Genomic DNA, 112,787 nt, shown 5'->3' with positions numbered 1-112,787 from the left:
CCATCCTGGACGATGTGGCCGATCTCCGGGCGTCCACCCCCACGGACGCTGCCAAGCGGATTGTCCCCGAAGTCTCGGAGGAGCTCGCCAGGGTCCGGCAGGCGGAGGCCCAGCTGCGCCGCTCTGTCACGCAGCTCGTGGCCCGGGAAACCGATCGCCTTGCGGCGGTGCGCTCGCGCCCCGTGCTCGCGGCTCCGGAAGGCATGGTCACCGCGCGCGCCGAAGACGTGGACCGGCTCACCAGGCGTTCCACCGCAGCCATCAGAACAGCCGTCACCAGGGCGGCCGATCAGCTGGTCCATCTGCAGGCGCAGGTCCGCTCCCTCTCGCCCCAGCAGACCCTGGACCGTGGTTACGCCGTGGTCCAGGTCTCCGGGAACACGGGATCTCCCGGCACCGGCGGCACCGTGGTGCGCCATCCATCGCAGGCTCCCCGTGGAACTGGACTCGCCATCCGCGTTGCCGGCGGACGGTTCGGCGCCGAATCCACCGGCGGATCCGACGCCGCAGATGCCTGACCCCAAATTCCAAGGAGCACCGTGAGCGACCAAACCAGCGGCACCAGCCAGACCAACGGCACCCACCCCACCGACACGACAGGCCAGACCACCATGACAGAGCACTCCACCGGCGCCGACAACAGCAGCGCGGCAGCTTCCGCCGGTCAGCCAGACATCGAGTCCCTCAGCTACGAGGAAGCCAGGGAACAGCTGGTGGGCGTCGTGTCCAAGCTCGAAGCCGGCGGGACCAGCCTCGAGGACTCACTGGCACTTTGGGAACGGGGCGAGGCACTGGCCAAGCGCTGTGAAGAGTGGCTCGAGGGTGCCCGCAAGCGGCTCGCAGCTGCCCGCAAGGACAGCTGAGCGCCCTACAGGGGACAGCTAAGCGCCCGCAGGCGGACCAGCCAGACTCGTCTCAGGACCTCTCGGCCAGGCGCCGCTCCGCGTCGACGTCGAACTCAGCCTTGGGCCACTCCAGCTTGAGCGCCATGAGCGCCTCGAGCAGCAACTGCTGCACCGCAATCCGGGCGTACCACTTCTTATTCGCGGGCACTACGTACCAAGGGGCGCCTTCGGTGTTGGTCGCATCGAACACGGCCTGATACGCCGCCATATAGTCATCCCAGAAGGCGCGCTCCTTCAGATCCCCGGTGTTGTACTTCCAGTGCTTCTCCGGCTTGTCCAGCCGGGCCAGCAGCCGCTCCTTCTGCTCGTCATTGCTGATATTCAGCATTACCTTGATGACTGTGGTGCCCACCGCCGTCTGTCGGGCTTCGAACTCGTTGATGGCGGCGTAGCGCCGCTGGATTTCCCTCGGGTCGGCCCAGCGGTGGACACGATGGATCAGGACGTCCTCGTAGTGGGAGCGGTCGAAGACACCCATCATGCCGGCCGCAGGCACTTCCTTTTCGATCCGCCAGAGAAAGTCGTATGCCTTTTCTTCCGGTGTGGGCGCCTTGAAGGACTTGAACTGGACGCCCTGGGGATCCATGGTGCCGAGGACGTGCTTCACAATGCCGCCCTTACCCGCGGTATCCATTCCCTGCAGGACGAGCAGGACCCTCTTGGTGCCCCCGAACTTGGACTCTGCGAACAGCTGCTCCTGCAATTCGGCCAGCTTGCCGTCAAGGTCGGTGAGCAAGGCCTCGCCGTCGGCCTTGTTCCCTGTGTAGCCAGGCGTCGAGTCAGGATCGACGTCCGCGAGGCTGAAGCCCTTGTCCACCTTCAAAGTTCCGGAGGGGAACTTCTCGAACTCCACGACGCCGGCCATGGGGACCTCTTTCCACACGTTGTATGTGGGAACAGGCTAGTTCCCCTGATACCTGCTGAGGAAGTCTCCCATGCGTCCGATTGCTTCCTCGATGTCCTTGACGTTGGGCAGGGTCACCATCCGGAAGTGGTCAGGCCGCACCCAGTTGAAGGCCCTGCCGTGGGACACCAGGATTTTCTGCTCCTTCAGCAGGTCCAGGACGAACTTCTCGTCGTCCCGGATGTGGTAAACCTCGGGATCCAGCTTGGGGAACAGGTACAGGGCACCCCTGGCCTGCTGGGTGCTGACACCGGGAATGGCATTCAGCATGTCGTACGCCTTGTTCCGCTGCTCGAGCAGCCGGCCGCCGGGCAGGATCAGGTCGTTGATGCTCTGGTAGCCGCCCAGCGCCGTCTGGATGGCGTGCTGCGCCGGCACGTTGGCGCACAGCCTCATGTTGGCCAGCAGGTTGATGCCTTCGAGGTAATCCGAGGCATCCTTCTTCGGCCCGGAAATGCCCATCCAGCCCGCGCGGTAGCCGCAGACGCGGTAGGCCTTGGACAGCCCGCTGAACGTCAGGCACAGGACGTCGTCTCCGGTGAGGCCCGCCATGTTCACGTGAACGGCATCCTCGTACAGGATCTTCTCGTAGATCTCGTCGGCGAAGATGACCAGGCCGTGCTTTTCCGCGAGGGCCACGATCTTGCGCAGCGTGCTCTCCGGATACACGGCGCCGGTGGGGTTGTTCGGGTTGATGACCACGATGCCCTTGGTGCGCGGCGTGATCTTTGCTTCCAGATCATCGAGGTCCGGCTGCCAGCCCGATTCCTCATCGCAAAGGTAATGCACCGGACGGCCGCCGGCCAGCGCCACGGAGGCGGTCCACAGCGGGTAGTCAGGCGTGGGGATCAGGATTTCATCCCCCTCCTCCAGCAGCGCCATCAGCGACATCGTGATGAGCTCGCTGACGCCGTTGCCCAGGTAGATGTCGTCCACATGGATGTTCTGGATGCCGCGCGTCTGGTAGTACTGCGAGACGGCCGTGCGGGCAGAGAAAATGCCGCGGGAGTCGCTGTACCCCTGGGCATGGGGCAGGTGGCGGATCATGTCCACGAGGATCGCGTCCGGCGCTTCAAAACCGAAGGGGGCCGGGTTTCCGATGTTCAGTTTGAGGATGCGGTGACCCTCTGCCTCCATCTGCTGGGCGGCCTGAAGAATCGGTCCACGGATGTCGTAAAGGACATTATGAAGCTTGGTGGACTGCTTGAATTCTGCCATTCATCAAATATGCCATATGCGGGATGTACTTCCGCGGAGACATCGCTCACACTGCGCCGGCGGATCGGCTCGGTCCGGTTCCGCGGCTCAGACGCCGACGGCGGCTGCCGGCACTCCCGTTGGAGGAGTCCGGCAGCCGCCGTCGTGATGTGGTTCCGCGTCAGGGGCCTTCAGGGCTCGGCGGCCCTATGCCGCCTGACCAGGGTTACTTGACGATGCCCTTGTCCTTGAGCCAGGCCGCGGCGGCATCCTTTGCATTCTGCTTCTGGGTGCCGCTGACCGCACGGTTGAGGTTGATGAGGTCTTCAGTGGTCAGGATCTTGGAGACGCTGTTCAGTGCCTCCTTGGCCTTGTCCGTCATCTTGGCTTCGTTGTAGAGCGGCAGCACCTGCTGGGCCTTGAAGTTGTTCTTGGGGTCTTCCAGCACCACGAGGTCGTTGTCCGCGATGGACGGGGTGGTGGTGTAGATATCGGCCACCTGCACGTCGTCCGTCAGGAGGGCCTGGAGCGTCAGGTTGCCGCCGCCGTCACTGAACGGCTTGAGTGCCTTGAGTTCACAGCCGTAGTTCTTCTTCAGCCCGGGGAACCCGTAGGCACGGGTTTCGAAGGTGGCCGGCGCTGCCATGGTGAAGTCCTTGCAGACCTTGGCCACGTCCTCGATGGATTTCAGCTGATACTTTTCGGCGGTGGCCTTGGTGACCACCATGGCGTCCTTGGACTCGGCCTTGGCCGGCTCCAGCACTCCGAGGCCCTTGGGAAGCTTGCCGGGCAGGGCCTTGTAGATGTCATCCGCGGCAACTTCGGGAGCCTCGGCATCCACATGGGAGAGCAGGTTTCCGGAATAGTCCGGAACGACGTCGACGGAACCGTCCTGGACAGCCTTGAAGTAGATCTCACGGGAGCCGATGTTGGGCTTGGTGGTGGCTGTGATGCCGGCCTGGTTCAGGGCCCCGGCATAGATCTCCGCGATGATCTGGCTCTCGGGGAAGTCTGCGGAACCGACCACCAGGGAGCCGCCCGCCGTCGCGCTACCCGCGCTGGTGGTGGGGGACGACAGCGGATTGCCGCTGCTGCAGGCCGATAGGGCGATGGCAATGCCGACACCTGCGGCGAGGCCGCCCAGGCCACGGCGGGTGAGGGTCGTGCGGATGGGGTGCTTCATAGGGTGCCTCCTTGAACAGCGGCCGCCGCGGGTGCGGCAGCCGTGAGATCGGTGGCGGCCGCGCGGCCGCCCTTGGAACCGGTGGAAAGTCCGGGGGAAACGAGCAGCTTCTGCACTGCGGCCAGGATGAGGTCGACGGCGATCGCCAGGCCTGCGATCAGCAGCGAGCCTGCCAGCATCCGCGGAAAGTCCTGCAGGACCAGTCCGTCAAAGAGATAGCGTCCGAGGCCGCCCAGCGGAAGGTAGGCCACGACGGACACGGTCGCGATCACCTGGAGCACGGCCGTGCGGATGCCGCCGAACATCACTTGAAGTCCGTTCGGAAGCTCCACGCCGAACAGGATCTGCAGCTCCTTCATGCCCATGGCCCGCGCCGCATCCACCACCGTCGGGTCCACGCTGGATATGCCGGCGTAGGTGCCGGCGAGCAGCGGCGGCACGGTGAGGATCACCAGCGCCCACACCGGCGGCATGAGGCCGCTGCCGGCGATCAGGGCAAACAGCACCAGGAGTCCGAGCGTGGGCAGGGCGCGCAGGGCGCCGGCAACGGCCACGGCTGCAACGCGGCCCCTCCCCGTGTGCCCGATGTAGAGGCCCACCGGCACGGCGATGGCTGCGGCGATGACAAGGACGAGGCCGCTGTACTGCAGGTGTTCCAGCAGTCGGGTGGCGATGCCGGAACTCCCGGACCAGTGTTCGGGGTCCGCGAGCCAGGCAAACGTCTCGGTGAAGATGTTGCTCATGACCCGGCTCCCGCGTGCACCTTTGATTCGGCAATGAATTCGGCGCCCGACCTCGCGTCGGGCCTGGCGGGCGCGGCCGATGCCCGGGTCCACGGCGTGAGCAGCCTCTCCAGGAGGACCAGAACCGCATCCATCAGCAGCGCCAGCAGCAGGATGGCGACGATCCCCACCACCACCTCGGTGACGAACGCCCGCTGCAGCCCGTCCGTGAACAGCATGCCGAGGTTTCCCACCCCGAGCAGCGCTGCGACGCTCACCAGGGAAATATTGCTGACGGAAACCACGCGGAGGCCCGCGAAAAGCACCGGCAGGGACAGCGGCAGGTCAATCTGCAGGAAGCGGGCCGCGGGCCTGTAGCCCATGGCCACCGCCGCCTGCCGGAGGTCATCAGCCACGGAATCGAAGGCGTCCATGGCCGCCCGCACCAGGAGGGCCACTGCATAGATGGTCAGGGCAACGACTACGTTAATCGGGTCCAGGATCCGCGTCCCCAGCAGGGGCGGAAGGATGATGAACAGCGCCAGCGAGGGAATGGTGTAGAGGAGTGAACTGACGGTGGTCACCAGGGACCTCAGCGCAGGCTGCCGGCGGGACAACTGGGCCAGCGGGATGGAGATGAGCAGCCCGAGGATCATCGGAACCAGGGCCAGGACCAGATGCTGTCCGGCCCGTTCAAAGACCATGCCGCTGTTCGCCAGGAACCAATCCATCAGAGTGCGCCCTGCCGGACCCGGCGGGCCGATTCAATGACGGCCAGCACTTCGGCCGCCTTCACGACGCCCGCGGCCCGGCCCGCATCATCCACGGCGACGCCCAGCCCCGACGGCGAGGACAGGGCTGAGTCGAGGGCGCGCCTCAGGGTGTCGCCCGGCCGGAACAGCGAACCGCCCGGAATGAGTTCGGAGTCGGTGCCCGGACCTTCCCAGCCCAGCGGCCGCGCTTCCGCGTCCACCACGAGGCGCCAGCCGTCTGCGGTCTCCGGACGCCCGGCGGCGCCGCCGCCCCGGGTGACTGTCGGCACGGGATGGACGGCGACGCCGTCGGCAGTGGTGAACGCGAGGTGCCGGAACCCGCGGTCCCGGCCCACGAAGGAGGCCACGAAGTCGTTGGCCGGGGCGCGCAGGATCTCCTCCGGAGTGGCGTACTGCGCCAGTTTGCCGCCGACCGCGAAGACCGCCACCTTGTCCCCCAGGACGGTGGCTTCGTCGATGTCGTGCGTGACAAAAACAATCGTCTTGGCAAGATCGCGCTGGAGCCGCAAGAGCTCCTGCTGGAGTTCGTCCCGCACCACCGGATCCACGGCGCTGAAGGGCTCGTCCATGAGGAGCACCGGCGGATCGGCCGCGAGCGCGCGCGCCACGCCGACCCGCTGCTGCTGCCCGCCGGAGAGCTGGGACGGATACCGCTTCCCCAGCCCCGAGGCCAGCCCCACGACGTCGAGCAGTTCCTCCGCACGCTTGCGTGCGTCCGCCTTGGACACGCCGTTCAGGCGCGGCACCGTGGCGATGTTGTCCAGGACCGAACGGTGCGGCATAAGGCCGGATGACTGCATGACGTAACCCATGGACCGGCGGAGTTCGGCGGCCGGCACCGTGGTGACGTCCTTGCCGCCGACTGTGATGGTTCCTGAGGTGGGCTCGACCATCCGGTTGATCATGCGTAGGGAAGTGGTCTTGCCGCAGCCTGACGGTCCGACGAACACCGTGATGGAGCCTTGGTCGATGGACATGGTCAACCCATCCACCGCCGGCTGCCCGCTCTGGTACTGCTTGGTGACGCTCTTGAACTCAATCATGGCTTCGGCCATTCCCGGGATTACCTAACTGTTGGGCGGCAACATCGGACGGTCAAGCGAACTGATCATAAGCACGCTGATTTTTGGGTGTAAAGCACGTCTTGACAAAGCGTAACCAGTGCCGGACGCAAAGCAACCGCCGACGCGGATACCGTAATCATTCGGAGACAACGCCGGTCCGGATGGGTCAGCGTTTGCCGTACCTTTCAGCTGCGCGCTGACTCCTTCCCGCCACGGCCACTTTCTGGTGCCATTCCCGCTGGTACGCCCTCCGCGCCGCCGCATCATGCCTCCGGTTCAGGGCCGCGAGTTCGCGCTGCAGCTTCAGGTAGCTGGCCCACCGCCGCGTATCGAGCGTTTCGTCCTCCAGCGCGGCGCGGACAGCACAGCCCGGCTCCCTATCGTGGGCACAGTTGGAAAATCGGCACTTCCCGAAGAGCTCTTCCAGGTCGCCGAACATCTCGCCCATGCCGTCGTCCGCGTCGAAGAGCCCGAACCCGCGCACGCCCGGCGTGTCCATGAGCACGGCGCCGTTGGGCAGCGGCACGAGCTCCCGCGACGTGGTGGTGTGCCGTCCCCGGCCATCGGCGGCCCGCACGTCCCCCGTCGACTGGACGTCGTGGCCTGCGAGCGCGTTGATGAGCGTGGACTTGCCGGCGCCGGAGGGGCCTAGCAGCACGAGCGTCCGTCCCGGCAGCACGTGCGCGAGCAGCTCGTCCAGCCCGTCGCCCTGTTCGGCCGATGTGGTGACCACGTCGACGCCGGATGCCTGCAGGATGACTTTCCCGACGACGTCGTCCGCGATGTCCGCCAGGTCCGCCTTCGTGATGATCACGAGGGGCGTGGCGCCGGAGTCCCAGGCAGCAACGAGGGTCCGTTCCAGCCTGTTGTGGGTCAGCGGGCGGTCCACCGGCACCACCACGCCCACCACATCGATGTTGGCGGCGAGGACCTGGGCTTCGGAGGAAGCTTCGTAGGCGCGCTTGCGGCTCAGCTCCGAAGATCGGGGCAGCATGCCGACGATTGAGGGTTCGCCCGCCCGGTTGGGCCCGAGCCAGACCCAGTCGCCGGCCGACGGCACCATCGGAGGCGCCCCCGTGTAGGCCGTCGGATGCGTGCCGGCCGACGGATGCCTGCCGGCCGTCGGGTAGGGCAGGCGCATGAGGCCGTCCGCGGTGGCGGCCACCACGCGGTTGCGGTCGACCCGCACCACGCGCGCCGGAACGTCACCGCCGTCAACGGGATGGGCTGCAAAATGCAGCGCGGCGGCCTCCGTGAAGCCGTAGCGGACAGGCCCCCTCAGCCCTCCCGGGGCAGGGTGGCGGTCCATGGACGGTCGTGGATTGTCGGTGATCTGTTGAACTTGGCATGCCGAATTGCCTGAAGGATTTTTCACTGTGAACCTCGGGTGGGGCCCCGGGGCGCCATACCTGCTTCCGCAACAGGACGTCGTGCCTGGTGAATGGCGGGTGCGGAGGCTGCGGCTGTGTGCCGCTCAGGCGGTGCGCAGTACCGGGGCAGGAGTAATGAAGGAGTTCTCGGTGCGCGTTGCGCGCAGGAATGCTGCAATCATCAGGTCCACCTCCCCGCTGCGAAGTTCATGCCGGAATCGAAGCCGCCGGGCCGAAACATCCGGAGACTCCCCTAGGATAGCCAGCCCCCGCCGGCCTGGCTAGGGAATCACGCTGGAGAATCGCGCTGGGAGTCCGTCCAGGGAATCCGCCAGGGAAAATCACTCAAGTTTGCCGTTGACCGGCCGCTCGCTGAACAGCCGCAGGGCCGCATCAACCAGGGAAACCCGGTTGAGCGAGCCGACCTCGCTCAAGGGTATCCACGCGGCGTGGGTGGTGGTGCCTTCCACTTCATGGCTGAGCTCCCCGCCGGTCACGGTTGCCTCGTACACCAGCCGGAGGGACTGGAAGTCCCTGTCGATTCCGTCCAGCCTGGTGCCCGCCGGCCAATGGCCGACGTCGATCCCGAGCATGGGGCCGATCTCTGCGTGGTAGCCCGTTTCCTCAAAGATCTCCCGCACGCAGCCGTCCACCGGATGTTCGGCGAGGTCCAGGCCGCCCCCGGGAAGCGTCCAGCCTTCCTTGCCGTCCTGCTTCCAGTACGCGAGCAGGATGGCGCCGTCGCGGATGATGACCGCGTAGGCGGCAGGCCGGGTGTCGAAATGAACGCTCATGAATCCAGCGTAGCCCCGGTCCTATGCCGGCCGAGGGCCGCGGTCCTAGAGTGGGACTGTGACGAATCTGGAGGTCCTCCCGCAGGAGGAAGTGTGCCCGCCGGCGGGCCCGGGCGCCGGCACCGGAACCGGCCCCTGCGTGCAGTTGTGGCCGGCGCGCGAGGTGCCGCTGGGCGGCATCCGCGGCATGAATGTGCTGCGAACCCTGCCGCAGCGTGGCCTGCCGACCGTGGGCGCTTGGTGTTTCCTGGACAGCTTTGGCCCGGACCGGACGGCGATGTCCGTGCTGCCGCATCCGCACACCGGGCTGCAGACTGTCACCTGGCCGCTGGCCGGGCAGGTCAGGCACCGGGACAGCGTGGGCAGCGACGTCATCGTCCGCCCGGGTGAACTCAACATCATGACGGCCGGCTACGGAGTTGCGCACTCCGAGTTCGCCGTCCTGCCTGCAGCAGTGGCTGCAGCAGGCGACGGCGGGGCTCACGGCGGCAACGCGGACGACGGCGGGGCGCAGCTTCCGGTGCAGCGCGGCCTTCAGCTCTGGGTGGCCCTGCCTGACGCCGAAAGAAACCGGCCTCCAGCCTTCGAACAGCACCGCGATCTGCCGACCGTTCGCGGTCCCGGGTTCGACGCAACGGTGATGGTGGGGAGTTTTGCCGGCGGCTCCTCACCGGCCACGATGTACACGCCGATCGTGGGGGCGGAAGTCCGGTGCGACGGTGCCGCGTCGCTGCCGCTCAATCCGGAGTTCGAGCACGCCGTCCTGGTCCTGGACGGCGGCCTGACGGTGGACGGCCAGGACATCGGGCCCGGCCCGCTGGGCTACCTGGGCGAGGGGCGTGAGGTGCTCCGCGTGGACGCAATGCCGGATACCCGCTTCCTCCTGATTGGCGGTGAGCCCCTCCAGGAGGAGCTGCTCATGTGGTGGAACTTCGTGGGCAGGACCCATGAGGAGGTTGCGCAGGCACGGGCCGACTGGGAAGCCCAGGCAACGCTGCCCGACGCGGCCGCCGCGGCTGCCCGGTTCGGGCTGGTCCGCGGGCACGGTCCGGACGCCGGGCGCGAGGCCGGCAGGATCCCCGCACCGCCCCTGCCCGGCGTGCAGCTCAGGCCGCGGACCCGGTCCTGATCCGTTCGCTGCACTGTTGGGCCGGAGGCACGTCCGTCAGCCCTGTTCGCCCACCAGTTGCAGGACGCCGAAGACGGGATCCCGGTCAAGCACGCGAACGTCCGTGACGCCGGCCGCTGCGAGCCGGTTCCGGAATGCGTCCTGGAGCCGGACAACGTTCATGCCGAGCCCGCTTCCGAGGATGACCGGGCCGTCGAGCCTGAGCTGCCGCAATACCTGTGCCGCCATGTCGGCGAGGTCATGGCCTGCCTGGTCAACGAGCTGCTGGCTGATCCGGTGGCCGAAGTCTGCGGCCTCCACCACCAGCCTGGCCTGCTGCGCCCAGTAGCGGCGGCCCGTGGCGGAGGAGTGGAACAGGGCGATCAGCTTGTTGGGATCGTCCACGCCGCAGGACTCGAGCAGTGCCCTGGTGAGCTCGTCCGGCTCCAGGCCCTGATTCATGCGGCGAAGGCTGTGCCGGACTGCCTCCCGGCCCAGCCAGTAGCCGCTGCCTTCGTCACCCAGGAGGTAGCCCCAGCCGCCGGCCCGTGCTTCTTCGCCCTGCCCGTTCCGCCCCCACGCCGCCGAGCCCGTGCCTGCGATGACGGCCACGCCGTTGCTTGCTCCGCCGGCGGCCAGCAGCAGGCGGGAGTCATGGACCACGGTGATCCTGGCCCCGGGAACGTGTGGTTCGATGAGGGCTGCCAGGGCGGCCGCGTCCTCGTCCGTGTCGATCCCGCCGGCACCGGCGTAGACGTAGGACACGGCGCCCTGGCCTATTTTGGCGAAGAGTTCCGCCAGGTGTGCCGCCGCTTCTTCGCGGCTGACATTCTGCACGTTCGAGCTTCCGACGCTTTCGTCGGCGACGGGTTCGCCGTGTTCGAAGCGGACTCCCCTCGTTTTGGTGCCCCCGATGTCCAGGCCGATCACGACGTCGTGGGATTGCAGTGCGCGGCCGGAAGGAACAGACTGCGCATCGGGTAGGTTGTCAGAGTTAGTCACCCGAACAGCCTACTGACTCGCCTCAAGGAGCAGACAATGCCCCATCCCCTGTTTGGCACCCGGATCATCGCGGCGCCCATGGCCGGCGGGACGTCGACTCCCGGCTTCGTCGCAGCAGTTCACCGCGCCGGCGGCCTCGGCTTCCTCGCGGCCGGGTACAAGACTGTCCCGGCGATGAGTGAAGAGATGCGCGCCGCACGCGAGGCGGGCATCAGGTTCGGCATGAACGTCTTCGTGCCCGATCCCGCACAGCTGCACCCCTCCCCCGAGGATGTGGACCGGCTGGAGCAGTACCGGCTCAGCCTGCGCGGGGATGCCGACCGCTACGGCGTCAGCCTCCCGCTGCTGAGGCTTGACGACGACGATCACTGGCAGGGCAAGATCGACGAACTGCTGCTACACCCTGTTGAGCTGGTCACCTTCACGTTCGGCCTGCCGGAATCAGCGGTTGTGGCCGCCCTCCGGCGGGCGGGCTCGGCGGTTCTTGCCACCGTTACCAGCAGGGCCGAGGCGGAGCTGGCCGCGGACCGCGGCGTCGACGCACTGGTGGTGCAGCACAGCAGCGCCGGCGCACACAGCGGCGCCTTCCTGGCGGACCGCCGGCCGGCTGGGACACCACCTTCGACGGCGGAGCTGGTCCGGGAGGTGGGTGCCGCCGTCGGCCTCCCGCTGATAGCTGCCGGTGCCGTGTCCGACGCGGCGGCCGTGACGTCGGTGCTCGCCGCCGGCGCGGAAGCGGCGCAGGTGGGGACTGTCCTCCTGCGGACCGACGAGAGCGGCGCCCGGCAGTTGCACAAGGACGCCCTGGGGGCCGCACGGTTTACGGAAACGAGGCTGACCCGCGCTTTCACGGGACGTTACGCGCGCGCCCTGGTCAACGACTTCGTCCGCGACCATGGGGACGCCCCGGACGGATATCCGGCCATCCACCACCTGACGGCCCCCATCCGCGCGGCCGCGGCGGCCGCCGGGGATCCGGAACGCGTGAATCTGTGGGCTGGTACCGGATGGCGCACGGCCCGGACCGGCCCCGTGGCGGATGCCATCAGCGGCCTCCTGGGAGGCTAGCGCACTCCCCCGGGAGAGACGTGGCCCGGTTCCCGAAGGTCGGGTCCCCGAAAGTCAGCTCCCGAACGTGCACGGACCAGGCCGGCCAGGAGCGCCGGGCCGTCCGCCAGCACCAGCTCCCGGAAGAGCCGCACCGGGTCCGGCTCGGTGTCGCGCGCGCTTCGGCGTTCGCGCCAGGCAATGCCGATTTCCCGGACAGCGAGCCCGGATTCCAGCGGGATTTCCACCCAGCCCAGACCGCCGGCCGCGTCGCTCGCCGGCCCGCCGCCCGGAGGCAGGATACTGACCCCAAGCCCGGCGGACACCAGCCCGCGGACCGTGTGGGTATCCTGGCTTTCGAACGCGATCCGGGGCCGGAATCCTGCCTCCCGGAACATTGCATCCGTGAGGGACCGCAAGCCATATCCCGGCCCGAGTGCAACAAAGGGATCTTTCCGGATGTCGGCCAGGCCTGCGCTCTTCCGGCCGGCCAGCCGGTGCCGGTGATGCACGACGAGCCGCAGCGGTTCCCGGTACAGTGCGGCCGAGCCGATGGTCCGGCCGGCCGCCGCCACCGGGGCGGTCAGGGCAAAGTCGGCCTGGCCGGAGGCCAGCTCGGCAAGGCAGCTGTCCCGGGAGCCCTGGCTGAGGTCGAATTCCGTCTGCGGGTGGCGGTTCCGGAATGCGCTGATCAGCAGCGGCAGCGTTGCCTCACCGAACGTGTGCTGGAAGGTCACGGCTATCCGGCCGCGGACCACTTCGGAGTCATGCCGCACCAGGTCAAGGCCCGTGCGGAAGTCCGCGAGCGCAGATTCAACGTACGGCAGCAGGGCCTTGGCCGCCGGCGTCAGGCGGACGCCCCGGCCTTCACGGATGAGCAGTTCCGTGCCCACGATGGCACTGGCGCGGGCCAGTGCCCGGCTCACGGTGGACTGCGGAACACCGAGAAGTTCGGCGGTTTCCGTGATGTGCTGCGTGCGGCCAAGCTCGGCGAGCAGCGGAAGAATCGGCAGCAGCTGCACGAGCTGCCTGTGCTGTAGGTCCATGGCTCCCCGACTCAGGAAATTCATCCGTTTTCGCCATGATTTCTAGCTGAATCATGCATTGGATGCTTAGTCAGCATAGATCTACGCTGGAAAAATGCCAACGCCCACCCCCAAGCCAGCGCCCACCAAGGCAACATCCAGAAAGCCAGCGCCCACCAAGGCAACATCCAGAAAGCCAGCGCCCGGCAACCCAGCGTCCACTAGGCCAGTGTCCGGCGGGCCCAGGCCTGGCCTCCCGGATCAGCCGCGGTGGGAAGGGCACGCGAAAGGTTCGTCGGCGTATGGCAAGGTCCTCGGCGGGCTGGCGTTCGCGGGGGTGGCGACCTTCGCACAGCTCTACTCGACGCAGGCGGTGCTTCCGGTCATGGCGGCGGAACTCCGGGTCACGGCCGCGGAAGCGGCACTGACCATTTCACTGGCCACCGTGGGGCTTGCCGTCACCGTAATCCCGTGGTCCTTCCTGGCGGACCGGATCGGGCGTGTCCGGGCCATGGCCTGGGGAATCTCGGCTGCGACCGTGCTCGGACTGCTGGTTCCGCTGGCCACTTCGTTTCCCATGCTGCTGGGGCTCCGAATGCTCGAGGGCATGGCACTGGGTGGCATCCCGGCGATCGCCATCGCCTACCTGAACGAGGAGATCAACAGGGCGCATGCGGCGATGGCTGCGGGCAGCTACGTTGCCGGCACCACCCTGGGCGGCCTTGCCGGCAGGCTCGTGGCCGGCCCGGTGGGCGAATTGTGGGGATGGCGCGCCGCCGCGTTCGCGGTATCCGTACTGGCCACCGTCGCCGCCGTCCTGTTCCTGGTGCTTGTGCCCCAGGCCCGGGGATTCAGCCCGGCCAAGGCCAGCGGCTTCCGCGGAGCAGCCCGGACGCTGGCCGGGCATCTCCGTAATCCGGGACTGCTGGCCCTCTACGTGCAGGCGTTCCTGCTGATGGGCGGCTTCGTGGCGGTTTACAACTACCTGGGATTCCGGCTCTCCGGCGAGCCTTTCAGCCTCCCCGCCACTGTTATCAGCCTGATCTTCCTGGCCTACCTTTCCGGAACAGTGACCTCCCGCTGGGCCGGCGGGCTGACACAGCGGTTCGGCCGGCGGAACGTGCTGCTGGCCGGAATTCTGCTGATGTCGGCAGGCCTTGCCCTGACGCTCACCCAGGTTCTGGTGCTCATCCTGGCCGGGCTCGTGGTCTTTACGGGCGGCTTCTTTGCGGCCCACAGCATCGGCGCGGGGTGGACAGGAGCCATCGCCGTTTCAGGCCGCGCACAGGCCGCGTCGCTGTACAACCTTGCCTACTACCTGGGCTCCAGCATCATCGGCTGGGCCGGCGGACTGGTGTTCCAGTCGCTCGGCTGGACAGCCCTGGCCGTTACCGTGATCGCCCTGGGATGCACGACGGCGGTGATCACCGCCGTCGTGCATCCTGCCTCAGCGGGCAATCCGGCCCCGCGTCCCCCGCACGCCGCACGCCGGAATAACCCGGCAGGGCAGCAAAACCCGGCGGGTGGCTAGCGCGTTCCTTCGATCGCCTGGATGAGGTCTTCGAGGATGTCCGTGGCGTCTTCGAGCCCCACGGAGACGCGGAGGAGGCTCGCATGCGGCTTGGCACTGTCCGCCACCGGGCGGTGGGTGAGGCCCGCGGGATGCTGGATGAGGGTGTCGATTCCGCCCAGGGAGACGGCATGCGTGATCATCCGGACAGCCGACGGGACTCGCCCTGCATGCCCGGCACTGGGCAACTCCAGGGCGATCAGCGATCCCGGCCCTGACATCTGGGTGCCCACCAGGCCGTTCGGATCACATTCGGGCAGGCCCGGGTAGTAGACGGTGCGCACCAGCTCGTGCCCGCTGAGCCCGGCGGCCACTTTGTGGGCAGTGGCCTGCTGCGCCCGCACGCGGACAGGGAGCGTGGCAAGCCCGCGGTGCAGCAGATAGGCCGGCAGGGGCGTGAGGATGCCGCCGGTGATGGCCCTTACCTGGCGAAGGCGGCTGGCCCATTCCGGCGACGCCGCCACCACACCGCCCATGGCATCGCCGTGGCCGCCCATGAAGTTCGTGGCACTGTGCAGCACGAGGGCCGCACCGTGCTCGAGCGGCCGCTGCAGTACTGGCGTGGCAAAGGTGTTGTCCACCAGCACAGGCACGCCGTCCGCGGCGGCCACAAGCGCTGCGATGTCCACGAGGTCCAGGCTCGGGTTGGCCGGGGTCTCCACCACAACCAATCCGGTATCGGGCCGGAGCGCCGCGCGGACCCCTTCCGCATCCGTAAACGTCACCTCGGTTCCGAGGACGCCGGACGCAAGGATGTGGTCACTGCCGCCGTACAGCGGCCGAACGGCCACTACGTGCTTTTTTCCGCCCGCCACCGATGCCAGCAACACGGCGCTCAGGGCAGCCATGCCGGTGGCGAACGCCACTGCTTCGGGGGCTCCCTCCAGGAGCGCCACGCCGGCCTCGAAACGTGCCACGGTGGGGTTCCACAGCCGCTGGTAAACGGTGCTTTGACCCTCAGCGTGCGGGCCGCCGGTTGCCAGGTGCTCGTAGGCAAGGCCTCCGTCCGCGACGGAGGGAAGCGGGGCAGTGGTGGAAAGGTCAATCGGAACGGCGTGGACGCCCTGGTCCGTGAGGCCGTCACGGCCGGCGTGAACTGCCAGCGAGTCGAGAGAAAGCACGGTACTCCTTGTGAATTATTCGCCATTGAATGCCGCAAGTATCTGGCAAATATTCGGATAGACACAGTGCCCATGAATGGATCGGCCGGAAAGTCGCGACTATGATGAACACAGAACACTTTGAGGAGGGTCCGTGAGCAGCATCGCGAAGAATATTCGGTCTGGGGCGGGAAATATCGAGCCGCTGGACGCCATCGATGAACGACTCCTGGCCGCCCTGGTCGACGACGCCCGGATCTCCAACAAGCAGCTGGCCGAAATGGTGGGCATCGCCCCCTCCACCGCGCTGATGCGCACCCGTGCGCTCTCCGAGCGGGGCATCATCCAGGGCTTTGAGGCCAAGCTGAGCCTGTCGGCAATCGGCCGCTCGGTCCAGGCCCTGATCGCCGTCCGGCTCCGCGCCCACGACCGCGAGCAGATCGACCGCTTCACGGCCCGCGTGCCTAAGCTGCCTGCGGTGCTGTCCACGTTCCACACCTCCGGTTCGGTGGACTACCTGCTGCACATCGCCGTCGCCACCACGGAGGACCTGCGCGACTGGGTCCTGGACAATCTGGCCACCGACCCTGTGGTGGGGCACACCGAAACCACCCTCGTGTTCGACCATATCCAGGGCAACCACGGGCCGCTGCCGGAACAGGACTAACCGGACGGGCCGGCGCAGGGCGGTCCAGGGCAAGGCGGCCCAGTCTTGCCTGCAGGTGACTCAGCGCTGGGGCGGCAGACCGGAGTGGGCGGTGCCCAGCATGTCGGCCCGGAGCACATTCAGTTCGTCGCGGCGCAGGGCGGCGGCCTCCAGTTGCCTCACCGTCTCCTCCGGGCGGGTGCGGCGGCTTTCCGCCCAGGCAACAAGCCCCGATCCCACGCGGACGGCCGCGGCTTCGATGAAGGACGCGCGCCGGGAGACGGAGCCCGGGACTGACCGGCTGATCGACAGAGCACTCATGGCTCTTTCCTTTCGGGACTTGTTCTCTTGGCGGAGGGTGTCTTCGCTGCTTTGCGTGCGCCGCGGCTCGTTGCCGTCGCCGGAACGCCAAGGATCGGGAATGCATTGAAATGGATCTGGACCGGCCGGGCATCTTCCTGCTCGCCCTCGTCGCGGATCTCCTCCAGCAGCCTGTGCCCGTAGGCCTCCACGGCGCGGGCGTACCGGCCCAACTGTTCGGCGTTCATCCGGGCATTGGAGGTGTTGATAGTCGCGGCGTGAAGCCAGTGGCTGTCCAGGGCATCCACGCCATGGGCCATGAAGTCGGCCAGTACCGCCTGGCGGCTGTGTTCAAACTCGCGGCTCACGAGCCGTGAGGCCTCCTCGGTGGCCGGTGAGCTGGCAAGTTCCGGGGACGAGACCTGCAGGGCGCCCCGGGGCCTTTCCCACCACCGCTCCCTGGCGGTCCCCTTCCCCTCGACCTCACGGACAAAATCGTGCTTGGCCAGTTGGCGCAGGTGATAGCTTGTGGAACCGCTGGACTCCCCCAGGAGCTCGCCAAGGCCGCAGGCAGTCTGGGCCCCATAGCGGGACAGCATCTCCAGGATCTGCACGCGGAGCGGGTGGGCGAGGGCCTTCAGGGACGCGGTGTCCATCTTGCGGACCGGAAACGGGAATTCCTCGACGCCGTTCGAGCCATCCCTGCCGGGCCGCGGGGTTGTTTCCATAGGCGAACGCTACGCTTGCAAAGAAACCTTTGCAAGGGTTTCTTTGCAACCCTTTCTTTGCAGCACATGCTTTGCAATCAAACCTTTGCAAAGTCGTCCCGCGCCGGCTTTTACGTTGGGCGTGTGCCCTCGCTCGGGCCGCCCGGTTCAAGACGGAGCCGCAGTCAGCGGCCCGTCCTCAGGCGGGCGAAGGCCCTGGCGCAGCGTCATCGCCGCCAGCACCCCGGCGGCCATGCCGCAGAGCACGACGAAACCCGCCACGGCCCCCTCAAGCCCATAGGCCGCCGTCGCGAGTCCCAGCCCGATGACCGGAACGGCACTTCCCAGATAGGTGATCACGTAAACCGTGCTGATGATCTGGGCGTGGCGCGACGCCTCCACCTTCCCGGCCACGTCATTGAAGACGGTCCGGAAGGCGATGCCCTGGCCGACGCCGGCCGCGAGGCTGGCAACGATCAGCAGCCAGGGATTGCTCCAGGCCGCCGCGGCGGCGATGAGCATCACTGACCCTCCCAGCACCGCCAGGCCGGCCGGCACAGCAAACCTGCCGCGGACGCCGACCAGCTGGCTCAGGGCGGAGGCACCGAGCGTAAGTCCGGAGAGCACGCCGATGAGGGGACGGGAATCAACTCCGACGATGCGGGCAAAGTACCCCGGCGCGAGGGAGAGGCAGAAACCAAAGACAGTGAAGCTGAGGAATCCGACGGCGGCAGCCAGCCAGAATGCTCCGCGCGCCTCGCGCGACACCGACGGGCGGCGCGGCGCCAGGGCCTTCAGCGGGCGGGGGCCGACGGCCGGCTTGATGGCGGGACGTGCCCGGAGCAGGTAGAGCGGGACCAGCAGCGCAAGGAGGACCAGGGAATGGATGAAGTAGGGCGTGGACGTGGGTCCCGGCAGCAGGGACAGCACTCCGCCGATCGCCGGACCGGCCGCCACTCCCCCAGCGGAGGCCAGCAGGGTGAACCGTGAGGCCCACTCGGGCCGCTCCGGCAAGAGCTCACGCAGGGCGGCGGAGCTGGCACCGGTGGCAAGGGCAACGGCGATGCCCTGGAGCGCACGGCCTGCACACAACGCGGGCAGGCTGTCGGCGTGCGCAAAAACGAAACCTCCCGCGAGCCCCGTCAGCACGGCGAGCAGCAGCGCCGCCCGGCGTCCGATGTGGTCAGACCAGTGGCCGGCCAGCATCAGGGTGGAGACGAGGGCCAGGACATAGGCGGAAAATGCGACAGTGACGCCGAGGGAGCTGATGCCCAGCTTGGCCTGCAGCAGCGGGTAGAGGGGCGTCGCCAGGTTTGCCCCCACCAGGAGGGTGAAGATGACGACGCCGGCCATCGCCAGCCGTGAGGTGTTGGACGCATCCCAACCCCAGCGGCCAGCGGCGGCCGGACGCATCCGAAGTTCGCTAAAGACGGTCATGCCCGTGCCCTTGCCTATGTTTCCGCGTCGCCCGCCCCTTGTGGGAGCTGCCCCGCGGAGGGAAATTGATATCTACAGAATGAGGCAGGAATGCGTACCATCACCTTGTTTCGTGGGAAAATTGATCAAAACCGTCAATCTTGGACCCAAAACATGAACCGGAGTGATGATTTGAACAGCCTGGACCCCACAGACCTCAAGATCCTGCTCGAACTGGTCCGCGATCCGCGGATCCAGATCGGCGAACTGAGCGACAAGCTCGGCATCGCGCGGAACACGGCACAATCGCGCGTCCGGCGGATGCTGCGCTCGGGCATACTGCACGACGGCGGCCGGGAGATCGACCTCGAATCGGTCGGCTACGACGTCGTCGCCTTCGTGACGATCGAGGTGACGCACCGGGAACTCGACGGCGTCGTGGGTGCCCTGCGGCTGATCCCCCAGGTCCTCGAGGTTCACGAAATCTCTGGCCGCGGCGACGTCTGGTGCCGCGTGGTGGCAACGGATACGCACAACCTGCAGGCCGCCCTGCGCTCGATCCTGCGGATCAAGGGGGTCATCCGGACCGAAACCGTGCTGGCGCTCCACACGCACATCCAGTACCGGACGGAGCCGCTGATCAGCCGGCTTGTCCAGGGAGCCTCAGTCCAGGGGGCTTCAGCCCTGCCGACACGGCCGGGCGGCTGACCCGGCGGCCCGGCACCCCGTTGGGGAATAGGATTCGAAGATGGATTGGCTCTCTTACATAACCCAAATCAACTGGCTCGCCGTGCTACTTGCCTTCATCGCCAGCATGGCAATCGGCTTTGTCTGGTACCTGCCGGCAGTGCTGGGAAACAGATGGATGGCAGCCATCGGCAAGACCGAAGAGGACCTCAAGAACACCGGGGGCGGAGCCGGCATCTGGATGCCCATGATGGTGGCAGCGGCACTGACAGCCGTCCTGCTCGCTGTGCTGATCGGCACGCTCGGGCTGGACAACGCGGTGGCCGGCGGGTGGTTTGCTCTGGTCCTTGCGGTTGTCTTCCGTGCCGGCGGGCACGTCATCCACAACGGCTTCGCCGGCCGGCCGGTAGCCGCGACGCTCATTGATTCCGGCCACGACGTGGCTGCGATGACAGCTGCCGGCGTCATCATCGGCGCAATGTCCTGATGCCCCTTAATGTCCTGAGCCCCCTGACGGAGACCTGCCGGCTGTGACCATCATCGATAACGCCGTCTACGTTGACGGCGTCCGCAGCGCCGAACCGGAGAACCTTGAGCAGACGTTTGAGACTCTTGCCAAGCACGGGGGCATGGCGTGGATCGGGCTGTACCGGCCGTCCGAAACCGAGATGGCCGCCGTCGCGGAGGAATTCGGCCTTCACGAACTCGCTGTCGAGGACGCCATTTCCGCGCACCAGCGGCCCAAGCTGGAGCGCTACGGCGATAACCTCTTCACTGTCCTCAGGCCGGCCAGGTACCGCGACGACACGGAGACGGTGGAGTTCGGCGAACTCCACATCTTCACGGGCAAGAACTTCGTGGTGACCGTGCGCCACGCGGAAATGTCCGGCGTGGGGCAGGTCCGGCGCCGGCTGGAGTCCCGCCCCGACCTCCTCCGCCACGGGCCTGAAGCGGTGCTCTACGCCCTCCTGGACCAGGTGGTGGATGATTACGCTCCGGTGATTGCCGGGTTGGAAAACGACATCGACGAAATTGAAGACCAGCTGTTCTCCGGCGATAGCACGGTGTCCCGCCGCATTTATGAACTGGCCCGCGAGGTGATCCAGTTCCAGCGGGCCATCAATCCGCTTCCCGCCGTGATGGACCAGCTCAAGCAGGGATTCGAGAAGTATGAGGTGGACACGAACCTCCAGCACAGCCTCCGCGATGTCGAAGACCATGTGGTGCGGGTCATATCCCGCGCCAATTCCTTCCGCGACCTCCTGCAGAACGCTCTCACGCTGGACGGGACGCTGACCGCGAACCGGCAGAACGATGCCAGCGCCAAACAGAACGAGCAGGTAAAGAAGATTTCGTCGTGGGCGGCTATTTTCTTTGCCCCCTCCTTCGTTGCCGGCGTCTACGGCATGAACTTTGATCACATGCCGGAGCTGCACTGGGCTTACGGGTATCCCATGTCGATCCTCCTCATGGCCGGAACAGCCGCCCTGATGTACGTGATTTTCAAGAAGAAAGGCTGGCTCTAGGACATGACCGAATTCCGGCGGGGGCTGATCATCACCCCGGGGACCGAACGGCAGCTGGGCGCCTACGGGCTTTTCCGGCCCTCGCCCCCGCAGCAGCAGGTGCTGGTCCTCCCCTCGGGGCCGCTGACCGTCAAGAGCGCCGATCCGGACGTCCTCTGGGTCAGCTTCACCGAGTTGTGCGCCGGGCCCCGTACGGACGCTGACTACCTTGGGCTAGCCGGACAGTTTCCGTCGTGGGTGATCGACGGTGTCCCGTCCCCGTCCGTGCCGGTCGCCGCCGGCTCAGCGGCTGCCTGGCACCGATTCCTGAAGGTCGTTGGTGTACTCCATGACCGGGACCGTGTTCTGTTTCTGGTCGGCGCCGGTCCGCTCGATTGGGAGGAAGCCGCACGGACCGCGGCCTTGCCGGCTGAGGAGGCGTCGGTGCTAACCCGCATTGCGGAGCGGCTGTCCGTGCTGCGCCGGATCGAATCCGACGAAGAGCTGGAGGACGAACTAACCAGCGGCTGCTAGAAGCAACAGCAAGTCGGACGACGCACTCGGGCGGTGGTCCAGCGGCGCAGGTGCCATCGATCCAGTATCTGTCCGGCTACCCTGCTTCACGACTCTCCATCCGGCCCATGGACGCAGCATCGAGTCCGTGGCGCCTGCTTCCGAGGATCTTCTCGCTGACACGTGCTTCGATTTCAGCTGTAAAGGGGCTTCCCGCGGCCGAGACCGCCCTCCGCGTGTCTTCGCTGATGAGATCGGCATTGATAGCCGCACCTGCTGCCACCCCCGCGGCAGCGGAAGCCATGACTTGCGCCGTCAGGTCGGAGACGTTCCCTGCCGCCCACACACCGGCCACGGATGTGGCACCCTGGGCGCTGGTTTCGACGTGCTTCCCTATACCCCGCGGGTGCTCCACAGTTTCAACTCCGAGTGATTCCAGCAGTGCCGAGCGTGCTTCAAACCTTGGGCCCACCACTACGGCCTCCACCGGCAGTACCTTGCCGGAGGACAGGGCAACCCCGCTGACTGCATCATTGGTGACTTCCAGCGACAGAACGCTGCCCATAACGACGGAGATGGATCGTGCGGACAGCTGCTCCCATTCCTCGTCCGATGGCTCTACTGCGTCGTTGAGGAACAGTGTGATGTTGGCGCTCCACTGCCGGAACAGCAGCGCCTGATGAACGGCCATCGGCCCGGACGCCAGCACTCCGATTGCCCGGTGCCGGACCTCCCACCCGTGGCAATACGGACAGTGCAACACATCACGGCCCCATCGGTCCCTGAGCCCTTCGACCTCGGGAAGCTCATCGGTCAACCCGGTGGCTATCAGCAGGCGCCTGGCCGCTACCGTCCGTCCATCTGCCAAAACGACGTCGAACCCGTAGGCGGAGGGGCGGGCACCGACTACTTCCCCGCTTGTGACTGTCCCCCCGTAGCGGCGTACTTCCTTCCGGCCCTGGACAAGGAGTTCCCCGGGGCTCACTCCGTCCCTGGACAGGAATCCGTGCACGCCGGCCGCGGGGGCGTTTCTCGGTTCTCCGGCGTCAATCACGAGGGTTGATCGTAGCGCCCTGCTTAGAGTCACCGCCGCACTCAGCCCGGCAGCGCCACCGCCCACAACCACAACCTCGTATTTTCGACTTATTTCGCTTGTCATACCCAACTCCTCCGCCCGTACAACGGCCGTACTGCCGTTGTTTCCATAGTTCGGCACAGCGTGGAGGGTCGGCAAAGAATTTTGCCGTTATGGCAACATGGAGGCATGGACGATGAGCTCGGGAAACACCTTGATGCGGTGGGGCCGCGGATGCGGGCCCTTCGAACGCAGCGGCACCTGACTCTGGCCGACGCGTCCGCCGCAACAGGGATTTCGGTGAGCACACTCTCGCGCCTGGAATCCGGGCAGAGACGACCTACTCTTGAGCTGCTCCTGCCGATCGCCAGACTGTACAGGCTTCCGCTGGAGGAGCTCATCGACGCCCCGGCCACCGGGGATCCGCGCATTCACATCAAACCTGTGGTGCGCGACTGGGGCACGGTCCTTCCTCTTACCCGGCGCCCGGGGGGACTGCAGGCATTCAAGATGGTGCTCCCGGGCAGCAACCGCGCGCAGGTGCCCGATTTGCAGGTTCACGAAGGATACGACTGGATTTACGTCCTCAACGGACGCTTGCGGCTTGTCCTGGGCCAAGATGACTTCGTGATGTCCCCCGGTGAGGTTGCTGAATTCGACACGCGTACGCCGCACTGGTTCGCGAGTGCGGGCAAGGAACCAGTGGAGTTCCTCACTCTGTTCGGCCACCAGGGAGAACGCATCCACGTCCGAGCACGACCCAAACACTGAAGATGTCTCGGCTCACCACAATCTGTGGAGCCAAGCATCGGATTTCGGCGGCCAGTGCCTTTCGGAACTAGCTCGCCAGACCGATCACCAGGTTGATGGTGGTGGCCAGGATTACGGTTCCAAAGAGGTAGGACAGGAGCCCGTGCTTCAACGCCTCGGCACGGATTCTGTGGCTCTCGAGGTTGGTGTCCGAGACTTGGTACGTCATGCCCAGGCTGGTGGCCAAGTAGGCGAAATCTGAGTACTGGGGCGGGCGCTCCTGGTTGAAGCTGATTCCGCCGGGCTCCTGGCCGTGCTTTTCCGGGTCGTAGTACAACTCTGCATAGCGCAGGGTGAAGAGGGTCTGCACCAGCATCCACGACAACGCCACGCAGGACAGCGCCAGGAGGCCGCCACCCAGCGCGTGATCGGCGCCGGCGGCACCACGGTGGGAGTCGACAACGACGGCGGCAACTGCCGCGAGACTGGCCACGTTTGCAGCAAGAATGAGCAGATCGGTGACACCCCGCGAGGGATCCTCGGTAATGGCGTGCTTGCGTGTCCCATCGGGATCTAGCCTGCCGATCACAGCCCACACCCAGAGGACGTATGTCAGCGAAGCCACCGCCCACCCGATGGCGGGAGCTTCGATCCAGCGCCCCGAAAGACCAGCGGCCACCGCGGCTGCCAATCCCGTTACGACCATGATCACAAAGCGAAGCCTGCTGCGCCTCACGAGGCCAGTGGGCGAGGCGGCGGAGGAGTCCATGGTCTGTACTCTAATCAACCGAGGCCCCGACTTCTGGAGCGCGAGTACTCCGGCACGCTGGTGCTCTGGGAGGGAGGTGCGGCGACGACGGCCAGGAGCGGCTCTCCGCCGGAGTAGTTTTGGGTCCGCCCGGTAAACGTGTCGGAGTCGTCCGGTCCTGAGATGTCAGAAATTTATCCAGACCAAGAAAAACTGTGGATTGGCCACACGTCGTTGCGTCATGGGCAGAGCCGGTCATGCGTCTCTTGCAGCGCGGAGGTCAGCACGATGAATGCCATCATCGTGGCCAGGTCTCCGTAGCGGGGTCAGAGACATCATGCGGCATGGGCCTCGGCCGCAGGGCCAGTATGCCGGCGGTGAGCGTCGCCAGGCACAGCGGAACGGGGTACAGTGACGCGGCGGAAGCCACAAACGTGGCGGGAAGTGCCAGTAGGAACAACCATCCGGCCCACCGGGGAAGATGCTCTTGGCTCCGGGTCCACACTCCAAGGAGCAGCGATCCTACTAGGACTGTCAGAAACCCGAGCAGGAATATTAGCCAGGCCCACATGCGGGCATTGTCCGCATCGTAGGGCAGATGGCTGAAGAATCTGAACTCGGCCACGTTGCCGGCCATCATGAGCGTAAACCCGAGAACGATTGAGGCTATGGTGAATCCCAGTGCGGGTTCTGCTCCGGTTCTGTACCGCAAGAACAGGCCGATGAAGCCGCAGGCCATGAGGGCGAAAGCGAACACCCAGAGCTGCGAGTTGGTTTCGTACCGGTCATATTCTGCTGATCCCGGCGGTCCCCAGCCCCCCGCCATCAGGACCATAAGCGAAATCCAGGCGACGGCGCCGATAATGCCGAGCCAGCCAAGCCCCGAATGGACCCTATACATCCGTGTCTTCTCTCCAAGAAGAGCGCAAGAACCCTGGTCTGGTCGCAATGGTACTCAGCAGGGCCGTAACCGGGAAGAGACCGCACTGATGACGCCGGCAGTTCCGCGCGCGCTGGCGGTAACGGCGGTGAGTGCTGTGATGGTGCTGGCCGCCAAGCTACTTCATAGCACCGAAGATTATGGTCATCGTGATGATGCCGCCGATGACATCCAGGACAGCAAGCACCTTGCCGGCGGTCGCCTTGACGCCGTTGTCCTCGGCCTTCCTGGCCATGATGAAAGCTACTATTCCGGCGGCGAGGCCGAACAGGAAGAGTCCGACGACACCGAAAATGATGGACGTGCGCCGGTACTTCTTTCCCTGATGCTCAAGGAAGAGTGCCCGGTCTGCATCCTCTCGCCCAGCCTGTCCAGCCGACGTCGCATACTGACTTTCGCTGGCGTTGCCCATGAATCCCCCTGAAGAACGTCTCCGCCGTGTGCGAAGACCGTTCGATGAATACTTGAGATCCGACCCGCAGGTGACCAAGGCGGTCATGGTGGCCGGACCTGATGGCAGGATGGATGCCGTGGCGACGACGAGGCGGGACGCGGCTCCGAACCCGGAGTGGGTGCTGATGTACCGGGGCGGCCTCAGCAGGAGCAAGATCGCGGCGCTGGCCGGCGCCCCTGCCTCGACGGTCGGCTACCACCTGCGCGTCGCGTGCGCCGCCGACCCCCTGCTGCGGAAAGCGCACGAGGCGGCCGCCGGCACGGGAGCCTCCCGGGTGACGGCACAGGGCCGGGAGCGCATGCACCAGCTGGTGGCCATGGTCCAGGAGACGGGGCGCTACCCGTCCCGGAACGCGGAGAGCACCTCGGAGCGGACCCTGGCGGTCTGGCTGCAGCGCCGGCGGGAAGACACCCGGGCCGGGACACTGGCGCCGGCGTTCCGTGAAGGCCTGGCCGTCCTGCCCGGCTGGGAAGGCAAGCCCCGCCGAGGCCGACGAGCAGAGGTGGCACGAACGGCTCGCTGCCCTCGTCGCCTACCGCGCGGCCGGCCACGACTGGCCCGGCACAAAGCAGTCGTAACCGGCGAAGAGCATGAGCTCGGCGTCTGGCTGCACTCCCAGCGGTTCAAGCAGCGCCGCGGTGAACTGGATGCGCTAAAGACTGATGCGCTCGACAACGCCGTGCCGGGGTGGCGGGCCGGAAGACAGCGTGGCCGGCGGCCCCTAGGCCGTGCCTGACTAGGGCCGGTGAGCGCGGTGCCGGTCCAGGCGGTTCTGGTAGTAGGCGGCGGCAAGGACGCAAGGGGCTGAAATCGTGATGGCACCCCAGGCGCTGAGCGGGACGCGATTTGCAGCCTGGGTCTCGGAGATGGTCATCGCCACGTTGATGAGTTTGAGACTGGCAACAATCATTTCATTCTGTACACCAAACCTGTTGTTGCACTCAGGAATCGACGAGGAAGCGTCACGGACACTCAGTATCGCAAGTACGCCTTCGCCCGCGCGCTTGGTTCAACTTCCTGGAGCTACGAGCAATGAGATGGGACAACCGTCTCGGATCCCGACCGCGCCGGCAAAGCCATCGGCGCCGCTCCCGTCGACGACGGTCCCGTTCTCGATGACTAGCTCGAAGGGCTCGCTCAAGCCGGTGGCGCCCAACTCTGCAGCTCGACGGCGTTGCCCTCGGGGTCGGTGACGTAGCACCAGGTGACCCGGCGCCCGTCGGCTGTCGTGAGGGTGACGACATCGCCGACCGAGCTCCCGCCCTCATCGAGGACGCGGCGTCGAGCGGTGTGGACGTCCGCGACCGCGAAGGCGATGTGGCGGAAGCCCGGCCGGTCAATGCCCACTTCCGACGCTCCGTCCGTCGAGGCGAACGTGTAGATCTCGAGCGTCGGGCCGCCATCGCCATGCCCGGGCAACCGCAGATGCACGCCTTGGAGGGCGGCGTTCGGCACGGCAGTGCCCCGCTCGAGGTCGGGACCCGAGTAGTCGCGCTCCGGCGGAACTGGCGTGCATCCGAAGAGACGCACGTACCAGTCGGAGAGGCGGCGCCAGTCGTGCGCGATCAGATTCGTGTGCCCGTATCGGGCGCCATCAATGGGTCCACTTGCGTCACCAGTCATGGACGCATCGTACCCACTGCGGGCCCAGAATGAACCGATGAAGACGGCCGCTGTGATCCTGGCCGCCGGCTTGCTGACCAATGAAACGCTGCAGTGTTGACGAGGCGCTGGATTGCATGCCAACGTTGCGTCATGCCCACAGGAACTGTGCGAATCGCTGCAATTCAGGCCACGCCGGTAATCCTCGATGCGGAGGCATCGGTGTCAAAGGCGCTCCGTCTCCTGGGCGAGGCCGCAGGCCAGGGCGTGAAACTCGCGGTTTTCCCTGAAACGTTCATCCCCCTGTACCCGTCAGGAGTATGGGCATACCAGGCGGCCCGGTTCGACGGATTTGATGAGATGTGGACCCGTCTCTGGGACAACTCTGTCGACGTCCCCGGCCCCCAAATCGACCGTTTCATCAAGGCATGTGCCGAGCACGACATCTACTGCGTGCTTGGAGTGAACGAACGGGAATCCGCTAGGCCCGGAAGTCTCTACAACACAATGATCTTGCTTGGTCCCGAGGGTTTGCTCTGGAAACATCGCAAGTTGATGCCCACGATGCACGAACGCCTTTTCCACGGCGTCGGTTACGGACAGGACCTGAATGTCATCGAGACCCCAGTCGGGAGGGTTGGCGGCCTCATCTGCTGGGAGAACCGCATGCCTCTCGCTCGATATGCGGTCTATCGTCAAGGCGTGCAGATCTGGGCGGCCCCGACGGCCGATGACTCTGACGGCTGGATCTCCACGATGAGTCACATAGCGATCGAATCCGGCGCGTTCGTGGTCTCGGCCCCTCAATACATCCCTCGCTCTGCGTTTCCCGATGACTTCCCGGTTCAGTTGCCAGACGATGGTCAGGCGCTCGGACGAGGTGGAGCGGCGATCTTCGAGCCACTTCAGGGCCGTGCCATAGCAGGCCCTCTCTATGATCAGGAAGGGATCGTTGTCGCAGACGTCGACCTAGGCCGCTCCCTGACCGCGAAGCGAATTTTCGACGTCGTGGGGCACTACAGTCGTGAAGACGTCCTCTACCCACCGGCTCCAACCAACCACGCTCCGGAAGGCCCAGCATTTTGGCCGCGGACTCGACCTCTGCTTGGGAACTAGAGCCGAAGCCGCCGCAATAGCTGAACCGGTAGCGAAGCTCGGCGAACTGCAACCTGCATAGCAGTTTCGAGATCCCCCTGCGACGCGCGGTTCTGCGACGGCAGTCCGAGCTGGACCGGCCGCGGGGAACCACTAGGGGCGCTGCGCGGCTTCGGCGCTCGGGCCTTCGAGCGGTGCCAGCAGCGCGCTCTGCAGGTCGGGGCTAAGGCCTGGCGGAACGTCCAGATCAACGGCCATGGCCAGCACCGCCCTGCTGATGTAGTTCCGCGCGGCGGCAGCGAGTGTAATGTCGGCAATCTCGCGGTCGCCAAAGCCGAAGTCACGCAACTGCTGCGCATCGTTGTCCGTCATGGCTGCCGCATCTGTGCTGAGCTTTACCGCGTACTCCATCATGGCCACCTCGGCCGCTGGCAGGCCTGCATTGTGGAAGTCCCTGGCTATGGCAAGCAGTTGTTCTTCGCTCATGATCTTGAGCGTCTTTTTCCCGTGGGCCAGCCTGCAATGGGACGAACCGATGCCTTGGGCTGCGGCTAGCGTCACTAATTCGTAGCGGCGGAGGCCCAGGGAGGAGCTGATGGCCTTTAATAGGGATTCCCAGGCAATGTAGGCCTCGGGGTTCAGGCTCATGGCCTTCGTGTGGCTGGGCACGTAACCGAGCGAGCGGCGGTCTGCGTCGTAGATTTCAGCTCTCAGGCCGGAGGCCTCGGCTTCCGACGTCATTTTCAGGATGCTCATGAACGCTCCTCAAGAGTGTGGCTGCGGGAACCCGCTGCTGTTGTGACGCCCTCACCCAGCCAGAGGAGGCCATGATTCGACTCATTGTGGCCTTCGGCCTCGCATTTGTAAATGACCCGCGATGACTCATGAAAGATGCCCGCGCAACGGTATTCGAAGAATCAATTAAGAGGTTCCGCCGTTAGGTAAGGCCGCACCGGATTTAACGATGTAGGCACAAGCCCTGATAAACCTGTGCGTGTCTAGAACCGGGGTCATGGACTACATCGAGGCCTGGTACAACCGCAAACGTCCCAATGCCAGGGCCGGGCACCGGACCCCGGCGGCCGCCCGGGGCCGGGCACCGGACCCCGGCGGCCGCCCTGGCAGCCCATCAAGCCCGACTACTATCTGGCGGTGCGGCATGAGTACGGCTGGATGTTCGGCTGGCGCAGCGAACGGGGCCGGTCCTGATGGGTACCCGAGGTTGAGGCCGCTCACCGCGGAGCGCAGAATTACTGCCGCTCCCGCCTCTCACGCGCGTCCTATCAGCTCGGCCACGCGATCGAGTTCCTCCTCCTGATTGTAGAAATGTGCCGCCAGTCGAATCCTGCCGGCACGGACCGAAGCCACTACGTTGGCTTGGCTCAACCGGGCCATTACCGCTTCGGTGTCGCTCACGGGGACGGAGACGATGGTAGAGCGCTGCTGGTCAGGGAATGGGTGGAAGGTGGATCTCTCCGCCGACAGCGCGCCCTGCAGGCGTAGGGCCAGCCGGGCATTGCGTTCGAGAAGCGCACTGATTCCGAACCGGCGGAAGATGCCGAGCGCCGACTGATCGGCCAGGGCAGGAAACCACGCCAGGGAGGCGTCCAGCTTCGATGCCGTGGGCGACAGGTCCATGGCGGGTCCGTAGAAGCTCTCGGCCGGATTCCGGGCGGCCTTCCAGCCAGGAACGATGGGTTGGAGACGGTCGAGCAGCTCGCGGCGGACATAGAGGTAGCCCATGCCCCTTGAGCCGAGAAGGAACTTGTGGCTGGCGGCGGCCAGGAAATCCACGCCGTCGCGCACCACATCAAGCGGCACCGCGCCGGCCGCCTGGCAGGCGTCGACGAAGAACCAGGCGCCGGAACTGGCAGCAACCCGGCTTAGCGCTGCCAGGTCGGCCCGGTACCCGTTGGCCGAATGCACGGCGCTCACGGCTATCAGGCGGGTCCCGCCGTCGGCTTGGCTAAACGTCTCGGCCGTCACGCCGTTCCCAGCCGGCGCCACGGTGCGGACCTGGTAGCCGCGCTCCCGGAGCAGGAGCCAGGGATAGTAGTTCGAGGCGAATTCGTTCTCGGCGACCACGATATTCTCGCCGCGCTTCGCGGGCGGCAGGTTGGCCGCCACAATCCCCGCCGCTGTGCTCACGGCCGGAACGATGGCGATCTCCCCGGCCGTGGCACCAACAATCTCCGCGAACATGGCGCGGGCGTCCTCCCCTGCTCGCTCGGCTTCCATCCAGTCGAACCGGCCGGCGGACCAGCGCTCGACCGCTCGTTCGTAGGCCTGCCTTGCGGGGGCGCAGCCGACGTTCATGCTGGCCGTGTTGAGGTAAATGGTGTCTTTGAGTCCAGGAAAGAGCTCGCGTATGTCCGCGGCTTGCATATCTGTGACCGCCCTTCATGCAGGTTCACCGCGCCGCTAGTGTGGCCGCGGTACCGATCACCGGGTAGGGAATGCGGCCATCCTATTGACCCAGCGACGAAAGGACCAGTGCGAATGCCGGCCTGCTTCGACCCCTGGCAGCCTCACGGTTCCAGGTGGAATTCGACCTTGTACCTCATGAACCGGATGTTCTGCGCGATGGACAATGCGCGGCGGATCTTGAGGTCGTCGAGCTGTCGTTCCGCGCACATTCGTGCAGACCGCCCAAAGAATCAGCCGGCGTCATATCCTGCGGAGGACGATGAGGCCATTGGCCGGCAACTGCATCGAAATCCGCCCGTCCTGGCTGGGCAGCGTGGCACCGACGTTACCAACGTCGGATCCTCCATAGAACCTCGAGTCACTGTTGAAGACCTCCTGCCATGCGCCGGGAGATAGCCGCTCCGTTGAGCTCTGAATCGTGTACCCGTCATCGAAGGGCCGGTTGTTCAGGGATGCGACGACCAGCTCACGGGTCGTGCCGTCGTTTCTGGTGAAGGCGATGACCCGGTTCTCGTTGGACGCATGAATGATGTCGATGTTTCGCGATCGGAGTCCCCGGCTGGAACGGCGGAGCCTGATCAAGTCTTGGTAGTAGCGGAAGAGGTTCGCTCCCGACCGGTGGCGTTCACCCAGGATGTCTACCCGGTGTTTGAGAATGTCCCCGATCAGGAAAGGTTCCCCTGCGCCGATCTCCTCGCCCATGAAAAACATTGGCGTACCGGCCGACAGGACGCTAATCCCTGCGGCTACTCTTGTGCGCGCCTCCGCAGCGTCCCGCGTCGGTCCGTACAGGGCGGCATCATTGACAGCCACCCGGATCGTGCGCATGGTGCCGCCGTCATTCCCCACCTCATCATGGCACTCGTGGTAAACGACGCGCGCCCCCGAGGTCGCTGCGAGTGACCCGGAAAGCTGACTCAACGGCACCGGATCATCACCTCCGAACCCCGCACGGTGCAGCACCCGCGCCCTGCCCGCCTGATTGGACGCGTCTCCGATCAGGTCGTGGTACAGATCCGAGAACCAAGCCGCGTTGAAGCCCATGCCGGTCGAATCCGTCGGCTCTGTGATCGCCGACCACCCTGAGTGATCCTCGGCAATTCGCATGGCGCTGGGCCTGATGAGGTTTAGTGTGCGGCTCCACTCCCGCAATAGCTTGTGGCCGAACGGCCTCGGGGCGCCGACCGGTGCCCCGTCCGGTTCGTGCCAGTGGTCGCGGTGGATGGCCTCGGTGAGGTCAACGCGGAAGCCGTCGATGTGGAATTCCTCCGCGAACTCAGCCGCGCTGCTGGTGAAGAGTTGCCGCACGTTCTCTTCCCACAGACGCGGAGTGCGTCCCGATGACCCGTTCTGCAAGTACCCATTTCTTGGGTGGCTGTAGTCGGTAGACCGGCCCTCGTACCAGAAGTAGATGTCCTGCTCAGGCGCGTCCGAATCGTACAGCTCTTCGGCGCGCGCCTGCCGGCTGGTGTCGAAGTGGTTGTAGACGACGTCCTGGATAACGGCGATCCCGTTGCGATGGCATTCGCGTATGAAGTGCTTGTACTTATCGCGGCCACCGGCGCTGGATTCGATGACGAAGTGGTGCGTGTTCCCATACCCCCACGCGCGCGTTCCGCCGAATTCGGACACCGGCAGCAACTCGACAGCGTTGACACCCAGGGACACCAGATGAGGGATGAAATCCATGGCATCCTGCAGGTTGCCAGCCACTTGCACGTTGCCCGCGTTCGGCGGGACGTAGCCCAGGGAGCCGATGTGGAGTTCGTAGATCACGAGCTCTGTGAGCCGTGACGGCACCGGCTTCCCCGATGTGAACTCGCTGAACCAGAACTCCTCGTCCGTGATCTGCGTCGGCGGGGTCGTGGTCGGCTCGAATTCTTTCCGCACCACGTCCTGGTCAATGACGACACTGCAGCTGACACTGCCGTCCAAGGTGGCCGGATGGCCGTCCCACGGAGAGTGCTGCGGGTCGACGTCCCCGCGTCCGATCTGCCATCGGGAGTGGATGTCGGTTCGCATTCGCGTAGCGCCCTGCGCGTTTTGGATGCGGTACATGTAGGGCAAGCCCACGAACGACTGGAAGTCCGGCTGCGGAACGCTGGCCCAGATGCCTCCACCGATGTCATGGAGGGCTACGGCAGGCTGGTTCGGGTCAATGCCCGTCCCGTCGTCGGCGATGTAGCCGTTATCCTTCTTCCCGAAGACAACCTCAACTTTTTTGGCGTTCGGCGCCCACACCGCGAACCTGATGCGCTCCTCGCCGCCCTGGTAGAGCTTCTGGGCTCCAAGGAACCGACTGAGCGTCAGGTGGTAGCGTGCTGTGGACTGTCCCCCGGCCTCCGGCAGGATCGTGTGGCGTTCCGGCCTGATCACACCCACGTCCGGGTCCTCTGTGACGATGCCCCACTGGTTCACTCCCGAAGGTCCGTCCAGGCGGACGCCCCACCGGATCTCCTGGCCGGCCAGACCGTCGTCGAAGTTCACGGGGAGTTCGAAAGCAGGGCAGCCGTCCTCGGCGGTGATCTCCCGCATCGGTATATCGCCCCAACTGTTCCATGTGCCCGACAGCCGGGCGTTATGGAACAGGCGCCTCTTGATGCCAGTGATGTACACGAACCGGACAGTAATCATTGGGGTCCCCGATCGTCATTGATCCTGAGGCGCCCCAGCCCGACAGGCACTAGGGTGCTCCGGCGCCGACCGGGCTGTCAATGCTCTGACGGCGAGTGATCAAGTTCGCCAACTGCGGCTCCGATTCCGGTGAGGGCGCCGGCCCGTTCCGCACACATGAGGGACATGAGCCACACACCTGATCCCCGCGCCGACGGCATCGCCACCAACGACTACTGCGCCCTGCTCCCCAAGCAGCGTTCAGATTCGCATCCTGGTTCCCGACGTGATCGAACTGCGCGGCAAAGATTCCCGCGGCCGCGACGTCGTCCTCGGCCGGTCCGTCGAATACACCCACGTCAGGATGATGTCCCGCCTCGCGGAAACCCACGCCGACATCGTCGACGCGTCCGAGAAAGAAGCCACCAGTGTTTGACCGCTACAACGACCAGGCCCGCCGCGTCATCATCCTCGCCCAGGAAGAAGCCCGGGCACTCAACCACCACTACATCGGCACCGAGCATCTCCTGCTCGCCCTGACCCGCGACGGCAACGCCGCCTCAGGCCCCGTGCTGGCGACCCGCGTCCTGGCATCCCTGAACGTCCGCCACGACAACGTCCGCCAACTGGTCCTCGGCGGCGGCCAAGGAGCCACCAATTTCGACGGGCACGTTCCGTTCACGCCGCATGCCAAGCGGGCGCTCGAACTCGCCTGGCATGAAGCCCTCGTCCTCGGCAGCAACTACATCAGCGCCGAACACATCCTGCTGGCCCTGGCCCGCCAGGACGAAGGCTTCGCCGCCAACATGTTGAACACCCTCGCCACCGGTCCGATCCGCGAAGAAGTCTTCGGCGCCTTCGCTGACAACCCACCCAAAACCGGAACAGATGGGCTTCACCACCAGCTGAGAAGCCGTTCCGCCAAGGAAGCCGTAGGCCAGGCCGGTCTGCGGCTTCTTTGCCGTCACCGGTTAGCGCGCGGGCCGGATCCGCTTGCCCTCTCGCCGCCTGATCCCTCTGCCGTCACTCTTGCCCCAGTTGAATCATTGCCCGGCACGAGCCCGCCAGGCGATAGCCAAAGCAAAGGCAGCCCTGGACGCCGCCGCCCGCGCCGCGCGGTAGATCCCAGCTAGCAGTTTCCCGCCTTCGCTACATCGTCGGCAATCTTGCGCGCCTGCGGGCTTAAGTCTGCGGCCGGCAAACACGTCCTGATGCTCATCCACGACACCGACGTCACCATCAGCGACACAGCCACCGGAGAGATCATCCGGGAACTCACCATCGACCCCACCCGGGACTACCAACCCAGACAAAGAAAAACACCCCGGTCCGAAGACCGGGGTGTCAACGATGACCCGACACATCCGTAAAGGATGTCTCGACTCACCACATTCGTGGAGCTAAGGGGATTCGAACCCCTGACCTCTTCGATGCGAACTGCGGATAACGCCGGTTCATGCGTACTCACGAAATCCTTCTCTGGCCCACGGTTACGCGGATCCTGGTTCACGGGGTCTCACGCATGGTCACATCCGCTTCACGCTTGTTCACGCTCAAAGTGTTACGCAAAGTGTTATTCCCTGGTTCGTGCGCAAAGTGACTGCTCTCGGCCTTCGGGGCGCATAGGACTTTTTGTGAACACAGCAGACGTAGTAGCAAACGGCCCTTCGTGGATGCCGTCGGAATTGATGACACGAGAGGAAGCGGCGGCATACTTGCGCCGCTCTCCCGGAACCCTGGCCAACTGGGCAGCCCAGCGGAAGGGACCGCCGTACTATCGCCAACTGGACGGCGCCGTCGTCTACGCGATCGAGGATCTGGCTGAGTGGTTGGCTGCCCAGCGAGTGATGCCGAGGGCGGCATAGTGGCCAATCACCAGACGCGACGCGGGTCATGGGGAACAATTCCACCTGCAAAGAGACAGCAGGATGGCCGCTACAAGGCCAACGGCCGATACAAGACTTTGGACGGGAAGCTCCTCCAGCGTTTTCGTACCGGCACCACTGCACGTAAGGCCGAGGACGCCCTTCTCGCCGCCTTTCAAACAATGGCTGCGGAGGACGCAACCAAGCACGCGGCGGAACTCGACAGGGCGTCGGGGCGTGACCAAGTGTCGGAGGTACTCTTCGCTGACGTCGTTGAGAACTGGATCTCATACATTGAGGCAGGCGGCAAAGGGCTGCGGGTTAGCACCGCCTATGAGTATGCACGTATGGCCAGGGCTGACATCGTGCCCTCTCTCGGGGCCTTGAAGCTGACCGACGTTGACATCAAGACGTGTGCCAATTTTCTGCATGGCATCGTGAGCGGAGGCCGATACTATGCAAAAGCAGAACATAACCGTGCGGTTCTTTCCAACATCATGGAGTGGACCGCCGGTCTGGGTCTTATCCCGGGTAACCCGGTGAGGCAAGTGGCCTACCTCCCCAAGCCGCGGAAGAAGCCGGTCCAAATAATCGAAAAAGAGGACATGGCCGAAGTTCTTTCTGCAGTGCGCCAGCACGGAGAGGCGCAGATGAAGGCAAAGCGGCCGGGACCGCCGCAAAACCTCGACATCCCCGACGGCGTGGAATTGCTTCTCGCCACGGGGGTGCGGATCTCAGAACTCCTTGCGCTCAGGTGGGATGACGTGTGGATCGACGAATTGGACGACGGCTCCTATTGGGTACAGATCAACGGAAAAGTAGGTTGGGAAAAGGGCGAACCTATGTTGCGTCATGATTACCTAAAGACAGGTAAAAAGATCCTTGACCTTCGCATCAGCCCGGAAGTTGCGGCTATGCTGCGCGCCCGGAGAGCCAACGAAAGGCGCAACAATTCCAACCGGGCGGTATTCCCCGCGCGTGGTGGCAAATGGATGCAGCCCCAGAACTTCCGTCGCCGATGGCGCGCGGTCAGGCAGGAGCTGCAGATCGCATATGACATTCCTGATGAAGATGTTGCCAAGGGGAGGAAACAGGAACATCGCCAGTCGTCACCAATAGAAACCGTCACACCCCACACTTTTCGGCGCTCAGTCGGCACTTTCATCGCAGAAACGGTGTCAATCGACCAAGCGGCCCAACAGTTGGGACACAGCAGGACGGCTGTGACCATTCGGTCCTACCTGAGAGAACGTCAGGAGGCTCCGGACAGCAGCGAGTACCTTGCACGCGTTATGTACAAGCGCGAGTAGGAAGCGGGGGGCTCAGGCGCCGGACCCGCGGGCCTGGGCAACCTGCAGCCGCGCCGGGGTTGTCACCTACTTCCACGTCGATGTCGTCGCGGCCGGCCTCCAATCACACACCTCACGCGGGGCTGCCGACAACCAGCCCACCGTGTACCCCGCCACTTGGCCTCGAATCACAGGAGATTACACCTGGCGTAGCTCAATTATCATGTCTACGTCGTCGTCCAGTGCAATCCACTCCCAGCGTCACGCCTGGCGGGTCTGGGGGGCCACGAGTGGGAACCTGCCCTAGCTGCTGCTCTGGGGTGGGCCTGTCTGGAACTGCGGCTCATGTGTCGGCTGACCGGACGCCTGCTGGGGTGACGACTATTGCCTGCCCGGAGACGGTTCCAGTAGGGGGCATAAAAGTAAGCGCAGGACAAACCACCATGCATAGAAGACTTCCGCGGTGTTGTGGGCAGCGTCATCGATTAGACCGTGGGCAGCTAGGTTACGGATGTTCGGGGCCCACTGGTCCACAGAAAAGTGCTCTAATCTCGTACGCCAGATTTTCTCCTAGGACATCGACGGCTGCTCCATCTGCATGAGTGCCGTTAGCCTGATTTCGTTTTCCACTCCAGTCGCGTCAATTGTGCTGGTGCTGACGCCGGCTTCCCGTAACGCGTGGCGAATTGAGGTGCTCGACCTGAGGGTTAGGACGTGCATGGCGCTCGAAAAATCACCGTTATATCCATGCATGAGTCCCCGCGCGACAGTCGACACACGATCGCGAGGAACTATGGAGGATTCGAGGGCAATGTATTGAAAGTCCGCAACTGAAAGCACGTGCTCGTTGGACAGTTGATGATATGCGGGCGCGAGCGCGCCCTGAACAAGAAGCCTGATGCTGATTTCGAAGTTCTGAGCGTGGAAACCAACCGGATCGTGGACGCACTGCCTTAGCGGCCTGCAGTGACTGCGTTAGCCTTCCGTAAGCAACCCGGGCACGCATATCAGTAAGTGGACAGGTCAGGACCGTGGGGAAGCGGCCATGATAATGCTGCTGGCTGCAGGTGACTATGACAGGTTTGGATGGCCCCGGTAGGACGGCTAGTTGTGGTCCGCGTTGTGACGGGACTTGCCACAGCAGTCATGGTCCGTGATGCTCGTGTCCACTTTCTTGGTGCAGCCAATATGCGAGCAGACGTGGTATCCATTACTACTCCACTGACGGGTTTCATTGCTCATGGCATGAGCTTAGCTGGACCTGGCGCCGGAGATGGCCGGCGACACCCTGGCCGCCCTGACCCCTCTGCTCGAGCAGTACAACGCCCGAACCTGACCGGGGAGCGTTCTGGTCCATGCCCCACACATAGGGTGCATGGAACCGTTCAGCATTGTCTCGTCGCCTTCATCGTGCTCGTTGTGGCAGCCTTCATCGCGCTGAACGTGCTGGGTTACACGACCCCAGGCGTGATGCTGGGTCTCATCGCCGGAGATTCAGAGCGCTCTGATCGCGGTGACCTCTCTCGCACCTCTCCTTGGGACCAGGCCGCCGATGCCGCAGTACTCGCGCACCTGACGCAACTTTTGCCGGTAGTCTACGCAATAGTTTCTAACCGGATAGCCGTCCGAATAAGAGCCTGAGGGGGTAGTGCCATCAATCGCCCCACCATTCCACCGCTGATAACAGCCGCGCTCGGTGTAGCCCTCCTGCTCGGCGGGTGCACCACGACGTCGGAACTCAAGGCATTGGACAGCCCGACCACCGCTGACGACAAAGTACCGGAAGCCATTACCCTGGGAGATCACTCGGGTGTCAACGCGGACAATGCACGCCTACTGGCGGTCAAGGATGGCGTGAAGTACTTCGCAGCGAAAGACAACGGCCCCGCATGCGTCATTGTCGTACCGGAGGCCAACTTGTCCCTGACGACAGCCGGATGCTCGAGCTCAGTTACAAGAGGTGAGATCGTCAGGCTCAACGTGTGGGCTCCGCTGTCCTCGTCGCGGACGGATTCGATACCGACGATCTGGAGTCTGCAGGCTGGACAAGGATCCATGAGAATATGCTCATCGCACAACGCGGATAAGCCCACACGGCAGCCTCTCAGCACGGCGTTATGGTGGGGGCATGACGGCGGACATGACAGCGGGTGAGTGGGCAGAGGGCCTTTCGTACACCTTGAAAAACTCGGGGCATGGCCCCGAGCAGATTACATTGGCTTCAGCTTCAGACCAACCAGGATTCAGGCGAATCTTGGAGACGGCCAGACGAATCGCGGGGGATGCAGGATGGCAGATCATCGATCTGTCCGTCGAGGACCTTCGGCGGGACTACCGCCTGCCGGAGCGCGGCTATCTAGTCATTCAAAGTCAGAACAATCGGCTTGCGCCCGAAATGGTTCAGGCAGTGGCTACATTTCAGCATTTGGTCACTGCCGATTTGCCTGTCGCGTTGCTGGTTGTTGCCTCACCGAAAGCCATACGATCTCTCCGCAGAGAGCCGGCGCTCGGCTGGCTCAGTCGCGCCGAGGCCATTAACGAAGATACCAACAAGGAACGCCGGGGGCGTGCATGAAATCGACCCCAAGTCAGCGTGGGGGCATCTCATAGGCCACTCCCTGAGTTCCTTTGGTGTTCATCAGCGGCAGCTCACCGGCATACGTTCTCGTGCCGTCCGGTGAGGTCCAAGACACGTTGGAGTGCAGGGCGTTGCCGCCCGCTCGGAACTCAACCACGACGGTCTTGGAACGGATTGACGTTGGCTCTTTGGAGTCGGCGACGATCTGGATGATGGCGCCGGCGGTCACCACCACCGCACCCAGACAAATCCAGATCCATACGTTTCTCGCCACCGGGCGTCCCCTCGTTCATGCGCTGCTTCAGTGAATCATGGCCTGACGCGCATCGAACGCAAGAAGGGACCGCACCCGGGAAGCAGTGCGGCCCCTTCGAAGGTGCCGGGTTAGACGGGGACGCGGTCCAGCAGTGGGTAGACGTGCCCCCGCCATTCCCGCCAGTCGGACATCCGGGGCACTCCGGTGACGGACCGGTTGTGGAACTGGTCATGGATCAGGTGCTGCCACGACGGCACCGCGGCGCCGGTGATGATGCCCTCGTCATCGATCAGCACGTCCCCTTGGACCATGGTCTTGTCGTGGGTGAGGATGAGCCGGTTCACCGCCCTCGGACCGAATTGCTGATCGATGGCGCCAGCTTTCCCGGGACGCAACCGGGGCTGGCCGAGATCGGGAGTGAAGAGGGGAACACATCCCACCCCTCGTCCGCCATCTCCAGGAGGGCCCCGATCGCGTGCGGAACAGGGGTGGAGGCCGTTGTACAGGGTACGGGCGGTTCGTGGCCTCTTTCAGAAGCGCCCGGTTACTCGGGGGCGGCTAGCGTCGCCGACGAAGGTGTAGTGCCGGCTTTAGCTCGCGCCCAAAGTCGTCGTTGGTGTCCACTCGGCGTGGATTCGAGAATGGTCTCGGGGGCGTGAGCTCCAGCAGCTCCGGGAAGTTCTTGATCTTCTTGAGGGTGCGGCCGACGTCGGACGTCGCCATTAGGGCGAGGACAGCATTGTGCGGGCATTCCGTTTGCGGGCCCGACTCAGTTGCCGGGCCACCATGGACGGCGTTAGCTCCAGGCCGTCTTCGGCTTCGTGTCACAGGAACCATCCGACAAGCTGGACTACGTATGGATAACCGCCAGTGGCGTCTTCTGCTTGGCGGAAGGTACCCGAGCGTCGAACCCGCCGGCGGTCAACGTTTGCTGACGGACTTCTCGACGTCCCTCACTGTCACATGGCGGAGGACGAACCGTTCTGCTTGCCGCAGGAATGCGGTGCCTCGTTATCCAGAAGCTCGGACACTGCACGAGGCAGCCCCGCCAAGACCAGGGCGCCGGCAAGCCTTCGTCAACGAAGCTCTAGCTTGGATGGCGGCACCGATCTTGGCCACTTCGTCACGGTCGCCTGCGTGGATCTCGTCGACGGTGATGACAAGCCCGGCGCCGCTCGCCTGGAAGCGCCGGAGAAGAGCCATGCCGGCGTCCTGCCAGCCCTCAGAGAGGGAGACACCGAATCGATCCTCTGCCAACCGGCGCATCGACTCCCCTAGCCGTCGCGGTCTCGGAGATGGTCCCCCAACTATGTACGTGTGCCAGGTCCTGAGCCATCCCGAGCATGACCGTCTCGCCGACCACGCGGGCGCCCGTGATGATCAACAGAAGCTCAGGGGCGCCAGCATCAGCTACGTCGATGACCTGATCGCGAACCTGCTCTGAAACCACGGAACGGGTCCGTTGTCGTCCCCGTCTTGGACGGGAGTTGACGACCAAGCGTCGTTCGTGGCTCCCTCGAGGTAGCTAGAACAGGGGAATGGATCTAAGCACGACCAATGACCTCGGCGTATCTTGCGTCAGGGAAGTCAGCCGGGGGCCTTGGTCGGCGTTTCCCTGCCATTACATATTCGTGGCGAGCGCGGCACTAATATGCAATCACACTTCCGTTGCGCAATGGCACAGAAGTGTGAAGTTTCACATCACTCTTCTCCCGACTCACAGTGAGACCCACATGGGAGAAACTTGCGGCCCGCCGAATCACGATTAGTTCTCAATTGAAGAATTATGTCTCAAAGACGGCGTTGTTCACGAGACGACTGCGAAAAGGATTCCGGCAATGCCGGAATAGACGCGACAGTTCAAGATTCCTTCGACTCATCCCCTTGGGACGTCTTATGCAAATCCAGTATGTTCATTTCCGAAACTACGCCACACCGCTTTAGCATGACAGCGGCACCACACCGGTACCGTTCTAGGTCCACACCACTTCAGTACCACACCGGTCCCGCACCAGCCCCGCATCAATGCCAGACCGCACCGATACCACACCACTTCAGTACCACACCGGTCCCGCACCAGTCCCGCATCAACGCCAGCACCACACTAATACCAACACCACACCGGTACCGCACCACTTCAGTACCACACCGGTACCGCACCAGTCCCGCACCAGTCCCGCATCAACGCCAGCACCACACTAATACCAACACCACACCGGTACCGCACTAATACCAACACGACACCGGTCCCAGTGAGATCGCTCAATGCATGACGTTATATGCATTCTTAGCAATTCGTCTGTCAGAATTGGGATATGCACGAATTACTAGATCAAATGTCAGGTTCATTCCGAGTTCGAACGCGTTCCGGCACCCAATATTTGATTTGCCTTGACGCCCCTCGACACATCGTCAGGTTTCCTGGCGAAGCAGAGCGGGCTCCAGACTACGAAAACGTCGAGGTCGCGGCATTACGGAAAGACGCCGAGGCCATCCCTCTCCTCCAGGTCGTCAACCTCACAGTGGGGCAGCGCGGGCTCATGGCATTGGACATCGTCGGAGGTGGGGTAGTCACCGCGCGAGGGACAACTGAAGTCGTTGATATTCTGCCTCTGGCTGATCTCGTTCAGATCAATCCCGAGAGTGGCGCCAAAATCGGGCAGGTGGCCCGAACCCTAGGTTGGGCGAAGATCTTCCACGTGCCGTACACGTCACCGCCGCTGTTCGTGCTCGACGCGTCGGCCCCCAGGACCCTTTCCATCCGATGCTACGAGAAGCTCGAAACCGGCATCGCCGCGGCGCTTGGCAGCACGGAGTTCTTTTTGGACGCTGCTGAGCACTTCGATGACAAGCAACTGGCCGAAATGAACGAGCTTTAGCTGGAGGCGGTCTCAGATGAATCAGCAAGAGGATGGCAAAGCGCGCCCCGTACGCAGATCGCCGGTCTGTGGATCGTGGCGTGCAGCCTGGCGTTGGCGCTGCTCCGCACCATATTCGACGTCCTGCAAGTGATGGGACGGTGAGGTGGCCTGGTCTAGGTGATGACGCGCCTGATGAGCGCTGCTGCTTCCTGAACGGCATCATGGGTCACGGTCAGCGGTTCCGGGTCGCCGGCCAAGGTCAGCCCGGCAATGTCCCATAGCCCGAAGCTGGCCCAGCGGGGCTCGTAGAAGGACCACCAGGAGAGGCCGGCGTAGTCGTCGGTTTCAAACATGGATCGCGCCCACTGCTGGGTGGAGGCCCTGTCTCTGGAGACGACGTTGCTGGGCCGCAGGGACCAGTCCTGCAGCACCTCCGGGTCATCCAGGTCCAGGATGGCCGGATCCCCCTCGTACTTCACGAGGGCCTTGACCGTACCGGCAGGTGTCCCCGGCGGCGGGGCCAGGATGTCGGAGGTCCATACGGGGTACCGGCCGAAGGCTTCCGCCGCGGCGCCTTCAGCCGTGTCGCCCACGTAGAGCACGGTGTATTCGTGGTCCGGGTCGTCCACCCTGCCGGCTCCCTGCCGCGGCCAGATGTAGAGCGGGTGTCCGTTGTCTGCCGGGGTGGAGGCGTCCGGGTGCCAGTTGAGTACGCGCCAGAACTCCACCTACGCGAACGCTCCCTGTTCGAAAGCCCGGATCGCTTCGATCACCGGGGCTGCGCCTTCGAGCCGGTACACGTCGATGGGGCGGGCACCCAGATGCGGGTCCTGACCTTCCAGCCAGAGCCTGGCCTGGGCCGGGGTGAACGCACTGTGCAGGTGGCCCACCAGGGCATCCAGGTCGGCGAGCTGTGCGCGGTTCTCTTCGTTCGGCGCATCCTGACCGGACAGCCACCGGCCGGGCCTGTCCTTGTTAACACCGAGAAGTGCCGCCACGGCGTTGTTGCCGAGCGCGTTCACCAGACGCTGCGTGACGGCCCTCGGGCCGTAGTCCGGTGCGTCTTTCAGGCCGGCCAGGTTGACCGTGACGGTTTTAGCCGCCGCCTTGCCGCGGCGTGCGGCACGACGGGGCGAGACCTTGAACCCCTTGGGGAGAAGGATGACGCCGTTCCGCATTTTGACCGGCGTCTCCCGGCCGTCGCCTTTCAGGATCACGGTCTGCTCTACGGCCTTCCGCTGCTTTTCCATAGCCCAACACTATCTGTTGGGCGGACCGGGCGGAAGATCCGGGGCGCTAGGGACCACCCATGAGGTCGCAGGTGAAGACACCCTCCGCGGTGCGGATCGAAACGGAGGTAACCACGCTCTCCCCTGGCGGCGGTTCGGCGGCGTAGATGTCGCCGCCGCCGGCGGTTTTCCCGCGCACGGTCAGCCCGTCCAGCGTGCGCCCGGGACGTGGCCTGGCGTCCTGCCCGCAGTTGAACTCGCGGTCATCGTACTGGACGTTGGACGGCACTTCTTTCGGCGTGAGTGTCCAGTCCCACGCCAGCTGGTGGACCTCGTACAACCTGACGCCGACGGGCACGAGCGCTACCAGCAAGGCGATGCAGACGACGGCAGCGGCAACCCAGGCCATCGTGCGCTTCTCCCTGTTCATGCCGCTACTATCCGGGACGCAGTGGGCGCAGTCCACCCACTCCTTCGGGACTGTGCACGATGTCCGCCTTTGCTTGGTCTCTACCCAGGAACATGCGCAGACGCCGGGCTTGGTGGCGCTTCAGCTGGTGAGCGGTTCTTCGCAGTCCGTGCACTCCTTACGCCGGCCGACTGTGTCTTCGGCGATGAGGATCAGTCCGTCGGGGTCGTTGTCCCATTTGTGGGCGACGACCGTGCACCAGGCCGAGTGGTAGAGCGTTCCGGTGCGCGTCACGTAGACCTGGCCGGGGGCAAGCCGCGGGGACCGGTCCAGGCGGAGCCGGGTGGGGTGGACCGGGATGATCGGGCCCAGGTCCTGGGCGTCCTTGTACACCTGCCGGACGTGGCCGACCCGGGTCGTCGGCTTCTTCGCAGGCGCCGGGGAACGGTGCAAGCGGCGCAGCGTTCGAATGTTCCCGGAGACGACCCGGAAGCAGGGCTGGCCTTTGCCGGCACCGCAGCTCGGGCACGGTGACGGTCTTTTCCCGCGGTGCCGGCTTGCGCGTGCTGATGATCCTGCCGCCTAGCGAGGTACCGCCCTGTCCCTTTTTCATGCCGACGATTCTACGTGCCCGGGAGGTGGCCGACCGTTCAGTCACGGGCTGGCAACGGCTTGCTGTTTGCATGCTGGGACCGGCCGCGGCCAAGCACCACCTGCCGTTCATCCAGCTCCGGGACCTCGGTGCCGTACTTCTTCAGGTATCGGTACAGGGTGGCCCTGGACCAACCGACCGTGGCGGCAGCGCGCTCCGGCGTCTTCCCCTTGGACAGGAGCTGGCGGGCAACTTCCAGCTTGGATTCCACGGTGTCCTGGTTGATCGGCTTCTGGCCGAACCGGACGCCGCGTGCCTTGGCCGCCATGATGCCGGCAGGCACCCGCTCGTTGATGAGCTCGCGCTCGTACTCCGCCAGCGTCGCGAACAAACCGAGCTGGAGGCGTCCGGACGCTGAGCTCGGGTCGATCCCGTCCATCAGGGATTTGAGTCCGATGCCGCGTTCCTGCATCTCCGCGACCGTGTTCAGAACGTCGATCAGGGACCGGCCCAAACGGTCGATCCTGTAGACGAGCACCGTGTCCCCGTCGCGGGCGTAGCCGAGCAGCTTGCTCAGGGCAGGTCGTTCGCGAGCCGACTTCGTCCCGGAGAGCTGGTCGAAGTAGATGTGCTCCTCTTTGACGCCGGCCTCGATGAGCGCATCAAACTGCATCTGCCCGTGCTGGTCGGTGGTCGATGTCCTGACGTACCCCAGTAGAAGTCCCATGCCCAGATGCTACGTCCGGGTTGTGTCATTTTGCCTCGAGGATCTGTGAGACAGCACGAGTGAGACAGACTTGGTGAGACACTTTTGGCCAGTGATTGGCTGGTTTCGTCCGGTTCAGGGCACGTAGCACCAAGCCAGAGTTCGTGAGACTCGGCGGGGCCAGGTCAGGCTCGGCGCCGAGCGAACGGGCAGCCTGTTCACGGCGCACGTCGTTGCACCGGGAACACCCCCGGCGCCGCCGGCCCGGTCTTCAGCGATGACGACGGGACCCGCCCCGCCGACTCGATGGTCGAGCGGTTCATAACAACACAAATTATTCAGCAGGCTTTATTCAGCAGGCTGGTATTGATTCCCCCTTTTGGGAAACGGCCGGTGCCCCGTCTCAGACAATGACTCCGGCCCTTCCCAACATCGCGCGTTACTTCGTTCTCAGTGGAAGGAGCGGACAGCCTAGCTAACGCTTGGTGACCGGTCCGCCGCTTGCCCAAGCGGCCCGTGTGATCCCGGTGCAGTGCGTGGGGCTGCTCTTCAATGCCGTGAGGCCGGAGTAGTAGTCGTGGGTGAATCCGGACGAGTCGTTGAAGATGGAGTTCGGGATCGGGTTAGCGTCGCTGCCGTCCTGGAGCACGTACGGCTTGTGCGTCCGGCAATTGACGTAGTCTTCCGGGTGATGGTTATCTACCATCGGCTTCGGCGCCGTGCCCGCCGCATCATAGTCGGACGTGATTCCATGACCCCACTCGTGTTTGAACACGTTGCGGCCGTATGCGTCTATCGCCGGCACTTCGATCTCTGAGAACAAGGGGTCGGTTCCCGTGTTCCACGTCAGACCGCCTACATGGGCGATGTTGTCCGTGGAGTTCGTCCCGAAATCCCAGCCGTAGGGCTGCGACAGCACAATGTATGAATCAAAACCCGGGTCTTGGTCTGCTTTGGTTGACCAGGGTGAAGGAGTCCAGCCGCCGTAGCCATCAGCAACGAGGGTCGCACCGCTCAGCGGCGTGTCAATCGTCTTTATCGACACGGCGGGATTCTGTCGGCCACCGCTCCAAGACGGAATGTCGGTGTTCACGAACGTGTTTGACGCTGTCCTTCACCGTAGTCAACTCATCAGGAGTCAGGCTGGCCACCAGTCGGTGGGACCCGCCGCCCGTATCCGTATACGTGAGATCGGTATTGACGTACACGATGGCCTCAATTTTCCACGACGGCGCGGAGCGCACCGCACCTGCCGGGGCGGCCGTGGCACCCACGCCAAGCACGGATAAGGCGAAAATGGCGAGTATGGCAGTGATCCTGGATGCTCGTGCCGACTTTCCTGGCCGTGGACCGCGCGGGGATATTCTTGCATGGAATTTCCTTCGCTAACGAAGCATTTGCTGATCAGCGCACAACCAGGGCTGTCCTAGTCGTCGAGACCATGCGCCGAAGTGGAACTGGGATGTTGCCCTGCCGGCCATATGTTCATGGACCGCCGATGCGCCGAGCCGATCACTGGGCCGCGACGTATGAATACCCCGAAAGTGACCGGCTTACGGTTTGCCATGCTGGTTTCGGCTACCGAGTCTCCCACAGCCCCGCATCAGGTCGACCCCTTCAGCCGACCTGGACCGGCACAAGGGAGTCGGTGGTGGTGCCGTTGCCAAGCTGACCGCGGTCGTTGAGACCCCAGGCCCATACGCTTCCATCGGTCTTCACCGCGTATCCCGATTCGTAGGCGGTGGTCATGTTCTGGACGCCGGTCAGGCCCGTTACCTGGACTGGCACAGTGGATAAGTTGGTGGTGCCGGTCCCGAGCTGGCCGTAATCGTTGCTGCCCCAAGCCCACACCGTTCCATCAGTCGTCACCGCGTGCGCCGAGAAATAGTCGGAGACCACGTTATGGACCCCGGTCAGGCCCGTTACCTGGACCGGCACAAGGGAATCGGTGGTGGTGGTGCCGTTCCCGAGCTGGCCAAAGAAGCCGTTCAGGCCCCAAGCCCAGACCGTTCCATCGGTCTTCACCGCGTATACAGAGCCGTAAGTGGTCGTGACGTTCTGCACGCCGGTCAGGCCAGTGACCTGCACCGGCACGGTGGAGTCGTTGCCTGTGCCGTCCCCGAGTAGGCCGTGGCTGCCGCCGCCCCAGGCCCACACCGTCCCGTCTGTCTTCAGCGCGAATACCGATAAAAATCCGGTGGTCAGCACGGACACTTACACGATCACCTCGGTCGACCTGGTTCACATGCTGCAGACACTCGTCATCGTCCGCACCGAACCCAACGCTGAAGACTTGGCCGCACTTGAGAACATAAAGGCAACCGTCAAGGGGCGCTGAAGTCGCGGCGCGGCGCCCAGGGTATCGGGTTCCCTGTACTTCCTGATAACAACGGGCCAGAGGAGGCATTATGTGGGAGTCGGTACCTGCCGGCGGGCCGGATGAGGGTTGGTCCGACCTCGACGAGAACGGCTGGGGTGCCCTGATCGGCTGGGCCGCTGGTCCGGAGAACCTCCGCCGGGGACCTCTGGCCGACGACAGCACCAGGACGGTGGCCGTGACAAGGCAAGACAAGGACGGAAACGTCACGAAATCCGGCGAGCCCTTTACTGCGGAGGACCGGCAGATCGTAGTCGAGGCGGTGAACTCCTATCTGGCCGATGCCGGAGTGGAGCAGCGCCCGGGAGGGTTCCGCTGGTTCGTCAGGCTCCCGGGGCAGTTCTCCACCTGGGAGGAATTGCGGGCCGCCGTTACGGGAGCGGTTTATGCCAGGGAACGCCAGCTGGCCCATCCGCGGGACATCGCACCGATCATGAAACAGGAAGTGCAGCGACTGTACGGCAATCAGGAGTAGACCGGCTCCTGCGGCACAGATGGCCCAGCGCTAGGATACCTACGTTCCATCGCAAAGTCCGGGCTGCGGCGAGGGTAGGGGTTATCGGCAATATCCTTCCGATTCGGGATCTTGCCGAGCATCGAGTCCGAGAATCTGGGCATTTCGGAAACATCTTGCCGATTCCGACCGAAAACCAGTTATTGTCCGAGCCCGTGCGCGTTAGATAGCGGACGCTGGGCATCAGTCGCCCTCGGGCCGGCTGAAACCCTGGGATTCTCCCGCTACCTCATTCGGTAGCAGCTGCCTCCGCTTGACTTCCGTCGGTAGAAATCTGTCACCCATGATCCTGGTGCCGCCGGGGACTCGGTTGAGCAGGAAATCAGGCGGGAAGGTACTCACGAGGCGCTGCTCCAGTTCCAGCCCCGCCCGGTCCTGGCCGCAAAAATGCGTGTCGTGTTCAGGGCACGGAAGGAATCGATGGACAGGACGGAGGTTTCCTTGTCAGGGAAAATCAGGCGGTCGAACTGCTTGGTCCCGCTCCAGTGCCGCTTGATCCTAACGCCGATGTCCCATGCCTGACCGACGTAGGCCTGTTTGTACCGGTCAAGGACCATGACGTAGGCCCCCTCCACGCCGTCGACAGCGGCCAAGTCGGTAACAGGCTTCAGGTTCTTATGCTTGCCGAGCATCTCGGTCAGGGCCGCCAGGAAATCCTTACCGGAAAGCTGCCTGAAGAAAGCCATGTTCAGGTCGAAGTTCTCCAGTGCTGCCTCGCGCTGCCGGGAGCAGAAGTCATCCGAGTGGATTCGGTGGCCTTCGTCCTCATACATCCAACTGTGAGCCGCTCACTGCTCTTCGGTGTACATTTCCGGGGGAGCCCAGGTCGAGTTCGTCTTGTTGGGCAGCGCGTACTCGTCCCTGATGAGCCGGAAACTGTGTTTGCTGGCCCGAAGGGTCTCCCCAAAGTGCTTCACCGGGGGAGTCGCAGCTGTCCTTGCCATGGGTCGTCTCTTCGACATTGGGTCCTGCTCGTAATCGTAGGGTCTAATTGGCCCCTTGGCCGGTCACCTGCTTTAGCGTCTGATTTTTGTGTGGATCGTGCGCCGTGCCCCTCGAGCACGGTGCGAGGGGAGTTACGGCGTCTTGGGTCGAAGCGCAACCAGCCAACCGGCCCACTCGCGGGCGGCGCTGAACGTCCACGTCTTCGCCCCGCTTGGTCCCGCGATCGCCTGAATGCCGTCGGCGACCTCGAAGCGGCGTGCGCCGGTCTCGACTGCCTGGACCATCCCGGCCGGCGGAGTGAGGGTGACCGAGCCGGAGTTGACGCTCATGCATCCGACGAGCATCGCGTTCGCAGTCGTGCTCGTCACTGCCGGGACGGTTCCCGAGGATGCTGCCGCGCCGGACGCAGACGTGGCGACGCCGTCGAGCCCTCCGGCGCCGGAGTACCGTGCGATGCCTCCCCCGCTCGTCGTCGAAGTTGTCGTCCAGGAATAGCTCGCCGACTCGGACCCGGTGGCGACCTTGTAGTAGCCGTAGACTTTCGGGTTTGCGATGGTGGTCACCGCCGCCAACGGTGTCCAACCGGTCGGGACGCCTGTCGCGGCGATGCTGCCGCCGTTCAGGGACACACAGCTGACGAGCAGATCACCCTGGGCGACGCCCGCCGGCTGGGGGATCGTGAGCGTGGTGCTCGCTGCGGTGTTCGTGGCTTGACTCACCGACTCGCGGACGATGCCGCTGCCGCCGCTGGGGCCGACGCTCCAGGTCTGCGTCGCTGCTGTCGCGTCGGTGTTGCCGGCTGCGTCGGTGCCCCAGACATCGAATGTGTGGGATCCGATCGACAACCCGGTGTAGGTCTGGGGCGAGGTGCACGCGACGCGCGACGCACCATCCAGGCTGCACTGGAACGTCGAATTGGCTTCACTCGAGGTGAATGCGAAGGAGGCGCTGGTCGACGTCGATGTCGCAGGTGGTCCCGACGTGATCGTCGTCTCCGGGGGCGTGGTGTCCGCTGGCGGAGGCGCCGGGTTGACCGTGATCGTCGAGCTGGTCGAACCCGAGCCGGTGCCGTTGGTGGCGGTCAGGGTGGCGGTGTAGGTTCCGGCGGCGGTGTAGGTGTGGGCCGGGTTCTTCGCGGTGGACGTGCCGCCGTCGCCGAAGGCCCAGGACCAGGACGTCGGCGAGCCGGTGGAGGTGTCGGTGAAGGACACGTTCAGCGGGGCGGTCCCGGAGGTGGGGGTGGCCGTGAAGGAGGCAACGGGCGCGGTGCTAGTGGTGGTGCTGAAGGCAGCTGCCGGGAACGCTGCGCCGACAGAGCTATTCAGACGGGGAAGACGATTGGAGTCTTCCACCATGCCAAGAACACCGTAGTGGTTGAACGTGGTGCTGTAGGAGCCGGGGGAATTCAGGTTGGCGCCAGTCATGACAGCCGGAATATGGTTCAGGCTCGTGGACCCTCCGACACCTCCGTCCTCGTCAAACGTGACATAGAGCAGAGAGTTGTGCGTCTTGGCCCAGGTGGCATACGCACCCAGATTGTTCTGGAGCCAGGTATCCCCAGTGTTGATGGAGCAGTCGTGCATAGAGTGGCACGTGTCGGGTGCAACGATGGAGACGTTCGGCAGCTTGGTGTAGTCAGTGGGGAAGGCTGTCCAGTCCTGCCCCGCGGATGCGGGGACTCCGGTCCAGTGAAGCCACGGCGAGTGGTATGCCAGCCAGTTCACACCAGAGATGAGACCCTCCGAGTAGCCAGAGAAGGTCTTCCCTGCCGCAGCCAGCTGACTGTACATGTTCGGACCAGTGAACGGCCAGTAAGAAGAACTGTCGTCCGTGACTCCCTGCGTGGAGCCCGAGAACAGAGCCACATAGTTCGGCTGCGAGGGATGGGCCTCCGCGTAGGCATTCGTCAGGTTCACGCCGATGCTGTTCGCAATGGAGTTGATGTACGGAGCCGTTGAGTTACCAATGACGTTCTGGTAGGACTCGTTCTCCTCCATCACGATGACGATATGATCGTAGGTCGGCACCGCGCCTGCCGCTACCGGGCTGACCGTGATGGTCGAGCTGGTCGAACTTGAGCCGGTGCCGTTGGTGGCGGTCAGGGTCGCGGTGTAGGTTCCGGCGGCGGTGTAGGTGTGGGCCGGGTTCTTCGCGGTGGACGTGCCGCCGTCGCCGAAGGCCCAGGACCACGACGTCGGCGAGCCGGTGGAGGTGTCGGTGAAGGACACGTTCAGCGGCGCGGTGCCGGAGGTGGGGGTGGCCGTGAAGGAGGCAACGGGCGCACCGGGGGGCGGTGCCGGGCTGACCGTCTTTATGATGAGGTCGTCAATGTAGGTGTCTTCCATTTGCTGGTAATGCTCGGCACCGTTTAGCACACTTGTCACGGATGAGGCCACCGTGTTCACCTGGGCGCTGGAGTAGACTGAGGAACCGTCAAACCACACCTCTACGGTTGTCGCGCCGCCGTTGGGGATGACATGTATCACGACGTGGTGCCAGGCATTCATTGAAATGCTGGAAGCTATTAGGCGCGTGTAGGTGGGCGACCCGTCGGGCGCAAGAACCCGCAGCCATAGTTGGCCGTTGCTGTTGTATCGGTAGACATCGACGAAGCGGGTACTTCCCGAGAAGAAACGGAAATATGGGACATCGTTGCCACTGACTCCGGCCTGGGTGATGTTGAACCAGCCATCGGCGTAGACCTGTGAAGTGCCCGAGGGCAGCACGGTTGAAAAGTTCGCCCGTGACCCGGGATCCGTGGTCGCATGCAGATGTGCGGAGCAGGCGCCGGTGTGCGCTTCTGCCGAGGAAACCGATGCTGTTCCGGTCCCGCCGGTCTGCACAAGGAACCCGTCCAGGGTCCCTGATTCGAAGTTGTCGGCGACCACAACTGTGCCGGGATAGCTATCGCTAGGTGTGCTCGTTCCCGGTTGGCACGTGACGGCGTACGCTGGCACGGCAAGGATTGATGGGCCCCCGATCAGTGGCAAGGCGAGTGCGACCGCGGCCCCCAGTATGCGTATTCGTTTCACTGCCTACCTCCAGCTCAAAGCGGATTGGCCGCGCTTGAAGGGCGGGCCCGGGATCTGCGTGGCTGCAGTCCGCCGGACAAATAGCCGAACGTTGCAACCGACACGGCCTGAAGGATCTGGTCCCGGTGTTCCTCGGCATAGGCGCGAATTACCACCGCGACAGCGGGCTGTCCTGCAACATCCGGCATTTCAGGCAACCCCTTGAAGGGCCGCTGCTAGGTCCGGAACAGACACTGCTTCACCTCCTGTCAGCCTTCCTACCCAAGGTGTAAGCTCCGATATTCCGCTACTGCACCGACTCCCATCAATAGAGCCCACAGCCATAGCGGCTCCTAAGGCAGACTTTTCCAGGATTCCATAAACAACCTCCAGTTGTGCCGGGCCCCCAGCTGTCGGCTTGGCTTCGCAAATATAACGGCTCAAAAACTGAGAGCGGTAGATTGCTCACCTGAGTCCAAAGGCTGCCGTTCGGACCTTGTAGAAACCTTGGAGATCGGAAAGGCGCACAGCCGCCCCGTTCCCGGGGAATGTCCAACTTATAGAGCGCGCGTTAGATCGTTTCGTGGCGGACAGCCCCGGCGGGCCGGGTCTCCCCCGATGACGTTCAGTGCGACCTTCATGGGGCCCCCGTGGCTCCCGGTGGCAAGTTGCGCGGTCAGCCAGCCGAGCTGCTGGCCGATACCGAGGCCGTGCATGGGCACCTCGGAAGGCCACTGGCTGTTCAGGAGAACGGTGCGGTACTGCTCCCCGGCGAGGGCGATGAGCTTCACGTTCTCAATTCCGGCGAACTCGACGGCCATCTGGTCCCGGACCCGGGCAGCCCACGGGTGGATAGGAGGCGTGGTCCGGTGGTTCGTGCCGAGCCGCATGTCGTACGGCTCGAGGATCTCATCAGGGTGGACGACCCCGTGCTTGGCCGAGAGGACATACCACCGGTCGCAGGTCAGCTCAGCGTACGCGGAGGCCTTCCTGAACAGCTGGGAGACGTACAGCTCGCGGGCCGGCGCGGGACGCGTGAGCTTCTGCGAGGCGCAGCCGACCAGCCCTATCGCGCAGACACCGGTCGACGTCGACGGCTTGCTGGCCGTATGAATGCTCATACCCGGAAACATGCGTAGACGACGCAGGCGGTGGTCCGGCGGACTGCTGATCTGCGGGCGGCGGCACCTGCGCAGGTGAGTAGGCTCGCACGCAGAAAGTCAGGTATCGGCCACTGGTGCCCGATCCGAACGACCAGTGTTGAATTGGAGGCGAAGCAGCCACTTCATGGCCCGCCGCAAGGGTCCGGCGGCTGCTTCACCATTTCCCGCGCGCGGTGCGTCCGGGCTGTGACCGGGCCGGCGACGAACTGAAGCCTTCTGAGACCGGGGCTTTGGTACCCCAGCCGTCGCCGGCCCTTGGGTCAGGTCGCCCGGCCAACGACTCCCTGACGACGGCGCCAGCGGCGGAAGTGGGCCGATCTTGGGCGGATCCTGCGACTCTGGGCACCATTTCTTGATGTTTGTCAGGAAGAGTGGAGACACGAGCCGCCAGCAGTGCGGTCGAGGCTACTGAACGGGATGGTGCTCCGGGTGACACGCACAGGACCGGCCAAGCCGTCATCGACGCTCCGGCGGAACGCGGCGCCGATACTGGACGAGTCTCTGCCTGTCCTGGATCCCGCCCCTCTGGCGGTCCTCGCTGACGATGCCGGGGACACGGCGGCACAAAGATTCCTGGCCGAGTACCTGGACCTGCTGCCGTCCCGGGTGTCCAAGGTTATTGGCAGCCTGACCAGCAGCGACGTGGGGGCGTCCAGGGATGCTGTGGTGAGTCTGATGGCCACGTCCGCAATGGCCGGCGCCGTCCGGATGGAGCACTACTGCCGACAACTGGAGGACAGGCTGGCGGACCGGAGGCTTCCCGACGCCGCGGCAGTGCTCGTAGAAATGTCCAAGACGTCGAGGCTGATTCTCCGCGAGGGCGGCCGGGTCCATTCAGAGACCGCTGAACCCGGCCGGGCGGCCGCCGCTGAGGACCTGGCTTCGGCGGCCGCTCCAGCTGCTATGCCTTGACGCAGAAGCCGTTGGCTTTGATGATTTCGACGATCCGCCTGGCGTCTGCCTCCGAGATGGGCTGGTCGGCAGACCGGGAGAACCGATCCTGAACCGTCATGATCTGGGCCTCTTCAGGTTCCCCCTTGAGGATTGCGCGGCAGGCGAGAGTGGCGCTGACGAAGGAGCGGGTCCCTTCGATCCTCGGGTTCACCTTTGCCAGGTCCGTCATCAGCGCCGTCTTCTGTGCCTCGGTGGGCTTGGCCATCGACAGGGCAGGAGTGGCGGCCGGTGCGGGAGTTGCAGCTGCAGAGCAGCCGGTCAGTGCCAGGACGGCGAGCAGTGCGGGGGCGATGAGCTTCTTCACGGTGACTCCAAAGGCAGACAAGGACTTTTCTCTACTCCCAAACATGCGTAGAGAACCCGTTCATGCCTGCCTGCGTCCAGAATTCACCAAAGGATTCGGAAGTAGACTCTCATCAGGCCGGCGGCGGATGAGCCCACGGGGTTGCCCCATTACCCCCGGGCTCACCCAGCCCGCCGCCGACTTCCGGCCCTGATCAGCGAGGTTACGACCGGACGAACCCCGCCGACTACGGCAGGGACAGGGCGATGGGTCCGGCCTTGGATGGGCCGCCGCATTGTTCGCTGCCGCCGACCCGCGTCCACGTCAGTTCCACGTCCCGCTCGGCAAGCACACCGCCCTCAGCATTCAGCACCCTCACGGTGGCGCCCTTCGGTGCGTTCATGGTGGCGCTGAACTGCCAGGTTCGGTCATTGACCTTCTTGCCGAAGTACGGGCTGTATGGCTTTCCGCGGACAGGAGTCCCGGGTGTTACAGGGGCAGCGGTGGCCGCTTGGCCCGCGATGGGGCCGTCGCTGGGGGTGATCGTGGATTTCGGGGCTGTGGTGGGCTGTGGAGTGACGGAGCAGACTCCGTCCGCGCAGAACTGAACCTTCGCTACATCGTCCACCCGCCCTTCCAGGACCACGGTCGCGGAGTTGCTCCAGCCGATCGCCGGACACGCCTCTGGCGTGGAGCAGCCTGCTGCTCCGGAGGCGAGGAACAGGCTCAGCGGGACGGCGTACAGCCTCTTCATGGGCCCAGCATGCCACGGGTTGGCAAGGGTGGCGGTTGCCTTTCGGTCACGTCTTTGAGCGGGTGGTTACGAGGAGGTCCCCGACCTCACATCTCAGGACGTCGCAGATCGCTGTCAGGGTGGAGAAGCGAATTGCCTTGGCTCGGTCATTCTTCAGCACCGACAGGTTCACCAGGCTCACGCCGACCTGTTTACTCAGTTCGGTCAGGGTCATGCCGCGCGCTTCCAGGAGCTCATCGAGCCGGCAGTGGATGTCGGAGGAATCGTCAGCGGGCATCAGACCAGCCCTTCCGTGTCCCGCTGCAGACGCCGGCCGTACTGGAAGACAGCAGCGACCAGCACCAGGACGATGCCGAGCATCAGGGGCGCGGCGTTGAATTCGGCCTCGAGGATCACAGACTCTCCCGGGTTGCGCCCGCTACCGGCGACCATGTCGGCCACCCGTGTCAGCGCCCATCCGTTCAGGACCTGGCCTACCGTTCCGACAAGCGCCAGGATGGCACCGCAGGCGCCGATAATCCACACGGATTTTGCTGTGAACAGAACTGCGCTGCGGAGCCTGAAGGCCAGAAGGAACACCAGTGCCTGGATGGCCAGGACACCGAGCTGGCTCAGCGCGGCGGACCACGCCAGGAGATCGGCGAGCTCTGACGGAAGACTGGGAATGGTGGCCGACAGTGCCGTGTAGTGCCCGTTGGACCCGAGCCTCAGACCGCTGGCAGCCTGGTTGGTCGAAGCAATGGGAAGCTCCAGTGTCACCGGGCCGGTGAAATAGCCGGCGATTCCAGCGACAGACAGGGACGTGGTCAGGACCGCGGCCAAGGCTGTGGCGATCATGAGCAGCGTCGCGTCCATTCTGGAAACGATCTTTTTGCCGCCTTCTTCCGGCCGGCTGGTCTTTTCTGTCAGCTTCACAATTCCCCCATGGCTTATCGAATACCGTTATTAACGGTATTCGATAAATTACCCGTCCTTGCGGTGGCCGGTCAACATGGGGGCTGGCTTACTCCTGCCGGCGGGCTTCTCGAAGTGCAGCGAGGGCTCCCGGCTCCGGGACGGGCCGTGGGATGACGGTGTTGGTTTCGGCGTCATAGTTCAGGTCGTCCCGCGCCACGATGTCCAGGTGGTGCCCGACGTTCCTGGTCCGCAGCTGGACCTGGAACTGGTTGAACGACTCGCTGATGAGCTCTACAGGGGCCACGCCGTGGACCAGGAAGCTGGTGACGGGGACGGAGCCATTGGCTTCGCCGTGAAGCTGGATCGCGTCCCAGTTGGTGATGCCCATGGAGTCTTTACGGACGGCGTAGACATACAAGCCGTCCTTGCTGGTCAGGTCCGATCCCTGGAAGTCGAAGCCGATGATCCACCATTCGTCCGGGTCGAGCCCGACTACCTCGTAAGGGGTCCGGTGGCCAGTGGTCTGGTGTTCATCGGCGGCGGCTGTGCCCGTCCAGTCGCCGTAGCTGGATCGGGCAGTCTTCAGGATTTCAGTCATGAAGGAAGCCTATCCGTGGCGGTCAAAACGGGTGATGCTTAGGCTGCCGCGAGCAAGGTACGTCCGCCGACGAGGTTCTTCGCGTCTTCGCGAACCGATGCAATCATCCGGGCGTTGGTAAGTTCGTCGACGCCCATTTCCCGGTTCCGGCGCGCCAGCACCGCGAGGCGGTCGGCCAGTTCATTGAGGGGATGGCCGTTGTGGCCGCGGACCCATTCGTAGGAGATGTTCACGCCGCGGGCCGAGCCCAGGATGCGCTTGCATTCCGCGATGGAGTCGGTGTCATCGAAGGGCTGGAGGGTGCCAGTGGAGACCCGGTCCAGGACCTCCAGGGCGGCCTTGGAGTCGGTGAGGACCTTCAGGTCGCCGACGCCTTCGCGCAGGACCGGGTGGTGGCCCAGCGTGGACTGGAGTCCGCGGCGGATCGCGGCCAGTTCACCGGCGCGGATGCCGCCGTGGGCGCTGACAGATGTGTAGGCGCCCAGGATCGGATCGGCACCGTTGGCGTAGGCCAGGACGTAGCCGCAGCCGTTGACGGTCTTGCCACGGCCCCGCGAGGAGTCGCAGGCCAAGACCAGACCGGAGACGAGCCCGCGCTCTACCTCGGCCACAGCTTCCCGTGCCGATGCCAAAGCACCCGGAGGGGCGGTCAGGTCGGTGACCGGAAGCTCGGACTTGGCGCGGAGCAGCTCCGCGGTGGCCCAGTCGCCGGTGAAGTCCCGGGCCGGCGGCCACGGCCCCTACCGCATCAAACAGACCAACTATGCCAAATTGCGAAGGGCCCGGAAACGGCGTCCTCGTTTGGCCGACCCGTCTACCCTGCGCATCGATCCAGTGGAATTCCGGGGGCTTGGGACCAGTTACTCGCAGCCAGAAAGGCATCAACAGCCTTGCCACAGCCGTGAGTCTTATTCGTCGTCTTCGGCCGCCAAACGCAAGACGTTATCGGACGTTTGCCGATCCAATCTTCCATCAAGGACTCTCTGCACACCACCGCAGCGACCTGACGGAATCGTTCACCCCGCTGGGGCCAACGTCAGGTGGGCCATCGATATTCAACCTGTCGTCAAACGGGATTACGACCGCCCGCGACGCCTGGGTATACAACTCCTCTCGCGAGAAACTCCTCGGCCAAATTGAACGGACAGCTGAGACCTACAAGGAGGCCATGGAAACCGGGGTGCCGACCGACGACGCATCACAAATCAGTTGGTCCCGGGCGTTGAGGCGGAAGCTCGCCTCGGGCGTTGAGCTTGAAGTCAACAATTCCAGTGTGCGCTCCGCCAGCTACCGCCCCTTCAACAGGGCGAACGTGTACTTTGACCCGCAGCTGATCGAAGTACAGTCCAAGATGCGTACCATCTACCCTTCGAAGGCCACTCATAATCTCGGGTTCTACGTTGTTGGCGCGGGATCGGACAAGCCATTTTCAGTGCTCATGACGGACTCAATTCTTGACATCGCTTTTTGGGGATCGAGCTCAGGAAATTACTTCGCCCGCCATACCTTCCAGGAAGGCTCCTCACAGGAGAGCGACCTCCTCTCGGAGCTGAATATAGAATCCGGTGACCAGCCGATTGACAACATCTCAGAAGACGCCCTCCGGGACTTCCGCGAGTCGTACGGCCCGAATGTCAGCAAGGACGACGTCTTCTTCTACGTTTACGGACTCCTGCATTCCCCGGAGTACCGGACACGTTTTGAGGCCGACCTCGGAAAGATGCTCCCCCTCATACCGAAGGTTGCAGGCATCGACGGCTTCAGGGCTTTCGTCGACGCCGGTAAGGATCTCTCCGACCTGCACATCGGATACGAGTCGCTGGAGCCGTACGCGCTGGATGAGGTCGCCACGGCCATGTCGGTGGACCAGGACGACTACGCACGATATTCGGTCACGAAGATGAAGTACGGCGGCAAGGCCCCGGCCTGGGACAAAACAAGGATTATCTACAACGCGCAGATCACTCTGGCGGGCATCCCGGAGGACGCCCACCGCTACATGCTCGGCTCCCGCTCGGCGGTGGACTGGATCATCGAGCGGTACCAGGTGAAGACGGACAAGGCCTCCGGGATCGTCAATGACCCCAACGACTGGTCGCGGGAGCAGGGTCAGCCCCGCTACATCATCGACCTGATCGGACGGATTGTGACGCTAAGCCTGGAGACAAACCGGATCGTGGATGGTCTCCCCGGGCTCGGCCTGGACTAGCGCTGTTCGGCTTTGTGCACACGGTCGGTTTCACGGCCCATTTGGGTGCCAAAGGCAGCGATGACTGCGGCCTCCGTCAGGGCCGCCGCGAGGATGCACAGCCAGTAGACGGACGGGCAGTGCAACCCCCGAGGAGATACCGTCACCACCGCCTATAGCCCGATTGGAGCAGCCAGGCAGTACACCGGCTCGAAAGGGCACCGTGTCACCCGTGCCGAGCTCTCCAAGCTCCAGCAGGAGCTATGGGACGCCCAGCGGAAGCTGCAGAACCGGATGGCAAAGGCGACGGCAGCGGCCGGTCGCGGCAAAACCAACCGCGGCAGCTTCGCGTCGGCCCTCCACGCGGAGCCGACGATCCGGCTCTGACAGCAGCCTGGTCAGCGCGCGCGCATCTCGCGGGACAGTCCGAGGCCCATGACGATGAGGACTGGGGTCGCCAGGAGAACCGTGAAGAAGAGAATCGCCCCGCCTGCGAAAGGGATCGCCATGAGCGCCGCCAGCAAGGCAAAGCCGGCGAAGCTGATGGAGGTGATCGGGGCACCGCGGGTATTTCCGCGCTGCATCGCCAGAAGCACGATCCCGGCAGCGATGTTGCCCAGGGCGGCGATCAGCAGGAGGAGCCCCGCGATCGCGTTGGCGTGGAACCCGGCACCGGAAGCGAGCAGCAGGACGAAGCCCAGCACGATACCGACGATGCCTGCTGCAAGCCGGAAGCCGGAGGACCTTGGCTTCAGGGCTGCCGGTGACCACTGCGGGGCGAACTGCTGAGGCGGGTAGGGAGCGTACTGGGGCTGACCGTACTGCTGCTGGCTATAGGGCTGCTGCGGTGCATACGGCTGCTGGCCGTACTGGGCCGGCGGTGCCTGGTTGTACTGAGGCGGCTGGCTGTTAGGAAACTGTCCGGGTGCCTGGAACGGCTCGCCTTCGGGCGTCTGCGGTGCCGGTGGAACCGGCGGGTAGTTATCGGTCATCGAATCCCCCATGAAGTAGTGGCGTTCGGGTCAGATTACATGTGCCCAGCCTTTGCGCGGAGCAGTTTTCAATCAAGGCTTCCGCAGGTTTCTCGCTGCCTCTGCGCACCGTCCATTCGCGGGCACAAGCAAGCCCCGTACCAGCGGTGGTCCTGGGCTTGGCTTCTCTGCTTACCGCTCGATGCTGACGCTTAGATCCAGGTGGATGTTCTCGCTGGCGAGACGGTCCTGGAGGTACTGGGAGAGGCTCGCGTCGGTTGCGGTGTGTGGGCCTTTTGGAGCGGCCCCGCGGAAGACGGCCTGGGTGTTCGTTGACCTGATCATGTCCAGGGGAGTCCACCGGAGATGTCCGTCGGTCATCCGCTCAATGTCGGTGCGGAAGGTGCGGCGGTGGTCGTCAAGGACGGAGGCGCGCATGGAGAAGGGAATGAAAGCTATGGGCAAGAGAGTCCTTTCGAGCGAGGCAGCCAGCGGTCGGCGCCTCATTAGCAACAAGCCCAAACAGCCCCTGCTATTCCCTCTCAGGTCCGAAGGAGGCGGGAGTCACTGATGACTATCAGTTGCTAAGCCGGCAACGGGCTGACGTGCACGATGATCACCTGGACGTCCTTCGAGCCGTCGTAGCGGAGATCGTAAGTGACCTGCAGTCCGGTCGACGTGCCGGGTGCCAAGGCGAAGTCGCTCTTGTCATCGGGTCGGTTCGAGGTGGGTTCGATCCACTGTTCCGCCGATTCGCTGTTGATGCCGTAGCGGTCCACACCGTCCCGGATCAGGACGGTGTAGTCATCCAGCGATTCGGCCGTGAGGAAGTACGTGACCTCGGTGAAGTCGGATCGGGTGTTCATGCCGTTGAGGCGCAACCGGTCAGTCTTGGCACGGACAAGGCCCGTGGGAGCTTCAATGGTCAGCTCCATCACGCCGTCGTCAATGCTGACACTCGGTGCCTGGCTTGTTCCGTCCTCCAAGCCGACACTTCGTTTCGTCAGCCAGCCGCTCGTCATATCCAAGCGTGCGATCTTTGACGCCTTGATCTGCTCAATTCCGGCCGCATCCAAGTTCGAGAAGACCTTGGCCCCGGACGGAGGTGAGACTGTCGACGTTGGAGTGGCACCACCGTAGGGCACGACGCAGCCAGTCAACAGGACCGGTACTGCCAAGAAAATAGCGGCAAGGCGCTTCATGGTATCCCCAAAAAGTGTGATGGTCAGACGTGCAGAGCGGACAACAAGACTTCTGGCCCTCAAGCCAGCCTGCGCAGCTCGATGGCCTGGTAGTCGCCGTGGCGACCCGTCCGGAGCTCCACGCAGTCGATCACCCAACCAAGCGCGATGGCCTCCGCGTGGAGTTCTGCCAGGACCGTATGGTCCGGGCCCTGGATAATCGCGGAGTTGTACTCCTGCGCCCCTGCGAGGTTGGCGGTGAAAGACCAGCCCGGCCCCAACGGATCGAATTTTCTACCCAGCCGGATCGTGCCCGCGGCGGGTCCGATGAACAGTGAGTCACCCCAGGGAAAGGCCGATACGGGCTCGAACTGGGAGGCCTCCATGCTTTCGAACAGGGGCTCCAGAACTTTCCGCCACTCGGACGTCGGGGTCCCCCTGAGGTCCAGGTGCCGGATGAAGTGCGGAAACTCCCAGCCTGCGGTCCGGGCCAGGTAACGGCCGCCGTCCACGACCGCCAGGCCGAGGACTTCCCCGCCCTCCAGGGTCCACGTGAGATTGTGGACGCCAGGCCTGTACCCGTCTGTCCGGATGGCGCCCAGCCGGGGCTTCTTCCGCGGTGCCGCCGGTTTCTTCGCCGCAGTCCGGACGACGCCGGGATGTCCCGCAACGGCGTCTGCAATGGCGTCAACCAGAGCGGGAACAGCGGCCATCGTCAGAGTCCCGGATTCCGAGACCACATCCCACTCCCCTATCGCCTCCAGTCCGCCGAGACGGAGCCGCACGACCCGCCACCCAACCGCGGCCAGCAGCTCATTGCGTGAACGGTCCTGAGCCACCCGGTCATTGTGGATGTAATCAGGGTCTACCTCGATGCAGACTTTGGTACCGGCCACCATGAGGTCGGGAGTGAGGACGGGGTACTTGTTGCGTTCCTGGTCGTAACCGCACTGGATGCCCAGGCGTTCCTCTGTGAGGTCAACGCCGGCCTCCTTCAGCTTCGCCCGGACCTGTTCCTCCAGCTTGGAGGTCTCGCTGTTACCGGGCAGCAGGGTGCCGCTGGGGTGGGCTGGTTCGGCCGGTTTTAGCCGTGGCTTGCTGACGATCTTCGGCACTGCTTCCCCCTCGTGCATGCTGACATTGCTGGTGTGCAATCTATCCCAGTGAAGCTTGGCTCACGTACATCGGCCGGGAGTGGTCCGGCTCCGTCCTGTGCTCGCGCCGCGCCCATCCCAGGGAGCCCCAGAAGTCGTCCGCGCCCTCGGAGAAAGCTACCAGCGGATGCCCTCCTAACGGTCAGCGATCAGCTGGACGCTATCGGTTCCGAGGCTGCGGCGGCATTGGTCCTCGGAGACCACAAGAAAGGAGACCGCAAGAAGGTGGAGACCCTCAAAATTGGCCTCTACTAGGCCTCGGCCAGCTTTTTATCCTCGATCTGCTGAAACGTCAGCCCTGCGGCATTCTTCCACGTCACTCGGCCATTCATGCTGGCTCCGACCATCGCGGCGGCCGCGGTGCTCGGGCTGCGGAACAGGTGGTCTTTCAGCAGCGTATAGGTGCCGTTATGGACCGCCGCAATCCCCTGATCGGTTAGCCGCTGACGATAGTTGAGGATGGACGTCGCCGCCGATGGTGCGGCCTCCGAACGACCATAGGACCCGGCTAGCACCACGATCCCCTCCGGCGTCGAATACCCCCGGAGCTCTACTTCCAAGCGATATTTCCACCCGTGAGGCGATCGAGGACGTCCAAAGACCATCGCCGACTCATCCGTCACCATCTGCGGACCGAAGTGCCGGGGCCTGCCCATCCTCGGCGAGGAAGAGGGCACCTGTCTGAATGGGTTTGAGGCAGCGGGCGAGGCGTACGAGACGTTCTACCTGCGCGGAACCAAGGTGCCGCCCTACCCGGACATGTGGACGTTCTGCAGACCGAGAACAAGCCCTACGACGTCGTCGTCACCGACATCCTAATCCCGCAGCGGTTCGATCCCTGGACTCCACCACGGGCGCCGTTCGAAGTGACGGGCGCTGGGACAACTGGGCCGCCGGTGTGGACCTGTTCGAGAGGGCGGTGCGCCCGCTGACCGAGGACGAGAAGATCGCCCTGGAGCTCCACGTCCAAGCTATGCAACCTACGCCTGCAGAACAGGAAACGCTACCTCCAGATCAGATCAAGAACCTACGCATTGAGGGCTCTTAGGCCCTCTTCGCCCGAGACTTGCTGGTCTGGATCACAGTCCATGGCCAGACACCGAAGATGATCATGGCTGCAATCATTGCGCTTGTGCCCCAAAATCCAAGAGATTGACGAGCGGTGTGACGGTCGAGGTATAGCACTTTATCGCTGAACCAAGACAAACCCACTTTTCTGTTGTCTCGGCTGCGCCTCCTAGCAGGAGTGAGTTGGAAAGAATCGCCAACCCGACCGACCCTCCAATGCCCAAGGTGTGGAAAATGATGTTGTCCCAAACAGGATTCAGCCTGGTCGCCAAGATACCCCTAAGAATGCATGAGCCGATGGACGATCCGTCCAGGCTTTGTCACTGTATTCGTAAGATCACCCCAGCAACGGAATCGGCGCGAAATTCGCTGACTGTTACCACGAATACCCCGGATCTCAGGCGTCCCTTCGCTTCACGGACACGAGGGCCCCGGTCAATGCCGCGGCTGACCAGCCGAGCACGACGAGTCCTCCCTGGGTTTGGGTCAAGGCATCCGGCAGGGTCTGGATGGCGACCATCTCGATGCCGGCCGAGGAGGGGGAGGTAGCGGCTGATGTCCATGAAGAGCTCGTTCTGGCCCGACAGGATCGCGAGCACAATTGGGGCGACGATCAGCAGTACCAGAGTGGTCATGATGCCGCCGGCGCTGTTCCGCAGGAGGGTTCCGATGCCCAGGCCCTGGATGGCGATCAGTGCCAGGTAGGGCCCGGTGCTGAGGGTGCGCGGAATGACGCCGTCTGCGGTGATTGCGTAGATCAGCCCTTGGGCTCCAGCATGGCTGGGCCACCGCATAGGAGATGAGGGCCGCCGCGGCGCCCACGATGAACGAGACTGCGGCGATGACGAGCGTCTTGGCCAAGACGGCTGTGAGCCGGCGTGGGCACTACGGGCAGGATGGTGTTGACCGTCTGGGTGCCGTATTCGGAGCCGACCTGCATGGTGGCCAGGGATGCGATCAAGAACTGGGCGATGGCGGTGGCGACAGGGACCCTGCGAGCTAGAAATTTAGAGGGCTTCAGGCGACGGCCTCTACGCTTTGTGCCTTCTCGTCTCACTACAATCAGACCCATGACTATCTCAGCCACGGCTCTTGCAGACACAGTTTTGGCGGCAAAGTGTTATCAAAGTGTTTATGCAGGGGATCCGAAGATGCAGAATCCCCTGCAATTCGTGGAGCTAAGGGGATTCGAACCCCTGACCTCTTCGATGCGAACGAAGCGCTCTACCAACTGAGCTATAACCCCGGGGCGCCACTGCCAGATGCAACCGCAACGCCGGTTTCCTTAGGCTACAAATTTTCCGTCCGCTTTTCCAGCCAGCCTTCGAATGTCTCGCGTCCGTGGCCTTCCCCGGGCGCCAGGTTCTTGCCTCCGGCCAGGAATTTGCCCATGGGGCCAGGCAACGGAAACCCTGCCACAACTCCCCTGGCGCCCGTGACGCGCTTCCACGTGCGGGCCAGGGCACTCATGTCTTCGATCTCCGGGCCGCCGACCGTCCTCAGGCTGTGCCGGTCGCCGGCCGGCGGCTCCACCGCCGCTTCCAACAGTGCAGTGGCCACATCGGCCGGGGAAATCGTCTGGAACCGGGCGCCCCTTATCACGGGAATCAGCCCAATCCAGGACCCGGCAGCGAACAGCCGCGCCACGAGGCTGTGGAACTGTGTGGCGCGCACTGTCACGGTTTCGAGCTGCGAACGTGCGTACACCCGTTCCTTGTCCGCCTTCGACCGGTAGAACCTGTAGGTGCTCTGATCGCAGTTGATGATGGAGAGGAGGACCGCCCGCCCAACGCCGGCCTCAAGTGCCTCTGCAAGCAATAACGCGCCTCCGGCGGCAAACTGCCTGAGGGCTTTGCCTGATTGCCCCTCAAGGCAATCGACGACGACCTCGGCACCCGCCAGCGCTTCCGCCAACCCTTCGCCGGTGGTGACGTCGGCACGGAAGTACGTGGCGCCGTCGTGGTGTTCCGGAGAACCTGCCGACGGCGGGTTGCGGCTGAGGACGGCGACGGCGTGCCCGCGGGAAAGCGCCTGGCGCACCACTTCGCGGCCAACCTGGCCAGTGCCGCCGGCAACACTGATACGGGTCATGGTCTGAGGCTACACTCGGCGCGGGCGCGAGCTATGCGCGGCGGCGCTGCAGGACGTCGTCCAGGTTGCTCAGCGCGCTCTGGGCCTTGGTCAGGGGCCGCGCGGGGCCCGCATTCGGCGATGCGACGGCGGGCGCAGCGGCAGGGCCCTGCTTGAGCGAAGGCTTGCCGACGGCCTTGGGAGACTCCGGCAGGTCGAGGGGTTCGGGAGCTGGGCGCTCTGCCTTCGCGGCCTCAACGTAGGTCGGCTTCGGAACGTCTACTGGCTCCCAGCTGGTGTTTTCAGCCGTAGCCGGGTCCGCCGTTGCCGGTCCGCCGGCAACCTGGGCGCTGTTGTCTCCCGCTGCAAGGGCCACTGCCAGGGCGGCCTCGCGGAGTTCCACCGCCGTCAGGGGCTTGGGCTGGGGAGCCGCGGCTTCGGCGTCGAAGAGGGTACTTTCGCGCTGGACCGCGACTTCAACGGACGGGGCAGGACCCGAGTGCCGCTCCGTGCGGGGACTGCCTTCAGCCCGCGAACCCATGGCTGCGCTGAATGCGGCGTTCATCTTTTTCCGGCGGTCCCGGACGGCGAGCCGTCGCAGAAGCACGACGGCGGCGGCGCCGGTCAGGAACGCCAGCGCGGGGAGCCAGGGATTCCCAATGCCGAAGATCCGCAGGACGCCGCTCACCACCGCGGTGATGACGGACAGCAACCCGGCGAGGGCGATGGCTGTCCGCCCGTAGCGGATCCGGAAGGCCCCGCCGTCGTTAGCGGCCGTCCGGCCGCCGGACGTGGCCGGCGTGAAGCCTGCTGCGGATTCGCTGCTCTTCCTGGTGTCCATGCGTTTCTCCTGCTGGGCGGTCATATGTGCGACCCTCCCGGCTTGCGGGTTTGCAGTTCCGGCGTCAACGGTCTCCATCATCACGTCACCGGCAGCCTGGAACTGATGCCGGCGGTTGCGGAGCACGTAAGGGGCAACCCATATGATCCAGAGCGCAACAGCAACCACAAGGATGACTGAGCTGCTAAGGGGGAAGTCCACATACAAAACCGTATGAGGAATAGGCGACCGGGTGTGGCATTCATCTCGGTGTGTCGCGGGCGGGCTCTCAAATCAATGGACTTATGCCAGAGGAGTTGCCTGGCGCCGGGACCCTCAGGCCGGCCTGTTGCGAAGCCACGGGCCGAGAAGTCCGTCCGGAACTTCCTCTGAGGTCAGCGCGAACGTGCGGTGGTCCGCCCATTCCCCGTTAATGTGCAGGAACCGGGGCCTGTACCCCTCGTCGCGGAAGCCGAGTTTCTCCACGACACGGAGGCTGGGACCGTTTTCCGGCCGGATGTTGATTTCCATCCGGTGCAGACCGAGCGTCCGGAAGCAGTGGTCCGTAACCATGGCGACAGCAGTGGGGGCGATCCCCTGCCCCGCCCTGGCCTCATCCACCCAATAGCCAAGCGTTGCCATCATGGCCGAGCCCCACACGATGGAGGACACCGTGAGCTGGCCCACGATGACCGGGTCGCGGAACCCGGGGGTCCAGGCCGTGATCAGGAACGGCAGGGCGGTGCACTGGGCCGCCTGGGCGTTCAGGGACTTCACCATCTGCCGGTAATCGGGCAGCGCGCCCCCCGGCGCAGGGTTGGATGCCTCCCAGGGTGCAAGCCACTCGCTGTTGCGCGTACGGACCTCTGTCCATTCCTTGCGGTCACGGTACCGGATGGGACGCAGAACGATGTCCCCGCACTCCAGCGTGACCGGCCAGATGTGGCTGACCCTCATGGAAGGTTACTTGTTCAGTCCGGCGGTGAACTCCGGCAGCCACTCACGCAGGCCGGGGCCAAGGTCGTCGCTGTCAATGGCGAGCTGGACACAGGCCTTGAGGTAGCTGAGCTTGTCGCCGGTGTCGTAACGCCGGCCCCGGAAAATCACGCCGTACACGCCATAGCCGTCTCCATTGCTGGCAGCCAGTTCCTGCAGCGCGTCCGTGAGCTGGATTTCGCCGCCGCGTCCGGGGGCGGTCCGTTCGAGCACATCGAATACGGCGGGGTGGAGCACATACCGCCCGATGATCGCCAGGTTGGAGGGTGCCTCGTCGACGTCCGGCTTTTCCACGAGCTTGTTGATCCGGACAAAGCCTTCGCCGTCGATCGCGGCAACATCGGCGCAGCCGTAGGCGCTGATCTGGGACGGATCCACTTCGATGAGGGCCACAACGGAACCGCCGGTCTTGGCCTGGACCTCGATCATGGTGCTCAGCAGTTCGTCGCGGGCATCGATCAGGTCGTCACCCAGCAGTACGGCGAAAGGTTCGTTTCCCACGTGCTGGCGGGCGCGCAGGACAGCGTGGCCCAGTCCTTTGGGGTCGCCCTGGCGGACGTAGTGGATGTCCCCCAGGTTGCTGGCTGCCTGGATCGACTCGAGCTTGGCGGTGTCGCCCTTGGCCTCCAGAGTCGCCTCCAGGGCCGGAACCCGGTCGAAGTGGTCCTCGAGGGCGCGCTTGTTGCGTCCGGTGATCATCAGGACATCGCTCAGGCCGACCTTGACGGCCTCCTCGACGACATACTGGATCGCCGGCTTGTCGACCACCGGCAACATCTCCTTGGGCATCGCCTTCGTGGCGGGCAGGAACCTGGTGCCGAGGCCCGCTGCGGGGATGACGGCCTTGCGGACTGAACAATTAGTGGAAGTCACTCGACTAATCTATCGGAGGGAACATTCATACGGTAAATGCTTCCGGCAGCGGCCCGGCCGGACTCCCGCCACGACGAAGGACGGCCCGCCATGTCACCAGAGAACCAGACGGCTAAGGATGAGATCCGCGCGAGGCACCGGAAGCTGCGGACTGGCCTGCCGGCCGACGCCCGGTCGGACGCCGCGGACGGCATTGCCGCCCATGGCCTGGCATGGGCCGAGATGGTCGCGGACGGCAGGCCGGCGACGTTCACCGCCTATCTTGGCGTCGCCTTCGAACCACCAACGCTCCGCCTGATCACCGCTCTCCACGAAGCCGGACACAGCGTGCTGCTTCCTGTCTGCGAACCGGACCGCGCCCTGAGCTGGGTGTTTTGGAATCCAGCCACCGAATTTGTCCGCAGCAAGTACGCGCCTATCCAGGAGCCGGCCGGAGAGCGCCACGGCCTCGAGGTCATCAAGGAGGTGGCTGCAATGTTCCTGCCCGCGACGGCTGTGGACTTGAGCGGGAACCGGATCGGGCAGGGCGGCGGATACTTCGACAAGTTCCTGGAGGCGGCGGACGCCGCCGGCCTGCACGCCCCCAGGGCCGCCGTCATCTACGACGCGGAACTCCTGCCCGCTTCCACTATCCCGGCTGAAAGCTTCGACCGGCCCGTCGATGCGGTTCTGACGCCCTCGGGCATAGTCCCGCTGGCGTGAGGGCCGTCTCGGCAAGGTGATAGAATTGGCACTCAGGCCCTGCGACTGCTAATGGGGTAATTTCCGCCGCGGACGTCCGTCAAGGAACGTCCGGGAGATGAAGCCTGGCAGCACGGGACCTGTCGTTTGTCCAAGAGGAGGATCCACAGTGCCCACGTATGCCTATGCCTGCAAGGATTGCAGCCATGCCTTCGACATCGTGCAGTCATTCACTGACAGCACTCTGACGTCCTGCCCCGAGTGCGAGGGAACCCTTCGCAAGAAGTTCAACACCGTCGGTGTTGTCTTCAAGGGATCCGGGTTCTACCGGACGGATTCGCGCGACGCCAAGGGCAGCACGGTCGCGCCGACACCCGCCGCTTCGGCCCCTGCGGCCCCTGCCGCCGCTCCGGCCGCTTCCGCCGCCAGCTGACCCCGCCCGGATGTCCGTCCGGCGGATGTCCACATACGGGACCCTGCGCGGGCCGCTTTCCACATAGGGCAACTACCGCCTGTCGTTCAGTGGTACAGGATCCGTAGCGTGGCAGCATGCCAGCTACCGGAATTCTCCCCCTAAGGACCTCCCGTCCCGCAGGACGCTCCAGCCGACGCAGCGCGCTGCCCGGAAGGTCAGGCCGCCCGCCCCGCCGTGCCCTGCACCTTGCAGGCTGGCTGACCCGCAACCGCCGCCTCGCCGTGGCGCTGCTGCTCTGTTTGGCCGCAGGCATAGCCGTCCACCAGCTCACTCCCGCCCCCGCACACACCGTCCGGGCCATCGCCGCGGCGCGGGACCTGCCGGCCGGAGCGGCACTGGGCGGCGGCGACGTGGCGGCGGTCAGCATCCCGCCGTCTTTGCTGGCTGCGGGGTCCTTCACTGAAACCTCAGGTCTGGAGGGAAAACAGCTGGCCGCCCCTCTCCGCAAGGGGCAGCTGCTCTCGGACGCCCAACTCGTGGGCCCCGGTCTGCTCACAGGAGCTCCGCCGGGCTCGGCCGCAGTGCCGTTGCGCATGGCGGACCCTGCGTCCATCCGGCTGGTCTCCCCCGGCCAGCTCGTAAACGTCGTGCTGACGAATGGCAACGGCTACGAGCAGGCGTCTTCAGCCAAAGTGCTGGCCAGCTCAGTGCCGGTGTTGTGGACGTCAGGTCAAGAGGGCCAGAGCGGTCAGTGGCTCGGTACTTCCGACTCGGAGGGCCTGATAGTCGTAGCGGCCACGCCAACCCAGGCCAGTGCCCTGGCGGGCGCGTCCACCCAGGGAAAGCTGTTCTTCGTACTCGTGGGCTCCGCAGGCGGTTAACCCCAGTGAGGGGGCCTCTGCTCCTTCAGCCACGCATCGTGGTCATTGTCGGAGCCGGAGTCGCCCCAGGCCCGGGGATCGTCCTCTGATGCCTTGTTCGGCACCACGCCCGCCGGTTTCACCGGCGCGGAGGCCTTCTTCACCGACGCGGAGGCCTTCTTCACCGGCCCGGGGGTCTTCGAAGGGGCGGCGTCGTCCTTCCGGGAGTCATCATTCAGTGCACCGGCGTTCACTGCGTGCCGTCCTTCCTGTTCGCGGTATCACCGTCGTAGTCGTTCTCAAGGCCATTTTCGGGGGCATCTTTGAACTCTTCGCCGGCGTTGCCGTCGGCGAACGCTTCCGGCCCGGCCACGAAGTCCACCCCGCCGGGGCCCACACCCTGGTCTTCACGCTGGTCCTCGCCATCGTATGAGCCCTCGTAGTCTTCTTCGCGGCCCTCGTAGGGCCCCTCGTCCAGGTCGCTGACGTCGTCGTCCAGGAAGCCCGGCGATCCCACGGACCGGAGCGGAAGCGCTGGCTTCTCGAGTCCGAGGTAGCCGCCGATCCGGTCGGCGCAGGCCGACGGATCCGTGAAGACTTCGATCGTCCACAGTGGCATGTACCGCCAGCCGAGGCGCTCCAGCAGCTGCGGGCGCAGCCTGCTCCGTTCTCGCACCGTCATCTGCCGGTACTGCTCGGTCCCGTCAGACTCGATGGCCACCGGCCGCGGAATCTCGGCTGCGTCCTGGCCCATGGTGCTCAGCGGGTCGGCCGCGGCCACGACGTCGATGACGCCGTCGTACTGGTGCCAGACACGTGCCCCGCGGGCCCGTAGCCGGTCGCCAAGGTCTGCCACGAGCGGATCCGCCCCGAGCGCCTGCTCGCTGGCGGCCGCCCGGGACGCCGGAGTTCCGAGATCCGTGTTGCCTGAGATCTCGCGATCCAGCAGTTCATACAGATCAACCGCCCCATGGGCCAGCCGGGTCCGGTCAAGGTCTTCCGGCTTGAAGCACGTCAGGACATGCAAGGACTGCCGGGCGCGGGTCATGGCCAGGGCGAACTTGGCCCGGCCGCCCTCGGCGGACAGCGGACCAAAGTTGTGCAGGGCGCGGCCATGGGGAGTCCGGCCGTAGCCCGGGGAGAAAATCACGTGGTCGCGGACCAGCCCCTGGGCGCGCTCCAGATCCACCACCCGGAAGGATTCATCCCCGGCGGTGAAGAATCCGGCGAGCGTCGGATGATTGGGCAGCTGCAGCCGGATGGCCTCGCCGATCCTCGCGGCGTGCCGGAGGCTGGCCGTGACGACAGCCAGCGTTGTGCGCGGCCGGAGGCGTGCGTGCTCGAACACCAGCTCCACCACGCGGTTGACCTCTGCCACCACCGACTCCACGCCCTCGTGATCGGCGCTCGGCAGCCCCGTGCCGTCGGGAAGGTACTCCACGAGCAGGGCACGGTCCAGCCCCGTGGCGGACTGGCCTTCGGGCAGACGGCGGAGGCTGCCGTCGTAAAAGCCCTTGCTCAGCTGCAGCACCAGATCCTCGTCAACGGCGCGGTAGACGGAGCGCAGGCGCCACGTCGGCAGGACCCGCGCCAGCGCGGTGTAGGCGCTTTCAACGCCCTGGTGCGACTGCTCGCCGGCGGCGAGCCGCTCGACCGCGACGGAGAAAGTGCGCGGGCTCGCGATCTTGTCGTCCCCGAAGGCAATGACCTGCTTCGCCCGGGCCACTGCCGGCAGGACAGCCTGCAGCGACGTCGCCTCGGCATCCAGGATGACCACGGCGTCGAAGTTCCGCTCGGCGGGGAGCAGGCCCGTCATCAGGTACGGGCTCACCGACCAGACAGGAACCAGCATGGGAACAAGTTCCGGCGCCTGGGCAGTCAGCGCCGCCAGGGTCACCCGCCCGTCCTTGAGCAGGCTCCTGAGGAGGTCCGCCTGGCGGGGGTTCTCGGCGATGCCGGCGCGCCAGCGCTCGGCAAGCTGCCACCAGAGCCGTCCGGCGCCGCTGGCGATATGGGCGTTGTCGGCAAGCCTGTACTCGGCTTCAAGCTGGCGGAGGGCGTCGCCGTCGGACATGGCGAGGTAGTCATCGCCGCTGATCATCGCTTCCAAGGCGGACTGCCACCAGGCAAGCTCGAGCTCCGCGGCAACGGACTCGGCCGGGACCTCGCGCTCCGAGAGGTCCGCCAGCAGTTCGCCCAGGCCGTGCTCGCGCATGTTCTCGATCAGCAGGGTGCGCTCCGGCAGCGTCTTGAGCGTCTGGGTGTCGGCGACGAGCCGTTCCAGCCGCTCCATGAGTTCCGGGTAGGGCGTCGTTTCCAGCGATCCGCCCGCCGCAGTGTGCCGCAGGGCATCGCCCAACAGCTTCAATTCACGGGTCAGCCCCCGGTACATGAGGGTGATCTCGGCCAGTCCCGAAGGCACCGCGGGATGGCGCTGCGTGGTGGCGTACCCGGCCCACTGTGCGCGCTGTTCCTGCACCAGCACCAGTGAACTGTGAAGATCGGCGATGTACACGCCGGGCCGGACGTACTCCTTGGCCACCCTGCGCAGGCGCGAACGCTGCATGGACGCCATGTCGATATTGTGCTCACGGCGCCAGGCGGATGATGCGGTGGCGGAGATGAGGTCGTGCACGGGCCGGTCGAAGATATCGGGCGTGAATTTGTCCAGGCTCTCCCGGACAGCGACCAGCAACTTGAGCTGGGAACCCCATTCGGCAAAGGTCGTCCCGAGGCGGATCTCCGCGTGGCCGGCCACATCCTTCATGCGCTCGTTCAGCAGCGGCAGCTTCTTCTCGACGGAGCGCGCCAGTTCCTGCGCTTCCTCCGTCTCCTTCCGTGTCACCAGCCGGGCGCCGTGCCAGGGGCTCGACGTGGAGGCGCTGCTGAAACTGCCGAGTTCCGCCGCGCGCTTCAGCCGGCCGGCGAGTTCTTCGCGGTCCCTGATGCTGTCCAGCACACTGCGCTTCAGGCGGACCGTGGTGGCCGGGGCGGGCTGGAGCGCGGTCAGCTCCGCCAGCGACTGCATCGCCTGGTACGGCGAGCAGCCCCAACGTTTGCGGACGTTATGCAGCGACGCCACGTGGTCCATCAGGGCGTGCCGGTGTTCGACCAGCGTCTTGTGCAGGCTGCCCAGCCGAGGCTCGCTGGATTTCTCGTTGCGCACGATGGCCCGGACCAGCTGGCCCTTGAGCTGCTGGGGCGTTGCGCTGCCGGACAGCTGGAACAAGATGGACTCCAGGCCCAGGTCTTCGAGCCGGCCGGCCACTTCGTTGAGGCTGGCGCGCCGGTCCCCCACCACGAGGACAGTCTTGCCTTCGTCCACCAGAGCGCCGACGGTGTTGATCGCCGTCTGGGTCTGGCCGGTTCCGGGCGGGCTGCTGACCACCAGCGAGTCCCCTGCCCGGACGGCGTCAATCACGTATTGCTGGTCCGCGTCCGCATCCAGCAGGAGGAGCTCGCTGGCGGGGTCGCGCTCGTCCACGCTCGGGAAGCGGCCGGGCTGCAGCGCGGGCACATCGACGACGTCGCCCGAGGCAGCCCGCGCCAGCGACGCCACGAGCGCGTTCTGCTGGTTGATCCAGGGGTCGTCCAGGTTGCCGGAGAGGTCCGCGAACGTGGAGACGAGCAGGTTGTGCTCCACCTCGGCCCCGTGGATCGGCTTGACCAGGGTGCTCAGCCGGTCCAGCACGGGCTGGGGGTCAAAGCGCGCTGTGCTGTAAGCCATCCGGGTCACGGCGTTGACGTCGAACACGATGCCGTGGACGGACTTCAGGTGCCGGATCAGGGCCGGATTGATCCGGGCCTGTTCCGTAAGCTGCAGCTCGTAGTCACCTTCGCCGGGGCGGATGGTGAGGGAGATCGCGGTCAGCATGACCGGCGCCGAGACCCGCTGCGGCTTACCCCCGACGGCCGACGTCCACACCACGGTGCCGGCCGAAAAGTAGCCGGCCTCGATGCCGCGGTCATTGGCCAGTTCGAAAATCTTGGAGCGCAGGTTCCGGGAAGCCCGGGCTGCCACAACATACTGCTGCTGGTCACGGATCAGCGTGGAAAGCCGGGTGCGGCGCCCGGCCATGAGCTGCGCAAGTCCGGACGGGTGGGCATTGGTGAGGTCGATCGAGCCCTCGGGGGTCTTGGTGAAGCGCAGCATGGTGTCCGCCCCGGTAACGGGCTTAAGCCCGGACAGCCACTTCCTGAGCTCCTCCGAACCCTCGGAGTCGACCTGACCAACTGACACTACTGCCTTCTTTTCTGCGCTTGCACGTGACGCCTTGGACCATACGGGCATACTTTCGAGCGTAGCCGCAAACGGCCACCGGTGAGAGACCGCAACACTGGAACGGGCTAAGTTGCGGCGGATTTCGCACGGGCTCCCGCATTGCCGAACCAAACAGCCACCCGGACGGCCGGACAAAGCGAAGTGGCCGGCCTCCTTGCGGAGGCCGGCCACTCAAAACGCTATTCCCACTCGATGGTTCCCGGCGGCTTGCTGGTCACGTCCAGCACCACGCGGTTGACGCCTTCCACCTCGTTGGTGATCCGGTTCGAGATCCGGGCCAGCAGGTCATACGGGAGCCGTGACCAGTCGGCCGTCATGGCATCTTCGGAGGAGACCGGGCGCAGCACGATCGGATGGCCGTAGGTACGGAAGTCGCCCTGGACGCCGACGCTGCGGACGTCCGCCAGCAGCACCACCGGCATCTGCCAGACGTCGTTGTCGAGTCCCGCGGCGGTCAGCTCGGCCCGGGCGATGGCGTCAGCCTTGCGCAGTAGGTCCAGGCGTTCCTTGGTGACTTCTCCGACGATCCGGATTCCCAGGCCGGGACCGGGGAACGGCTGGCGGCCCACGATTTCCTGCGGCAGGCCCAGCTGGGCTCCGACGGCGCGGACCTCGTCCTTGAACAGGGCGCGCAGCGGCTCAACGAGCTCAAACTGCAGGTCCTCGGGCAGGCCGCCCACGTTGTGGTGGCTCTTGATGTTCGCAGCGCCTTCGCCGCCGCCGGACTCGACGACGTCCGGGTACAGCGTGCCCTGGACCAGGAACTTGATCTTCTCGCCGTGGGCCGCGGCTTCGGCGATGATGGCCAGCTCCGCTTCCTCGAAGGCACGGATGAACTCACGGCCGATGATCTTGCGCTTGGTTTCGGGATCACTGACTCCTGCCAGCGCGGCCTGGAAGCGTTCCTGCTCATTGGCCACGTAGAGCTTCACGCCTGTCGCGGCGACGAAGTCCCGTTCAACCTGTTCGGCTTCGCCTTCGCGGAGCAGTCCGTGGTCCACGAACACACACGTCAGCTGGTCGCCGACTGCGCGCTGGACCAGAGCGGCAGCGACCGCCGAGTCCACGCCGCCGGAGAGGCCGCAGATAACCCGGGCATCACCGATCTGCTTGCGGATGCGGTCAACTTGCTCTTCGAGGATGTTGCCCGTGGTCCAGTTGGGTTCCAGCTTGGCGCCCTTGAACAGGAAGTTCTCCAGAACCTGCTGGCCGTAAGCCGAGTGCTTGACCTCCGGGTGCCACTGCACGCCGTACAGGCACTTTTCCTCGTTGGCGAACGCGGCCACCGGAGCGCCGGCGGTGGTTGCCAGGACGTCGAAGCCCTCGGGTGCTTCCTGGACGGAGTCGCCGTGGCTCATCCAGGTGTTCTGAAGTTCAGGCACGCCGGACAGGATGGACCGGGCACCGCCCACTGCGGTGGCTTCGGTGGAACCGTACTCACGAAGTCCGGTCTGGGCCACCTTGCCGCCGAGCGCGTTGGCCATCGCCTGGAAGCCGTAGCAGATACCGAAAACCGGGATGCCGGCTTCGAAGAGGTCGGCTCCGACCTTCGGGGCGCCGTCCGCGTACACGCTGGAGGGTCCGCCGGAGAGGATGATGGCGGCGGGGTTCTTGGCCAGGAGCTGCTCGGTGCTGTAGGTATGCGGAACCACTTCCGAATACACATTCGCTTCCCGGACGCGGCGGGCAATCAGCTGCGCGTACTGGGCACCGTAGTCAACAACCAGCACCGGCTTCTGGGAAGTTTGGGATGCAGTGGGAGTAGTCACCGTCCTAGACTACTTTGCACCGCTGCCCCGACGCATCTTGAGGGGGCCCGCTGTGACGCATGAAACTCCGGCGCGCCGGCAGCAGGGCCTAGTAGCGGCTGACCGCCTGGGGGTTGGCTGCCAGCTCGGCTTCAACTTCGGCGTGGAACTTCTTCTCGACGATGAAGGAGAGGAACGGCACCACGCCGCCCAGTGCCAGCAGGACCATCTTGGCGAACGGCCAGCGCATCAGCGTCCAGAGCCGGAAATTCGACATGAGGTACACCACGTACATCCAGCCGTGGACAATCAGCACAGCCACGGACACGTTGAATCCGTTGAGCACGCCCTTGGGCTCGGCCTCGGCAAGACCGAACGCGAACGGCTGGCCCGTCAGGGCGTTGGTCCCGCCCGCGAACAGGTACTGGCCGAAGGCGTAGCGCGCCACCAGCTCCGCGCACAGCAGCAGCAGCATGCCGCCCGTGAGGTACGCCATGACCTTGTAGAACTTCAGGGCCGAACGAATCTGTGCTTCCGTTCCGCCGAAGCGTCGCTTCTTCGCCGCTCCTGAGCCCGTCTGGTTCGACGGCTGCGGCTGGATGGCAGGCTTGGGTTCGATCATGGCTGTACCTTTTGTTGGGTCGGGTCCGGTTGGGTCGTGTCTGCTGGTGTGTGGCCGCCGCCGTCGTCTTCGTCGTCCTCCAGGCTGCGGCGGTAGTCATCCTTGACCAGCCGCCACCAGATGAAGAGGGCAAACCCGGCGAAGACGATCCACTCCACCGAGTAGAAGAGATTCAGCCAGTTGACCTTGGGGGGCGGCGGCTGCGCGCCGATGCTCAACGGTTGAAGACCACTGCCGGCGGCGGCAGCACCGACGTCGGACGTTCCGGAGAGTTCGGCGGTCGCCGAAACAAAAGCCGGGTAGCTGGTGACGTTCCAGATGTTGATGAGTTCGGCGACGGAGACGGCGGAAGCCTGTCCCGGGGCGGGAGCCTTGTTGGGAACCGGCGCCTCGGACGGCAGGAGCCGTCCGGTCAGCCGGATGGTGCCCGACGGCGGGTCGGCGGCTTCCGCGGGATCGGCGATCCATCCGCGCGCCACCGGTATCCAGGTTTCCGGGGAGGCGGAGGCGCCCTTGAGCACGGGGGCATCCGCGACGGCGAACGCCGTCACCACCCAGTATCCGGTCTTGCCGTCCTTGAGCCGGCCCGGAACGAGGACCTGCTTGGAGCGGTCATAGGTGCCCGTGGCGGTCAGCATCTGGTCGGCCGCCGAGCCCCGGAAGAATTCGCCGGGTTTCAGGGTCTCGGTCAGGCTCTTGACTTCCTCGGTGGTGGGGCTGACAGGCACCTCGGGCTGGGTGGACCGGCCGAACTGCCACTGGCTCAGCAGCACGAAGACACCCGAAATGACGATCGCAAAGACGAGGCCTGCGATCCACCGGGGCTGGAGGGCTGTTTTCCACACCCCTTAACCGTACTTCGTCCCCGTGTAGAACAACGAAACGGCCTGCCTGGAGTGGGGCAGCAGGGTCCCTACGTGGCGACGGAGTCGACACGAAAGGGCCTGTCCCAATCTCAGTGGTCGAAGAACACCAGGCTTGAGTTGATCAGTTCCGCGATGACTTCCGCATCGTAGGCGCGGCGGAGCGATTCCCGGAAGGATTCCTTGGACAGCGACCGGGCCAGGGTGGCCAGCACCTCGAGGTGGTCCGAGAACGAGCTTGCCGGGGTGGCGATGAGCAGAACAACCGTGGCCGGGCCGTCCGAAGCCCCGAAATCGAGCGCCTTTCCATACTTGGTGATGCCGACGGCGATGGAGGTCCGGGAAACAAACTCACTGCGGGCGTGCGGCAGGCCCACACCCCCGGGAAGCCCGGTGGCGAGCTGGTGTTCACGTGCGTTGACGTGCCCCAGGAAGCCCTCGAGGTCCGAGATCCGGCCGGCGTCGTAGAGCCTGCGGGCAAGCTGGGCCGACGCATCCAGCTTGTCCGTTGCGTCCATCTCCAGGATCACCATTTCCGGTGTGGTGAGTTCCGCGTCGTAACGGTCCAGTGGTTCCGCCAAGTGGTGTCCCTTCAGTGAGGCCCGGAATCCGCGGCGGTGTGTGATCTCAGCGCAACGGGACGATGTCTTCCACGCCCAGCCGGGCAGCGTCCGCGGACTCGTCGTCCGGCTGCTGCTGACTGAGCCGTTCGGCTTCCACCCGCGCAAGGTAATGCTTGATTTCGCTTTCCCGCTGCGCATCGCTCCAGCCAAGAATTTCTCCCATAAGCTTAGCGACAACCGGCGCAGCCGACACACCCCGGTCCCACGACTCAATGGAAATGCGGGTCCTGCGGGTCAGGACGTCGTTGACGTGCCGGGCACCTTCGTGGGTCGCCGCGTACACGGCCTCGGCCTGCAGGTAGTCGTCGGCCCCGGGCAGTGGCTCCGCGAGCTCGGGTTTTTCATGGATGAGGGCCAGCACCTCGGACGCCATGGACCCGTAACGGTTCAGCAGGTGCTCAACCCTCGCCACGTGCACGCCGGACTCCTCCGCGGTGCGGTTGCGGCGGTTCCAGGCGGCCTTGAACCCGGTGGCGCCCAGCAGCGGTACGGATTCGGTGCAGCTGGGGGGGACGCGTTCGTCCATGCTGCGGCTGGCTTCATCCACGGCGTCCTTGGCCATGACCCGGTACGTTGTCCACTTGCCTCCGGCCACCACTACAAGCCCCGGCACGGGATGGGCCACGATGTGTTCGCGGGACAGTTTGGCCGTGGAGTCGTTCTCTCCGGCCAGAAGGGGCCGCAGGCCGGCGTAGACGCCCTCGACGTCCTCCCGGGTGAGCGGACGCTTGAGGACCCTGTTCACGTGCTCAAGGAGGTAGTCGATGTCCTTGCTCGATGCCGCCGGGTGGGCCTTGTCCAGGTGCCAGTCCGTGTCCGTCGTGCCGATGATCCAGTGCCGTCCCCACGGGATGACGAACAGGACGGATTTTTCGGTGCGCAGGATGAGGCCCACGGTTGACTGGAAGCGGTCCCGGGGCACCACCAGGTGGATCCCCTTGGAGGCACGGACCTTGAGCTGGCCGCGCTCGGTCACCATGGCCTGGGTCTCGTCCGTCCAGACGCCCGTGGCGTTGATCACCTGCTTGGCCCTGATGTTGAACGTGGAGCCGTCCTCATGGTTGACCACCTTGGCCCCCACAACGCGCTCCCCCTCGCGGAGGAAGTCCACCACGGCCACTCGATTGACGGCGTGGGCCCCGTAATAGGCGGCCGTGCGGATGAGGTTGGCCACGTACTTGGCGTCGTCCACCTGGCCGTCGTAGTAGCGGATGGAGCCCACGAAGGCGTCGTCCTTCAGGCTTGGCGCCGCCCGCAGTGTGCCGCGCCGGGTCAGGTGCTTGTGGAAGGGCACGCCGCGCTTGTGGCCGCCGGAGATGGACATGATGTCGTACAACGCGATGCCCGCCCCGATGTAGGGGCGTTCCAGGAACGGCTTGGTCAGCGGATAGAGGAACGGCACGGGCCGCGCCAGGTGCGGCGCAATTTCAGAAAGGAGCAAGCCGCGTTCGTGCAGCGCCTCCTTCACGAGCCCGAAGTCAAGCATTTCGAGGTAGCGGAGGCCTCCGTGAATCAGCTTGGAGGAGCGCGACGACGTCCCCGCCGCCCAGTCGCTTGCCTCCACGATGCCCACGTTCAGGCCGCGGGTCACGGCGTCGAGGGCCGCGCCGGTCCCCACGATCCCGCCGCCGACGACGAGGATGTCCAGTTCCTTGCCTGGCTCCGTGGTGGCCTTGAGCGCCGCGAGCGAAGCCTCCCGTGCCTCGGGGCCCAACGCTCCCTTGTTCGCCTCTGCACCTGCAGCAAAACCGGTCATGACAGGCCTCCATCCTCGCCGACGTTGTAGTTCCTTAGACTACTTCCAACGTCCGCGGATGGGCAGGGTGCGTCAGCGGCGCAAGGGTCAGTTGCCCGCGTAGGGCGACACCACGACGTCGACCCGCTGGAATGCCTTCAGGTCGGAGTAGCCGGTGGTGGCCATGGAGCGCCGCAGCGCACCGATGAGGTTGGAGGTGCCGTTGGTGTGGTGTCCGGGGCCGAAGAGCACTTCCTCCAGCGGGCCCACGGTGCCGACATTGACCCTGTCGCCGCGGGGAAGCTCCAGGTGGTGAGCCTCCTGGCCCCAGTGCCAGCCCTTGCCCGGCGCCTCTTCGGCCCGAGCCAGGGCGCTGCCGAGCATGACGGCGTCGGCTCCCATGGCGATGGCCTTGACGATGTCGCCCGAGGCGCCCATGCCGCCGTCGGCAATCACATGCACGTAGCGTCCGCCGGACTCGTCCATGTAGTCGCGGCGGGCGGCGGCGACGTCGGAAATGGCGGACGCCATGGGCGAGTGGATGCCCAGCGCCCGGCGTGTGGTGGTGGTGGCGCCGCCGCCGAAGCCGACCAGCACGCCGGCCGCGCCGGTGCGCATCAGGTGCAGCGCCGGAGTGTAGCCGGCGGCGCCGCCCACGATGACGGGGACGTCGAGTTCATAGATGAACTGCTTCAGGTTCAGCGGTTCGTGGTCTTTCGAAACGTGCTCAGCGGAGACGGTGGTTCCGCGGATCACGAAGATGTCGACGCCGGCCGCCAGCACGGTCTTGTAGTGCTCCTGGGTGCGCTGCGGAGTGAGGGAACCTGCCACGGTGACGCCCGCGGCCCGGATTTCCGCGAGGCGGGAGGTGATCAGGTCCGGCTGGATGGGCGCCTGGTAGAGCTCCTGCATCCGGCGGGTGACTGCGGGGCTGTTGGTCTCGTCCTCAAGCGCGGCGATCTGGTCCAGCACGGACTGCGGATCCTCATACCGGGTCCAGAGGCCCTCGAGGTCAAGGACGCCGAGTCCGCCGAGGCGCCCCAGCGCGATGGCGGTCGCGGGCGACATGGCCGAATCCATTGGTGCGGCAATGACGGGCATGTCGAACTTGTAGGCATCGATCTGCCACGAGACGGAGACGTCCTTGGGGTCACGCGTACGACGGTTGGGGACGATCGCGATGTCATCCAGGGAGTAGGCACGACGCCCACGCTTGCCACGGCCAATCTCAATCTCGTAAGTCACGTGACCACTTTACTTGACCTTGCGGGTTGCGGCCGATGACGGCCAGGCGGGGCAGGCAGGAACTGACAGTCCACACTCTCTTGACCGCTTTTGTCAATGGTTTACAGAACCTGAAAATAGACCTAAGTTAGCTCTCGGTTACCGGCTGACACGCCAGGTGGCCTCTTTTCACTCCACCCAACTTCGGGCTCCCCTGTGCCCGATGCGAGAAAGCAGCCTGGGACGTTGCCACGGGAACCGGCGTTACCGTGGCCGTGATCGACACGGGGATCACCGCGCACCCGCTCCGGAAGCCGCCGTCAGACTCCCTCGTCCACGCTTAGCTGGGATTCGAACATCCTGAAGTAGCGGCCACGCAGAGCCACGAGCTCCTTGTGCGTGCCCTGTTCGACTACCCTTCCGTCCTCCAGCATGTACACGATGTCGGCCTTCTCGATCGTCGCGAGGCGGTGGCTGATGGCGATGATGGTGCTGCTCCGGTCGGCGAAAAGCCGGCTGAAGATCCGGTGCTCGGCGAGGGCGTCAATGGCGGAGGTGGGCTCGTCCATCACCATGAAGGACGCGTTCCGGTAGAAGTTCCGGGCCATGGCCAGCCGCTGCCACTGGCCGCCCGACAGTCCGCTGCCCTTGCGTCCGCGCGGGTCCTCCATCCAGTTGCTCACATGGTTGTCCAGGCCGTTGGGCAGCTTGTTGATGAAGTCCAGCGCCTCGGCGTCCGCGGCCGCCGTGCGGATACGGCCGTCGTCCCGCGGGGCGTCGACATCGCCGAAGAAGATGTTTTCCGCGGCGGTGGCGAACTCGTACTTCAGGAATTCCTGGCTCAGCACCGCCAGGTGGCGGTGCCAGGAAGTCACGTCGACGGCGGCGAGGTCCACGCCGTCGAGCATCACCTGTCCCGAATCGGGCCGGTACAGCCCGGCGAGGATCCGGATCAGGGTGGACTTGCCGGCACCGTTCTCCCCCACGATCGCGATGTGCTGACCTTCCCGGATGGTCAGCGAAATGCCCTTAATGACCTCCAGTTCGCTGCCCGTGTACGTGAAGCGGATATCGCGCAGCTCGACCGTTCTCGGCGCCCCCAGGACGGGCGGCGAATGGTCGGAGTGCACCGGCAGCGCCATGAACAGCTCGTAGTCCTTGAGGTTCGCGAGGTCCTCGTCGATGGAGCTCAGCGAGGAGACGAGGTTGTTGGCGGTGGACAGGGCACGGCTGACGATCTGCTGCACATAGAGGAACTGGCCCACCGGCTGGGCGCGCGCGATAATCTGTCCCACCACCCAGATCAGTGACACGACTTCCGCGCCGTATTGCAGGGCGTCCGCCGCGAGCTGCTTGGGAATGTAGCGCTTCTGGAAGTCGAGCCTGCGCCGCTCGTCGGCCTCGCGCAGCCTCGAACGTAACTCCATGAGGTATCCGACGATCCCGTACAGCCGCATTTCAGCGATGTGCTGGGGCCGGAGCAGGTTGGTTTCGATCATGCGGCGCTGGCGGCGTGAGTCCACCTGGGTGTTCCAGTGGGCAATCTGCTCGCGGGAGAGCTTGAACTGCAGGTAGACGCTCGGCACGATCGCCACCAGCACGATCACGGCGATCCACCAGCTCACGAGCAGGAGCGCGCCGATGGCCAGGATGACCGAGACCAGCTGCGTGAAGATTGCGGCGATCCGGTCCAGGACCCTGGCGTAGGAGTCGGAGAATCGCTTGGCGCGGTCGTAAAGGTCGACAGTTTCCTTGTCGTCGTAGCGCCAGAACTCCAGGGCGAGGAACCGCTCATACATGAGGTCACCGACGATGGCGCCCACCTTGAAGCTCATCAGCTGCTGGATGTAGCGGTCCACGCTGCTGAATCCGCCCCAGAAAAGGCCGAGGGCAGCCGTGATGATGACATAGACAATCGCCTGCTGGCCCGCAGCGGCGTCGCCCGTGTAGGCCGCGGCCAACGCCGTGGTGGTGAGCGCGGCGAAGTACGTGGTGACGAGCGGCAGCAGCGCCGAGATCAGCGAGCCGGCCACCTTCATGACCACAGCCCCGGGCGAGGCCCGGAAACTGACCCTGAGCACCTGCGCCACGGCTCGGGCGTAGGGCTTCAGGGCGAGCCGCCGCTGGGGTTCCTTTTTCGGATTCAGCTCGGCTGGGTGCCGTGGTTGGGACATGGATTCAGCCTAGTCCTGCACGGGGCGCCGCTGATTGAGCTTGTCGAAATCCAGGTTTCACTCCCCACCCGCTCCCTAACCTCGCAAGCTCGGTCAGGGAACCTGGCGGTCGTGGCCCCAAGCTCAACCAGCGGTGGTGCTTAGCGTGAACCGTAGTTCGGGGCCTCGACCGTCATCTGGATGTCGTGCGGGTGCGATTCCTTGAGCCCGGCCGGGGTGATCCGCACGAACTTGCCGCGGGACTTCAGCTCGGCGATGGTCGGCGAGCCGACGTAGAACATGGTCTGGCGCAGTCCGCCCACCAGCTGGTATGCGACGGAGGCGAGCGGCCCACGGTAGGCCACGCGGCCTTCGATGCCTTCCGGGATGAGCTTGTCATCGCCGGAGACGTCGGCCTGGAAGTAGCGGTCCTTGGAGTAGGACGTGTTCTTGCCGCGGGACTGCATGGCGCCCAGCGAGCCCATGCCGCGGTAGCTCTTGAACTGCTTGCCGTTGACGAAGATCAGCTCGCCCGGGGACTCGTCACAGCCGGCCAGCAGCGACCCGAGCATGACGGTGTCGGCGCCGGCGACCAGCGCCTTGCCGATGTCGCCCGAGTACTGGAGGCCGCCGTCGGCGATCAGCGGAACGCCGGCCGGGATGGCCGCCTTGGCGGACTCGTAGATGGCGGTGATCTGGGGAACGCCCACACCGGCCACCACACGGGTGGTGCAGATCGATCCCGGGCCCACGCCCACCTTGATGCCGTCGGCGCCGGCGTCAATCAGGGCCTGCGCGCCCTCGCGGGTGGCGGCCTGGCCGCCGATGATGTCCACGTGCGCCGCGACGGGATCGGACTTCAGGCGGCGGATCATGTCCAGCACGCCCTGGGAGTGTCCGTTGGCGGTGTCCACGAACAGTGCGTCAACGCCGGCGTCCACGAGCTTCATGGCGCGTTCCCAGCCGTCACCAAAGAAACCGATGGCGGCGCCGACGCGCAGCCTGCCTTCGTCGTCCTTCGTGGCGAGCGGGTACTGCTCGGCCTTGGTGAAGTCCTTCGTGGTGATGAGGCCCTTGAGCCGGCCCTGCTCGTCCACGAGCGGCAGCTTCTCGATCTTGTTGGTGGCCAGCTTGTGGGAGGCCTCTTCGCGGCTGATCCCGACGTGGCCGGTGACGAGCGGCATCTTGGTCATGACGTCGCTGACCAGGCGGAGGGGGAAGTCCGATTCCGGCACGAAGCGGGTGTCCCTGTTGGTCACGATGCCCAGGAGCCGGTTGCCTTCGTCGACGACGGGAAGTCCGGACACCCGGTACTGCGCACAGAGCTCGTCGAGTTCCTGCAGCGTGGCCTCGGGACGGATGGTGAGCGGGTTGGTGATCATGCCGGATTCGCTGCGCTTGACGCGGTCCACCTGGTCGGCCTGGTCATCGATGGCGAGGTTGCGGTGCACGACGCCCAGGCCGCCCTGCCGGGCCATGGCGATCGCCATACGGGACTCGGTGACGGTGTCCATGGCGGCAGAGAGCAGCGGCGTCTGGACGGTGATCCGCTTGGAGATCCGGGAGGACGTGTCGGCGTCGGACGGGATGACGTCCGTGTGGCCGGGAAGCAGCAGGACGTCGTCGTACGTCAGGCCGACGAAGCCGAAGGGGTCATGTTCGGGCTGGGTCATGAGTGCGCCTCTTACCTTGGTTATGGGTTCACGGGTAGGGGTTGCAACTGATGACCAGCCCGTCATTACGGGACTGGCCTGTGCAGAAGTATTGAATAAATTCTAGAACCTCCGCGGCGATCCCCATATTCCGGAACCGCAATGTGAGCAATGGCACGCGGGTCCGGCGGCCGCCGTGGCCACGTTGCCGCTATTTCCAGCCCGTGGTGGCGAGGAGGCGCTTTTCGAACATCGGGATCATCGACTGCACATACGTCTTCGTGAGGTGGTTGTCGTCCTTGTAGACGTACACATTGCCCACCACCGCCGGGCAGATGCCGCTGGAGCAGATGAAGTCGCTCATGTCCATCAGGTGCAGGCCGTCCACCCTGCCCCTGTAAGCGTCCAGCGGCGATGTGTCCGCGAGGGACTCGCCCAGCGGCGCGTTGCACTCCGGTGCCTCGGCGCCGTGCTTCTGGACGCATTCGGGCATGTTGATGCTGAAGCGCGGGTTGTCGCGGATTCCCACGACATCCATGCCCGCTTCGGTGAACGGCCGGATGCCGTCGAGGTATCCGGGCACTTCGGTCTCGAAGGGCGCTTCCTTGTGCGTCAGGGACGCCACCGTAAACACGGCATCGGGCTTGTGCTCCATCACGTAGGCCGCGCTGGCCTTGTTGAAGGCGTTGCAGTCGGCGTCGCGCTCCGGCGATTCGGCACCGAACCGGCAGTTGCCTTTCAGCAGCGTCACCACTTCCCAGCCGTGTGCCTTGGCGATAGGGCCGAGTGCGGCCATGTACTGCTGGGCGTGGGAGTCGCCGAGCACCACAATGCGCTTCCTCACTTTGTCCGGCCTGCTGTTCTGCAGGCACCCGCTGAGCAGCGGGTCGCTGGGTACGTTGCCGTCCGTGCACAGTCCGTCGATGTCCGCCCACTCGTTCTTCATGGCGGCAGGTGCCGGAATCACGGTGGCCTCGGGAGTGGGCTTGCCGGCGTTTTCCGGCGCCAGCGCGGCCGCACCCGGCGTCAGCTCCCGCGGCTGCGCGGCGGCCGCCGCTTCGTCCGCGGTCAGGCGCGTCTGCCAGACGGCAACGGGACCGGCCAGCAGGGCACCGCAGGCAACAATCACGACGGCGGTGCGCCAGGCCCGCAGCTGCGGCCAGTGCCATTCACGCAGCGGTTTTTCCACGAAGCGGGTGGTCAGCACGGCCAGCACCACCGAGGCGGCCACGATCGCCAGGCCCTGGACGAGGTTGGGGGCGACGATTCCGGTGCCGGCCAGCGCAAATACCAGGATTGGCCAATGCCACAGGTACAAGGCGTAGGAGTTGTCCCCGAGTGCCACCAGGGGCTTCGAGCTCAGGAGACGGTCCACGCCGTACCGGCTGCCGCTCTGGCCGGCAACGATGATGGCCGCCGCCGCCAGTGTGGGCCACAGCGCAATGAAGCCGGGGAAGGACCGGTCGACCGTGAGCACCAGGCCGCAGGAGATCATGGCCGCAAGCCCCGCCCATCCCAGCACCACGCGGAGGGCCTTGCCGGGCTTCACATAGGGCAGCGACAGCGCCAGAAGGGATCCCAGTGCGAACTCCCAGAGCCGGGTCCGGGTGTCAAAGTATGCGTAGGCCTGGTTCGTGGCGGTCTGGTCGACCGAGAAGATGAGTGAGGCGATGAAGATGCCGCTGAAGGCGACCATCAGGACCAGCCGGTAACTGACGTTCCGGCTGCGCTGCAAAATCCGCCACACCAGGCCGGCGCCGGCGAAGATGAGGGGCCAGAGAATGAAGACCTGGCCCTGGATGGACAAGGACCAGAAGTGCTGCAGCGGACTGGCCCCGGCGTGGTCCTGGGCGTAGTAGTCCACGGCGGTTTCCGCCAGCAGCCAGTTCTGCCGGTAGAGCAGGGAGGCCCAGGCCTCATTGAGGACGTCGGGCCAGCGGCTCTGCGGGATGACCAGCCAGGTGCCCGCAAGAACGCCAAGGATCACCACAACGGCAGCGGGAATCAGCCGTTTGAAGAGGTGCAGCCAGTGGCTCACCAGGCGAAGCGGCTTGCCGCTCTCCACTTTCCGCACGAACGACAGGGTCAGCAGGAACGCTGAAATCAGCAGGAAGATGTCCACCCCGCCGGAGACGCGGCCGAGCCACACGTGGTACGTGACCACCATGAGCACGGCCAGGGCGCGGAGGCCCTGGACCTCGGGGCGGTACCCCGCCTTGGCCTTCACCCGGGCAGCCCGCGTTTCCCGGTGTGACTCGTGATCCGGTTCCTGGTGCGGCGGGTCCGTCGTTCTCGCTGCTGACACAACAACCTTTCCAAAGCGGCGGCACAAAGCACCTATGTTACCGATTCGTGATCTTCCAGACCAATCGGCGGCTCCGCGCGTCGCTCCCTGCGGGCCTCTTCGGACAAGAAAAAAGGGGCCGGCCCAGCAGCAGCTGGACCGGCCCCTCACGAGGCAGGAGTGAGGCTACAGCCTAGTGGCTGTGGCCCGCGTGCTCTTGTTCCTCGGCAGGCTTCTCCACCACGAGGGTCTCGGTGGTGAGAACCAGCGCGGCGATGGAGGCCGCGTTGCGCAGGGCCGCCCGGGTGACCTTGACGGGGTCGATGACGCCCGCCGCGATCAGGTCCACGTACTCGCCGGACTTGGCGTTGAAGCCGCCGTTGGTGTCCTGCTCGGCAACCTTGGCAGCTACCACGAAGCCGTCGAAACCGGCGTTCTGGGCGATCCAGCGCAGCGGCTGGACCAGTGCGCGGCGGACGATGCCGACAGCAGCTGCTGCGTCACCTTCGAGCGCGGTGACGGCGGGATCCTCGTCCAGTGCCTTCAGGGCGTGGATGAGGGCGGAACCGCCACCGGCAACGATGCCTTCTTCGAGGGCAGCGCGGGTGGAGGACACTGCGTCCTCGATGCGGTGCTTCTTTTCCTTCAGCTCAACCTCGGTGGCTGCGCCGACCTTGATCACGCCGATGCCGCCGGCCAGCTTGGCCAGGCGTTCCTGGAGCTTTTCCTTGTCCCAGTCGGAGTCCGTGCGCGTCAGCTCGGCGCGCAGCTGGGCGACGCGTGCAGCGACGTCCTCGGCCGAGCCCGCACCGTCAACGATGGTGGTGCTGTCCTTGGTGACCGTGATGCGGCGGGCAGTGCCCAGCACCTCGAGGCCGACGGAGTCCAGGCTCAGGCCAAGTTCCGGGGAAACAACCTGCGCACCCGTCAGGGTGGCGATGTCCTGCAGCATGGCCTTGCGGCGGTCGCCGAAGCCCGGAGCCTTGACGGCAACCACGTTCAGGGTGCCGCGGATGCGGTTGACGATCAGCGTGGACAGGGCCTCGCCCTCGACGTCCTCGGCAATGATGAACAGCGGCTTGGAGCTCTGCAGTGCCTTCTCCAGCAGCGGCAGGAATTCCTGGACCGAGGAGATCTTGCCCTGGTTGATCAGGATGAGGGCGTCCTCGAGCACGGCTTCCTGGCGTTCCGCGTCAGTGACGAAGTACGGGGACAGGTAGCCCTTGTCGAACTGCATGCCCTCGGTGAGGACCAGCTCGGTCTGCGTGGTGGAGGATTCCTCAATGGTGATCACACCATCCTTGCCGACCTTGCCGAAGGCCTCGGCCAGGAGCTCGCCGATCTCATCGCTCTGGGCCGAGATGGCCGCAACGTTGGCAACCTGGCTGCCCTCAACGGGACGGGCGTTCTCGAGCAGGCGGGCTGCGACGGCCTCGACAGCGACCTCGATGCCGCGCTTGATCTGGCCCGGGGCGGCGCCGGCAGCAACGTTGCGCAGGCCTTCCTTGACCAGGGCCTGTGCGAGCACGGTTGCGGTGGTGGTGCCGTCACCGGCGACGTCGTTCGTCTTGGTGGCTACTTCCTTGGCCAGCTGGGCACCAAGGTTCTCGTACGGGTCGTCCAGCTCGATTTCCCGGGCGATGGTCACGCCATCGTTGGTGATTGTGGGTGCGCCCCACTTCTTGTCCAGCACGACGTTGCGGCCGCGCGGGCCGAGCGTCACCTTGACCGTGTTGGCGAGCTTGTCGATGCCGGCTTCAAGAGACCGGCGGGCAGCGTCGTTGAACGCAAGCTGCTTTGCCATGGTTATGTCCTTTCAAGACAGAAACCCCGCGCAGCTGACCTGTCAACGACGGATCGGCTGCGCGGGGGTCCAAGAGTTACTTAACGACGATCGCCAGAACGTCGCGGGCAGACAGCACGAGGTACTCGGTGCCACCGGTCTTGACTTCGGTTCCGCCGTACTTGGAGTAGATAACGACGTCGCCGATGGCTACGTCGATCGGAACGCGGTTGCCGTTGTCATCGAAGCGGCCTGGGCCTACTGCAACAACTTCGCCTTCCTGGGGCTTCTCCTGCGCGGAGTCCGGGATGACCAGGCCGGAGGCCGTGGTCTGCTCGGCTTCGAGCGGGCGGACAACAATACGATCCTCAAGAGGCTTAATAGAGACCGACACTCGGACCTCTCCTTTTCGTCAGCAAATTCATGGACAGTAAAACTGTGCCGAGGCGGCAGACCGTCGTCGCGGTGCCGGCAGCAGCCAGGCTGGCAGTTCTTCGTGTGTTAGCACCCTCCTAGGGAGAGTGCTAATGAAGACTCTATGTAAGGGGTTAGCACTCGGTCAAGGTGAGTGCCAGAATTTCATCCGCGGTGAACAGCGGCGGGACGCCGTCAGGCGCCTCCCGGGACGCCGTCAGGGGCCGCCCGGCAGCCGTCAGCGGCCGGCGAGGTCGTCGAACCCCAGGTCCTCTTCGTCTTCGCCGTCCGTCGCCGGCGCGTTTTTCCGCTGAAGGAACAGCACGACGGCGGCGGCAGCAGCCGTCAGCGCGGAGACAATCAGGAACACCACGCCGCCGACACGCGCGCCGGAGTACAGGTCCCGGATCTGCCGGGCTTCATCGGTCGCGTCACTGATGTTCTTGCCGCCCACCGAATAGACGGTGGCGTTGAAGGAGTCGAGGAGGAAGATGATCACCAGCAGGACGATGCAGACGACGGCGGCAACAGCGCCGGCGATCAGGGCCGGCCGCGCGTACCGGACCACTCGCGCATGCCGGATCAGATCGGTGCGGCTGCGGTCGGGCTGGTCAGGACTGGGCGTTGCGCTGGATTCCATTCAGACCACCCTATCGGCAACAGCGCCGGCGGGCCCCTCCACTAGGCTTGACTGCATGTCTGAAGCACCGCAGGACCAGATCGCCCATCTCCTCACCGAGGAAGGATGGGAGCTCCTGGCGTCGCTGGGGCCGTACCGGGAGGACCAGTCCTTCGCGCTCAACTCCAGCCTCCGCAAGGCGGGGCACTCCCCCGAGCTCGTGTCCGCGGTGCTGACCCAGTCCCGTCTGCGCACCAAAGCCGAGGCCAAGTTCGGCGAGTTCGCCCGGCAGATGCTGTTCACCCAGGCGGGCCTTGAGCAGGCCACGCGGCTCACCGTCGCGGCCCGGCACGCCCAGCGCTTCGCCGAGGCGGGCGTCCGGCACGTGGCCGACCTCGGCTGCGGCCTCGGCGCGGATTCCATGGCACTGGCATCCCTCGATATTGCGGTGACGGCCGTGGAGGTCGACGAGACCACCGCCGCCTGCGCCACCATCAACCTCATTCCTTTCCCGCACGCTACCGTGGTGCACTCGGACGCGACGTCGGTTCCCCTCGGTGACGAGGACGGCGTCTGGCTGGATCCCGCCCGGCGCACCACCTCCACCTCCGGAACCACAAGGATCTGGGACCCCGAGGCCTTTTCGCCTCCGTTGTCCTTCGCGGAGTCGCTCGCCGCATCCGGGCGCGCCGTCGGCGTCAAGATGGGGCCCGGCATGCCCCACGACTCCGTGCCCCAAGGCTGCGAAGCGCAGTGGGTGTCGGTGGGCGGCGACGTCACCGAGGTCGCGCTCTGGTTCAACGCCGTGGCGCGCCCCGGCATCCGGCGGGCAGCGCTGGTCATCGGGCCGCAGGGCGCGGCCGAGCTCACCAGCAAAGAAGGGTTCGACGCCGGGCCGGTGCCTCCCGTGGGCCCCGTGGAGGGCTACCTGTACGAACCGGACGGCGCCGTGATCCGGGCCGGCCTCGTGGCCGACCTGGCCCTCCAACTGGGCGGCCATCTGGTTGACGAGCACATCGCCTACATCTGCGCCCCGAACCTCGCGGACACGCCCTTCGCGCGGGCCTACAAGGTCCGGGAGGTCATGCCCTACAACGTCAAGGCGCTCAAGGCCTGGGTGAAGCAGAACGGCATCGGCGTGCTGGACATCAAGAAGCGGGGCACCTCCGTCACTCCGGAGGAGCTGCGGAAGCAGCTGCTGCCCGGTTCAAAGTCCGGCGGGAAGTCCGGCGGGAAAAGCGCCGGAAAGAAAACAGCCACCCTGGTCCTCACCCGGATCGGGGAGGAGAGGGTGGCCGTCTCGGTTGAGCCGCTGTAGCCGGCAGCCGGCCGTCCGCCGCTGAACTACTGCGCGCGAACGAACGCTTCGGCGTCCCGCACCTGCTGGTCGGTGGGGCGGTTGCCGGTGTACAGCACAAACTGCTCCAGCGCCTGGATGGTGGCGACCTCCGCGCCGGTAATGACCTTCTTTCCGGCCGCCCGCGCCGCCGTGATGAGCGGCGTCTCGGGAGGCAGGGCGACGACGTCGAACACCACCTTGGCGGCGTGGATGGCCTCAGCGGGGAAAGACAGTGATTCGGCGTCCGGTCCCCCGGCCATGCCAACCGGCGTGACGTTGATGATCATGTCCGCCGTGGCGTCCGGTCCGGTGCCAAGGTCCGCGCGCCAGGCAAAACCGTAAAGGTCGGCGAGCGCACGGCCGGCGGCCTCGTTCCGGGCGATGATGGTGACGTCCTTGAAGCCCGCGTCGCGCAGCGCCGCCGCCGTGGCCTTGGCCATTCCGCCGGCACCCTTGAGCAGCACGGAGAACCCGGCCGGCACTGCGTTGCGTTCGAGCAGTTGCTCAATCGCCGTGTAGTCGGTGTTGTAGGCGGTCAGCTGGCCGGCGTCGTTGACGATGGTGTTGACCGAATCGATGGCCTTGGCCGACGGGTCCATGACGTCCACGAGGGCGATCACGTCTTCCTTGTACGGCATGGAAACGGCGCAGCCCCGGATCCCCAGGCCGCGGACCCCGGCGATCGCCTGGGCCAGGTCGGTGGGCGCAAAGGCCTTGTAGATCCAGTTCAGGCCCAGCTGGTCGTAGAGGTAGTTGTGGAAGCGCGTCCCGTTGTTGCTCGGCCGGGCCGAGAGGGAGATGCACAGGGTCATGTCTTTGTTCAGAATCGGCACCCCTCCATTAAACGGCCCTGCCGCGGTGCGACCACCCCGCCGGGCCGTGCGGATGCGGATTCCCACTTTTGTGACACGGACGTCAGCGGCAGCCGGAACCCGGGCGGTAGGTTCCGACGGCGGCCGGCAGCTTTCCGGTGGCGGCGGCCTTGCCCGCCAGGACGGCCAGGAGCGCCCTGAACGCGCCGGGCGTCCGGCCGTACAGGGCGATCTTGGTGGGCGCCGCGGAACGGGCCAGCGGCCACGGCGCATCCAGGGCCACGGCAATGTCGCCGCCCGCGGGAGCCCCGCCGTATCCGATGAGGGTGACCAGCGGCCCCGCTCCCAGCGTGACCCCCTGAGCCTTGGCGGCAGCGGCAAAGCGGGCCCTGTCCCCCGCTGTGCCTCCGTCCACCCGGACGCGGCCCGCTATGTGCGGCCCCCTGCACCGCCCGGCAAGAACCGTGACGGCCCGGGCGGAGACCCTGGCGGACACGGTCTCGCCGCTGCCCGGAGCCGCAGGAGGGTATTGCGGCTTCGTGCGCCCCCGCCAGATCATCATCGTGACCACACGCCGCGCGGCCTCATCCAGGCGAGGCAGCGGAAGCGTTCCCGCTCCAACGGCTTTGACGATGGCCGAGTGTGCTGCGTTCGCATCCACGGGCATCAGCAGCAGATCGGCACCGGCGGCCAGCGCTGCCGGGGCCGCGGAGTCGTGCGGGTACCGGCCGCTCACGGCGCCCATGTTCAGTGCGTCAGTGACGGCCACTCCCTTGAACCCCATACCCCGCAGGGCTGCGTAGGTGGCTTTCGAGATCGACGCCGGCACGCCCGGCTCCAGGGCCGGAACTGCGATGTGTCCGGTCATGATCATCGGGGACCCAGCGGCCACAGCTGCCTGGAAGGGCTTCCAGTCCCTGGCCTTCAACTGGGCCACCGTGGCCTTCTGGACCGGCATGTCCTTATGGGAATCGGCCGTCACCGAGCCGTGCCCCGGAAAGTGCTTGGCGACGGGCAGCACACCGGCCGCCAGCATGCCCTTGGAGAAGCCGACGCTCAGGTTTCCCGCCGCGCGGGGGTCTGCGGACATGGACCGGGACCCGATGGTGGGGTCAGCAGGACCGATCGTGGCATCGGCGTCGGGAGCGAAGTCCACCGTGAAGCCGAGGGCCGCGAGTTCGGCCGCCAGCCCGGTGCCTGCCTGGGCTGCCAGGGGAATGCTCCCGGCCGCGCCGTAGCTCATGGGGGACGGCCAGCCGGTGAGCGGAGCACCCACCCGGGACACCACTCCCCCTTCCTGGTCCACGCCAATCAGGCCGGGCCAGGTGCGTCCGCCGGACCGCGCAGCCGAGTCCAGCCGGCGGGTCACGGCGGTCAGCGCCGGCACGTCGACCAGCCCGTCGGGAGTCCCCGGCACGTTGTCGCCCATGATCATTGATCCGGCGAGATGAAGCCGCTCAACCGTGGCCGCCTGGGTCCTGTGGTCGAGGCCGGCATAGGACGGCAGGAGCACCTGCCCGGCTTTCTCGCTCAGCGTCATCCCCGCGACGGCGGCGCCGGCCGCGTCGAGGTCCTGCTGCTGCGGACCCCAGCCCAGCGGCGTCGCTCCCTGTTTCCCGTCCGCATTCTTCGGTGCGGAGGAAGCGGGAGCCGGCGCGGCCGCCGTCGGGGATTGTCCCTGCTCCGGCGCAGCAGGGGTCTCCGGAGCAGCCGCGCTCGAGGGAGGCGACGGTGGCGGGGCCGTGCAGGACGTCAGGGCCAGCAGCGCGGCGAGGGCTGCCGCCGTCCGGGCGGGCCTGCAGCGGGTGGGCCCCTTATTGGTGTGGTGGGGAAAGGTGGTCTTGTGAAAACTGTCACGCGCGCTCTGTAACCAAGCCATCATCTCGATGCTACCCCTGCACTAGACTTGAAAGACCGTTCCCCTGCCAGCCGTTCTGCCAGAAACGGCCATCACGGGACAGCAGAACAGCGAGAGGAACACATGAAGATTGATTTCGCTTCATCCCGGCAATCAACTCTTGGTGTGGAATGGGAACTCGCCCTGGTTGATGCGCAGACCGGTGAATTGGCGTCCGTGGCGAACGAGGTCCTGCGCGGGGTTTCCGCCAACCACCCCGAGCTGAACGAGGACGACGAACACCCGCACATCAAGCAGGAACTGCTCCTGAACACCGTGGAACTTGTGACCGGGATCTGCGAGACCGCCGCGGAAGCCAAAGAGGACCTTACCCGGTCCCTGGCCGCCGTCCGCGAAGTCACCGATCCCATGGGAGTGGAAGTCTTCTCCGCGGGCAGCCACCCTTTCAGCCCTCCGCAGCTGCAGCCGGTCACGGACAAGGAACGCTACGCCAAGCTGATCGACCGGACGCAGTGGTGGGGCCGCCAGATGGTCATCTACGGCGTGCACGTGCACGTGGGCCTCGACCGTCGCGAGAAGGTCCTCCCCGTGCTGGACGGCCTGGTCAACTACTTCCCGCACTTCCAGTCGCTGTCCGCCTCGAGCCCGTTCTGGGGCGGCGAAGACACCGGCTATGCGTCCCAGCGCGCCCTCATGTTCCAGCAACTCCCGACGGCGGGACTGCCGTTCCAGTTCCGTTCGTGGGAAGAATATGAGTCCTACGTCCAGGACATGTTCACCACCGGCGTGATCGATACGCTCTCCGAAATCCGCTGGGACATCCGGCCGGTGCCGAACCTCGGCACCATCGAGATGCGCATCTGCGACGGCCTGGCCACGCTTGAAGAAGTGGGCGCCGTTGCAGCCCTCACGCAGTGCCTGGTGCACGAGTTCTCCACCACGCTGGACAACGGCGGAACCATTCCCACCATGCCGCCGTGGCATGTCCAGGAAAACAAGTGGCGCGCTGCCCGGTACGGCATGGATGCGATCATCATCCTGGACGCCCAGGGCAACGAGCGGCTGGTCACCGATCACCTGCTGGAGACCCTGAACCGGCTGGAGCCCGTCGCCGCGAAGCTGGGCTGCCCCGACGAGCTGGCCGACGTCGAAAAAATCATCAGCCGCGGAGCCGGCTACCAGCGCCAGCGGCGCGTGGCCGCGGAAAACGGCGGAAACCTCCAGGCCGTGGTGCTGGACCTGGTCAAGCAGATGCGGAACGGACCCACGGCGTAGGGCCGCCCGTCCGGTTGAAGTCCCCACCGGTGAAGTCCCCGCCGGCTGCTGCCGGGCTCCGGGCCGGTTAGACGGCTGCCGCCTGGGCAGCTTGTGGTGCCGGCGCCGAAACCGTGGTCACGGGCATCGACGAATCCGGGGCGAAGCCGATGCCGCTGGGTTCTATGCCCGCCATGACCAGCTGGGCGCCGAGGGCGGCCACCATGGCGCCGTTGTCCGTGCAGAGGTCCAGCGGGGGCACATGCAGCCTGATCCCGGCGGCGGAGCAGCGCTGTTCGGTCAGCTGGCGGAGGCGTGAGTTTGCCGCCACTCCGCCGCCCAGCAGCACATTGGTGATGCCGTGCTCCCGGCAGGCAAGAACCGCCTTGGACGTGATGACGTCCACCACCGCCTCCTGGAACGCTGCGGCGATGTCCGCCACCGGAACGGCCTCCCCCCTTGCCTCGAACTGCTCCACGCAGCGGGCCACCGCGGTTTTCAGCCCGCTGAAGGACCAGTCGTAGCGGTGCCGGCCGGGCTCCTCTGCGGTGCCCATGTACTTGGGCTGCGTCAGTCCCCGGGGGAAGCGGATGGCCTTGGCGTTCCCCTCGCGGGCCAGCCGGTCGATGGCCGGGCCTCCGGGATACCCCAGCCCCAGGATCCTCGCCACTTTGTCGTAGGCCTCCCCGGCGGCGTCGTCAATCGTGGAACCAAGCATCTCGACGTCGTCCGTGATACTAAGGATCCGCAGGATCTCCGTGTGCCCGCCGGAAACCAGCAGGGCGCCCAGGTTCTCCGGAAGTGCCGGACCGGCATCCCCGGCCCCGCCGGGACGTGAGTCCAGGAGGCCGACGCCCACATGGGCGACGAGGTGGTTGATCGCGTACAGGGGTTTGCCGGTAGCGACGGCCAGGGCCTTCGCCGCGCACACCCCCACCATCAAGGCCCCGGCCAGCCCGGGTCCTGAGGTGACGGCGATGGCGTCGATCTCATCCAGCTTGACGTCCGCCTCTGCGAGCGCGGCCTGGAGGGTCGGAACAAAGGCATCGAGGTGCGCGCGTGATGCGATCTCCGGAATGACACCGCCGAACCTGACGTGTTCGTCCATCGAGGAGGACACCGTGTTGGTCAGCAGGTCCGTTCCGCGGACTATGCCGACGCCGGTTTCGTCGCACGAGGACTCGATGCCGAGCACGAGTGGCTGCGAACGGTTCATTGCTGGTCTGCCTTCGTCGGAGTGTTCTCGCCGGAACGGCGCGGGTCATGCTGCTGAACAGCGTCCTGGTGTTCTTCTGCTGCGTGGATGACGTCCTCATGCAGGGCCAGGACGTCTTCCAGCTGGAGCCTCATGATCAGGGCGTCCACGCCGTCACGGTAGTACTTCCGCCGCACGTGGATCTGCTCGAACCCGAACCGCCGGTACAGCTGCTGCGCGCGCGGGTTGTCCGCCCGGACCTCGAGCAGCACGTCCGCGGCGCCGCGCCGCCGCCCCTCGTTGATCATCTCCGTGAGCAGCGCGGAGCCGATGCCCCTGCCCTCATACTCCGGCACGACGGCGATCGTCTGGACGTCCGCAATCGGCTCGACGCACATCAGGCCGGCGTAGCCGACGATCCCGTCCGGCGCCTCGGCAATCAGGTACCGGCGGGTTTCGGGCTGGGCCAGTTCGTCGACGAACATGCGCAGCGGCCACGCGTCCGCGGGAAAGAGGCGGACCTCCAGCTCGTGGACGGCGGGAATGTCAGCCGGCAGCATGTCGCGCACCGTCACTCCGGTGTCGGTGCGGCCGGGTCTTCCGGGCAGGCTTGGCTTTCCCGGCAGGCTTGGCTTTCCGGGCAGGCGGCTCACAGGGCCCGCTTCCGGGGGCCGGGAATCTGGGCGTCGGACTCGCGGAGGTACAGCGGCGTGGAGTCGAGGAGCGTCTCCCCCGCCTCCAGCCGGGCGAGCGCGAACTGGCCCAGGTACAGCGCGTCCGGATGCTCCTCGCTGAAGTCCGGATCCGCGCGGAGGATATCCGAATACAGTCCGGCGCCGGCTCCGTAGGCCGGCAGATCCGGAAGATCCGCGGCGAAGCCCACATGCGGCCCGTCCACCAGCTTCGGGAGCTGGCCGGCGGTGAGCGTATACCGGGCCCAGTACACCTCTTTGCGCCTGGCGTCCGTGGCTACGAGGAACTCGGCCGGCGCCTCGGTGGATTCGGCCACTTCCAGGGCGACGGCGTCCAGGCTCATGAGCCCGTAAAGCGGCTTGTTCCAGACGTGGGCCAGCGTGCGGGCCGTCGCAATCCCGGACCGGAGGCCGGTGAAGGGTCCGGGGCCCACGCCGACGACGATCGCGTCGATGTCCGCCCCGGTCACGCCGGCTTCGGCCAGCAGTCCCTCAATCCCCGGCGCAAGCACCTCGGCATGCGTCCGCGTGTCCTCGGTGGAAAAGCTGCCCACGACGCCTTCCATGGCATCGTCGGACATCAGCGCGGCGCTGGCCACGGCGGAGGTGTCGATGGCAAGAATGAGCATCAGGGGGTCCCTTCGGAGGCCTGCTTGAGCACGGGCTGGTCCGCCCAGCGCGGACCGAAGCCGCGGATGATGATGGTGCGGGGCTCGTCGTCGTCCTCCGCGCCGAAGTCCAGGACCACTTCCGCGTCCGGTGTGGCGCTGCCGCCCGGTGCCGCGCTGCCGCCGGCCGCTTGCGCTGCCGCCGCGCCGCCGATGGAGCGGTGCAGCTCCACCTCGAGCCGGCTCTCGCTCAGGTGTTCCACCCGGTCGCGTCCCCACTCCACCACGGTGACCGAGGAGTCGAGCGTGTTTTCCAGGTCAATGTCGTCGATTTCCGACGCCGAACCCAGCCGGTAGGCGTCAACGTGCACCAGGTCGGGCCCGCCCGGGCGGGGCCCGTCGGGGAGGTTCGGGTGGATGCGCACCAGCACGAACGTGGGTGAGATGATCCCCTCCCGCACCCCGAGGCCCTCGCCGAGCCCCTGCGTGAACGTCGTCTTGCCGGCGCCCAGTTCTCCGGTGAGGACCAGCAGGTCCCCCGCGCGAAGCACCTCCGCCAGCGCCGCGCCCAGCGCGTGAGTCTGCTCCGCCGTCGAGACCTTCAGGGTCTGGACCCAAAGGGGCGCGGTGCCGGCCGCCGGAAGGTTCACGGCTCTGGCTTTTCGTTAACAACAAGCGATTCGTTGATGTAGGTCCGCGGCACACGCGGGCTGATGCGCGTCACGATCTCGTAGTTGTTGGTGCCGGCGGCGCGGGCCCAGTCATCGGCGGTGGGGCCGCCGTCGGCGCCGTCGCCGAAGAGCTCCGCCTCGGCTCCGAGGACGCTGTGCCCGCCGGCGGAGACGTGCCGGGGGCCGAGGTCGATCACCATCTGGTCCATGGCGATCCTGCCCACCACGGGGTAGGTCACGCCTTCCACGCGGACGGGGCCGCCGGTGGCCACGCGGGGGACGCCGTCGGCGTAGCCCATCGGGATGAGTCCCAGGGTGCTGGCGCCGGCAGTGCGGTAGTTGTAGCCGTAGGAAACTCCCTGGCCGGCCGGCACGTCCTTGCAGTGGGCCACCACGGTGCGCAGGGTCATGGCGGGGCGGAGGCCCAGCTCAGCGGAGGTCTGCCCCTCGAACGGCGACAGTCCGTAGATGCCCAGGCCCACCCTGACGAGGTCGAAGTGCGTGTCCGGCCGGGACAGCGTGGCCGGGGTGTTCGCCAGGTGCCGGACTTCCGGGTCCACGCCGGCGTCCTCGGCAATGGCGAGGACTTCGCGGAACGCCGCGAGCTGCTCATCCGTTTCCGGGCGTTCGGGTTCATCGGCGACGGCGAGGTGCGAGAAGATGCCCACCACGCGCAGCAGTCCCTCGTCCTGGTACTCCATGGCCTCGCCCACCAGACGGTCCCACTGTTCCACGGTGGCGCCGTTACGCCCGAGGCCGGTGTCCACCTTCAGGTGGATGCGTGCCGGCCGCTCCTGTTCGCGGGCAGCCGCCACGATCCGTTCCAGCTCCCAGCCGGAGCACCCGATGTCGACGCCGGCAGCCACCGCCGCGCCGAAGTTGCTTTCCGCCGTGTGCAGCCACGCGAGCAGCGGCGCTTCAATGCCGGCGGCGCGGAGGGCCAGGGCTTCGGAAATATGCGCCACTCCCAGCCAGCCGGCTCCCGCTTCGAGGGCGGCGCGGGCCACCGGCACCGCGCCGTGGCCGTAGGCGTCCGCCTTCACTACCGCCATGACCCGTGCCGGCGAAGCGGCGGCGGCAAGGCGGCGGACGTTGTGGCGGATGGCCTCGAGGTCGATGACGGCCGACCGTTCATAGGACGGCGGCCGCACGGCGCCTGATACGGGCGGGAGGTCTCCTGTTGCTGCTGGATAAGTCACTCTACTGATTCTAATGCTGGCGTTGCGGGCCGGATAATTCCCCCGAAAACGGGATGTTCCTCAGGCCACGTCAGGCGTCCGAAAGGTGCGCGATGGTGGCCGCCGCCCTCCGCTGGGCTTCCGGGGGCACGTCGCGGACGATGTCTGCGAGGAACGCGTAGCGGCGCAGCCACTGGCTTCCGCGGCGTTCCGGACGGGCGTTGGCGCGCTTCCACCAGTCGGCGATGTCGCCCCAGCCCGGCGCCGCTAGGGATCCGCCCACTTCCTGCACGGCCAGCGAGGCGCACAGGTTGGCGAACCGCAGCCGGTCTCCCAGCGGCCACCCCGCCAGGCAGCCGACGACGAACGCCGCCCCGAAGCAGTCCCCGGCTCCCGTGGGATCGTAGGCCTTCACCGGCAACGACGGCACCCACTCCTCCTCGCCCGTTTCGGAGTCCACGGCCATGGATCCCTGCTGCCCCAGCGTCACCACCGCCACTGGCACGCGGTCCGACAGTGAATACAGCGCGGCCCACGGATCGTTCTTGCCGGTGAAGGCCATGGCCTCACGCTGGTTGGGCATGAAGGCATGGAAGTACTGCAGGTTCTCCAGCCGCGCCTGCGACCATTCGCCGCTGGGGTCCCAGCCGACGTCGCCGAACAGTTTCACGCCCTCACGGTGGGCCTCAAGTGCCCACGGTTCCAGCTCGTGGCCCAGCTCCGCCACCGCGGCCAGCGCGGGCGGCGGCCGGCCGATCAGTTCGGATGACGACACCGGCGCGGGATGCCCGTGGGTCACCATGGAGCGGTCGTGGTTCACGCTCAGCGAGACGGTCACCGGCGAATGCCAGCCCGGAACGCGCCGGGACAGGGACAGGTCCACATGCTCCTGCCCTGCGAGGATCTTCCAGTTGTAATCGCCGTAGCCGTCATCGCCGAAGGCCGCCGCCAGTCCGGTCCGGAGACCCAGCCGGGCAGCAGCAATGGCCTGGTTGGCCACGCCGCCGGGGCAGCTTCCCATCCCTTCGCTCCAGATTTCGGTTCCGGCTTCGGGCGCTTGCGGCAGCCCCGTGAAGATAATGTCCTGAAACACCGTCCCGGCCAGCAGCAGGTCAAAGGCTCCGGCCGACGGCGTGCGGACGGCGTGCAGCGGATCGAAGCGGCGTGCGGGAATCGCATCCATGTTCGGCACATTACGCTGTGGGCCTTGTGGTTGAAACCCCGAGACCTGGGGGTACTGCCGGTCCGGCGGCGTCTGCGCCCGGTCCGTGACGGCGTGGACGGTGTCGGCGCGTGGGGCGGGTGCGCAGGGGGCGAGTGCGCATAGACTCCTTGCCATGCGGCTCATGATCGCCGGTGGCGGCGGATTCCGGGTTCCCCTGGTGTACCGGGCGCTCTGCTCGGGGCCTTATGCCGGCCTGGTCCGCGAGCTGGTGCTCTACGACGTCGATCCCGGACGCCTGGCTGCCATCAGCGCCGTGCTGCAGTCCGTGGCCGCGGCGGCCGCCGCGCCGAACGGAAGCTCCGCCGTCGGGCTGCCCCCCAAAGTCACCGCCACCACGTCGCTCCGCGAAGCGCTCACGGGAACGGACACGGTGTTTGCGGCCATCCGGCCCGGCGGAACGGCAGGCCGGATCGCCGATGAGCGAGTCGCCCAGGACCTGGGGCTCCTGGGACAGGAAACCACCGGGGCAGGCGGCATTTCCTACGCGCTCCGGTCCATCCCCGCCATGCTGGAGCTCGCCCGGGAAATGCGGACGCACTGCCCCGACGCCTGGCTGATCAACTTCACCAACCCGGCCGGCATGGTCACCGAGGCGCTGGTGCCGGTGCTGGGCCGGAAAGTCATCGGAATCTGCGATTCCGCGAGCGCGCTTGTCCACCGTGCCGCGCGCGCCGCCGGTGTTCCGCTGCCGGCCGGAAAGCTCGACGGCGTGGGCTACTACGGCCTGAACCACCTCGGCTGGCTGTACCGGCTCGAGTCCGGCGGCCGCGACGTCCTCCCGGAACTGCTGGCGGACGCCGGAGCGCTGGCGGGCTTCGAGGAGGGCCGCCTGTTTCCGCAGCCCTTCCTTCAGGAGCTGGGAGTCCTGCCCAACGAGTACCTTTTCTACTACTACGAGACCTCCCGGGCGGCCGCAGCCATTCGCGCCCAGGGCATGACGCGCGGCGAGTCCATCCACGGGCAGCAGGCGGAGCTGTATCCGCGGCTGGCTGCGGCCGGGGACGCTGCGTTCAACCTGTGGGATGCCGCCCGCAGGTCACGCGAGGAGGGCTACCTGGCGGAGGCCCGGACCGCCGGCGAGACGCGCGATGCGGAGGACCTCGCGGGCGGCGGCTACGAACAGGTGGCCTTGGCTGTGATGCGGGCGCTGGCCGGCGGAAGCGCGGGTGGCGGCGGAGGCACCGGCGCTGGGGCGGGCGGCACTGAGCTGATCCTCAACACGCCGAACTCGGCCGTGACCGGGCCTGGCCCCGCGGAGCCGGCGCTCCCCGGGCTGCCGGCGGACGCCGTCGTCGAGGTTCCCTGCACGGTGACGGCCGACGGCGCGGTGCCGCTGGCGCAGGACCGTCCTGCCGGGCCGCAGCTGAGCCTCATGCAGCGCGTGAAACGCGTGGAACTCCTTACCGTCCGGGCCGCTGGCCACGGCGAGCGCGCTGCGGCGCTGGAAGCCTTCGCCGAACACCCGCTGATCGGTTCGGAAAGCCTGGCCGCCGCACTCCTCACAGGGTACGAGGCAGCGTTCCCCGGATTGGCCGGGCTGTGGAAGATGTCAGCCGGATAGGAGCCGGGCCGCCCGCGGGAGTTAACCGGGTTGTGCTGCTTTCCGCGAGGATTGCTCCACGATTTCCTCTGCGTGCGCCGCTATCCACGCGACCAGCGGCAGCATGACCCCGGCAAGGTCGCGCCCGCTGTCCGTGAGGCTGTAGTCGACCCGGGGAGGGATGATCGGCTGCGCGTCGCGCCGGACGAATCCGTCTCCTTCGAGCGTCTTGAGGGTTTGGGCGAGCATCTTCTCGCTGATGCCTTCGGCCCGGCGGCGCAGCTCACTCCAGCGCTGCGGACCTTCGGACAGCGCGACGAGGATCAGGACGCCCCACTTGCTGGTGACGTGGTCGAGGACGGTCCTGCTTGGACAACCCGCAGGGAAAATACCGTCCGCAAAGGGGAAGACCGGGGTGGTGGGCGCGGTACTTACTTTCATACCAGTACCTTACCTGAAAGTGCGTACTCTCTTTTGGGAAGTATCAGTGCGGCCACGCGGTTGGCACCTGTGACAGTCACTCCACTGGTGAAAGGGAAAACCATGACTATCGTTATCACCGGCGCCACGGGGCGCCTCGGCCGCCTTGTTGTTGAAGCACTCCTGGACCGGGACGTACCCGCAGGGCAGATCGTGGCCGCCGGCCGGGATCTGGCCAAGATCGCCGACTTCGCCGAGCGCGGCGTCCAGATCCGCCCGATCGACTACAACGACTCCGATTCCCTGCGTCAGGCCTTCCAGGGCGCCGAGAAGGTGCTGCTGGTCTCCGGGAGCGAAGCCGGCCAGCGCATTGAGCAGCACCGGAACGCGATCGACGCAGCCAAGGAGGCCGGCGTCGGACTGATCGCCTACACCAGCATCGCCAACGCCGACAGCACCTCCATGCAGCTGGCAGCCGAGCATCAGGCCACGGAGGAGGCCCTCCGGGATTCCGGCGTGCCGTTCACTTTGCTCCGCAACAGCTGGTATCTGGAGAACTACACGGATCAGCTTGCCGTGCAGCTCCAGTACGGCGCGGTGCTTGGCAGCGCCGGCGAGGGACGGGTCAGCGCCGCCACCCGGGCCGACTACGCCCAGGCCGCCGCAGCCGTGCTTCTCAAGGAGGGCCAGGCCGGAAAGGTGTACGAGCTCGGGGGCGACGAGCCGTTCACCCTCAGCGAGCTCGCCGGGGAAGTCAGCGCCGCCTCGGGCCAGCCGGTGACTTACCAGGATCTGCCGGCGGAGCAGTACAAGCAGGCGCTCGTTGAAGCCGGACTTCCGGAGTTCTACGCAGCCATCCTGGCCGACAGCGACCTCGGCCTCGCGCGCGGCGATCTGCTGGTGACCAGCGGAGATCTCAGCTCACTTATCGGACGCCCCGCCATCCCGATGCGCGAGGCCGTACAGGCGGCTGTGCGGAGCCACCGCGGGGCCTGAGCCCGCCCCTGGTTTCACCCCTGCACGCCGCGCCTAGCGATCGGCGAAACACGGGAATGGCCGCGGAAGGAATCATCCTCCCGCGGCCATTCCGACCCTACGCCGCTCCCGGCTGCGGCCGTTTGTTCAGGCCTTTTTCGCGGCCAGGATCGTATCCAGCTCGTCCATGAGCCCGTCCACGCCAGGCGAAGCGGCGATCGCTGCGCCGATGCGCCTGCTGCCGGCCTGGTACCGCGGATCGTCCAGGACCTTCCGCACCGCGTCCCGGATGGCAGAGGGCTTCGGACGCCCTGTCTTGAGGTTTATTCCTGCGCCGGCCCAGGCCACCCTGGCCGCTCCCTCCGGCTTGTCCTCGGTATCGCCCGCGACAACGATGGGCACGCCGTTCTCCATCGCGTAGTGAAGCCCGCCGTACCCGCCGTTCGTGACGTAAACGGCGACCTTCGGCAGGAGTTCGGCGTCCGGCAGGAACTCGGCGGCGCGCGCGTTGGCCGGAAGCGGCGGCAGGGCTGACAGGGGACGCCGGCCGGTGCTGACCACCACCGTGACATCCTCCTCGGCCAGCGCTTCGAGCGTCGGGGCGACCAAGGCCGTAAAGTCTTCGTTCGAGACGGTCCCCTGCGTCACGTAGACAATTGGACGCGGGCCGTCGAGATCGCCCCACCAGGCCGGTTTCGCGCTCCCCGTGGCGGCGTGGCGGGACATGGGCCCGAAGAAGCGCAGGCTGTCCGGCGCGTCCGACCTTGGATATTCAAACTCCGGCACGGTGAACTGGGCCATGAGTTCGACGCGGCGGGTCCAGTCGAGGATGAACAAACCGTCCTTCTCCGCACCCACCAGTTCGCGCACGAGGGAGTCGACCTGCCGCTGGCTGTCCCGCAGCACAACATTCATGACCAGCCAGTTCAGCGCCCTGTTCCGCAGACGGGATCCGCGCCCGTTTCCGGGTGGCAGCCCCATACCGTAGGGCGCGCAGTCCTGGCTGGACAGCGTCAGCGGCAGAATGCCGCACGCGATGACGGCAGGACGCTGCTCGCGGGGCAGCCTCGACAGCGTCGCTGCGCCGACAAAGGTCACCTCGGCAAGCACGGCGTCGGTCGGCTCGGCGGCGATCGCCGCCGCCAGGGGCTCGTACTGGCCGCGCGCCGGATCGATCGCGAGCGCGCGGACCCCCTCACGTATAGCCGCAACGCCCGTGGCGGTGCTGGCCTGGGGCGGCGGATACGCAGCCCCCTCGCCCAAGGCAAGAAACTCTGCCCCGAGTGCACGGACAGCGTCCGCGTAGGCGGGACCGGTCAGGAACCGCACCCGGTGCCCGCGGGAGATCAAATGCCGCGCGACCCCCAGCATCGGTGAGACGTGCCCGTCATGCGGTCCGCTGCAAACAATGATTGAGGCCATGGTTGGAGCTTAGGGTGCCGGCATCAGCCCGTCTACCAATCTGGAGGGCCCATTGGGGCGGGCCTTTAGCCGCCGGGATGGCAGGACTGCACGAGCCGCCAACGCTCCGGTTCTTCAGGAGTAGTGTTTTACCGGATGCAGTTCCCACTGGAGCATTTCAGGGCGCCCTTGTGTGCGTCCCGCGAGCAGAGAGGAGAGCCATGACCCTGATCAAGCGCGTGGCCTTCCTGTCGCTGCACACGTCCCCGATGGAACAGCCCGGTTCCGGTGACGCCGGCGGCATGAACGTCTACATCCGCGGCCTCGCCTCGGCACTTGCGGAGCACGGCGTGGAGGTGGAGATCTTCACGCGGTCCACCTCCGCCGGCCAGCCCGCCGTCGAGCATCCGGATCCCGGTGTCTGCGTCCACAATGTGATGGCGGGGCCGCCCCGGAAGCTGCCCAAAGAGGAACTGCCGGAACTGCTGCACAGCATGGTGGCCGAGATCGAACGGATCCGCGAGCGCCAGCCGCACGGCCGCTACGACCTCATCCATTCCCACTACTGGGTGTCAGGCGTGGCCGGGCTGGAGCTGTCCGAAATGTGGGGAGTTCCGCTGGTGCACACGATGCACACCATGGCCAAGGTCAAGAACCTCCTGCTGCAGTCGGGCGAAAGTCCGGAGCCGCGCCGCCGCGAGGACGGCGAACACCGGATCGTGGAAGGCGCCGCGCGCCTGATCGCCAACACCAGCGCCGAGGCCGCCGAGCTCGTGTCGCACTACAACGCGGACTTCGACCACATCGACGTCGCTCCCCCGGGCGTCGACCTCGCCGTCTTCACCCCCGCGTTCCGCAGCCGTTCGCGCGCCGAGCGCGGCATCGCACCGGGCACGTTCCACCTCCTGTTCGCCGGCCGCATCCAGCGGCTCAAGGGCCCGCAGGTCCTGGTGAAGGCCGCGGCGCTGCTCCGCGAGCGCCGCCCGGAGATCGACCTGAAGCTGACGGTTCTGGGGGCCCTCAGCGGCGCCAAGGACTTCAACCTGAAGTCGCTGGTCAGCGCCGCCGGAATGGACGACGTCGTCACCCACCATCCGCCGGTCGGCGCACCGACGCTTGCGGGCTGGTTCCGGTCCGCCGACGTCGTGGTGATGCCGTCGTACAGCGAATCCTTCGGACTCGTGGCGCTGGAAGCCCAGGCCTGCGGCACCCCTGTGGTGGCGACGCGGGTGGGCGGCCTTTCCCGCGCCATCAGCGAGGGCCGCACGGGACTGCTGGTGGACGGACACCGCGCCGCGGACTGGGCCGACGCACTGGAGGCCCTGTACGACGACCCCGCCACGAGGGAGGACATGGGCCGGGCGGCATCGGTCCACGCTGAGAATTCCGGGTGGCAGCGCACGGCGGCCATCACGCTGGAGAGCTACCACGCCGCCGTCGACGAATTTTCCGGCAGCCACAAGGTGCCGGCCGACTACGCGCCGCGGCTCACCGGCTAAGCGCTGACCGGAGAACCCCACAGGATTCCCGCCGACAGTGAAGGACGATGATGTCTGACAGCACCCCCCTCAGCGACCTGGAAATTGCCCGCAGAGCTGTTCTGCGGCCCATCGATGACATCGCGGCCGCGGCCGGAATCGATGCCGAGGCCCTGGAACACTACGGCCGCTACAAGGCGAAGATCGATCCCGCGAAACTGACGGCTCCTGCCGCGGCCGGGAAGGTGGTCCTGGTGTCGGCGATGTCGCCCACGCCGGCGGGTGAGGGGAAATCGACCACGACGGTGGGCCTCGCGGACTCCCTGGCCCGGGCGGGCCACCGCGTGATGATCGCGCTGCGTGAGCCCTCGCTGGGCCCCATCCTGGGCATGAAGGGCGGGGCCACCGGCGGAGGGTTCTCCCAGGTGGTGCCCATGGACGAGATCAACCTGCACTTCACCGGCGACTTCCATGCCGTGACGTCCGCCAACAATGCGCTCATGGCCCTCGTGGACAACCACATCTACCAGGGCAACGAGCTGAACATCGATCCTCGGCGGATGACGTTCAAACGCGTCCTGGACATGAACGACAGGTCCCTCCGGGAAGTGGTGATCGGGCTCGGCGGCCCCACGCAGGGCATCCCGCGGCAGGACGGCTTCGACATCACCGTGGCCTCGGAGATCATGGCGGTGTTCTGCCTCGCCACCGGGATTCCCGACCTCCGCGATCGGCTGGGACGCATCACCTTCGGCTATACCTACGACCGCGCCCCCGTCACCGTGGCGGACCTGGGTGTCCAGGGCGCGCTCACGCTGCTGCTCAAGGACGCCATCAAGCCCAACCTGGTGCAGACCATCGCCGGGACGCCGGCGCTGGTGCACGGCGGCCCGTTCGCCAACATCGCGCACGGCTGCAACTCCCTCATCGCCACCCAGACTGCCCGCCGGCTGGCGGACATCGTGGTCACGGAGGCAGGCTTCGGGGCGGACCTGGGCGCGGAGAAGTTCATGGACATCAAGGCCCGGGTGGCCGATGTTGCGCCCGCCGCCGTGGTGGTGGTTGCCACCGTGCGCGCACTCAAGATGCACGGCGGGGTCGCCAAGGACCGGCTCAAGGAACCGAACGTGGAGGCACTCGCGGCCGGCGTGGCCAACCTCCGCCGGCATGTCCGGAACGTCGAGAAGTTCGGCGTCACGCCGGTGGTTGCCATCAACAAGTTCGCCTCAGACACGCAGGAGGAACTCGACTGGCTGCTCGACTGGTGCGCCGGCGAAGGCGTCCAGGCGGCGGTGGCGGATGTCTGGGGCCGCGGCGGTGGCGGCGACGGCGGCGACGAGCTCGCCGCGAAGGTGGCTGCAGCCGTGGCCGCGCCCAGTTCCTTCCGGCACCTCTACCCGCTGGAGCTGTCCGTGGAGGACAAGATCCGGAGCATCGTCCAGGAAATCTATGGTGCGGACGGCGTGGACTTCTCGGTGCCGGCCCTCAAGCGGCTTGCGGACATCGAGAAAAACGGCTGGTCCGGCCTGCCGATCTGCATGGCCAAGACCCAGTACTCGTTCACCGACGACGCCTCCAGGCTGGGCGCACCCAAGGGCTTCACCATCCACGTGCGCGACCTCATCCCCAAGACCGGCGCCGGCTTCATCGTGGCGCTTACGGGCGCGGTGATGACCATGCCGGGCCTGCCGGCGGTTCCCGCCGCCATGCGGATGGACGTGGACGACGACGGCAATCCGGTGGGCCTCTTCTAGACCCTCTCTCACTTCCCGTCGCCCCCCTCCCCCAACCCTCTCCCACTACCCGTCGCTCCCTCCCCAACCCTCTCCCACTTCCCGTCGCCCCCTCCCCAACGCTCTCCCACTTGTTGCGACGCCCAACCACTACCTGTGGATAACTTCTGCAGCGTCACCGCTTTTCGGGTCAGAATGCCAGCATGCAAAAGAGCAACAATCTGCCCGGGCTGCTTGCAATGGCTCCATTCACGTTCGATTCGGCGCGGGCCCACGGAGTTTCCGCAAACAGGCTGCGGCGAAAAGACGTGGTCCATGTTGGTCGCGGACTCTACCGCCCGGCGGACTGGAGCTTTGAACTGGAGGCCGCAGCGCGGGCCCTGTCTGCGGCGTCGCCCGGGGCCTGGATTTCCCACGTCACTGCCGCACGCCTTCGGTGCCAGTTGTTGCCACCCTGGCTGGCGGACTCGACTGAGCTACATCTGAGCAAGCCCAGGTCCCTGCCCTCGGTGCGCCGCAAGGGCGTACTTGGGCACACCGTACTGGCCCGGGAGGACGAGATTGAATCGGTCGACGGCATCCGCATCAGCACGCGATCGCGGACATGGCTGGATTTGGCAAGACGGCTGTCGGTGAGTGATCTGGTGTGCATGGGCGATCAGATCATCCGTGTTCCGCGGGTTGAATTCGAAGGCCGGACCCAGCCGTTCGATACCCTGGACGGGCTCCGTTCCTTGGTCGGCCGTCATCCGAACCTTCAGGGTGTTGTCCGCGCCAGGGAAGCTCTGGATCTGATGCGGGTCGGCGCCGACTCTGCGCCGGAATCGCTGCTGCGTTTGGCCATGGCCGACGCCGGTCTCCCCGAACCGGATCTCCAACTGGCATTGCGAGTCGGTGACGCCGTGTCACCGACGGCCGATCTCGGCTACCGTCACCGCCGCCTGGCCATCCAGTACGACGGCGGACATCACCTTCTTGACGCGCAGGCCCTAAGTGACAGACGGCGTGACAAGGCTTTCGAATCGGCTGGCTGGACTGTCCTAGTACTTCACAAGGACGATCTTGCTGACGGTTTCCAAACGGCCATCGGGAGGATCAAACGGATACTGCGCACCGCATGGCTGGATCATCCTCATGCATCCGGATTTGCCGACGCGGGGTGAGAGAGCGTCACCTCGAAACGTGCAGGAAGTGAGAGAGGATCGCCCCCAGACGCGCAGGAAGTGAGAGAGCGTCCGGCATTTTCATGAGGATGTCCGGCTGGCTGCTGGTTGTCCTTCCGGTAGTTCGGCCGGTTCTCCCGGACCAGTCAGATCAGCCGGACCCGCCTGCCCGGCGCCTTGTCCCGCTGCCAACACCGACGCGGTCCTCGAACCGGCAGGTCCACCCGTGCGGCCTCCGCGCTTGAGTGAAACGAACACCACCACCACACTCACCACCACGAGCCCGGCCACGTAGAAAGCGGTGGGCGCGTCCTCGGCCAGGAGCTGCGGAATCGCCCGGCCCGGCACCGTAACGGCAAAGATGAACGCCACGGCAATGCCGATGTAGCTGCCGATCATGTTGCCGAGGTGGGACCGGATGTTGCGTCTGATGGCGCTGATGAGCCCGAGGGTGACGGTCACGATGGTGAAAGCGGACAGCCCGTGCAGCCAGGTGAAATGCCCCTCACTGACAATCCAGAAGCTGCTGACGCAGACGTAGTACATCGCGGCCACCCACAGGTACCCCATGGTGCGGTGTATGCGGTCGCGGCGGCGCCTGAAGATCTGGACGGGGCCGATGGCGAGGACGAATAGCGCGGCAACTACGTGGCTGACAAGCAGCGCATTCCAGTGGTCCATAGTCATAGGATAGAACCACTATCCAATGGTGTACATCAAGATAGCAGCCACCGGTTCCGCTATCCAATGACGTTGAACGAGGGAGGCGGATTGCAGCTCAAGGAGCTGAGCGAGCGGACAGGCGTCCCGCCCGCGAGCATCAAGTTCTACCTGCGCGAGGGATTGTTGCCCGCAGGACAGGCCATCACCGCGACCCGGGCGCGGTATTCGCCCCAGCACGCAAGCCGGCTGGAACTCATTCAGGCCCTTCGCCGCGTGGTCGGCCTGAACATCGCACAGATCAGGAAGCTCCTCAAACTCGCCGACGACGGCGTTCCCCGCCTTGAGCTCCTTGCGGCCGTCCAGCGCACGGTGCTGCGGCTGGACGAGGTGGGCACGGAGCACGGTGACATCCGCACTCCGGCGGGCGACGCCGTCGTGCGTTTGCGGAACTGGCCGGACGCGCCCAGCGATGCGAGAAACGCATTGAACGCCCACGTGGCGCTGATGGACAGCCTGAACATTCCGGTGACCACCGAGCTGCTCGATGCTTACAGCAAGGCGCTGGACACCATTGCCGATCTGGACATCGCCGCGACCACTGCGCCTGACGACGTCAACCGGCTGATCATGACGGCCGCCGTCGGCATGCATATGCACAGTCAGCTGGTGCTCAAGCTCCTTGCGTTCGCTCAGGCGAGCCACGCCATCCGGCGCTACGAGGACGCTTAAACCGAAGTTACGCAGGTTGAGACGCCGGAATCCCCGTGTTGGCGGGGATTCCGGCGTTTTTGCTGGGTGGGTGTCTGGCTACTTTCCGTGGGCGGCGGCGACCGGCGCGACGGGCGCGTTCAAGGCCAGCAAGGTCCGAAGTTACGCAGGTTGAGACGCCGGAATCCCCGTGTTGGCGGGGATTCCGGCGTTTTTGCTGGGTGGGTGTCTGGCTACTTTCCGTGGGCGGCGGCGTGCTGGTCGATGAGTTCGGTGGCTTGGCGTTGGGTTGGTGTGGGCAGGGCCAGGAGGTCGAAGGTGGTGGTGCCGGTCGCTCTGAGGGTGTTGCGGGTCCGGGTGGCGAGGTGGCCCAGAAGTGTGCGGAAGCTGCGGGCGGGGTCCCCGTTCTCGAGGGTGCGGGTTGAGGCCTTGGTCTGTGCCTGGGGTGAGCGGGTCGCGGTGGTGACCGGGTTCTCCGGGACCGGTCGGTGCTCGTCGGTGAAGGTCAGCGGGGCCAGGGCCTGGCGCAGATGCCAGGCTAGGTGGGCGGCGAGCATGCAGAGGAACACGTGGGCGCGGGTGCGGTCCTCGGTGTGGTGGTGGATCGGGCGGATGTGCAGGTCAACGGATTTGAGGGACCGGAAGATTTTCTCCACGTTCGCCAGGGATTTGTAGACGCGCACGGCCGCTGCCGTGTCGAGCCGGTCGGCGGTGACGGAGGTGCGGATGACGTAGATCCCGTCCAGGGCGGCTTCGGTGGCGATGGATGCTTCCCGGCGCCGGTAGCTGAAGGTGGTGTCGGTGATGTCAAGGGTGAAGTGTTTGGCCATGTTGTAGTGGTTGATGATTTTTCCGACCCGCACCCCGATCGGCCCGGCGCCCCGCTGGCGGCCGGCGGCCACGGCGGCGGCGATGGTGGCCAGTTCGTCCTCGGTCGCGGCGAGCAGCTCGGTGCGTTTGCGTCCCCGTTCGGCGGCGAGGGCGGGGTTGCGGCAGGCGATCAGCCTCTCGCCGGGGTAGTCGGGGTGGCTGATTTCGGCGAGGTCCTGCTCATCGAACAGGCTCATCTGCAGCGGCCCGTCGTCCTGTGCCAGTGCCTGGATCGCCGGGGCCCGCAGGCAGGTCACCCAGCCCAGGCCGCCGAGCTCGGCCAGGGCCCGGATCCGGGCGCTGGTGATCATGCCCCGGTCCCCGACCATGACCATCTCCTCGACCCCGGCGAGGTCCTTGATCTCTGCCGCGATGCCGGTGAACGCGGCCGGGTCCGCGGTGTTCCCGGGCACGACCCGGACCGCGACGGGGATGCCCGCGGAGGTGGAGAGCATCCCGTATTCGATCTGCTCGACGCCTTTTTTCCTGTCGCGGGAGTAGCCGCGGGCCGCGAGGGGGTTGTGGTGCCCTGTCACCCAGGAGGAAGACAAGTCAAAGAGCGCCAGCTTCCCGGGGTTCGCGGCGGGGCCCAGGTAGCGGCGGGCCAGGGCGGACTCGATCCCTGGCTGGCGGGCCAGGAGCCAGTCCATCGCCCGGTAGGCCTCGTCCGTGGACACCGGCCCCAGGTCGGCGCCGAGGGTGGTGTCTTCGAACCAATGCAGGGAGGCAAGCTTGGACGYCGGCGCGCAGATCCTGGCCGTGATCAGGGCCAGGATGACGTCCCGTTCCCGGCAGGCAGGTCCCAGCATGGCCTCGAACCCGAGCCCGCGGGCCATCTGGTGGACCGCGTCGACGTGCCCGTGCGGCAGGGACCGGAGCACCTCCAGCCCGGCGGTGGCCTCGATGAGGGTCTTTCCGGCCAGGGCGGCCCGCAGCGACTCGACCGCGTGTTCCGGCAGGGCCGCGAGGTTCGCCAGTGTCTCGTGCTTGACCTTCGCACCCTCGCGGTACGAGCGGCGCAGCAGCACGGACTCGTACTCGACCGTTTCCCCGGCCTTGTTCACCCGCCGCGACTTCGTCCGGGCTACATGCACTGCCTGCTGCGTCTTCGCCATGGCACCAGTCTAGAAGGAAATAGAGGGGAACAGCGTAAGGCACGCCAATAATTTAGTGGCTACAAATGGTGATACAAAAGAAGGGCC

At 65.7% G+C, this 112,787-nt stretch carries 114 protein-coding genes and 1 tRNA gene (1 of these 115 running past the window's edge); 37 read left to right on the top strand and 78 right to left on the bottom strand.

What is annotated here, in order from left to right; translation table 11 throughout:
- Together xseA and ASG92_RS26745 are read left to right on the top strand one after the other, a co-directional pair.
- On the top strand, nt 1–518 hold the final stretch of the coding sequence (xseA, locus tag ASG92_RS26750; protein WP_056636058.1) for an exodeoxyribonuclease VII large subunit. 781 nt of this gene lie to the left of the window's left edge; the window shows 518 of its 1,299 coding nt (coding positions 782–1,299); its start codon lies beyond the left edge, outside the window; the stop codon is at nt 516–518.
- 93 nt (nt 519–611) lie between these two features.
- Nucleotides 612–863 (top strand): exodeoxyribonuclease VII small subunit, encoded by a 252-nt coding sequence (locus ASG92_RS26745; protein WP_056636190.1) that lies wholly within the window; start codon nt 612–614, stop codon nt 861–863.
- Between the two features lie 52 nt (nt 864–915).
- Here ASG92_RS26745 and ASG92_RS26740 read toward each other — a convergent pair whose 3' ends face one another.
- From ASG92_RS26740 to ASG92_RS26705, 8 genes are all read right to left on the bottom strand, one after another.
- Nucleotides 916–1,770, bottom strand: coding sequence for a polyphosphate kinase 2 family protein (locus ASG92_RS26740; RefSeq protein WP_056636055.1), 855 nt, complete (start codon nt 1,768–1,770; stop codon nt 916–918).
- 36 nt (nt 1,771–1,806) lie between these two features.
- A complete protein-coding gene (locus ASG92_RS26735) occupies nt 1,807–3,027 on the bottom strand; it encodes a pyridoxal phosphate-dependent aminotransferase (RefSeq protein ID WP_056636053.1) in 1,221 nt (406 codons plus the stop codon).
- Nucleotides 3,028–3,232: 205 nt separating this feature from the next.
- Nucleotides 3,233–4,189, bottom strand: coding sequence for an ABC transporter substrate-binding protein (locus tag ASG92_RS26730; RefSeq protein WP_056636050.1), 957 nt, complete (start codon nt 4,187–4,189; stop codon nt 3,233–3,235).
- Nucleotides 4,186–4,932, bottom strand: a complete 747-nt coding sequence (locus ASG92_RS26725; protein WP_056636047.1) for an ABC transporter permease — start codon at nt 4,930–4,932, stop codon at nt 4,186–4,188. Before ASG92_RS26725 ends, ASG92_RS26730 begins: the two co-directional genes overlap by 4 nt.
- Entirely contained in the window at nt 4,929–5,642 is a 714-nt protein-coding gene (locus ASG92_RS26720) for an ABC transporter permease subunit (protein ID WP_056636042.1), read from the bottom strand. Before ASG92_RS26720 ends, ASG92_RS26725 begins: the two co-directional genes overlap by 4 nt.
- On the bottom strand, nt 5,642–6,739 hold the full coding sequence (locus tag ASG92_RS26715; protein WP_056636039.1) for an ATP-binding cassette domain-containing protein: 1,098 nt from the start codon (nt 6,737–6,739) through the stop codon (nt 5,642–5,644). The genes ASG92_RS26720 and ASG92_RS26715 overlap by 1 nt, the downstream gene beginning before the upstream one ends.
- Before the next feature lie 175 nt (nt 6,740–6,914).
- The gene (rsgA, locus tag ASG92_RS26710; protein ID WP_056636037.1) at nt 6,915–8,057 is read right to left on the bottom strand and encodes a ribosome small subunit-dependent GTPase A; all 1,143 of its coding nucleotides are present in this window, start codon (nt 8,055–8,057) and stop codon (nt 6,915–6,917) included.
- A 402-nt stretch (nt 8,058–8,459) separates the two neighbouring features.
- The gene (locus ASG92_RS26705; RefSeq protein ID WP_056636035.1) at nt 8,460–8,912 is read right to left on the bottom strand and encodes an NUDIX domain-containing protein; all 453 of its coding nucleotides are present in this window, start codon (nt 8,910–8,912) and stop codon (nt 8,460–8,462) included.
- Nucleotides 8,913–8,970: 58 nt separating this feature from the next.
- Here ASG92_RS26705 and ASG92_RS26700 point away from each other — a divergent pair, with 58 nt between their 5' ends.
- On the top strand, nt 8,971–10,041 hold the full coding sequence (locus tag ASG92_RS26700; protein ID WP_056636033.1) for a pirin family protein: 1,071 nt from the start codon (nt 8,971–8,973) through the stop codon (nt 10,039–10,041).
- A gap of 36 nt (nt 10,042–10,077) precedes the next feature.
- Here the strand turns inward: ASG92_RS26700 and ASG92_RS26695 are convergent, their stop codons facing one another.
- A complete protein-coding gene (locus ASG92_RS26695) occupies nt 10,078–10,968 on the bottom strand; it encodes a BadF/BadG/BcrA/BcrD ATPase family protein (RefSeq protein WP_240987333.1) in 891 nt (296 codons plus the stop codon).
- Nucleotides 10,969–11,058: 90 nt separating this feature from the next.
- Between ASG92_RS26695 and ASG92_RS26690 the strand changes: the two genes are divergently transcribed.
- Entirely contained in the window at nt 11,059–12,090 is a 1,032-nt protein-coding gene (locus ASG92_RS26690) for a nitronate monooxygenase (RefSeq protein WP_200952105.1), read from the top strand.
- On the opposite strand, the gene ASG92_RS26685 is transcribed toward ASG92_RS26690, so the two are convergent.
- Nucleotides 12,087–13,115: a LysR family transcriptional regulator gene (locus tag ASG92_RS26685; protein ID WP_056636025.1), complete on the bottom strand. Its 1,029-nt coding sequence runs from the start codon at nt 13,113–13,115 to the stop codon at nt 12,087–12,089. The genes ASG92_RS26690 and ASG92_RS26685 overlap by 4 nt on opposite strands.
- A gap of 208 nt (nt 13,116–13,323) precedes the next feature.
- Here ASG92_RS26685 and ASG92_RS26680 point away from each other — a divergent pair, with 208 nt between their 5' ends.
- Nucleotides 13,324–14,625 carry an MFS transporter gene (locus ASG92_RS26680; RefSeq protein WP_240987330.1) on the top strand — a complete coding sequence of 434 codons (1,302 nt, stop codon included), beginning with the start codon at nt 13,324–13,326 and terminating at the stop codon, nt 14,623–14,625.
- Here ASG92_RS26680 and ASG92_RS26675 read toward each other — a convergent pair.
- Nucleotides 14,622–15,785: a PLP-dependent aspartate aminotransferase family protein gene (locus tag ASG92_RS26675; protein ID WP_056636021.1), complete on the bottom strand. Its 1,164-nt coding sequence runs from the start codon at nt 15,783–15,785 to the stop codon at nt 14,622–14,624. The genes ASG92_RS26680 and ASG92_RS26675 overlap by 4 nt on opposite strands.
- 133 nt (nt 15,786–15,918) lie before the next feature.
- On the opposite strand from ASG92_RS26675, the gene ASG92_RS26670 reads away from it, so the two are divergent.
- Complete coding sequence (locus ASG92_RS26670) at nt 15,919–16,431, top strand: Lrp/AsnC family transcriptional regulator (RefSeq protein ID WP_056636019.1); 513 nt, start codon at nt 15,919–15,921, stop codon at nt 16,429–16,431.
- Between the two features lie 60 nt (nt 16,432–16,491).
- Here ASG92_RS26670 and ASG92_RS26665 read toward each other — a convergent pair whose 3' ends face one another.
- The 3 genes from ASG92_RS26665 to ASG92_RS26655 form a co-directional block, all read right to left on the bottom strand.
- Nucleotides 16,492–16,731, bottom strand: a complete 240-nt coding sequence (locus tag ASG92_RS26665; RefSeq protein WP_056636016.1) for a hypothetical protein — start codon at nt 16,729–16,731, stop codon at nt 16,492–16,494.
- Nucleotides 16,728–17,438 (bottom strand): helix-turn-helix domain-containing protein, encoded by a 711-nt coding sequence (locus tag ASG92_RS26660; protein ID WP_056636013.1) that lies wholly within the window; start codon nt 17,436–17,438, stop codon nt 16,728–16,730. The genes ASG92_RS26665 and ASG92_RS26660 overlap by 4 nt, the downstream gene beginning before the upstream one ends.
- A 147-nt stretch (nt 17,439–17,585) precedes the next feature.
- Nucleotides 17,586–18,854 carry an MFS transporter gene (locus ASG92_RS26655; RefSeq protein WP_056636010.1) on the bottom strand — a complete coding sequence of 423 codons (1,269 nt, stop codon included), beginning with the start codon at nt 18,852–18,854 and terminating at the stop codon, nt 17,586–17,588.
- Between the two features lie 153 nt (nt 18,855–19,007).
- Between ASG92_RS26655 and ASG92_RS26650 the strand changes: the two genes are divergently transcribed.
- From ASG92_RS26650 to zapE, 4 genes are read left to right on the top strand one after another with little or no spacing between them, the layout of a single operon-like run.
- A complete protein-coding gene (locus tag ASG92_RS26650; protein WP_056636007.1) occupies nt 19,008–19,541 on the top strand; it encodes an Lrp/AsnC family transcriptional regulator in 534 nt (177 codons plus the stop codon).
- A gap of 40 nt (nt 19,542–19,581) precedes the next feature.
- The gene (locus ASG92_RS26645; RefSeq protein WP_056636004.1) at nt 19,582–20,007 is read left to right on the top strand and encodes a DUF1761 domain-containing protein; all 426 of its coding nucleotides are present in this window, start codon (nt 19,582–19,584) and stop codon (nt 20,005–20,007) included.
- A 43-nt stretch (nt 20,008–20,050) separates the two neighbouring features.
- A complete protein-coding gene (corA, locus tag ASG92_RS26640; RefSeq protein WP_056636001.1) occupies nt 20,051–21,046 on the top strand; it encodes a magnesium/cobalt transporter CorA in 996 nt (331 codons plus the stop codon).
- Between the two features lie 3 nt (nt 21,047–21,049).
- A complete protein-coding gene (zapE, locus tag ASG92_RS26635) occupies nt 21,050–21,559 on the top strand; it encodes an AFG1/ZapE family ATPase (protein ID WP_056635999.1) in 510 nt (169 codons plus the stop codon).
- A 76-nt stretch (nt 21,560–21,635) separates the two neighbouring features.
- Here the strand turns inward: zapE and ASG92_RS26630 are convergent, their stop codons facing one another.
- Nucleotides 21,636–22,697 (bottom strand): NAD(P)/FAD-dependent oxidoreductase, encoded by a 1,062-nt coding sequence (locus ASG92_RS26630; protein WP_056635995.1) that lies wholly within the window; start codon nt 22,695–22,697, stop codon nt 21,636–21,638.
- 105 nt (nt 22,698–22,802) lie between these two features.
- Between ASG92_RS26630 and ASG92_RS26625 the strand changes: the two genes are divergently transcribed.
- Nucleotides 22,803–23,384: an XRE family transcriptional regulator gene (locus ASG92_RS26625; protein WP_056635993.1), complete on the top strand. Its 582-nt coding sequence runs from the start codon at nt 22,803–22,805 to the stop codon at nt 23,382–23,384.
- A 67-nt stretch (nt 23,385–23,451) separates the two neighbouring features.
- On the opposite strand, the gene ASG92_RS26620 is transcribed toward ASG92_RS26625, so the two are convergent.
- Nucleotides 23,452–24,132, bottom strand: a complete 681-nt coding sequence (locus ASG92_RS26620) for a DUF1345 domain-containing protein (protein WP_056635989.1) — start codon at nt 24,130–24,132, stop codon at nt 23,452–23,454.
- Nucleotides 24,133–24,409: 277 nt separating this feature from the next.
- A complete protein-coding gene (locus ASG92_RS26615) occupies nt 24,410–25,012 on the bottom strand; it encodes a hypothetical protein (protein WP_056635986.1) in 603 nt (200 codons plus the stop codon).
- An 88-nt stretch (nt 25,013–25,100) separates the two neighbouring features.
- On the opposite strand from ASG92_RS26615, the gene ASG92_RS28885 reads away from it, so the two are divergent.
- Together ASG92_RS28885 and ASG92_RS28880 are read left to right on the top strand one after the other, a co-directional pair.
- Complete coding sequence (locus ASG92_RS28885) at nt 25,101–25,475, top strand: hypothetical protein (RefSeq protein ID WP_157372519.1); 375 nt, start codon at nt 25,101–25,103, stop codon at nt 25,473–25,475.
- Between the two features lie 40 nt (nt 25,476–25,515).
- The gene (locus tag ASG92_RS28880) at nt 25,516–26,241 is read left to right on the top strand and encodes a helicase-associated protein (RefSeq protein ID WP_157372518.1); all 726 of its coding nucleotides are present in this window, start codon (nt 25,516–25,518) and stop codon (nt 26,239–26,241) included.
- Here the strand turns inward: ASG92_RS28880 and ASG92_RS28875 are convergent, their stop codons facing one another.
- Together ASG92_RS28875 and ASG92_RS26600 are read right to left on the bottom strand one after the other, a co-directional pair.
- Entirely contained in the window at nt 26,242–26,415 is a 174-nt protein-coding gene (locus ASG92_RS28875; RefSeq protein WP_157372517.1) for a hypothetical protein, read from the bottom strand.
- Nucleotides 26,416–26,642: 227 nt separating this feature from the next.
- Nucleotides 26,643–27,128, bottom strand: coding sequence for a VOC family protein (locus ASG92_RS26600; protein WP_056636187.1), 486 nt, complete (start codon nt 27,126–27,128; stop codon nt 26,643–26,645).
- A gap of 132 nt (nt 27,129–27,260) precedes the next feature.
- Here ASG92_RS26600 and ASG92_RS26595 point away from each other — a divergent pair, with 132 nt between their 5' ends.
- Nucleotides 27,261–28,223 (top strand): carbon-nitrogen hydrolase family protein, encoded by a 963-nt coding sequence (locus tag ASG92_RS26595; protein WP_082579764.1) that lies wholly within the window; start codon nt 27,261–27,263, stop codon nt 28,221–28,223.
- 132 nt (nt 28,224–28,355) lie between these two features.
- Here ASG92_RS26595 and ASG92_RS26590 read toward each other — a convergent pair whose 3' ends face one another.
- From ASG92_RS26590 to ASG92_RS26580, 3 genes are all read right to left on the bottom strand, one after another.
- Nucleotides 28,356–28,958 (bottom strand): carboxymuconolactone decarboxylase family protein, encoded by a 603-nt coding sequence (locus ASG92_RS26590; protein WP_056635976.1) that lies wholly within the window; start codon nt 28,956–28,958, stop codon nt 28,356–28,358.
- A 513-nt stretch (nt 28,959–29,471) separates the two neighbouring features.
- Complete coding sequence (locus ASG92_RS26585) at nt 29,472–30,587, bottom strand: aminotransferase class V-fold PLP-dependent enzyme (RefSeq protein WP_056635973.1); 1,116 nt, start codon at nt 30,585–30,587, stop codon at nt 29,472–29,474.
- 282 nt (nt 30,588–30,869) lie between these two features.
- Complete coding sequence (locus ASG92_RS26580; RefSeq protein WP_056635971.1) at nt 30,870–33,263, bottom strand: alpha-amylase family glycosyl hydrolase; 2,394 nt, start codon at nt 33,261–33,263, stop codon at nt 30,870–30,872.
- A gap of 265 nt (nt 33,264–33,528) precedes the next feature.
- On the opposite strand from ASG92_RS26580, the gene ASG92_RS28870 reads away from it, so the two are divergent.
- The 6 genes from ASG92_RS28870 to ASG92_RS26560 all read left to right on the top strand — a co-directional run bounded on the left by ASG92_RS28870 (nt 33,529) and on the right by ASG92_RS26560 (nt 38,971).
- Entirely contained in the window at nt 33,529–33,678 is a 150-nt protein-coding gene (locus ASG92_RS28870) for a hypothetical protein (RefSeq protein WP_157372516.1), read from the top strand.
- The gene (locus ASG92_RS26575; protein ID WP_056635967.1) at nt 33,671–34,375 is read left to right on the top strand and encodes a Clp protease N-terminal domain-containing protein; all 705 of its coding nucleotides are present in this window, start codon (nt 33,671–33,673) and stop codon (nt 34,373–34,375) included. Before ASG92_RS28870 ends, ASG92_RS26575 begins: the two co-directional genes overlap by 8 nt.
- 78 nt (nt 34,376–34,453) lie before the next feature.
- Nucleotides 34,454–34,612 carry a hypothetical protein gene (locus ASG92_RS27950; RefSeq protein WP_240987329.1) on the top strand — a complete coding sequence of 53 codons (159 nt, stop codon included), beginning with the start codon at nt 34,454–34,456 and terminating at the stop codon, nt 34,610–34,612.
- Between the two features lie 318 nt (nt 34,613–34,930).
- The gene (locus ASG92_RS28865; protein WP_200952104.1) at nt 34,931–35,107 is read left to right on the top strand and encodes a helix-turn-helix domain-containing protein; all 177 of its coding nucleotides are present in this window, start codon (nt 34,931–34,933) and stop codon (nt 35,105–35,107) included.
- On the top strand, nt 35,107–36,417 hold the full coding sequence (locus ASG92_RS26570) for a tyrosine-type recombinase/integrase (RefSeq protein ID WP_157372515.1): 1,311 nt from the start codon (nt 35,107–35,109) through the stop codon (nt 36,415–36,417). Before ASG92_RS28865 ends, ASG92_RS26570 begins: the two co-directional genes overlap by 1 nt.
- A 2,107-nt stretch (nt 36,418–38,524) precedes the next feature.
- Nucleotides 38,525–38,971 carry a hypothetical protein gene (locus tag ASG92_RS26560; RefSeq protein ID WP_056635959.1) on the top strand — a complete coding sequence of 149 codons (447 nt, stop codon included), beginning with the start codon at nt 38,525–38,527 and terminating at the stop codon, nt 38,969–38,971.
- Nucleotides 38,972–38,984: 13 nt separating this feature from the next.
- Here ASG92_RS26560 and ASG92_RS26555 read toward each other — a convergent pair whose 3' ends face one another.
- Nucleotides 38,985–39,248 carry a hypothetical protein gene (locus ASG92_RS26555; RefSeq protein ID WP_157372514.1) on the bottom strand — a complete coding sequence of 88 codons (264 nt, stop codon included), beginning with the start codon at nt 39,246–39,248 and terminating at the stop codon, nt 38,985–38,987.
- A 110-nt stretch (nt 39,249–39,358) separates the two neighbouring features.
- Nucleotides 39,359–39,670 (bottom strand): hypothetical protein, encoded by a 312-nt coding sequence (locus ASG92_RS29425; protein ID WP_056635954.1) that lies wholly within the window; start codon nt 39,668–39,670, stop codon nt 39,359–39,361.
- A 652-nt stretch (nt 39,671–40,322) separates the two neighbouring features.
- Between ASG92_RS29425 and ASG92_RS29420 the strand changes: the two genes are divergently transcribed.
- The 3 genes from ASG92_RS29420 to ASG92_RS26540 all read left to right on the top strand — a co-directional run bounded on the left by ASG92_RS29420 (nt 40,323) and on the right by ASG92_RS26540 (nt 42,109).
- Nucleotides 40,323–40,508, top strand: coding sequence for a hypothetical protein (locus ASG92_RS29420; protein WP_157372513.1), 186 nt, complete (start codon nt 40,323–40,325; stop codon nt 40,506–40,508).
- Between the two features lie 37 nt (nt 40,509–40,545).
- Nucleotides 40,546–40,674: a hypothetical protein gene (locus tag ASG92_RS30380; RefSeq protein WP_277310856.1), complete on the top strand. Its 129-nt coding sequence runs from the start codon at nt 40,546–40,548 to the stop codon at nt 40,672–40,674.
- Between the two features lie 871 nt (nt 40,675–41,545).
- Entirely contained in the window at nt 41,546–42,109 is a 564-nt protein-coding gene (locus tag ASG92_RS26540; RefSeq protein ID WP_157372512.1) for a hypothetical protein, read from the top strand.
- 155 nt (nt 42,110–42,264) lie between these two features.
- Here ASG92_RS26540 and ASG92_RS26535 read toward each other — a convergent pair whose 3' ends face one another.
- From ASG92_RS26535 to ASG92_RS26505, 7 genes are all read right to left on the bottom strand, one after another.
- On the bottom strand, nt 42,265–42,819 hold the full coding sequence (locus tag ASG92_RS26535) for an RES domain-containing protein (RefSeq protein ID WP_056635946.1): 555 nt from the start codon (nt 42,817–42,819) through the stop codon (nt 42,265–42,267).
- Complete coding sequence (locus ASG92_RS26530) at nt 42,820–43,341, bottom strand: hypothetical protein (RefSeq protein ID WP_056635943.1); 522 nt, start codon at nt 43,339–43,341, stop codon at nt 42,820–42,822.
- Nucleotides 43,342–43,387: 46 nt separating this feature from the next.
- Complete coding sequence (locus tag ASG92_RS26525) at nt 43,388–43,750, bottom strand: hypothetical protein (protein ID WP_056635940.1); 363 nt, start codon at nt 43,748–43,750, stop codon at nt 43,388–43,390.
- Nucleotides 43,751–43,870: 120 nt separating this feature from the next.
- Nucleotides 43,871–44,182 (bottom strand): hypothetical protein, encoded by a 312-nt coding sequence (locus ASG92_RS26520; RefSeq protein WP_157372511.1) that lies wholly within the window; start codon nt 44,180–44,182, stop codon nt 43,871–43,873.
- Between the two features lie 197 nt (nt 44,183–44,379).
- Nucleotides 44,380–45,048 (bottom strand): recombinase family protein, encoded by a 669-nt coding sequence (locus ASG92_RS26515; RefSeq protein WP_056635934.1) that lies wholly within the window; start codon nt 45,046–45,048, stop codon nt 44,380–44,382.
- Between the two features lie 454 nt (nt 45,049–45,502).
- Complete coding sequence (locus tag ASG92_RS26510) at nt 45,503–46,120, bottom strand: hypothetical protein (protein WP_157372510.1); 618 nt, start codon at nt 46,118–46,120, stop codon at nt 45,503–45,505.
- 524 nt (nt 46,121–46,644) lie between these two features.
- Complete coding sequence (locus ASG92_RS26505; RefSeq protein ID WP_056635926.1) at nt 46,645–47,241, bottom strand: hypothetical protein; 597 nt, start codon at nt 47,239–47,241, stop codon at nt 46,645–46,647.
- A 194-nt stretch (nt 47,242–47,435) separates the two neighbouring features.
- Here ASG92_RS26505 and ASG92_RS26500 point away from each other — a divergent pair, with 194 nt between their 5' ends.
- Nucleotides 47,436–47,879 carry a DUF5956 family protein gene (locus tag ASG92_RS26500; protein WP_056635922.1) on the top strand — a complete coding sequence of 148 codons (444 nt, stop codon included), beginning with the start codon at nt 47,436–47,438 and terminating at the stop codon, nt 47,877–47,879.
- Nucleotides 47,880–48,256: 377 nt separating this feature from the next.
- On the opposite strand, the gene ASG92_RS26495 is transcribed toward ASG92_RS26500, so the two are convergent.
- From ASG92_RS26495 to ASG92_RS26485, 4 genes are all read right to left on the bottom strand, one after another.
- Nucleotides 48,257–48,691: a GIY-YIG nuclease family protein gene (locus tag ASG92_RS26495; RefSeq protein WP_056635919.1), complete on the bottom strand. Its 435-nt coding sequence runs from the start codon at nt 48,689–48,691 to the stop codon at nt 48,257–48,259.
- Between the two features lie 15 nt (nt 48,692–48,706).
- Nucleotides 48,707–48,862 (bottom strand): hypothetical protein, encoded by a 156-nt coding sequence (locus tag ASG92_RS28850; protein WP_157372509.1) that lies wholly within the window; start codon nt 48,860–48,862, stop codon nt 48,707–48,709.
- Nucleotides 48,863–48,994: 132 nt separating this feature from the next.
- Nucleotides 48,995–51,751 (bottom strand): PKD domain-containing protein, encoded by a 2,757-nt coding sequence (locus ASG92_RS26490; RefSeq protein ID WP_056635916.1) that lies wholly within the window; start codon nt 51,749–51,751, stop codon nt 48,995–48,997.
- Nucleotides 51,752–52,431: 680 nt separating this feature from the next.
- A complete protein-coding gene (locus tag ASG92_RS26485) occupies nt 52,432–52,995 on the bottom strand; it encodes a DUF6884 domain-containing protein (protein ID WP_200952103.1) in 564 nt (187 codons plus the stop codon).
- Between the two features lie 471 nt (nt 52,996–53,466).
- Between ASG92_RS26485 and ASG92_RS26480 the strand changes: the two genes are divergently transcribed.
- Nucleotides 53,467–53,949 carry a hypothetical protein gene (locus tag ASG92_RS26480; RefSeq protein WP_157372508.1) on the top strand — a complete coding sequence of 161 codons (483 nt, stop codon included), beginning with the start codon at nt 53,467–53,469 and terminating at the stop codon, nt 53,947–53,949.
- Here ASG92_RS26480 and ASG92_RS26475 read toward each other — a convergent pair.
- The 6 genes from ASG92_RS26475 to ASG92_RS26450 form a co-directional block, all read right to left on the bottom strand.
- On the bottom strand, nt 53,939–54,316 hold the full coding sequence (locus tag ASG92_RS26475; RefSeq protein ID WP_240987328.1) for a hypothetical protein: 378 nt from the start codon (nt 54,314–54,316) through the stop codon (nt 53,939–53,941). The genes ASG92_RS26480 and ASG92_RS26475 overlap by 11 nt on opposite strands.
- Before the next feature lie 205 nt (nt 54,317–54,521).
- On the bottom strand, nt 54,522–55,028 hold the full coding sequence (locus tag ASG92_RS26470) for a hypothetical protein (RefSeq protein WP_056635903.1): 507 nt from the start codon (nt 55,026–55,028) through the stop codon (nt 54,522–54,524).
- A 46-nt stretch (nt 55,029–55,074) separates the two neighbouring features.
- Entirely contained in the window at nt 55,075–55,305 is a 231-nt protein-coding gene (locus ASG92_RS26465) for a helix-turn-helix domain-containing protein (protein ID WP_200952102.1), read from the bottom strand.
- Entirely contained in the window at nt 55,305–55,943 is a 639-nt protein-coding gene (locus ASG92_RS26460; protein WP_056635897.1) for a hypothetical protein, read from the bottom strand. The genes ASG92_RS26465 and ASG92_RS26460 overlap by 1 nt, the downstream gene beginning before the upstream one ends.
- Before the next feature lie 88 nt (nt 55,944–56,031).
- Nucleotides 56,032–56,523, bottom strand: a complete 492-nt coding sequence (locus ASG92_RS26455; RefSeq protein ID WP_056635893.1) for a hypothetical protein — start codon at nt 56,521–56,523, stop codon at nt 56,032–56,034.
- A gap of 38 nt (nt 56,524–56,561) precedes the next feature.
- Nucleotides 56,562–57,134 carry an RNase H family protein gene (locus tag ASG92_RS26450; protein WP_056635891.1) on the bottom strand — a complete coding sequence of 191 codons (573 nt, stop codon included), beginning with the start codon at nt 57,132–57,134 and terminating at the stop codon, nt 56,562–56,564.
- A gap of 152 nt (nt 57,135–57,286) precedes the next feature.
- Between ASG92_RS26450 and ASG92_RS26445 the strand changes: the two genes are divergently transcribed.
- Nucleotides 57,287–58,732: a type ISP restriction/modification enzyme gene (locus ASG92_RS26445; protein WP_240987327.1), complete on the top strand. Its 1,446-nt coding sequence runs from the start codon at nt 57,287–57,289 to the stop codon at nt 58,730–58,732.
- A 377-nt stretch (nt 58,733–59,109) separates the two neighbouring features.
- Here ASG92_RS26445 and ASG92_RS29415 read toward each other — a convergent pair whose 3' ends face one another.
- The 11 genes from ASG92_RS29415 to galU form a co-directional block, all read right to left on the bottom strand.
- The gene (locus ASG92_RS29415; RefSeq protein ID WP_056635885.1) at nt 59,110–59,703 is read right to left on the bottom strand and encodes a hypothetical protein; all 594 of its coding nucleotides are present in this window, start codon (nt 59,701–59,703) and stop codon (nt 59,110–59,112) included.
- A gap of 171 nt (nt 59,704–59,874) precedes the next feature.
- Nucleotides 59,875–60,147 carry a hypothetical protein gene (locus ASG92_RS26435; protein ID WP_240987326.1) on the bottom strand — a complete coding sequence of 91 codons (273 nt, stop codon included), beginning with the start codon at nt 60,145–60,147 and terminating at the stop codon, nt 59,875–59,877.
- Between the two features lie 119 nt (nt 60,148–60,266).
- On the bottom strand, nt 60,267–60,710 hold the full coding sequence (locus tag ASG92_RS26430; protein ID WP_240987325.1) for a hypothetical protein: 444 nt from the start codon (nt 60,708–60,710) through the stop codon (nt 60,267–60,269).
- 233 nt (nt 60,711–60,943) lie between these two features.
- A complete protein-coding gene (locus ASG92_RS26425; RefSeq protein WP_056635879.1) occupies nt 60,944–61,996 on the bottom strand; it encodes a hypothetical protein in 1,053 nt (350 codons plus the stop codon).
- Nucleotides 61,997–62,268: 272 nt separating this feature from the next.
- Nucleotides 62,269–62,577, bottom strand: a complete 309-nt coding sequence (locus ASG92_RS26420) for a DUF4357 domain-containing protein (protein ID WP_056635876.1) — start codon at nt 62,575–62,577, stop codon at nt 62,269–62,271.
- A gap of 828 nt (nt 62,578–63,405) precedes the next feature.
- Nucleotides 63,406–63,879: a hypothetical protein gene (locus tag ASG92_RS28840; RefSeq protein ID WP_157372507.1), complete on the bottom strand. Its 474-nt coding sequence runs from the start codon at nt 63,877–63,879 to the stop codon at nt 63,406–63,408.
- A gap of 379 nt (nt 63,880–64,258) precedes the next feature.
- Nucleotides 64,259–64,331, bottom strand: a tRNA-Ala gene (locus tag ASG92_RS26410).
- A 44-nt stretch (nt 64,332–64,375) separates the two neighbouring features.
- Nucleotides 64,376–65,176, bottom strand: coding sequence for an NAD(P)H-binding protein (locus ASG92_RS26405; RefSeq protein ID WP_056635870.1), 801 nt, complete (start codon nt 65,174–65,176; stop codon nt 64,376–64,378).
- Nucleotides 65,177–65,207: 31 nt separating this feature from the next.
- Nucleotides 65,208–65,996, bottom strand: coding sequence for a hypothetical protein (locus ASG92_RS26400; protein WP_346763012.1), 789 nt, complete (start codon nt 65,994–65,996; stop codon nt 65,208–65,210).
- Nucleotides 65,997–66,311: 315 nt separating this feature from the next.
- Nucleotides 66,312–66,932: a GNAT family protein gene (locus tag ASG92_RS26395; RefSeq protein WP_056635868.1), complete on the bottom strand. Its 621-nt coding sequence runs from the start codon at nt 66,930–66,932 to the stop codon at nt 66,312–66,314.
- Between the two features lie 6 nt (nt 66,933–66,938).
- The gene (gene galU, locus ASG92_RS26390; protein ID WP_056635865.1) at nt 66,939–67,844 is read right to left on the bottom strand and encodes a UTP--glucose-1-phosphate uridylyltransferase GalU; all 906 of its coding nucleotides are present in this window, start codon (nt 67,842–67,844) and stop codon (nt 66,939–66,941) included.
- Between the two features lie 90 nt (nt 67,845–67,934).
- Here galU and ASG92_RS26385 point away from each other — a divergent pair, with 90 nt between their 5' ends.
- The 3 genes from ASG92_RS26385 (at nt 67,935) to cpaB (ending at nt 69,821) form a co-directional block, all read left to right on the top strand.
- Nucleotides 67,935–68,546, top strand: coding sequence for a 5-formyltetrahydrofolate cyclo-ligase (locus ASG92_RS26385; protein ID WP_056636182.1), 612 nt, complete (start codon nt 67,935–67,937; stop codon nt 68,544–68,546).
- A gap of 148 nt (nt 68,547–68,694) precedes the next feature.
- Complete coding sequence (locus ASG92_RS26380) at nt 68,695–68,958, top strand: FmdB family zinc ribbon protein (protein ID WP_056635862.1); 264 nt, start codon at nt 68,695–68,697, stop codon at nt 68,956–68,958.
- A gap of 116 nt (nt 68,959–69,074) precedes the next feature.
- Nucleotides 69,075–69,821, top strand: a complete 747-nt coding sequence (gene cpaB, locus ASG92_RS26375; RefSeq protein ID WP_082579760.1) for a Flp pilus assembly protein CpaB — start codon at nt 69,075–69,077, stop codon at nt 69,819–69,821.
- On the opposite strand, the gene ASG92_RS30200 is transcribed toward cpaB, so the two are convergent.
- The 14 genes from ASG92_RS30200 to ASG92_RS26310 all read right to left on the bottom strand — a co-directional run bounded on the left by ASG92_RS30200 (nt 69,818) and on the right by ASG92_RS26310 (nt 89,823).
- Nucleotides 69,818–70,054 (bottom strand): hypothetical protein, encoded by a 237-nt coding sequence (locus ASG92_RS30200; RefSeq protein WP_240987324.1) that lies wholly within the window; start codon nt 70,052–70,054, stop codon nt 69,818–69,820. The genes cpaB and ASG92_RS30200 overlap by 4 nt on opposite strands.
- Nucleotides 70,051–74,091 carry an AAA family ATPase gene (locus ASG92_RS26370; protein ID WP_240987323.1) on the bottom strand — a complete coding sequence of 1,347 codons (4,041 nt, stop codon included), beginning with the start codon at nt 74,089–74,091 and terminating at the stop codon, nt 70,051–70,053. The genes ASG92_RS30200 and ASG92_RS26370 overlap by 4 nt, the downstream gene beginning before the upstream one ends.
- 170 nt (nt 74,092–74,261) lie before the next feature.
- Complete coding sequence (gene guaA, locus ASG92_RS26365; RefSeq protein WP_056635857.1) at nt 74,262–75,851, bottom strand: glutamine-hydrolyzing GMP synthase; 1,590 nt, start codon at nt 75,849–75,851, stop codon at nt 74,262–74,264.
- An 88-nt stretch (nt 75,852–75,939) separates the two neighbouring features.
- Entirely contained in the window at nt 75,940–76,452 is a 513-nt protein-coding gene (locus ASG92_RS26360; protein ID WP_056635853.1) for a DUF3817 domain-containing protein, read from the bottom strand.
- Nucleotides 76,449–77,297, bottom strand: coding sequence for an SURF1 family protein (locus ASG92_RS26355; protein ID WP_056635850.1), 849 nt, complete (start codon nt 77,295–77,297; stop codon nt 76,449–76,451). Before ASG92_RS26355 ends, ASG92_RS26360 begins: the two co-directional genes overlap by 4 nt.
- Nucleotides 77,298–77,407: 110 nt before the next feature.
- Nucleotides 77,408–77,896, bottom strand: coding sequence for a PTS sugar transporter subunit IIA (locus ASG92_RS26350; RefSeq protein WP_056635849.1), 489 nt, complete (start codon nt 77,894–77,896; stop codon nt 77,408–77,410).
- Nucleotides 77,897–77,942: 46 nt separating this feature from the next.
- The gene (locus ASG92_RS26345) at nt 77,943–79,694 is read right to left on the bottom strand and encodes a glycerol-3-phosphate dehydrogenase/oxidase (RefSeq protein ID WP_056635846.1); all 1,752 of its coding nucleotides are present in this window, start codon (nt 79,692–79,694) and stop codon (nt 77,943–77,945) included.
- A gap of 87 nt (nt 79,695–79,781) precedes the next feature.
- Nucleotides 79,782–80,918, bottom strand: a complete 1,137-nt coding sequence (locus tag ASG92_RS26340) for a GuaB3 family IMP dehydrogenase-related protein (protein WP_056635842.1) — start codon at nt 80,916–80,918, stop codon at nt 79,782–79,784.
- A gap of 299 nt (nt 80,919–81,217) precedes the next feature.
- Nucleotides 81,218–83,071, bottom strand: coding sequence for an ABC transporter ATP-binding protein (locus ASG92_RS26335; protein WP_056635841.1), 1,854 nt, complete (start codon nt 83,069–83,071; stop codon nt 81,218–81,220).
- Between the two features lie 140 nt (nt 83,072–83,211).
- Nucleotides 83,212–84,723 (bottom strand): IMP dehydrogenase, encoded by a 1,512-nt coding sequence (gene guaB / locus ASG92_RS26330; RefSeq protein WP_056635837.1) that lies wholly within the window; start codon nt 84,721–84,723, stop codon nt 83,212–83,214.
- Between the two features lie 190 nt (nt 84,724–84,913).
- Complete coding sequence (locus tag ASG92_RS26325) at nt 84,914–86,929, bottom strand: acyltransferase family protein (RefSeq protein ID WP_056635835.1); 2,016 nt, start codon at nt 86,927–86,929, stop codon at nt 84,914–84,916.
- Nucleotides 86,930–87,179: 250 nt separating this feature from the next.
- Nucleotides 87,180–88,790 (bottom strand): chaperonin GroEL, encoded by a 1,611-nt coding sequence (gene groL, locus ASG92_RS26320; RefSeq protein WP_056635832.1) that lies wholly within the window; start codon nt 88,788–88,790, stop codon nt 87,180–87,182.
- A gap of 76 nt (nt 88,791–88,866) precedes the next feature.
- Nucleotides 88,867–89,163, bottom strand: coding sequence for a co-chaperone GroES (gene groES, locus ASG92_RS26315; protein WP_056635831.1), 297 nt, complete (start codon nt 89,161–89,163; stop codon nt 88,867–88,869).
- Between the two features lie 258 nt (nt 89,164–89,421).
- The gene (locus ASG92_RS26310; RefSeq protein ID WP_200952100.1) at nt 89,422–89,823 is read right to left on the bottom strand and encodes a hypothetical protein; all 402 of its coding nucleotides are present in this window, start codon (nt 89,821–89,823) and stop codon (nt 89,422–89,424) included.
- Between the two features lie 55 nt (nt 89,824–89,878).
- Between ASG92_RS26310 and ASG92_RS26305 the strand changes: the two genes are divergently transcribed.
- On the top strand, nt 89,879–91,120 hold the full coding sequence (locus ASG92_RS26305) for a class I SAM-dependent methyltransferase (protein WP_056635828.1): 1,242 nt from the start codon (nt 89,879–89,881) through the stop codon (nt 91,118–91,120).
- 26 nt (nt 91,121–91,146) lie between these two features.
- Here the strand turns inward: ASG92_RS26305 and ASG92_RS26300 are convergent, their stop codons facing one another.
- Nucleotides 91,147–91,974, bottom strand: coding sequence for a shikimate 5-dehydrogenase (locus tag ASG92_RS26300; RefSeq protein WP_277310833.1), 828 nt, complete (start codon nt 91,972–91,974; stop codon nt 91,147–91,149).
- An 82-nt stretch (nt 91,975–92,056) separates the two neighbouring features.
- Nucleotides 92,057–93,832, bottom strand: coding sequence for a glycoside hydrolase family 3 N-terminal domain-containing protein (locus ASG92_RS26295; protein ID WP_346763011.1), 1,776 nt, complete (start codon nt 93,830–93,832; stop codon nt 92,057–92,059).
- Nucleotides 93,833–93,934: 102 nt separating this feature from the next.
- Between ASG92_RS26295 and ASG92_RS26290 the strand changes: the two genes are divergently transcribed.
- Nucleotides 93,935–95,086 (top strand): glutamate--cysteine ligase, encoded by a 1,152-nt coding sequence (locus ASG92_RS26290; RefSeq protein WP_056635823.1) that lies wholly within the window; start codon nt 93,935–93,937, stop codon nt 95,084–95,086.
- Between the two features lie 67 nt (nt 95,087–95,153).
- Here ASG92_RS26290 and tsaD read toward each other — a convergent pair whose 3' ends face one another.
- The 6 genes from tsaD to ASG92_RS26260 all read right to left on the bottom strand — a co-directional run bounded on the left by tsaD (nt 95,154) and on the right by ASG92_RS26260 (nt 100,592).
- Nucleotides 95,154–96,281: a tRNA (adenosine(37)-N6)-threonylcarbamoyltransferase complex transferase subunit TsaD gene (tsaD, locus tag ASG92_RS26285; RefSeq protein ID WP_056635820.1), complete on the bottom strand. Its 1,128-nt coding sequence runs from the start codon at nt 96,279–96,281 to the stop codon at nt 95,154–95,156.
- Nucleotides 96,278–96,820: a ribosomal protein S18-alanine N-acetyltransferase gene (gene rimI / locus ASG92_RS26280; RefSeq protein ID WP_082579769.1), complete on the bottom strand. Its 543-nt coding sequence runs from the start codon at nt 96,818–96,820 to the stop codon at nt 96,278–96,280. Before rimI ends, tsaD begins: the two co-directional genes overlap by 4 nt.
- An 89-nt stretch (nt 96,821–96,909) precedes the next feature.
- Nucleotides 96,910–97,581 carry a tRNA (adenosine(37)-N6)-threonylcarbamoyltransferase complex dimerization subunit type 1 TsaB gene (gene tsaB / locus ASG92_RS26275; protein ID WP_056635817.1) on the bottom strand — a complete coding sequence of 224 codons (672 nt, stop codon included), beginning with the start codon at nt 97,579–97,581 and terminating at the stop codon, nt 96,910–96,912.
- Nucleotides 97,581–98,210, bottom strand: a complete 630-nt coding sequence (gene tsaE / locus ASG92_RS26270) for a tRNA (adenosine(37)-N6)-threonylcarbamoyltransferase complex ATPase subunit type 1 TsaE (RefSeq protein WP_056635814.1) — start codon at nt 98,208–98,210, stop codon at nt 97,581–97,583. Before tsaE ends, tsaB begins: the two co-directional genes overlap by 1 nt.
- A complete protein-coding gene (alr, locus tag ASG92_RS26265) occupies nt 98,207–99,430 on the bottom strand; it encodes an alanine racemase (RefSeq protein ID WP_157372506.1) in 1,224 nt (407 codons plus the stop codon). The genes tsaE and alr overlap by 4 nt, the downstream gene beginning before the upstream one ends.
- Before the next feature lie 70 nt (nt 99,431–99,500).
- Nucleotides 99,501–100,592, bottom strand: coding sequence for a carbohydrate kinase family protein (locus ASG92_RS26260; RefSeq protein WP_056635806.1), 1,092 nt, complete (start codon nt 100,590–100,592; stop codon nt 99,501–99,503).
- Nucleotides 100,593–100,746: 154 nt separating this feature from the next.
- Between ASG92_RS26260 and ASG92_RS26255 the strand changes: the two genes are divergently transcribed.
- Nucleotides 100,747–102,195, top strand: coding sequence for a 6-phospho-beta-glucosidase (locus ASG92_RS26255; RefSeq protein ID WP_056635803.1), 1,449 nt, complete (start codon nt 100,747–100,749; stop codon nt 102,193–102,195).
- A 21-nt stretch (nt 102,196–102,216) separates the two neighbouring features.
- Here ASG92_RS26255 and ASG92_RS26250 read toward each other — a convergent pair whose 3' ends face one another.
- Nucleotides 102,217–102,615 (bottom strand): helix-turn-helix domain-containing protein, encoded by a 399-nt coding sequence (locus tag ASG92_RS26250; protein ID WP_056635802.1) that lies wholly within the window; start codon nt 102,613–102,615, stop codon nt 102,217–102,219.
- A gap of 102 nt (nt 102,616–102,717) precedes the next feature.
- On the opposite strand from ASG92_RS26250, the gene ASG92_RS26245 reads away from it, so the two are divergent.
- Complete coding sequence (locus tag ASG92_RS26245; protein WP_056635799.1) at nt 102,718–103,590, top strand: SDR family oxidoreductase; 873 nt, start codon at nt 102,718–102,720, stop codon at nt 103,588–103,590.
- A gap of 126 nt (nt 103,591–103,716) precedes the next feature.
- Here ASG92_RS26245 and ASG92_RS26240 read toward each other — a convergent pair whose 3' ends face one another.
- Nucleotides 103,717–104,991: a nucleotide disphospho-sugar-binding domain-containing protein gene (locus ASG92_RS26240; RefSeq protein ID WP_056635796.1), complete on the bottom strand. Its 1,275-nt coding sequence runs from the start codon at nt 104,989–104,991 to the stop codon at nt 103,717–103,719.
- Nucleotides 104,992–105,191: 200 nt separating this feature from the next.
- Between ASG92_RS26240 and mshA the strand changes: the two genes are divergently transcribed.
- The 3 genes from mshA to ASG92_RS26225 all read left to right on the top strand — a co-directional run bounded on the left by mshA (nt 105,192) and on the right by ASG92_RS26225 (nt 109,344).
- A complete protein-coding gene (gene mshA / locus ASG92_RS26235) occupies nt 105,192–106,469 on the top strand; it encodes a D-inositol-3-phosphate glycosyltransferase (protein WP_056635793.1) in 1,278 nt (425 codons plus the stop codon).
- Between the two features lie 50 nt (nt 106,470–106,519).
- The gene (locus ASG92_RS26230) at nt 106,520–108,202 is read left to right on the top strand and encodes a formate--tetrahydrofolate ligase (protein ID WP_056636174.1); all 1,683 of its coding nucleotides are present in this window, start codon (nt 106,520–106,522) and stop codon (nt 108,200–108,202) included.
- 488 nt (nt 108,203–108,690) lie between these two features.
- Complete coding sequence (locus ASG92_RS26225; RefSeq protein WP_346763010.1) at nt 108,691–109,344, top strand: DUF559 domain-containing protein; 654 nt, start codon at nt 108,691–108,693, stop codon at nt 109,342–109,344.
- Between the two features lie 81 nt (nt 109,345–109,425).
- On the opposite strand, the gene ASG92_RS26220 is transcribed toward ASG92_RS26225, so the two are convergent.
- Nucleotides 109,426–110,025: a DUF2306 domain-containing protein gene (locus ASG92_RS26220; RefSeq protein WP_082579758.1), complete on the bottom strand. Its 600-nt coding sequence runs from the start codon at nt 110,023–110,025 to the stop codon at nt 109,426–109,428.
- Between the two features lie 66 nt (nt 110,026–110,091).
- Here ASG92_RS26220 and ASG92_RS26215 point away from each other — a divergent pair, with 66 nt between their 5' ends.
- A complete protein-coding gene (locus tag ASG92_RS26215) occupies nt 110,092–110,736 on the top strand; it encodes a MerR family transcriptional regulator (RefSeq protein ID WP_240987322.1) in 645 nt (214 codons plus the stop codon).
- A 212-nt stretch (nt 110,737–110,948) separates the two neighbouring features.
- On the opposite strand, the gene ASG92_RS26210 is transcribed toward ASG92_RS26215, so the two are convergent.
- Nucleotides 110,949–112,700, bottom strand: a complete 1,752-nt coding sequence (locus ASG92_RS26210; protein WP_200952099.1) for an IS1634 family transposase — start codon at nt 112,698–112,700, stop codon at nt 110,949–110,951.
- Nucleotides 112,701–112,787: the final 87 nt, after the last annotated feature.

Source organism: Arthrobacter sp. Soil736, assembly GCF_001428005.1.
Lineage (GTDB): Bacteria > Actinomycetota > Actinomycetes > Actinomycetales > Micrococcaceae > Arthrobacter.
Note: the sequence above shows the minus strand (reverse complement) of the source record. Positions and strands in the feature narration are given on the sequence as shown.

Coding starts and splice junctions, on each gene's coding strand:
- ASG92_RS26245 (WP_056635799.1), top strand. CDS start 102,718: ATGACTATCGTTATCACCGGCGCCACGGGGCGCCTCGGCCGCCTTGTT.
- ASG92_RS26630 (WP_056635995.1), bottom strand. CDS start 22,697: ATGACAAGCGAAATAAGTCGAAAATACGAGGTTGTGGTTGTGGGCGGT.
- rsgA (WP_056636037.1), bottom strand. CDS start 8,057: ATGGACCGCCACCCTGCCCCGGGAGGGCTGAGGGGGCCTGTCCGCTAC.
- ASG92_RS28850 (WP_157372509.1), bottom strand. CDS start 48,862: ATGGCAAGGACAGCTGCGACTCCCCCGGTGAAGCACTTTGGGGAGACC.
- ASG92_RS26705 (WP_056636035.1), bottom strand. CDS start 8,912: ATGAGCGTTCATTTCGACACCCGGCCTGCCGCCTACGCGGTCATCATC.
- tsaD (WP_056635820.1), bottom strand. CDS start 96,281: ATGAACCGTTCGCAGCCACTCGTGCTCGGCATCGAGTCCTCGTGCGAC.
- ASG92_RS26220 (WP_082579758.1), bottom strand. CDS start 110,025: ATGGACCACTGGAATGCGCTGCTTGTCAGCCACGTAGTTGCCGCGCTA.
- zapE (WP_056635999.1), top strand. CDS start 21,050: ATGACCGAATTCCGGCGGGGGCTGATCATCACCCCGGGGACCGAACGG.
- ASG92_RS26290 (WP_056635823.1), top strand. CDS start 93,935: ATGAAGATTGATTTCGCTTCATCCCGGCAATCAACTCTTGGTGTGGAA.
- ASG92_RS28875 (WP_157372517.1), bottom strand. CDS start 26,415: ATGATTGTTGCCAGTCTCAAACTCATCAACGTGGCGATGACCATCTCC.
- ASG92_RS26470 (WP_056635903.1), bottom strand. CDS start 55,028: ATGAAGAGGCTGTACGCCGTCCCGCTGAGCCTGTTCCTCGCCTCCGGA.
- ASG92_RS26530 (WP_056635943.1), bottom strand. CDS start 43,341: ATGGAAAAGCAGCGGAAGGCCGTAGAGCAGACCGTGATCCTGAAAGGC.
- ASG92_RS26255 (WP_056635803.1), top strand. CDS start 100,747: ATGCGGCTCATGATCGCCGGTGGCGGCGGATTCCGGGTTCCCCTGGTG.
- ASG92_RS26310 (WP_200952100.1), bottom strand. CDS start 89,823: ATGGAATCCAGCGCAACGCCCAGTCCTGACCAGCCCGACCGCAGCCGC.
- ASG92_RS28840 (WP_157372507.1), bottom strand. CDS start 63,879: ATGCGGTGGCCCAGCCATGCTGGAGCCCAAGGGCTGATCTACGCAATC.
- ASG92_RS26345 (WP_056635846.1), bottom strand. CDS start 79,694: ATGACCGGTTTTGCTGCAGGTGCAGAGGCGAACAAGGGAGCGTTGGGC.
- ASG92_RS26295 (WP_346763011.1), bottom strand. CDS start 93,832: ATGGCTTGGTTACAGAGCGCGCGTGACAGTTTTCACAAGACCACCTTT.
- ASG92_RS26720 (WP_056636042.1), bottom strand. CDS start 5,642: ATGGATTGGTTCCTGGCGAACAGCGGCATGGTCTTTGAACGGGCCGGA.
- ASG92_RS26665 (WP_056636016.1), bottom strand. CDS start 16,731: ATGAGTGCTCTGTCGATCAGCCGGTCAGTCCCGGGCTCCGTCTCCCGG.
- ASG92_RS26260 (WP_056635806.1), bottom strand. CDS start 100,592: ATGGATGCGATTCCCGCACGCCGCTTCGATCCGCTGCACGCCGTCCGC.
- ASG92_RS26405 (WP_056635870.1), bottom strand. CDS start 65,176: ATGACCCGTATCAGTGTTGCCGGCGGCACTGGCCAGGTTGGCCGCGAA.
- ASG92_RS26395 (WP_056635868.1), bottom strand. CDS start 66,932: ATGAGGGTCAGCCACATCTGGCCGGTCACGCTGGAGTGCGGGGACATC.
- ASG92_RS26580 (WP_056635971.1), bottom strand. CDS start 33,263: ATGATTACTGTCCGGTTCGTGTACATCACTGGCATCAAGAGGCGCCTG.
- ASG92_RS26730 (WP_056636050.1), bottom strand. CDS start 4,189: ATGAAGCACCCCATCCGCACGACCCTCACCCGCCGTGGCCTGGGCGGC.
- ASG92_RS26600 (WP_056636187.1), bottom strand. CDS start 27,128: ATGACTGGTGACGCAAGTGGACCCATTGATGGCGCCCGATACGGGCAC.
- ASG92_RS26585 (WP_056635973.1), bottom strand. CDS start 30,587: ATGCAAGCCGCGGACATACGCGAGCTCTTTCCTGGACTCAAAGACACC.
- ASG92_RS26370 (WP_240987323.1), bottom strand. CDS start 74,091: ATGCCCGTATGGTCCAAGGCGTCACGTGCAAGCGCAGAAAAGAAGGCA.
- ASG92_RS26625 (WP_056635993.1), top strand. CDS start 22,803: ATGGACGATGAGCTCGGGAAACACCTTGATGCGGTGGGGCCGCGGATG.
- ASG92_RS26645 (WP_056636004.1), top strand. CDS start 19,582: ATGGATTGGCTCTCTTACATAACCCAAATCAACTGGCTCGCCGTGCTA.
- ASG92_RS26595 (WP_082579764.1), top strand. CDS start 27,261: ATGCCCACAGGAACTGTGCGAATCGCTGCAATTCAGGCCACGCCGGTA.
- ASG92_RS26500 (WP_056635922.1), top strand. CDS start 47,436: ATGTGGGAGTCGGTACCTGCCGGCGGGCCGGATGAGGGTTGGTCCGAC.
- ASG92_RS26735 (WP_056636053.1), bottom strand. CDS start 3,027: ATGGCAGAATTCAAGCAGTCCACCAAGCTTCATAATGTCCTTTACGAC.
- ASG92_RS26540 (WP_157372512.1), top strand. CDS start 41,546: ATGCACGAATTACTAGATCAAATGTCAGGTTCATTCCGAGTTCGAACG.
- ASG92_RS26620 (WP_056635989.1), bottom strand. CDS start 24,132: ATGGACTCCTCCGCCGCCTCGCCCACTGGCCTCGTGAGGCGCAGCAGG.
- ASG92_RS28885 (WP_157372519.1), top strand. CDS start 25,101: ATGACGCCGGCAGTTCCGCGCGCGCTGGCGGTAACGGCGGTGAGTGCT.
- ASG92_RS26495 (WP_056635919.1), bottom strand. CDS start 48,691: ATGTATGAGGACGAAGGCCACCGAATCCACTCGGATGACTTCTGCTCC.
- ASG92_RS29415 (WP_056635885.1), bottom strand. CDS start 59,703: ATGACCGATAACTACCCGCCGGTTCCACCGGCACCGCAGACGCCCGAA.
- tsaB (WP_056635817.1), bottom strand. CDS start 97,581: ATGCTCATTCTTGCCATCGACACCTCCGCCGTGGCCAGCGCCGCGCTG.
- ASG92_RS26230 (WP_056636174.1), top strand. CDS start 106,520: ATGTCTGACAGCACCCCCCTCAGCGACCTGGAAATTGCCCGCAGAGCT.
- ASG92_RS26655 (WP_056636010.1), bottom strand. CDS start 18,854: ATGACCGTCTTTAGCGAACTTCGGATGCGTCCGGCCGCCGCTGGCCGC.
- groL (WP_056635832.1), bottom strand. CDS start 88,790: ATGGCAAAGCAGCTTGCGTTCAACGACGCTGCCCGCCGGTCTCTTGAA.
- ASG92_RS26305 (WP_056635828.1), top strand. CDS start 89,879: ATGTCTGAAGCACCGCAGGACCAGATCGCCCATCTCCTCACCGAGGAA.
- ASG92_RS26725 (WP_056636047.1), bottom strand. CDS start 4,932: ATGAGCAACATCTTCACCGAGACGTTTGCCTGGCTCGCGGACCCCGAA.
- ASG92_RS26360 (WP_056635853.1), bottom strand. CDS start 76,452: ATGATCGAACCCAAGCCTGCCATCCAGCCGCAGCCGTCGAACCAGACG.
- ASG92_RS26385 (WP_056636182.1), top strand. CDS start 67,935: ATGTCACCAGAGAACCAGACGGCTAAGGATGAGATCCGCGCGAGGCAC.
- ASG92_RS26515 (WP_056635934.1), bottom strand. CDS start 45,048: ATGGGACTTCTACTGGGGTACGTCAGGACATCGACCACCGACCAGCAC.
- ASG92_RS26590 (WP_056635976.1), bottom strand. CDS start 28,958: ATGAGCATCCTGAAAATGACGTCGGAAGCCGAGGCCTCCGGCCTGAGA.
- ASG92_RS28865 (WP_200952104.1), top strand. CDS start 34,931: ATGACACGAGAGGAAGCGGCGGCATACTTGCGCCGCTCTCCCGGAACC.
- ASG92_RS27950 (WP_240987329.1), top strand. CDS start 34,454: ATGCTCATCCACGACACCGACGTCACCATCAGCGACACAGCCACCGGA.
- guaB (WP_056635837.1), bottom strand. CDS start 84,723: ATGACCCAGCCCGAACATGACCCCTTCGGCTTCGTCGGCCTGACGTAC.
- rimI (WP_082579769.1), bottom strand. CDS start 96,820: ATGCTGCCGGCTGACATTCCCGCCGTCCACGAGCTGGAGGTCCGCCTC.
- ASG92_RS26240 (WP_056635796.1), bottom strand. CDS start 104,991: ATGGCCTCAATCATTGTTTGCAGCGGACCGCATGACGGGCACGTCTCA.
- mshA (WP_056635793.1), top strand. CDS start 105,192: ATGACCCTGATCAAGCGCGTGGCCTTCCTGTCGCTGCACACGTCCCCG.
- ASG92_RS26465 (WP_200952102.1), bottom strand. CDS start 55,305: ATGCCCGCTGACGATTCCTCCGACATCCACTGCCGGCTCGATGAGCTC.
- ASG92_RS26650 (WP_056636007.1), top strand. CDS start 19,008: ATGAACCGGAGTGATGATTTGAACAGCCTGGACCCCACAGACCTCAAG.
- ASG92_RS26690 (WP_200952105.1), top strand. CDS start 11,059: ATGCCCCATCCCCTGTTTGGCACCCGGATCATCGCGGCGCCCATGGCC.
- ASG92_RS26445 (WP_240987327.1), top strand. CDS start 57,287: ATGCCAAATTGCGAAGGGCCCGGAAACGGCGTCCTCGTTTGGCCGACC.
- ASG92_RS26745 (WP_056636190.1), top strand. CDS start 612: ATGACAGAGCACTCCACCGGCGCCGACAACAGCAGCGCGGCAGCTTCC.
- ASG92_RS26250 (WP_056635802.1), bottom strand. CDS start 102,615: ATGAAAGTAAGTACCGCGCCCACCACCCCGGTCTTCCCCTTTGCGGAC.
- ASG92_RS26560 (WP_056635959.1), top strand. CDS start 38,525: ATGACGGCGGACATGACAGCGGGTGAGTGGGCAGAGGGCCTTTCGTAC.
- ASG92_RS26740 (WP_056636055.1), bottom strand. CDS start 1,770: ATGGCCGGCGTCGTGGAGTTCGAGAAGTTCCCCTCCGGAACTTTGAAG.
- ASG92_RS26485 (WP_200952103.1), bottom strand. CDS start 52,995: ATGAGCATTCATACGGCCAGCAAGCCGTCGACGTCGACCGGTGTCTGC.
- ASG92_RS26660 (WP_056636013.1), bottom strand. CDS start 17,438: ATGGAAACAACCCCGCGGCCCGGCAGGGATGGCTCGAACGGCGTCGAG.
- ASG92_RS26685 (WP_056636025.1), bottom strand. CDS start 13,115: ATGGACCTACAGCACAGGCAGCTCGTGCAGCTGCTGCCGATTCTTCCG.
- ASG92_RS26335 (WP_056635841.1), bottom strand. CDS start 83,071: ATGTCCCAACCACGGCACCCAGCCGAGCTGAATCCGAAAAAGGAACCC.
- ASG92_RS26525 (WP_056635940.1), bottom strand. CDS start 43,750: ATGAACAGGGAGAAGCGCACGATGGCCTGGGTTGCCGCTGCCGTCGTC.
- cpaB (WP_082579760.1), top strand. CDS start 69,075: ATGCCAGCTACCGGAATTCTCCCCCTAAGGACCTCCCGTCCCGCAGGA.
- ASG92_RS26455 (WP_056635893.1), bottom strand. CDS start 56,523: ATGACTGAAATCCTGAAGACTGCCCGATCCAGCTACGGCGACTGGACG.
- ASG92_RS26715 (WP_056636039.1), bottom strand. CDS start 6,739: ATGGCCGAAGCCATGATTGAGTTCAAGAGCGTCACCAAGCAGTACCAG.
- ASG92_RS26400 (WP_346763012.1), bottom strand. CDS start 65,996: ATGGACACCAGGAAGAGCAGCGAATCCGCAGCAGGCTTCACGCCGGCC.
- ASG92_RS26425 (WP_056635879.1), bottom strand. CDS start 61,996: ATGCACGAGGGGGAAGCAGTGCCGAAGATCGTCAGCAAGCCACGGCTA.
- ASG92_RS26215 (WP_240987322.1), top strand. CDS start 110,092: ATGACGTTGAACGAGGGAGGCGGATTGCAGCTCAAGGAGCTGAGCGAG.
- ASG92_RS26615 (WP_056635986.1), bottom strand. CDS start 25,012: ATGTATAGGGTCCATTCGGGGCTTGGCTGGCTCGGCATTATCGGCGCC.